The organism is Streptomyces sp. NPDC058092 (genome assembly GCF_042884935.1).
Lineage (GTDB): Bacteria > Actinomycetota > Actinomycetes > Streptomycetales > Streptomycetaceae > Streptomyces.
Genome location: NZ_JBHVSY010000006.1, coordinates 112,865 through 228,207, shown reverse-complemented (window position 1 = coordinate 228,207; position 115,343 = coordinate 112,865). Strand labels below are relative to the sequence as shown.

The window sequence follows — 115,343 nt, the reverse complement described above, 5'->3', positions numbered from 1 at the left end:
AAGCGCCCGACGACGAGACACGGCACCGGTTGTGGCGTGTGGCCTTCGGCCTCTACCCCGCCCGTCATCTCAGCATCGACGCGGATTCCCTCGCCGCGCGCCAGGCATCCCCGACTCCGGCCTCGACCCCTTGGGCCGAGGCGGAGCCGCTGCGGATCAGTCCGCAGCTTCGGCGCAGCGGCAGTTACGAGAGGCGTGGAAAGGCACGCAAGGTCGAGGACAGGACCGAGGCCCGGGAGTTGCTCGCCGCGCTGGCGAGGAAACAGACCCAGGAGACCGAAACGGCCCGTGCGCTGCTCGCCACCGGCGGTGAAACCCGTCTGTCACGACTCGGTACGCTGGACCCGCTCTCCTTCCGGTTGTTCCTCCAGCTGCTGGGCGATGCTCTTGCCTCGTGGCGGCCGGGCATGACAACGACTGCGGTGACCAGCAACGACGGCTCCATGGAGATCCGGCTCACCGCCCTGGGCGACGGCCGGACGGCCCGTATCGAAACTCCGGACGGGGTCTTCACCGGGCCCGACCACGGCGTCGAGATCACCGATCTGACCATGCCGGTGTCCCGGCTGCCGGCGGCCGGCCCGCCGGTAGCGGCGGCGACCACGACACCCCGGGAGGCAGGGTGACCACCCCTCTCGCCGAGGTGCTGGAGGGACAGCGTGCCGCCGAGGTGAGGCGGGCGGCGCGCGCCCTCCTGAAGGAGCCGCTGCTGCGGGCCGCCGGTCCGAGTTCCGATGCGTTCCGGCTCGTCCGGCAGCACGCCTCCGAACTGCGGGAATGGTTCGACCGCAACACCGGCTGGCGCCTTCAGGTGGATGCGGAGACCGCCCGGCTGTACCGGACACCGGGCACCCTCGACGACGCCTCTCATCCGGCGCGCGAGGCGAGCCGCGCCGCAGTGCCGTTCACCCGCCGCCGCTATGTGCTTCTGTGCCTGGCGCTCGCCTGCCTGGAGCGCGGCGAGAATCAGATCGCGCTGGGCCGTCTCGCCGAGCAGGTGGTCCTGGATGCCGCCGATCCGCAACTCGTCGCGGCCGGTGTCGCCTTCACCCTTGAGCGGAGAGACGAGCGTCTGGACCTTGCGGCGGTGGTGCGGCTGCTGCTCCGGTACGGCGTGCTGCGCCGGGTGGCCGGTGAGGAGGACGCCTATGTGAGCGGGTCCGGCGATGTTCTCTATGACGTGGAGCGCCGGGTACTGGCCGGGATGCTGGCCACCCGTGTCGGGCCGTCGCTCGTGGCCGCCGAGAGTGCCGACGAGCGGCTGGCCGAGCTCACCGCCGAAACGGCACTGGACAGCGACGACCTGCGTTTCCGCGCCCTGCGACGCTCGCTGACTCGTCGGCTGCTGGACGATCCGGTGCTCTACTACGAAGAGCTCACGGACGCCGAACTGGCCTATCTCACCCGGCAACGCGGCTTTCTGACGACCCGTATCACGGAAATCACCGGGCTCGTGGCGGAGGTACGGGCCGAAGGGATCGCCATGGTCGATCCGTACGACGACCTCGCCGACCTCCGGATGCCCGAGCAGGGCACCCGTGGTCACATCACGCTGCTGCTCACCGAGCGTCTGGCAGCCGTCGCGGGGCCGGTGTCACTCGTCGAGCTCCAGCAGTGGGTACGTGAACTGGCGGCGGTGCATGGCGGGTTCTGGTCCAAGGCGGCCCGAGAGCCGGGATCCGAACCGGAGTTGGTGGAACAGGCCCTGGAGCGGCTGACCGCCCTGGGACTCGTGTCCCGTACGGCCGAGGGCGTCGCACCGCGCCCGGCACTCGCCCGCTATGCCGTGGGCGAGGCCGTCGTTCTCGACCCCGGTGTGTCCACGACCCGAAAGGCGCCGAAGCGTTGAGCACCCTCCCGGACGGCCCCGCGACCGCCCCTCTCGTTCCCGCCCAGCAGACGGCGGGAAGGGGTGCCCCGACGACGGCCGGAACCGCCCTTCCCGCTCCTGCGCGCCGCCGGTGGCAGCCGCTGCGGATCGGGCTCGTCGACCTCTTCTACTACGACCGCGAGGAGTTCTGGTTCCGTGACGGCCGACTGCTGTTGCGGGGCAACAACGGAACCGGCAAGTCCAAGGTGCTCGCCCTCACCCTTCCGTTCCTGCTCGACGGCGACCTGTCGGCACGGAGGGTGGAGCCGGATGCCGATCCGAGTAAGCGGATGGAGTGGAATCTGCTGCTGGGCGGGGCACATCCGCATCCGGAACGGCTCGGTTACACCTGGGTGGAGTTCGGTCGGCTGGACGACCGGGGCCGGGCCCATTTCCGTACGCTCATGTGCGGGCTGAAGGCCGTGTCCGGACGCGGTATCGCCCGTCACTGGTTCGCTGTCACCGACCAGCGGATCGGTCCGGAGCTGAGCCTGTTGGACGCAACGGGTACGGCCCTGTCACGGGACCGGCTGGCCGACGCCGTCGCCGGGCGCGGCACGGTGTACGACCAGGCCGGGACGTACCGCAGGGCAGTGGACGAAGCGCTGTTCGGGCTGGGCGAGCAGCGGTACGCGGCATTGGTGGACCTGCTCGTCCAACTGCGTCAGCCACAGTTGTCGAAGCGTCCCAACGAAGCGGCCCTCTCGCGCGCTCTGACGGAGGCCCTGCCTCCGATGGACCAGGCGGTGATCGCCGATGTGGCCGAGGCTTTCCGTTCGCTGGACGAGGAGAAGGAGGAGCTCCGCGCGGCGAGCGAGGCGGAGCGCGCGGCCGCGGCCTTCCTGGAGCACTACCGGCGGTACGCGCGGATCGCCTCGCGGCGTCGTGCGCGTCTGCCGCGTACCGAGCACGCCCGGTACGAACGGCTGCAGCGTGACCTTTCGGCGGCACAGGCCGAACGGGGCAAGGCGCTGGAGGAGCGGGCGTCGGCACAGGAGCGCGGTGCGGCGCTGGAGGAGGCCGAGGCCCGGCTGAAGGCCCAGGACGCCGCACTGCGGGCGGGGCCGGAGATGCGTAGTGCGCGCGAGCTGGAACAGGCCGGGAGGGAGGCCCTGCGGACCGGCGACGACCACGACCGCGCCGCGGCCGACCGCGACCTCGCCGTGGCCGCGCACCGTCGGGCTGTGCTCCGGGTCGGCACGGCGCAGAACCGGTTGAGCGCCGCGGACGGACGGCTCGTGTCGGCGCGGCGGCGGGGCCGCCTGGCGGCGCAGACAGCGCGGATCGATCCGGAGCTGCATACCCGGGACGTTCCGGAGCCCGAGCTGCGGCGCTCGGTCGAGGAGGCGGTGGCGCGCCGGCAGCGCACGGTGGATCTGGTGGCGGACCTGACCGGCCGGGCCGAGCGGGCAGCCGCCGCCCGGCTGGATGCGGCGCGGCGCCTGGACGATGCGGAGGGCGAGGTGGGGCAGGCCGGGGAACTGGCGGCCCGGACGGCCGAAGCGGTGACCGCCGCCGGCGATGCTCTGCTGGCCCAGGTGCGTGAACACGTGCGCGGGTGCCGTCAGTTGCGGTTTCCCGACCCGGTGGGCCTGCTGGACCGGTTGCAGGACTGGCTGTCGCATCTGAACGGGCCGAGTCCGGCGCAGGTGGACGCGGCGGACGCCCATCGTGCCGCGTCGGCCGCTCTCGCGGATCTGTCCGCCCGGCTGGTGCAGCAGCAGACAGCGCTGGCGGAACGCCGGGACGCGGTACAGCGGGAGCTGGCGGCGCTGGAGGCCGGAGGCGGGCGCGGACCGCGGGTCCCGTACACCAGAACGCCGGGGGTCCGGGAGCGGGCCACCGGTGCACCGCTGTGGCGTCTCGTGGACTTCCACGATCACGTACCACAGCGGGAACGCGCCTTGCTGGAGGCGGCGTTGGAGGCCTCGGGGCTGTTGGATGCCTGGGTGTGCCCGGACGGAAGTGCCGTGTCGGCACTGGCCGGTCCGGCAGCGGGGAACCACGACGTCCTGGTCGCTCCGGGGGCGCCGGTGGCCGGCACGTCGCTGGCGCAGGTGCTGCGGCCGGCCGTGGATCACGGCGACGCGCGCGCCGGGGCTGTGGGCGAGGAGACGGTGGGCCGGCTGCTGGTCTCCGTCGGACTGGGCGCGGAGCGGGCGCCCGGGTACGACGGCGGTACATGGGTGGCCGTGGACGGCCGCTTCCGGGTGGGCGCGCTGACCGGCAGCTGGTCGAAGGAGGCCGCGGAGTACGTCGGTGCGGGCGCCCGGGAAGCGGCGAGGCGGGTGAGGCTGTCCGCGCTCAGGGACGAACTGGCCGCGGTCGAGGGGGAGTCGGCGGCACTCGCCGAGGACCGGTCGACGGTTGCGGCGCAGCGAGGGCTGCTCGACGAGGAGCTCGCCGCGCTCCCCGACGACGGCGGGCTCAGGCAGGCACACGCGCGTGCCGTCGCGGCCCGCGAGACCGCCCGTCGGGCCGTCCTGCGGCGTGACGAACGGTCGGCGGATCTGGCGCATGCGGCCGAGAGCGACCGTGCGGCCGTCCGTGAACTTGTGGAGACCGCCGCGGATGTCGGTCTCTCCCCGCAGGCGACCGAGCAGCCGACGCCGGCCGGGGTCACGGCGGAGGGGCCGCCGGTGTCCGTGGATCCCGCGTTCGCACCGGCGGCGATGCGCCGCACGCTGGCCTCCGTACGGGACGGTCTGGCCGACCACCGGCTGGCCCTCGCCGAGGTCTGGCCGGCGCTCCGCGAGCGGACCGAGGCCGGGCGGGCCCTTGCGGAGGAGGAGTCGGATGCCGAGGAGACGCAGGCCCGGGTCGTGGAACTGACGGAACGTACGGAGGCCGCATCCCACGCGGCAGCCGCGGCCGACGAACGTCACCGCACTCTGCGCTCCACCGTGGGAGCGGCGGTGGCCGAGCTGGAACAGCGGCTCGCCGACACCGCCGGGGAGCTCGGCCGCTGTGTCCGGCAGCAGAAGGAGTCGGCCGCGGCCCGCGCCGCGGCGGACCGGCGTGCCAGTCATGCCGAGGGGCGCATCGAACAGCTGGAGTCCGATCTCGACACCGCTTCCGCGGCGCGGACGGATGCGGTGGAAGCGCTGCGCCGGTTCGCTTCCACGGGACTGATCGGGGTGGCCGTCCCCGAGCTCGTGCTGCCGCCGCTGAACGACGGCGCGTGGGCGGTCACTCCGGCCGTCGCGCTCGCCCGTGGCATCGAGGCGGAGTTGTCGGCGGCGGACGATTCGGACGGATCCTGGGAGCGGGTGCAGCGTCGTCTGAGTGAGGAGCTCAAGTCCCTGCAGGACGCGCTGTCCCGGCACGGTCATACCGCGTCGGGCCGGATGGTGGAGGACGGGATGGTCGTCGACATCGTCTACCAGGGGCGCGAGCGGGCCGTGCCCGAGCTGGCGGAGGCACTCGCCACCGAGGTCGGCGAGTTGCAGCGCATCCTGTCCGCTCATGAGCGGGAGATCCTGGAGACCCATCTGCTCACGGAGGTCGCGGGTACCCTCCAGGAGCTGATCGGCGCGGCCGAGCGTCAGGTGCGGGCGATGAACGCGGAACTGGAGGAGCGGCCCACCTCCACGGGCATGAAGCTGCGCCTGGTGTGGCGGTCGTCCCGCAAGGCGCCGACGGGACTGGGCCGCGCACGCGAGCAGCTGCGGCAGTCCGCCGACGCCTGGTCACCGGAGGATCGCGCGGCGGTCGGCGAGTTCCTGCAGTCGCAGATCACTCTGCGGCAGTCGGCCGACGTATCGGGCAGCCGCCTGGAGCAGCTGACCGCGGCGCTGGACTACCGGGCCTGGCACGAGTTCGGGATCGAACGCCATCAGCACGGCCGCTGGGTGTCGGCCACCGGCCCCGCTTCGGGTGGCGAGCGGGTGCTCGCGGTGTCGGTGCCGCTGTTCGCCGCGGCCTCCTCCCACTACGCGACGGCCGCCAGTCCGCACGCACCCCGGCTGGTCACGCTGGACGAGGCGTTCGCGGGCGTCGACGACGACTCGCGCGCCAAGTGCCTCGGGCTGCTGCACGCTTTCGACCTGGACGTCGTCATGACGAGCGAACGGGAGTGGGCGTGCTATCCCCAGGTTCCGGGGGTGGCGATCGCTCAGCTGTCCCGTATCGACGAGGTGGCGGCCGTACTGGTGACCCGCTGGGAATGGGACGGGACGGAGCGCGCCCGGGGGTTCGAGCCGGACCGCGGACCGGTCGGTACCCGGGCCGAACCGGACACGGCGGCACCGGGGCCCGCGGGCGCGGAGGGAGTGGGCGTCGGCGCCGAGCCGGTGTCGGCGGCTCCACGTCCGCCGGACTCTCCGGCCCGTACGGCGGTCGCGGGCCCGGCCGTCGACGCCGCCTCCGGTGCGCAGAACGCGACTCTCCAGGATCGCGTGTGGCAGTGATTCCTCCGCCCGGCGAGGCGGCGTCACCGGACCCGGGCGGGGCAACACACGCAAGGGGCCGGCCCAGGGGCGACGGGCGCATGCATCCCGGTCCGGCCCCGATCGACCTCGTGCGCCTGCGCCGCCTGCTCGGCGCACCGGAGCTGGCGTGGCTCGTCGAGCGGATCCGGCGACGGCTCGAACGCGAGGAACCCCTCACCGGCTCGGTGTCCCTCGCCGATGCCGACGACGCAGGGCGTGGTGCGGTCGAGCGGCTGCTGGGCAGGGCGCCTCGTCGCGGTCGGTCCCTCTCCGTACGGCTGGAGGCGGTGGACCACATCCTGCGCCGTTCCGGCATCAGCCCCGACGGTCTCGCGGCGGCCGTACGCGCGCTGACCGGCCCGGTAGTGCCGGTGCGGGCCGAGCGGGACGAGAAGGCGCGGGCCTGGGCCGAGGCGTATGCCCCGCTCGACGCTCTGGTGACGCGCCGCCCCGAGCTGGCGGAGTGGGCGGACCGGTTGCGGGGCGAGGGGCTCGTACGACGTCTGGCCCCTGAGCCACGACGGGCCGCGGCTCTGCTCGCCGACACGGTGTCCGCCCTGGACGGCCTGCCCGTCGAACCGGCCATGTCCCTCCCGGCTTTCGCGGCGCGTGCACTGGGCAACGCACACGCCCTGGACGACGGCACCGCCCTCGCCACGCTCGTACTGTCCGCCCTGCGACGGCTCAGCGGCCGGCCACCGGGCGGCGGTGCGCAGTGGCGACGGGAGATCTGGGCCTCGGCGGGGCTGGTCAGGGACGAGCTGTCGTCGACGGTCCTCGCCCTGAACGTGCGCGGCACACCGGCTCTCGACCTGCACGCCGACGCGGGTGAACCCGTCGTGCTGACGCTGCGCCGGCTCACTCGTCACCCCTCATCGCCGCGCACGCGGCCGACCACCGTGAGGATCTGCGAAAACCCGGCGGTCGTGGCCGCTGCCGCCGACGCCCACGGCGCGGGCTGCGCCCCACTGATCTGTCTGCAGGGCCAGCCGTCAGCCGCCGCGCTCGCCCTGCTGGGCACGCTCCACGCGCAGGGCTCGACGCTGCTCTACCACGGCGACTTCGACTGGGGCGGACTGCGGATCGCGTCGACGCTGCTGCGGCACGTGGCCTGGCGGCCATGGCGGTACACGGCCACCGATTACCGTACGGCGGTAAGCCGCACCACGCCGCTCGCCCCGCTCACCGGCCGGCCTGTCGACTCCCCGTGGGACCCCGGACTGCGCTCTGCGCTCGTCGAACTGGGGGTACGTGTCGAGGAGGAGTCCGTCCTCGACGATCTCCTCACCGATCTCCTCGACGATCCGTCCACGAGGAACGGCAGGGCGGGCGCTCAGTAGTTCGCCCCGACGTGGGCCGTCGATGGAGACAGCGGGAACTGTGCGTACGCCTCCACGGTCGTCCTCCGAATCCGGATCTCGCGGCTGCGGCGTGCAGTGCTGACTGCGGTGGCGAAGCGCGGGGCTACCCCTGAGGAGACGAATCTCATGCACGAACTGGCCAACTCCACGGCCCCCTCGGCCTCCGAACCGGAGCTGATCGCCCGTACCCCCTCCCCGACCGACCCGGTGTCCGACCGTCCGGACCATGGCCCGGTGATCCGCTCCGCGGTGGACCACGGTGTCCGGCGCCGTCCGGTGCCACGAGGGGACGGCGTCACCTCATCTACGATCAACCGCGTGTGCGCAAACGTCATAGTCGCCGAAGACGACGAGAAGCAGGCCGAACTCGTACGCCGCTACCTCGAACACGAGGGGCACGCGGTCAGAGTCGTCGGGGACGGCCTCGCGGCCCTCGCCGAGGTCCGGCACCGGGAGCCCGATCTGCTGGTGCTCGATGTGATGATGCCGCGGGCCGACGGTCTTGACGTGGTACGTGTGCTGCGCGCCGAGCACCGGGAGGTTCCGGTGCTGATGCTGACGGCCCGCAGCACCGAGGACGATCTGCTGCTGGGCCTGGACCTCGGTGCGGACGACTACGTGACGAAGCCGTACAGCCCGCGTGAGTTGATGGCGCGCGTACGGACGCTGCTGCGTCGCGCCCGGCGGGGTGCGGCGGATGCCGATCCCGCCGCGGATCAGGGGCTGACGGTGGGTGCGCTGATGGTCGACCCGGTCCGGCACGAGGTGTCGGTCGAGGGCCGGTTCGTGGAGTGCACGCCCGGTGAGTTCCGGATTCTCGCCGCCATGGCGGCCGAGCCGGAGCGGGTCTTCACCCGGCAGCGGCTCCTGGAGGAGCTGCACGGCTTCGACCGGTACATCAGCTTTCGCACGGTCGACGTGCACATCATGAATCTGCGGAAGAAGATCGAGCCCGCACCGCGTCGGCCGGCGCGGCTGCTCACCGTTTTCGGTGTGGGGTACAAGCTGACGGATCCGTTCAGGAACGCTTCGCGTGCGTCGTCGTAGCAGGGGGCGTAGCGGGGGTCGTAGCGGGGCGGAAGACGTGCACGTTCGTCGTGAGCGGCGGGCGCGACTGCCGCTCCGCAAGAGTCTGTTCGGCCGCCTGCTCGCGGTATCGGCGCTGGTGGCGGCGTGTTCGGTGGCCGCCACCGCCTGGCTCGCCGTCCAGACCACTTCCGGCGCCATCAAGCGGGAGCAGGGGCAGAATCTCACCGCCGACGCCCGGATCTACAACACCCTGCTCGGATATGCGGCGGCCCACACCACCTGGGACGGCGTCGGGAGCACCGTGCGCGACCTGGCGCGGCAGTCCGGCCGGCGGATCGCCCTCACGACCGAAGAGCACCGGCCCCTCGCCGATTCCGTCACCCTGCCGTCGCCGCCCGCGCTGCCGCCCCAGGCGTCGGCGATCGTCGATCCGCTGTCCGTGGACACGGCGCTGTCCCGGACGGTGGGCCTGGCGGCGGGTGCCACGTCCGACCGCGTCGATCCGCGCGCGGTCGGTCCGTTCCGGCTCCCGAGGGCCGAACGTGCGGCCCTGCAACGTGCCGCCGAGCGGAGTGTGGCCTGCCTGAGCCGCTCCGGGGTCGCGGCGGACGCGGTCCAGGAGCCGAGTGGCCGCCCTCGGATAGAGGTCGTCGGCAACGATCCCGGCCGGGTGGAGGACACCCGGTGCGCGTCCGACGACCTGGCCTACCCGACAGTGACCGAGCGCAAGGCGCTACGGGAGCTCAACCAGTTGGCCAATGCCTGCCTGAAGCGTCAGGGCCGCGAGGGCGTAGAGCTCAATCTGGACCTGTCCTGGGGCAGCCGTCCCGATCCCGTGCCGAGCGCGGCTGCCGAGGCCCGGACGGCCGCCCCCGTACCGAGCGTCCGCACCGGCGACGACGACCGGGCCACCGCCTCCTGTGTGGGCACGGCCCGCCGCGAGCAGCTGAGTTCCTATGTCGCCTCGCCCGCGCTGCTGTTCATCGGCGACGAGGGCAGCACGACCGTGCCCGGCTTCGATCTCTCCCCGGCGAACACCGCGAAGATCGCGGGCGCCGCGGCGCTCGTCCTGGCACTCACCGTCGGGGCCACGGTGCTGGCCGGGGCACGGCTCGTACGTCCGCTGCACGCCCTGACCGGTGCGGCGCAGCGGATGCGGGAGGGGAAGGACTCGGCGCCCGTACTGGTCACCGATGACAACGAGATCGGGCGGCTCGCCGCGGCCTTCAACGACATGGCCGCCCACCGCGCCCGACTCGAAGGGCAGCGCAAGGACATGGTCAGCGATGTCGCCCATGAACTGCGCACCCCGCTGAGCAATATCCGCGGCTGGCTGGAGGCGGCGCAGGACGGTCTCGCGGAGCCCGATCCGGCGTTCATCTCCTCGCTCCACACGGAGGCCGTGCAGCTGCAGCACATCATCGACGACCTCCAGGATCTGGCCGCCGCCGACGCGGGTGCGTTGCGACTGCATCCTGAGCCGGTACGTATCGAGGAGGTGCTGGACCAGGTCGCCGCGGCCCACCAGGGGCGGGCCGAGACCGCGGGAGTCACGCTGACGGTTCTCACGGCGACGGTCGGCTCCCCCTCTCCCGAGCTGACGGCCGACCCGGTCCGGCTGCATCAGGCCATCGGCAACCTGGTCTCCAACGCAGTGCGTCATACCCTGGCGGGTGGAAATGTCACATTGCGTGCGTACGGCTCATCGCGTACGTACGGCTCCGAGTCCGCGGACGAGGCGGTCGTGGACGTCACCGATACCGGCAGCGGCATCTCGGCCGATGATCTGCCGCATGTCTTCGACCGCTTCTGGCGCGCCGAGAAGTCCCGAAGTCGCCGCACCGGCGGCAGCGGTCTCGGCCTGGCGATCGTACGGAAACTCATCGAGGCGCACGGCGGATCGGTGAGCGTGGCGAGCGTCGAGGGGCAGGGCTCGGTGTTCACGCTCCGGCTGCCGGCGGACGAGGCGGGGAGGGGGCCGGGGACGGGACTGGAGCTGAGGCCGGTACTCGGGACGGGTGAGGTGCATGGCTCGGGTGAGTCGGGAGGGGCCTCGGCTGTCGTGTCGGGGAGCGGCTCTGGCGGCGGGAGCGGTGCGGACGGCGGAGAATGCGAAGCGGGGCGGGTCTGATGCGATGACCACAGCGATCTGACAGCTTCTTCATAACTTCACGCCAGCCTGTCGGCATGCCTTGCGCCCGGTGCGAACCGCATCCGGGCACCACCGAGGCCGACCTGGAATGGAGCCATGTCCATGCCCCACCGTCTGTCCCTCCGTACCGCAGTCCTTGCCGCCGTCGCGGCCGGCGCGGTACTCGTCCCGTCAGCAGCGGCGTTCGCCGACAGCACGCCCGCACCCGCGCCTTCGGCGCCGTCCGTGGAGCGGTCCGCCGCAGCCGCGCGGGGAGCGCAGCCGTCGGTGGCACCCCGTGGCGGCGTCGCCGCCGGCGACAGCCCCGCTCCGGTATCCCCCGAGCGAGCTGCCGCGGTCGAGCGAGCGGGTACCGCCAAGGGTTCGGCTGTCCCCGCTCCGCGTGGCGGAGTCGCCGCGGGTGAGCGACCGGTCGACACGTCGGGCGACCGCACCACCGCCCTTGCCGGGTCGGCCGCGGCCGCTCTGCTGATCGCGGGAGCGGGAACGGTCGTGCTGCGCCGTCGCTCCGCCGCACAGCAGGGTCGCTGAGCCGACGACTTGTCACAATGCGTCACAGCACGTGACATTGCACGAAAATAGTCGCGTACGGCATATGACATCCGCACAGTACGTGATCGTGTGCGACACGTGACATCGCTCGGCAAGTGATCGAGCACGGCAGTCGACGGCGCTCAGCAGTCGGTCTTCCGCGTGGCGCCGCCCCTCCCGGGCGGCGCCACTCCCCGTCTCCGCATCTTCCTGGAGCCCCCCATGTCCCGTAAGACTCCGGCGTCTTGGCGCGCCCTCCTCCCGGCGCTCACCTGCCTCGCCCTCGTCGGCTGCTCCTCCCCCTCCCCCTCCGATGCCGTGGACGCTTCGTCCGCCGCACCACAAGGCAGCGGCGGTTCGTCCGGCGTCCCGGACCCTCCCAACTCCCCGAAGGAAACAGGTTCCAGGGCGGCGAACGAGCCCGGGGCACCGGAGTCTGCCGCGCGTCCCACCCAGGTCAGCATCCCGTCGATCGGGGTGAACAGCTCACTGATGCGGCTCGGGCTGAACAAGGACGGCACGGTCGAGGTCCCGCCCGCCGAGAAGGGCATGACGGTCGGCTGGTACACCGGGGGCGCGGTCCCCGGCGAACGTGGCGCCGCGGTCCTCATCGGGCACAACGACACCCGCCTCGGCAAGGCCGTCTTCCACGATCTCAAGAAGATCGGCAAGGGGGCGGACATCGCGATCCGCAACGACCGGGGAGCCGAGATCCACTTCAGGGTCACCGGCACCGAGACAGTCAGCAAGAAGGCATTCCCGACCGAGAAGGTCTACGGTGCCACCAAGGCACGCACCCTGCGTCTCATCACCTGCGACGGTGCCTTCGACGCCCAGGGCCACCCGGTGGACAACCTCATCGTGTACGCCGACCGGAGCTGAGGGCGCCCGCGACCGTCGCCCCGCCTCGTCACCGACGGCCTGCGCCGCCGCGCTACCTGGAGCGGTTGCCGAGGAACCTCCCGGCGTAAGGGCGTGGATGGTCGGAAGGTTGTCCTGGGAACAGGAGAGAGCCTCCTCGGCCCCGGGTTTGCGGCCCGGGAAGCGTGGCTCGCCTATATCCGGCAGAACCGGGAAATGGCGAGTTGCCGAGAGGCAGTCGGAGGGGGTCGTAGTAGTGGTGATCGACGGGACGACACAACCCGGCGGGAGCAAAGGGCCCGACGCACCCCTCCTCCCGAGCGCCGGCCCAGGAGCCGAACACGGGGGCTGTTCCTTTTGCCGTGAAAACAGGTCCCAAGGGTCGACCGTCTTGCTCAGGAGATCGATTGCATAGTGAACCGGCTCGGCCGACGGTAGTCCTCGATCATCTCGCGGACCAGCTGAGCCGAAGCACGATAGTTGCCACATAGGCAGGGTTGTTGTCCCTGTGACTGAGTCAGCGAGCGTTCACTTGGTGAGCCGGGACACGATAGATGGAACCTGGTCACGAGAGTTGGAACCAGTGGCTGCGCGCCTCGGAGCGGGGCTCATGGGCTGGCTGCAGCTGTGTGTGGACGGGGCGGTGCGGAGAAACTGCGCAGGTCCGCCGTGGCGGCGCCCACCACAGCGACGGCGCCGATGCATAGCAGGCCACCGCTGACGAGGGCTGCTGCTCCCGAGGTGACGTCTGCGACGAGACCACCACGCATGTTGCCGATGTCGGGTCCCGCTTGCCCGACGATCTGTTCAGCAGCGCTGACGCGGCCGAGTAGTTCGTGCGGGGTGTGCGTCTGGACGCCGGTGCTCCGGGAGACGACGGAAACGGTGTCGGCGGCGTCGGCTATGACGAGGAAGGCCAAACCGACATCGTCACACCGCCGTGACCTGCACACTCATGAGAGCACCACGACTTTGAAATCTCCCTGGGCGAGCGGGGCCGTCGCAGCCGGAGGATGCGGGGGCATCAGCGGGCTCAGCGGGTGGTGAGGGTGCGTGCCCGCCGGGCGGGCACGCACCGCTCCCCCTCAGGCCGGCCGGGTCAATCGGCCGCCGTGAAGTAGGCGGCCGGATCAAGGGAGTTGAGCGCGATCCAGCGCTGCGCCGTCGCTTCGGCGGGCGCCTGGCCGCCGCCCGCCGAAGCGCGGAAGAAGCCCTGCACGTCAAGAGCGATGCGGGGATCGTCGTCGATGCGCCGCGCCATGTCGTAGTAGACGGACAGCTCATGGACGCACCGCAGGGTGGCGGTCGGGCAGGAGCAGTCGACGCTGTCGAGGGCCGGCGCGGGCGGATGGCCCGCGTCGGCGATCGCGCGGTACAGGTCGTCGGTGAGCAGGGGCTGGATGCCGCTCAGCTGACGGGAGATCTCGGCCGTCGCCCCCGGGGACATCGGCGCGACCTCGATCGTGACCACCGAGGTGCCGCGACCTCGGTGCACGACGGCACGCACGGTCCGGTCGTCGAACGTGATCTGGACCTTCCCATCGCGTGCCGTGCGGCGTGCGCTCGGCAGCTGGGGATCAGGACGGGTCTGGCGCAACGACTCGGCGAACCGGACCCAGTCCTTGCCCCACTTCGTGTAACCGTAGTCGTGGTCGGCCATGGTCAGTTGACTCGCTTCCGGCGCAGGACCTCGATGAGACGGTCGTCGTCCAGTCGGGTCAGCTCGGCGACGCTGGACGTGTCGGCGATGTCCGACAGCGCGGACTTGCGGTTGTGCATGGCCGCGATGTGCTCCTCGACAGTGGTGCCGGTGGTCAGGGTGGTGACGGTGACCGTGCGGGTCTGACCGATCCGGTGGACCCGGTCGGACGCCTGGGCCTCCACGGCCGGGTTCCACCACCGGTCGAAGTGGATGACGTCGGCCGCGCGCGTGAGCGTGAGCCCGGTGCCCCCTGCTTTCAGACTGAGGACGAGCACCTTCGGACCGTCGTCGGACTGGAACCGGCGGACGATGTCGGCCCGCTGCTCCTGGTTCAGGCCACCGTGGAAGAACGGCGTACTCACCCCGAACTGTTCGGCGAAGTGCCGGACCAGCAGCTCACCGGTCTGCCGGTACTGGGTGAAGACGAGGGTCGGAGAGTCGTTCTCCAAGTTGTTGGCCACGATGTCGGCGCACAGGTCGAGCTTGCCCGACCTGCCCGACAGCTCACCGAGGCCGTCCGTGATCAGGCCCGGATGGTTGCAGACCTGCTTGAGCGACGTCAGGACCGCGAGCACCTTGGTCTGCCGCTGGGCGCCGCTGCCAAAGCCGTCGTCGATGACCTGGTCCAGCAGCCGGTCGTACAGCTGCTCCTGCTCCTCGCTGAGGTCGCAGATGAGATCGGCGTGGATCTTGGCTGGGAGTGACCCTGCGACCTGGGACTTCTTCCGCATCAGCACGACCGGCTCGATGGCCCCGCGCAACCGGGCGGAAGCGGCCGGGGAGCCGTCCGCGATCGGCCGCACGAAGCGACGGCGGAACTGCGTCCGGTTCGCGAACAGGTGCGGTGCGACCAGATTGAGCAGGGCCCACAGCTCGTCGAGGTGATTCTCGACGGGCGTTCCGGTCAGGGCGATCCGCGCGTCGGCCGCGATGGTGCGCGCGGCCTTCGACACCTGCGTACGGGGGTTCTTCAGGACCTGCGCCTCGTCGAAGACCGCGGTGCTCCACTGGATCCCCGCCAGGGCCGGGCTGTGCATGCGCAGCGTGGGGTAGCCGGTGAGCACCACCGTGCCGCTGTCCACCTCGGGCAGCGGCCCGCCGCGCCAGATCGTGGTCCGCAGTCCGGGTGCGAACCGCGCGATCTCGTGCGCCCAGTTCCCCACCAACGACGTGGGGCAGACCACCAGTTGCGGCGCCTTCTCGGCGCGTCCGGCGACACAACCGATGGTCTGCAGGGTCTTGCCGAGTCCCATCTCGTCGGCCAGCACCGCGCCGCCGTGCGTCTCGATGGTCTCGCGCAGCCAGCTCACCCCGCGCACCTGGTAAGGCCGCAGCTTGGCGGTGAGCGCCGTGCGCATCTCGGCCCCCACCGAGGTGGTGCGGCGGAAGACGCCGCCCGCGTGCTCTGCCGTCGTCACGGCGACACCTGTGGCGTCGGGGACCGCGTGCGCGGCGATCGGCAGAGCCGACTCGCCGCCCGCGATCCACGACCGCCAGACCTTCACCGACCGGCCGGGCGAGTCGAGGGGCACGGCCACGAGCCGGTCCGGCTCGATCAGCACGCAGTCGACGTCGGACACCTTGAGCCTGCCGAGGTCCGGCGTCGGCACGACCAGGGGAACGGTCTCGACGTCGCCGACCGGCGGGGCCGCCCCCACGGCGCCGTCGGCCCAGGTCCACAGGGCGAATATGTGCCGGTCGGGCAGGTAAGTGGCCTGACTGTCCGACCGCGCCTCGGGGAGTTTCTGCCTGGTTCCCATGGCGTCAGCGGGTGCCCACGTCGTCGCCCTCGCGGACGGGCCGGGCATCGGCCCCGGCCCGGGGGGCCGCCTCGTCCGTGGTCGGGCCGTCTTCCTGCGCGGGCTCCGGCTCGCCCCCGGCAGCCGCGGGCTTGCGGACCGCGCGCAGGGCCAGCAGTAGTACAGCCGCGCCGAAGAGCGCGATGAGCATGATCCAGATTGCACCGACGTGCATGGCGTGGACGAACGCGTCATCGGCGGCGTACCCGAGCGCGGGCAGGTGGGACGTGGTGGCGACGTGCCGGGCCTGTTCGGCGGAGACCCGCGCCTGGTCCCGCACCGGTCCGGGGACACCGTGCAGCGAGGGTTCGATCGCGCGCCGGTACACGATCGACATGATCGTGCCGCCGACGGCGATCCCGATCACGCTGCCGGTCTGGCGCACGGTGTTGGTGACGGCCGATCCGGCGCCGGCGCGTTCCAACGGCAGGGTGTTGATCAGCGCCGCGGTCACCGGGCCGATCACCATGCCGATGGACAGGCCCTGGACCAGCAGCAGGACCTCGATCCAGACGAGGGGAGTGCTCAGCCCGAAGAGCCCGTACGCGCCCATGGTCAGCGCCGCGACGGTGAGGGCCGGCACGGCGACGAGCCGCAGCGACCAGCGATGCACCAGGCGCGCGCCCACGGGTGCCCCCAGGATCGCGCCGAGCGCGGTCGGGAGGCTGGCCAGGCCCGCCTCGATCGGCGAGTAGCCGCGGGCGCCCTGCAGGTAGAACGCGTTGTAGAAGGTGACGGCGGAAATGGCGAACAGAAGCAGTCCGAGGGCTACGTTGCCGCCACCGAACGCGCGCTGGGCGAGAAGCCGGGGGTCGAAGCTCGGCATCTTGCTGCGCAGTTCGACGCGGACGAACACGGCCAGCAGGATCAGTCCGACGACGATCGGCGCCCAGACGTCCGTACGGCCCCAGGCCGCTACCTGCCCCGTGCGGATCAGTCCGTAGGCGAGCGCCGCGAGGCCGCTGATCGACAGCAGCATTCCGGCCGGGTCCAGCGGTCGCACGACGGGGCTGCGGAAGTTCGGGACCAGCAGGGCGATGCCGATCAGCGCGAGGACCACGACCGGGACGTTGACCAGGAAGACCGAGCCCCACCAGAAGTGGTCGAGCAGCACGCCGGCGAGCACCGGGCCCACGGCCATGCCGACGCCGGCGGAGGTCGAGGAGATGGCGATCGCGGTCGACCGCGCCGGGCCGGTGAATGTCCACATGAGGATGGCCAGGTTGCCGGGCATGATCAGCGCGCTGCCGACGCCCATCGCGGCCCGGGCGGCGATCAGCTGCCCCGCGTCGCCCGCGAACGCCGCCCACACCGAGGACGCGGCGAAGACCACCAGGCCTGTTGCGAGCACGGTCCGGTGACCGAAGCGGTCGCCCAGCGCGCCCGCGGTGAACATCAAGGTGGCGAAGGCCAGCGTGTACGAGCCGGTGGCCCACTGCAGCTCGGCCGGGCTGGCGTTCAGTCCACGGACCGGGTCCGCGAGGGTCTCCAGGGTGGTACTCAGGACGGTGTTGTCCAGCCAGATCAGCAGTGAACACACCATGAGAACGGCAAGAATCAACTGCTGCCTGGACTTCGGCAACGTGGATGTAGTCATGAATACCTTCGGATTCGGTCTGGAAAACCTGACGAGCGGACCGTAAGCAACCATCAGGCGGGTGTCAATTCCCTGGCGACCGATAACAGTCGGCGATTTTCCGGCGTACCCGAGGGCATGCCGCCCAGCGTTCTGTCAATTCTTGAAGATGTGACCGGGCCGGCGATTTAGTACGCTCCCGGGGGCATGCCGCCAAGTGCTCTGTCAATTTCTGAACCTGATGTTTGACCTCGCGGGAATTCCGTGCCCCACCTCGCGTTCTGCCTCTGTCCCGCCCCGTGCTCCGTTCCGGGCACGGAGGCGGGACACGGGGGCGGGCGCCCCCGCCGGTGCGTCTGCTCCCGGAGCCCGTCCTGGCGGGTGTCCTGGGGCCATCGGGAGCGGCAGAGTACCCAGACGGCCACCCCGTGCGGGCGGCCCTTTCGGCCTGCCGATTCAGCGGGCCGAACGTCCTTCCCCGCATATCTTCCGAATGGGAGGATCGGAATTCACCCGGGTCAGCGGAACGGAAGTCGGCAGGGTTTCCATGGAGAGGCAGGGGATGACCCTACAGGGCCAATGGTGGAGCGAAAGCGACAGTTATGTCTCGGACATTCTCTCGGTGTGCTCATTGGATTCGGACCGTCCGGTTCTTCTCTGGCACGGTCAGGTGATATCAGGTGCCGAACTGAACCGTTCCGCCCTCGAGGTATTCCATACGCTGCGTGACAACGGCGTACGGAAAGGGGATGTCGTAGCCGTTCTGGTTAGCGACCACGGACGCCGCAGGCCCGAGATGTTCGGAACTGGTTCCAACATGAATGGCAATTCGCCGAACGTCGCAAGAACCGTGACCAGATGGTTCCAACAAGGGCGTCCCAGCAGATCAAAACCACCAGGTCACCTCACCGGTTCCAACTATCGTGTCCCGGCTCACTTGGCCAGTTGAGCGCTGGCGCCGGTTGAGGCGGCCGGGAACTGTCGGTGGCTGGTGACAGGATCGCCGGTATGGTCTTCGTACGTACTACTCCGCCGCGGCCGGTCGACGTCACCACAGTCTTTCCTGAGCTGGCTCCGTTGGCGCGAGCTGCAATTCGGCTGCACCCTCGTGCCGGGTCGCCTTCGGTGTGGGAGAGCTCGGTCGGGGGGCCGTTGCTGTGGCCGGCTGAGGAGCCATGGCCGCACTGCGAAAGCTCGCACCCGGGCAGCGGGGTGTGCCAGTCACCGGCAGAAGTGCGGCTCAAGAGGCGCAGACGGGCCCGGCTGCACCGTGATCCCCATGGTCCTCAGTACACGCCTGAGGAGGCGGTGATCAAGGAGCGCAACGACGCGATGTTCATGGAGCGACTCGAGGCCGGCCCTCCGTGGCCCGCGGAGTGCCCGGTCCCCATGCTGCCAGTGGCCCAGCTGTATGTGCGCGACGTACCCCTGTTGCGGCCGCCCGGACAGGCGGACTTGCTCCAGGTGCTGTGGTGCCCTTACGACCACGAGCCGCATGCCAAGCCTTCGACCGCACTGCTGGCGGTCCGCCGCGGGGGTCGGCGATGTCCTCGCCGTACCGCCGGAACCGTATGAGGCGGACTGGGAAGGCTATGTGCCGGAGCCATGTCTGCTGGCACCGGAACAGATCACCGAGTACCCCAACAGCCTCGATCTGAGCGCGGAGGTGCGGCAGCTGCTGGGGGACTGGAGCAGATGGCAGGCAGCTGACGTCGGCGTGGACAGCTCGTACGCGGACTATCCGGCGGAGTTCTATGACTGTGAGCTGGCCGACGCTCCCGGCTGGAAGGTCGGCGGCTGGCCCCCGTGGGGCCGCACCGACCCGTATCCCCGATTCTGCGCTGTCTGCGACGCTCAGATGGTCCCGTTGCTGACCATCGCCTCCTTCGAATGGGACGGCGGTACGCACGGCTGGGCACCGTACGAGGATCAAGCCGCCGCATTTTCCGCCGGTCACGTCGCCGGCCAGAACCCGGCGCAGCCGACCGCGGTCGAAATCGGCAGCACCGACAATCTGCAGCTCTATGCCTGCCCGGCATCTCCGGAGCATCCGCACACCGACCTGATCCAGTGAGCTGTCGCCGAGCCCTCTTTCGCGAGGCCGCACACACCGCAACAGCCCTGGGCGGGGCCCGGGTTCGGCCGGCCGGCAGCGGACGTGGAATCCGTGGTCATCAGCGCAGCCCTCCCCCAGGTCCGAACTGCCGTACCGAGTTCACCACAGAAGTCCAGCTTCGGGTGAACGTCCTGATATCAAGGCAGGCCATTCCCGTATTCGCCGGGTCAGCTCATCGGTTACCGGCAGAAGAGAGAAGCATCGCGGGGCAGCACCCCGCGCACGCTCCTTTCCGCCATCGCATCACCCCGCTCAGCCGACCCTCTTCCATTCCGCGCAGCGGTTCGTCTTGAAGTACTCGCCCTTGTTGAGCGTCACGCGACCGGGGCCGTTCAGATTGTTGTTGGCGATGATCGAGCCGAACTCACCGCTCGCGTCCTTGGAGCGCTCCCAGTAGCAGCCGAAGGAACTGTCCGGTCCTGCAGTCTTGTACGTCCCTGCTGCGATGTCCTCCCCGACCAGGTACTCCCCGTCCCCGTCGAAGCTCGTGGCCGGGCCGGCCGGTGCCGTCTTCTTCGGCGCTTTCGGCTTCGCGGTCACCGTCTTGGTCACGGTCGGCGCGGGGCGGGCCTTCGCGGTCTCGGTCACCGTCACGGTCGGCCCGGGCTTCGCCGATCCGCTCGTTGTGGCGTCCGCGTCGGCTTCCCCGCTCGATCCGATCCCCGTTCCGATGAGCAGGGCGACGAAGCCGACCGCGCCGTGCGTGAGCCATGCCTTGCCACGCGAGGGCTTGTGCGGCGGGAGGGCGGGCGGGATCGGGACGGTGTGCTGGGGTGCGTGGTACGGGACGGGGCCCTGGTGGTGTGGAGTGCTCATGGTGTTGTGCTCCAAGTCGCTTCTGTATGGGGCGGGTTCGGAATGTGGGGGCCGCCGCTCCGGAGCGGCGGACCCGAGAGGGGTGCGTGCGCGCTCCGGCGTCTACTGGCCGCGAATCCGGCGCCCGGCTTCGGTACCGGGGTAGAGGATGGCGTCGGCGACCCGGCCGCCGGAGTCCTTCACGCCGCCGCTGAAGTTGAGGCGTCCGGAGGTACCCGACTTCGCTGCCACACCGTCCCAGTAGCGGGCCTCGCGCTCCCACCGGATGTCGGAGAGCAGCCGGTGCATTTCGTCGGCGCCCAGGGCGTTCGCCGGGTCGGCCCACGGCGCGGTGTGGTGCACGGCGATGCCGAGCCCGGCGAGCACGGCCGGTGCGGTGAGGGCGCTGCGCGAGACGAAGTGCTCGCTGCGGTCGCCGATCAGGCGGGCCAGCAGCGGCACGACGTTCTGCTCGACCTGCTCGGCGCTCGACCCTGCGGGCAGTTCGTCCTCGTGGACCGTCTCCGCCGAGCGGACAGTCCCCCGCGGCCGTAGATCGCCGTGATCACGAGCGCCCGGAGCGCGGACAGGGTGATGACCTCGGCGTCGGTCTTGCCCACCTGCCGCTTGCTGGCGTTGACGAGCTTGGTGAACGGTACGAGCTTGTCGTCGACGTCGATCTTGACGGCTTCGGCGACGCGGTGCGCGAGGCGGGTGGCGAAGTCCCGCTGGTCCATGGACATGGCCAGGTTCTTCGCGACGGCGATGCCCTGCACGTTGCGGTCGTAGAAGATCTGCCGCGCATCGGCCACGGTCAGGTCCACGTACAGCTCGAACGGCACGCGCACCCGGGCGAGTTCGGCGTAGGTGAGCCCGAACCGCTCGGGGTCGTCGTACAGCTCGTGCCAGGCGGTCGTCTGCGTCTCGCCGTCGATGGCGACCACGGACGTGCCGGGTGTGATGGTCAGGGTCCGCAGCCCGGTGCCGGGCAGCAGCTCGTCGCTGAGCGCGGCGAGCGGTCCGGCGTGCCAGAAGGTGATCGGCGGGGTGGACCAGCCGGCGCCCAGCTCGCCCTTCACACCGTCGGCGATGTACTCGGCGTACGAGCCGACGTTCTTGCCCTTCTGCGTGGACTTCAGTGCCCGCTGCACCAGCGATCGCAGTTCGGCATGGCGGCGCACGGCGCCGGACGCCGCCTTGAGCGTCTTCGTGTCCTCCTCGCGGCGGGGCGAGGGCACGAGCTGGACGAGCGTGGGTACGGACATGGTCCCGATCACGGCGTCCGCACGGAACGGCATGACGGTGAGCTGGGTTCCCTCGACGACGGCGGTCGGCATGGTGAGGCGCATGGCGGTTCCCCCAAGGAACGGTGTGACGGCGGACAGGCAGGCCGCAGGGATCGCTTGTCGTTCGGATGGCGGCCACCACCCGGAAGCAACGCTAGATAAGCATCACCGTGAAAGCACTGTCAAAGAGCTTGCGGGATTTGACGCCTGGTGTAGTTTGTAAACAGCTCCCTACCGAGAGGCTCTGGACTCGCGCCATGCCCCAGCCATCCGCACAGGTGACAGCCGCCGAGATCTCACGCATCGCGGGGGTCACACGCGCCACTGTCAGCAATTGGCGCCGACGTCACGACGACTTCCCCGCCCCTTCGGGAGGCACCGAGAGCAGCCCCCTGTACGACCTGCCGGCCGTGCGCGCCTGGCTGGACGCCCGGGGGCACGCCGCGGCAGTCAGCCCGCTGGAGGAACTGCGCACCTCGCTGCGCCTGCACCCGCAGGGCGGTGGCGCGGCAGCGAACCTCCTCCCCCTCGTCCTCACCACCGCCCGTCGCACGCCGGACGGGCTGACGGCCCTGGCCGAGTTGCCGGACGCCGATCTCGCCGCCCGCGCGAACGGCGCGGTCTCGACGCTCGCGGAGACCGTCCCCGGTGCGGAGGCCTCCCGCTTCTCGGCCGGTGACGCCCCGGCGCTGCGGGCTCTGGTCCGGTGCGTACGTGACGAGGGCGGCGAAGCGGCGCTGAGTGTGCTCGCGGAACGGGAGCTGGAGGACAGTGCCACCAGCGGCACCTACCGAACCCCCGCCCCGCTCGCGGATCTCGTGACCCGGCTGGTACCGGGTCCGCTGTCCCGCGTTCTCGACCCGGCCTGCGGCAGTGGGTCGCTGCTCACGGCGGCCGCCCGGCGGGGCGCGACGGAGTTGTACGGCCAGGACAGCGTGCCGGTCCAGGCCCGGCGCAGCGCGGTGGCCCTGATGCTGGCTGCCCCGGACGCGACGGTGACCGTCCGTACCGGCGACAGCCTCCGCGTCGACGCCTTCGGCGGGCTCGCCGTCGACGCCGTCCTGTGCAACCCGCCCTACGGCGACCGGGACTGGGGCCACGACGAGCTGGCCTACGACCCGCGCTGGGCGTACGGCGTGCCGGCCCGCGCCGAGTCCGAGCTGGCCTGGGTCCAGCACGCACTCGCTCATCTCGTACCGGGCGGTCATGCCGTCCTGATCCTTCCGCCCGCCACCGCTTCCCGCGCGTCGGGCCGCCGCGTACGGATGGAGCTGGTACGCAGCGGAGCCCTGCGCACGGTCGTCGCCCTGCCGGCCGGAGCAGCGGCCCCGCTGCACGTGGGGCTGCAGATCTGGGTCCTGCAGCGGCCGGAGCCGAGCGGCCCGGAGCGGAGATCCGTGCTCTTCGTCGATAGATCCGAGGAGCGCGGCACGGTACGGGCCGGGGGCACGACGGAGGCCGGTTCTCGCGGGGGCACACGGGGCGGCGGCCGGGCTTCCCTGGACTGGGCGGCCCTGACGGACCGGGTACTCACCGCGTGGGCAGCCTTCACGGACGCCCCGGACGAGTTCACCGACGAACCCGGCATCGCACGCGCGGTCCCGGTGGTCGACCTCATCGGCGACCTGGTCGACCTCTCCCCCGCCCGGTATGTACGTGTCTCCCGCACCGACATCGAACCGGCGGAGCTCGCCCGGGAAACGGACGACAGCCGCCGACGTCTCCTCGCCTCCGCCGACTCGCTGGGCAGGGCGGCGGGTCACGTCGAATGGCAGGTGGCCGGACCGGCGGCACGGGAGTGGCGTACGGCCACGGCGTCCGACCTGGCACGGGGCGGCGCGCTCGCGCTGCTGCGCACGGCCCCTGACGCGAAGGAGTCCAAGGGGTCACAGGACGCACCCTCCGTACCGACCGCCACCGCCGTCCTGACGGGCGCGGACATCGCGCGCGACACGGGCCCGACCGGCGACCCGTCCGGGCTGCGAGCGGACTCCACCCCGGTGATCGTTGCGGGCGATGTGCTCGTCCGGTCGGTCGCGGGCGGCAGCGGGCCGATGGTGCGGGTGGCGGGCAAGTCGGACGAGGGGGCACTCCTCGGTCGACAGGTCCACCTCTTCCGGCCCGATCCGGCACGCCTCGACCCGTGGTTCCTCGCGGGCTTCCTGGGCTCGGAGGAGAACCTCGCCGGCGCGTCGACCGGGAGCACGGTCCTGCACGTCAGTCCGGGGCGGCTGCGCGTGCCCCTGCTCCCGTTGGAGGAACAGCGCCGGTACGGGGAGGCGTTCCGCCGCGTCCATGAACTGAGGGCGGAGGCGCAGCGCGCGACGGAGCTGGCTGAGCAGACGGCACGGCTGCTGGCGGGCGGGCTGACGGGGGGCGGGCTGGTCCCGTCGTCGACCGGTCATGCCGCCATCGATTCGGCCTGAACGATACGACTACCTCCACGCATCCATCACACTTGTCCGAACCCGCTCCGGTTGGGGTGGGCGGGTCCGAAAGGAAACCGGGGAATCCCTTGAACAGCAGCAAGCACACGGAGCTGGCGAACCACGCCTGGTCCGTCGCCGACCTTCTGCGCGGCGATTACAAGCAGTCGGACTACGGAAAGGTCATCCTTCCGTTCACGGTGCTGCGCCGCCTGGAGTGCGTCCTGGAGCCGACGCGCGACAAGGTCGCGGAGGAGGCCGCCCGGTGCGAGGAGCAGGACCTCGACCCGGACTACTTCCTTCCGCGGGCCTCGGGCCACTCCTTCTACAACACCAGCGGCTTGACGCTCAAGAAGATCGCCGGCGATGCGGACAACGCCGCCGCCAACCTTCAGGTGTACATCGCGGGTTTCTCACCCAACGCCCGTGAGGTCCTGGAGAAGTACGAGTTCGCCCAGCAGGTCCGCAAGCTCGATGACGCGAACCTGCTCTACCAGGTCATCGGCAGGTTCACCGACCTGGACCTGCGTCCCGAGGTCGTGTCCAACCACAACATGGGCTACATTTTCGAGGAGCTGATCCGCCGCTTCTCCGAGCAGTCCAACGAGACCGCGGGTGAGCACTTCACCCCGCGCGAAGTCATCAAGCTGATGGTCAACCTGCTGATCGCCCCGGACGGCGACGCGCTCAGCATCCCCGGCGTCGTGCGTACGGTCCTGGACCCGGCCTGCGGCACGGGCGGCATGCTCAGCGCTGCCGAGGAACACATCAAGGCGTACAACAGGGACGCCACGGTGGAGGTGTACGGCCAGGAGCTCAACCCGGAGTCCTGGGCGATCTGCCGGTCCGACCTGATGATCAAGGGCCAGGACCCGGAGAACATCGCCTCCGGCAACTCCTTCTCCGACGACGGCCACGCGCGGGAGAAGTTCGACTACCTGCTGGCCAACCCGCCGTTCGGCGTGGCGTGGAAGAAGGTCCAGGAGGAGGTCGAGTACGAGCACAGGAACCTCGGCGACTCCGGCCGCTTCGGCGTGGGCCTGCCCCGTATCAGCGACGGCTCGCTGCTCTTCCTCCAGCACATGGTCTCGAAGATGAAGCCGGTGGACGTGAAGGGCGGGGGCGGCTCGCGCATCGCCGTCGTCTTCAACGGCTCCCCGCTCTTCTCGGGCGCGGCCGGCTCGGGTGAGTCGGAGATCCGCCGCTGGATCCTGGAGAACGACTGGCTGGAGGCGATCGTCGCGCTGCCGGACCAACTCTTCTACAACACCGGTATCTCGACCTATTTCTGGATCTTGACGAACCGCAAGGACGCCCAGCACAAGGGCAAGGTCGTACTGCTGGACGCGCGCGACCAGTGGGTGAAGATGCGCAAGTCACTGGGTGACAAGCGCAAGGAGCTCGGCGACGGCACCGGCAACAAGCCCAACCACATCGCCGACATCACCCGCCTGTACGGGGACGCGGTGGCCGCTGCGGCTGATGCGGAACACCCGCTGCACGGCAAGGTGAAGGTCTTCGACAACTCGGCGTTCGGGTACCAGCGGATCACGGTGGAGCGGCCGTTGAAGCTACGGTTCGAGCTGACGGACGAGACGCTGGCGTCGCTGCTCGCGTCGAAGCCGGTGCAGAAGTGGGCGGAGGAGCGCTTCCTGCCGCGCGAGCCGGAACTGGCGGCGAAGGCCAAGGCCCGGCGCAAGCTGACGGATGAGGAGGAGGCGCCGTTCCGGGAGCTAGCGGCGGTCGAGGCGAAGCCGCTCGCGGACGCGCTGAGCCCGCTGTTGGGCTCGAAGTGGGCGACCAAGTCCGAGTCGCAGGTGGCGGTACGGAACGCGATGGCGGAAGCCGGCGTGCAGGGCCCGACCGGTGCGCCGTTCACGAAGGCACTGCGGGACACGGTGGGCGTACGGGACGCGGAGGGTGAGGTCCAGAAGATCAAGGGCCAGCCGGAACCGGACGCTGAGCTGCGGGACTACGAGAACGTGCCGCTGGGCGAGGACGTCGAGGAGTACCTGAAGCGGGAGGTCCACCCGCACGTAGCGGACGCGTGGATCGACCACACGAAGACGAAGGTGGGGTACGAGATTCCGTTCACGCGGCACTTCTACGTGTACGAGCCGCCGCGACCGTTGGCGGAGATCGATGCCGAACTCAAGGCTTTGGAATCGGAGATCCAGACACTGCTTGGGGAGGTCACGGAATGACCTCGCACCGAATCAAGGATGTAGCGCGAATCAATCGCCACACCATTCCCGAAGACACTGATCCAGACTACAAGTTCCGGTACATCGACATCAGCGCTGTTGACGGATCGGGAGACGTCAGCGTACCCGACAACGACACTACTTTTTCTTCTGCACCCTCCAGAGCGCGACGTATCGCGCCACCTGGTTCGATTCTCGTATCGACTGTGCGAACCTATCTGCGCGCCATCGCCACCGTTCCCGAGCACGAGTCCGATCTGGTGTTTTCTACAGGATTCGCAATCCTGGAGGCCGAGCAGCAGGTCAACAGTCGGTTCCTCGGCCACTACTGCCTCTCACAACCGTTCATCGACGAGGTCGTATCCCGCTCCACCGGGGTGAGCTACCCGGCGATCAATCCATCCGAGATCGGAAACCTGCCGATCTCACTCCCGGCGCCGGACGAGCAGCGCCGCATTGCCGACTTCCTCGACGCCGAGACCGCCCGCATCAACAAGCTCGTCGCCCTTCGCGAGGCCCAGGAACTGAACCTGAATGAGAGGTCTTATGCCTCCCTGTCTGAGGTCCTGCTGCCGGGAATCCTGACTTCCCCCTCGGGTTTCTGGCCGTGGACATGGCTACCGAGGGCCACGAATGATCAACCGCTCGTCCGTCTCGGTTACGTCTGCCGTTTGCAGAACGGACTGACTGTCGATGGCAAACGCGACGTTTCAGGCGACGTGGTGACTCGCCCTTACCTGCGAGTCGCCAATGTCCAAGCAGGGAGCGTGACCCTAGAAACAGTTACTGAGATTACCGTCCCCCGAGAAACCGCCAATCGAAGCACGCTTCGCCCCGGCGATGTCCTGATGACCGAGGGTGGCGACCTGGACAAACTTGGACGAGGCGCTGTCTGGCGAGGAGAGCTTCCCGGGTGCTTGCATCAGAATCACGTGTTCGCACTGCGGCCGGAACCAGACCGATTGGATGGTGACTACCTGGCCCTAATGACCCGCACGCTTCACGGGCGATGCTATTTCGAGAGCACCGGAACCAGGACAACTAACCTCGCTTCGACGAATAGCAGTAAAATCCTCAGCTTCCCGATTCCCCTGCCAAACATCGCCGACCAACACAATCTTGCCCAGCAGGCCCAGAAAACTCTCGACGCAATCGACGCCGCGAGTCAATCTCTGAGGCGCCAACGTCACCTGCTCGCCGAACGCCGCCAGGCCCTCATCACCGCGGCCGTAACCGGCCAATTCGACGTCTCCACCGCCAGCGGCCGCAACGTAACGGACGGAGTCCACCCGTGAGCCCCACCATCCACAACGAGTCCGCCTTCGGGGACGCCATCGTCGCCGCGATGACCGAGCGCGGCTGGCGTGAGGCGCGGCCCGAGGACTATCAGGCCGACCTCGGGCTGGACACCAACGAGCTGTTCACCTTCCTCGGCGAGACACAGATCAACGAGTGGAACGAACTGCTCGCCGTCTACGGCAACAACGTCAACGACGCCCAGCACGGCTTCGCCCGGCGCCTGGACAAGGCCATCAGCGAGGATGGCCTACTCAACGTCCTCCGCAACGGCGTCAAGGACCGGGGAGTCCGCCTCCGGGTGGCCTATTTCAAGCCGAATCTCGTCGCCGACGACTCCGTCCTCGACGGCTACCGGGCCAACCACCTCACCGTCGTACGTGAAATCGTCTACGCGACCAAGCAGGCCGACTGGGGCAACAAGCTCGACCTGACCCTGTTCCTCAACGGAATCCCCGTCGCCACCGCCGAGTTGAAGAACCCGCTGACCCGGCAGGGCGTCGAGGACGCCAAGGAGCAGTACCGCACCGACCGCGATCCCACCGAGCTGATCTTCACCCGCCGCGTCGTCGCCAACTTCGCGGTCGACCCGGACCTCGTCTTCGTCGCCACCCAGCTCCGGGGCAAGAACACCCGTTTCCTGCCCTTCAACACCGGTTCCAACGGCGCGGGCCTGCCCGGTGGCGCAGGGAACCCGGACCCCACCGCGTACGGCACGTATTGCACCTCCTACCTGTGGGAGCAGGTCTGGGCGCGGGACAACTGGCTGGAACTGCTTCAGCGTTACGTGCACCAGCAGAAGACCCGGACCCCCGGCGGTGGGACCACCAAGTCGACGATCTTCCCGCGCTTCCACCAGTGGGACGTCGTCAAGAAGCTCACCACCCATGCCGCGACCCACGGCGTGGGCCAGAACTACCTCGTCATGGCCTCGGCCGGTTCCGGCAAGTCGAACACCATCGGCTGGCTGGCTCACCGCCTGAGCGACCTCCATGCCGACTCCGACCCCCGCACGCTCGACCCGGAGGCGTTGTCGGCCGGCCGGATCAAGCCGGGTGCGCCGGTATTCGACAAGGTCATCGTCATCACGGACCGCCGAAACCTCGATGCCCAACTCCGTGAAACGGTCGGCAGTTTCTCGCAGACCGATGGCCTGGTCGTGAAGGTGGACGAGAAGCACGGCTCGAAGAGCGAGCAGCTCGCCCGCGCGCTCTCCCGCGACACGGGCAAGATCGTGACCGTCACCCTTCACTCGTTCCCCGCGCTCATCGACTACATCGAGCGCAACCCGACGGAGATCAAGGGCACGAATTTCGCCATCGTCATCGACGAGGCGCACTCCTCCCAGTCCGGCGACGCCTCCACCGCCGTCAAGGCCGCCCTGCGTGACCTCGGTCTGGACGCCGACTCGGAGGACCAGGGCGCAAGCGCTGTCACCGTCTACGAGAAGCTGAAGCAGAAGGCCGCGGAGCGTTCCCGGGCCGCGAATCTCTCCTACTTCGCGTTCACCGCCACCCCGAAGGCGAAGACCCTCGAACTCTTCGGCACGGAAGACACCGTGGACGGCAAGGCGGCCTACCGCCCCTTCCACACCTACTCCATGCGTCAGGCCATCGAGGAGGGCTTCATCCTCGACCCGCTGCGGAACTACGTCACGTACAACACGTACTGGAAGCTGGTGAACCAGAATCGGGACGAGCGCGAGGTGGACCCCTCGAAGGCCAACAGCCTGCTCGCCCGGTACGCCCTCACCCACGAGCACACCGTCTCCCAGCACGCGCAGGTGATCGTCGAGCACTTCCTGACGCACTCCCGCGGCCGGCTCGGCGGGCGCGCCAAGTCCATGGTGGTGACGGCCTCGCGGCAGTCCGCCGTACAGATGGCGCGGGCGATCAAGAGCTACATCAAGGACCGGGAGTACGACACCAAGTACCCGGACCTGGGTGTCTTGGTGGCGTTCTCCGGCTCGCTCACGATCGACGGCGAGGAGACGACCGAGCCGAAGGAGAACGGCGGGATCGCGGAGAGCGCGCTGCCGAAGGCATTCGCGTACACGCGCGCCGACGACAAGGCGGTCGGCGCGGGCGGCCGGGGCCAGCAGGAGTACAAGATCCTGGTGGTCGCGGAGAAGTACCAGACCGGCTTCGACCAGCCGCTGTTGACGACCATGTACGTCAACAAGACGCTGACCGGTATCTCCGCCGTGCAGACCCTCTCCCGGCTCAACCGCACCGCCGACCGCAAGACCCAGTCGGACCTGGCGGTCCTGGATTTCGTAAACGACGCCGAGGACATCCAGGAGGCGTTCCGCCCGTATTTCGAGGAGGCCAACACCCTCCCGTCCGAGCCCAATCTCCTTTACACCGCGCAGAGTCGGGTGATGTCGGCGCCGATCATCTCCGAGTCGGAGATGGACGAGTTCGCTACGGCGTACTTCGCGGCGAAGGAGAAGGCGGCCGGTTCGCAGGCGAAGTGGGAGAAGCTCCACGCGGAGCTGTACCGGCTCCTCTCCCCCGCCGTCGCCCGCTTCACGCCACTCCTGGAGAGCGAGGAGGAGGACGACGTGGAGACGGCGGAGGCCTTCCGTGCGGACCTCAACGACTATGTGCGTAAGTACGGTTTCCTCGCCCAGATCGTCCCGTACCGCGATGCCGAGCTGGAACGCCTCCACCTCTACGGCCGTTACCTCCTCAACCGGCTCCCCCGCCGTGCCGACGGTAGCGTCGACATAGGCGAGATCGACCTCAGTCACCTGCGCGTCGAGAAGACGGGTGAGCACGACGTCTCGCTCACCCCCGAGGGCTCGACCGCGCTCCCGGGTTTCGGTGACGGATCAGGCGGCGCGGCGGAGGCGGAGAAGTCGCTGCTGTCGGAGCTGATCGAGGCGTTCAACGCCAAGTTCGGCACGGACTTCACCGAGGAGGACGTCCGCAAGCCGTTCAACAAGACCACGGAAGACCCCAAGGTTCGGGCGGCAGCCGTCGTCAACGACGAGGCCAACTTCGGCAAGGTCTGGGACCGGGCCTTCGCCAACAACATGGCCGACCATATCGAGGCCACTGCCGGCATGGGCCGCCAGTACTTCGGCCCCGACAAGAGCTTCCGCTCCAACCTGGACCGCAGCGCGCGCCGAGCGGCGTGGCGGATGATCCGCCGCGAGGAGGGCGTGGACGAGTAGTCCCACAGCACACGGGAGGGTCCCGCCTCTACGCCTGTGCGGCGCGCGGCGGGACCCTCTTGGCGTTGTGTGCCTCAGCCGGCGACGAGGCCGATGAATCCGACCCACGCGCCCGGCCCAACGGTCAGCATGGGGCCGCTGAGCTGCTTCGAGTCGCGGATGTGCACGTGCGTGGCCGCAGTGGCGAACTCCACGCATTCGCCGCCGTTGCCGGTGCTGTAGCTGCTCTTGCGCCAGGCGACCTCCACGCACTGACCGCCTTCGGCCCCGCTGTAGCTGCTCTTGAACCAAGCCAGCTCCCGCATGGCAGGAGCATCGGTGGTGTTCATAGATCTCCCAGCAACTTCTCGATGAATCCCAGAGTCTCTCGCGGAGTGAGAGCCTGACTCCGGATGATCCCATAGCGCGCTGCAGCCAGCCGCGTCTCGTCCCGATCGGTCAGCAGGTTGCTGCGTCCCTGGACCTCCATGTAAACGAGCTGCTCCCCGCCTTTGCGGGTGATCACGGTGTACGGCCCGTCCACACCTGCGTTGTCCTCTCGGTCTAGCGGCATCAACTGCAGCTCCACATTGCGCATGTGGCCGAAAAGCAAGAGTTGCTCAAGCTGCCCACGCAGGATCTGCTTGCCTCCGAGGAGCTTGCGCAGTGCCCCTTCCTCCACCACGAAGCTCAGAAGGGGAGCTGGCCAGCGGCTGAAGATCTCCTGTCTCGCGAGGCGTGCAGCCACACGAAACTCAATGGTTTCCTCGTCGAGTAGCGGGCGCCGCATGGCGAGTACTGCCCGCATGTATTCCTCGGTCTGCAAGAGCCCGTTGACGATGTGACTGTCGTACACGCACAGTTCCACCGCCTCCGCCTCCAGCCGCGCCATATCCCGGAAGAACGGCGGATACTGCGCCCGCGCAACCTCCTCCTTCAACGCCAGCAGCAAGCCGCCGGCCTCCAGCACCGCGTCCGCCTTGTCGATGAACGCTGGCTGCGGAATCCGCCGCCCCTGCTCGAACGACGCGACGGACTGGGCCGCGTAGCCCACCCGCTTCCCGAACTCCGTCCGGTCCAGCCCTGCCCGCAGACGTAACAACTTCAGCTGCCGCCCGAACGCGGTCATCACCCCGGACCCCGGCTCGCCCTCCGGCCGCTTCCCGGTTTCCGCACCCGAAACACCCGAGCCCGACTCCACGTCCGTATCCTCGTCCGCGTCGCCCCGTGTCACCGTCATCGCCACCGCCTGTCTCACGCACCCACGTACGTACACGCAGACCGCCTCCGCGTACAAGCAGTCCGCGACGGCGCGTCACCCCTGGTCACGCTACGCCACCAAACGACACCGTGGAGCCATGACCGGCAATCCACCACTCCTTGTGCGCCCCCTTCGCACCAACCAACCCCGTTTCCCCTGGCACCACTTCTCGATGCGCTTCAGCTCCACGCCGCGCGGTGCCCGTCTCGCCCGGCGCCTGGCCGGCGAGCGGCTCGACGCGTGGGGCGTCCCGTACGGCAGCGACACGCACGACACGCTGACGCTGATCGTCGCCGAGTTGAGCGCCAACGCCGTACGCGAGCCGCAGTACGCCCCTCACTCCTGCTCGGCCTGTTCGTCAAGGAGCGCCAGTGCCATGTCAGAGAGGGTCAAGCCTCCTCCGTCCACAGTCCACCGGGCGGGACCCTGGACTGCGACTGGGGCTTGCTCCCAGCCCGCGAGTTCGTACATGTGCAGGACCAGGCGCGTAGGCGAATAGGCCCGGTTGTCCCCCGCCCACAGAAGGCACTTCGACCGGTCATTGACCCACGTCGCCTCACTACGTTGAGGTTCTTGGGCGAGCCATGCTTCGAGAGCATTAATCTCTGGCTTGTTCCACAGCCGCAGACGTAGGGGAGTCCCATCCGCGATCTTCCCGTGATCGACAAGAGTGGGCACGGCGTTGGGCCGACGGGTCTTGCGCCTGGCTGCTTTCGAGGGGCGATACTCGGCGGGTAGATCGGGGATGACGCCTGCACGTTCCGCATCACGGAGCACCAGCGCCGTGAGCTGCTTGCAACGCGCCACGTCCGTGAGGGTCCCGCTGAGGAATGACGTCGGCCCGAATTCACTGTCGATGTGGTGGATCAGCCAAGACAGGACCCGCGTAGTCAGGGCAGGCACCTCGGCGAGCACCTTGTCCCAGTCGTAGTCAGGGTCATCAATCCGGTCCTGCTCAATGAGCTGGAAGACCAGATGCGTGATCAGCAGGTCGCCTCGCTGGGCGACGTCTGCCGCACGCTTCTGGAACTTCTTACGCTCCTCGTTGAGCGCAGCACCGACCGCCCGGTGAACAAGCACTGACCGCCAGATCTGGAAGGCGCTCGGCCGCTCCGAGAACAGCCGGGGGTAGGCGCCGCCGGCTCCTCGTTCCCAGAGCAGATCCGTATCCCGCTTGGCACGCACGGTGAGTTCAGTGCCGTGATGCGCACACGCCAAGGCGATGGCAGAGTGGACCACCGAACACCCCTCTTCTGGAGCGGGGTCCGGCTCGCCACGCTTGTACACGTACGACTTTTGAAGTGACAGCGCGAAATCCTCCCGGATCATCGCCTGGACCTCGTCCAGGGCGATGAAGTCGCGTTGCTCCACATGGTTCTGGGTGTTGGTTGTCTCTGTGATCCGCCGCGCAAAGTCCGGCATGTTCTCACCGACAACGATGACCTTGACAGTAACTTCGGCATCTTCGACGGTATCCGCGGACGACTGCATCGCTCGATGCGCGGCGCTCACGGTCTGCGCTCCGTTGACCACGCTGACACCGTTGAGCTGTAGGTGCACCGGCTCGTCCGGCCTGCGTCGGCCGGGCCAGTCTTCGTCCAGCCCGTCGCAAAGCACCGTAACACCGTTATTGAAGAGCCAGAAATTCTCCGGCTCCTCAGCAAGCGTGTTGAGCATGCCCGAATTCACCCGAGTGGTGCCCAGGGACTGCCGAAGGTTCTGCGAATACAGACGGTCTTCGTAATCCCCGTACCACTCAGCAATGTTGCTTGCTGGAACCGTCCCCTGATAGGCAACAAGGGGCGTGTTCCGCTTGAGCCAGTTCGTCATGCGCACAGTGACCCGCACCGGCTCGGGAGCGAGGTCCTCACGAATCTGCCGCAGTACGTCCGCAGCGTTGACCACACGGTAGTCCAAGACAGGGCCGAGCCCGTTGAACTCCTTGCGGGCATCTTCGAGGATGGCGACAACCTCGTCGCTGAGCGTTCCCATTCCCATCACCGCGATCACCAGGGTGACCTTCAACCGGGCATCATGCATGGCGGAGTTCACCCGGGCAACAATCGGATCAAGTCGGTCGTTGAAGCGGTCGAAGCTGCGCTGCTCGATGAGGCGAAGACCATGGATGAACTTGTGGGCGGCGTCGGTGTTGAACTTGCCCTTGCCTTCGTCACTCCACTTGGCCTGGACGAGCCAGACCTCCTGTGTACCGTCGGTCACGGCCACACCATCGATGCCCTGGTCAAGTTCGCCGTCAATGACCGAACGACCTGCGGTCTTGTGGTCGCATCCGGTGACAACACGAATGGCCGCAGCGGTGAGTGCTCGAGACAGAAACCGCTGGTCGTACCCCCGCTGGTCATACGACTTGAGGTCTTCGTCATAGATGAGACCGACGTACTGCTCCATCAGCGCGGTACGAATCTGGTGGACGCGAATCGGAGTTGTGGCGTGCCTGCGCTCTGCGTCGTCCATGTCATCCCCCGGTACCGCTCGACTTGTCACCTGACACATAGTAGGTAACACCACGCCAGGATCGAAATGGCTCGAAGTCGCTTACGTGGGTTGCTACATGCACGGAACAGGCAATGCCAGGCATCCGGGCCTACAGCGCGGGTGTCGCTCGGCTGCGTGGGCCGAGACCCCACATCCGAGGCCCATCTGCTCAGGCGCCTCTGTCGTGACGTTGGTACCCGACCAGTATCCAGCCCTGGAGCCAACCGTCCGCAGCTACGATCGACACATCGTCCCGTGCGAGACCATGCGGTGATTCTTGGAGGAGAAGACCGAGGAAGATATTCGTTGCCGTGCCGCGTCGCATCGGGCGCATACCATCACCGAGTCCCACCGGAAAGGCACACCCCCCATGGCCAGGACCACGCAACTCCGCACCTACACCGTTCGTGACGGCATGCTGGACAAATGGGTGGAACGGTGGCGCGCGGAGATCGTACCGCTGCGCCTGGAACTGGGGTTCACGATCGGTGGGGCCTGGGTCGACCGGGAGCGCAACCGGTTCGTGTGGCTGATCTCCTACGAAGGTCCCGAAACATTCGCGGAGCGCAACGCGATCTACTGGTCGTCGCCCGCCCGCAAGGCGATGGACCTTGATCCGGACGACTATCTGGTGAGCACCGACGACCGGACGGTGGAAGAGCGGTACTGAGGCCGGTCCGGCTACGTCCCTGCAAGTGGCAACAGATGCCGCCGCCGTTCATCCTCGTCAAGGGACCGGAAGACGCGTCCCCGGGCATGGGCTTCGAGCCGGTCGTAGTCCGGGTCGGCTGACCAGATGCGGGCTGTTCCGTCGAAAGAGGCGGTGAGCAGCCGAGCGCTGTCACGGGACCAGGTGACCGATGACACCTTGTCCTGGTGAACGCCGACGATGGCGACCTCCTCGAACGTGCTGGCGGACCAGACACGTACCGTCCGGTCGTCGGATCCGCTGGCGATAAAGCGGCCGTCGGGAGACCAGGCAACGCAGCGGACACGCCCTTCATGGCCCTTGAACACATCGATACGGCGGCCCGTGGCAACATCCCACACCGCCACGGTCCAGTCGCCGGAGGCAGTGGTGACCCGCTGTTCGTCGGGGGCCCAGGCGACGTCGTCCACGTAGTTGTCGTGGCCTCGCAGGACGGTGAGTTGCCGGCTCTCGGCAACATCCCATAGGCGGCAAGTGCGGTCGTCCGATGCGCTCGCAAGAAGTCGTCCACCGGGAGACCAGGAGATGCGGCCCACCCAGTCCTGGTGGCCGGTCAGAGCGGTGAGCTCGGTACCGGATTCCGCCTCCCGCACGCGTACGATGCCGTCGTGTCCGCCGGTGGCGATGCGGCGGCCGTCCGGTGACCAGGCGCACGCCTCAACGACTTCTCCCCGCTGCTCGACCAGAGTGGTGCCTGTGTCGTCCATGATGCGGAAGACACCGTCGTTCGTGCTGAGCGCTAACCTGCCGTCCTGAGACAGGGGCGACCACGCCACGCTCCAGACCCGGTCATCGAACCGCATCGGCTGTCCGGCGGAAGTCCCGTCGCCCGCGTGCCAGAGTCGTACGGTGGCGTCGTCACAAGCCGTGGCAATCGTCAGCTCGTCAGCGGACCAAGCGGCCTGGTTCACCGGGCCGCAGTGTCCGTCGGCCACTACGGCCTCCGCTCCCCGTGGGCGTAGGTCCCACACGATCGCGGTGCCGTCGGTCGAGCTCGTGGCGAGTTGAGTGCCCGAGGGCGACCATGTCACGCCCCAGACCGTGTCGGTGTGGCCCCGCAGCACGGCCAGCACCTTCGCGTCCTGGGCGCTGACGAGGCGCACGGTGTGGTCGGAGGACGCGGATGCGAGTACCCGGCTGTCCGGGGACCAGGCCAGGTTCCACACGTAGTCGGTGTGGCCGCGCAGCAGCAGCCGCAATGCACCGGTCCGGGCATCCCAGATGCGGGCGGTGTGATCGCCGGACCCAGTGGCGATCGAGAGGCCGTCCGGCGACCAGGCGACGCCTTCGACGAAGTCCGTATGCCCCTCCAGGACGACGGCGTTTCCAGTGGACAGGTCCCACACGCGCGCAGTCTGGTCATGTGAGGCCGAGGCGAGGCGGCTGCTGTCCGGCGACCAGGCAACGCCCCAGGCGTCGTTCCGGTGCCCACAGAGTTCGTGTACGAGGTGCCCCGTTTCTGCTTCCCACACTCGTACGACGCAGTCCTTCGAACTGGCGGCAACGTACGTTCCGTCGGGTGACCAGGCCACCTGCCTCACGATGTCCACAGCTCCGGTCAACAACCGGACGGGCTCTCCGGAGACGGCATCCCAAATCCGTACGACTCGCTCCCGTCCCGCCGTCGCGACGTGTGCGGAATCGGGCGACCAGGTGACCGACTCGACCATTGCACCATCGGACGGCAGAACGAGCAGCGACTGCCCGGATCGGGCGTCGAAGACCCGTGCGCTGCCGTCACGTGACGCGGTGGCCAGTCGCCGGCCGTCCGGAGACCAGGCGATGTGCCGGACCGTGTCCGTGTGCCCGTCCATGCGAGTACGGAGATGACTCGCGGCCAGCGCCGCCATGAGACCGCGGCGGGCCGAGGGCGTCGGCATGCATTCGCCGAGAGCGGCCAAGGACAGGAGAATGGCCCGCTCCGGATGGCTTTCCGCGCTGCCGAGCGCGTACTGGCCGATGCCGTCCGACACACGGCGGAGAAAGGCCAGATCACGTCGCTGCGAGGACAGCACGAGTACGCGAACCGGCTCCGATGCCATGCCTGATTCCTCTAGTGCGGTGAGCCAGCGTTGGGCCAGAATGAGCCGTTCGCCGGTGAGGAGGTAGTCCTCGCTGCGGCCTGAGTGTTCCCAGTCCTCGGCCCACCGTTCCAGCTCGGCCCGCTCGCGCAGTTGCTCCACGCGTGATTCGACCTCCTGGCGTAGCGGAGCCCACTGTCGGAACAGTGCCTCGTGCGTCACCTGCGCGTAGGGCTCCTCCTGACCGGAGGCACCGTCCCCACGTGCGTCGGATACCAACAGCCGTGCATCGACGAACGCGTCGACGACGTGTCGTTCCCGTTCGGTGAGTTCGGACAACGGGACTCGCTTGCGGGCGACTTCCTGCCCTTGCACCGTGACGAATCGGAGGAGGACCTGCAGTACGAAGGCGATCCCGTCAGCGTGGCCGAGCTCGGCCACCGTGTGATCCGCCTGCCGCGCAAGGGCACCCGCCACACCGCCCAGGCTGTGGTACAGCTCTTCGGTGACCGACTCGCCCGGGCCGGATGCGAAGTAGAGCTCCTGGAGGAGATAGGCGAGCAGCGGCAGGGCGTCGTCCGCGCCGGCTTCGTCGACGATGGTGTCCACCACGCCGGGGGCGAAGGAGAGGTCCACCAGCGCAGCGGGGCGCTCCACCACCTGCGCGAATTGGCTTCTCCCCAGTGCACCCAAGGTGATGGGGTGTTGGTAGATCTCGGCATCTCCCGTGGCCAGCAGCCGACCTAGAAAGTCAACTCTGAGTGTGGCCAGCACGCGGACATTCGTGTCCTGCTCCACGCAGAAGCGCAGCGCGCCGAGGAATTGCGATCGTTCCCGTTCACCGGCGAGGGTGACCACCTCTTCGAACTGGTCGATCACCAGGAGCACACGCCGGAACCGGCCGCCGCGCAGACGCGCCAACTCTGCCTTAAGAGCTGCTGGCCCCTGACGCAGGCGCCGTAGGACAGCACTCACAGGTTCCTGTCCTGCGCCTGCGGCCACGATGGCCGAGGCCAGAGCACCGAGCGGATTCGGCCCCGGTGAGAAGGCGGGCACGAGCGTCCATCGGCGGTCCCGCAGCCGTGGCATCACACCGGCTCTGACGAGCGAGGACTTTCCGCTCCCGGACGCGCCGACGAGTACGAGAAACCGATCGGTGGGCCTTTCCGATGAAGTGTGCAGCCTGCGTGTGAGTTCGGCAGCCAGCGCTTCCCGGCCGAAGAACACGGCCGCCTCATCCTCTGCGAAAGAGTCGAGTCCGGGGTACGGGACCCGGTCACGCGGCCAGTCGACCTGCGGCGGTGCCGGGTTCTCCAGCCGGTACACGACGACCTGGCCCACCACCATCGCGACGACCAGCAAGCCGATGGCGGGGACGGACGCCTGTTGGATGACCTGTAACAACCACGGGCCATCGTTGACGTTAGTGGCGTAGTTGGTGACGATGCCGAGCAAGCTGGCGACAAGCACCAGCATGACCTGAAGCGCGAGCTGCATGCGCCGCCTCATGACGCACCGACCGTTGAGTCGTTATTTCTCCGCAGCACAGCGTGCCCCCCGCTCCCCGGTAGCAACGGACATCATCGAACCGGAAGAAGTCGATCTCAACAGCACGTGACAAAACAAGCCACTGTGCGAACGGGGCCAAGAACTGCTCGGATGTATCGCTCAGGCTGCCCGGCCTTCCCCATGCACCGCACCTCTGCTGGATCAGAGATTGCTGTACCGAAGGAAGTCGATCTCAATCGCGTCAAGGCAAACGCTGCAGCGCACGCCATGAGGAGGGCATGAACCAGCAGTCCTGCAACACACGCCCCCGGTTCGTCCTCCGGCCGCTTCCCGGACTCCAAGCCCGAGCCTGCCCCGGACCCGAGCCCGACCCCATATCCGCGTCCACGTCGCCCCGCGTCACCGTCATCGCCACCGCCTGTCCCACGCACGTACACGCCGAACGCCCCCGCGTACAAGCAGTCCGCGACGGCGCGTCACCCCTGGTCACGCTACGCCACCGAACGACACCGTGGAGCCATGACCAGCAATCCACCAATCCCCATGCGTCCCATCCGCACCGCCCAATCTCGGTTCCCCTGGCACCACTTCTCGATGCGCTTCAGCTCCACGCCGCGTGGTGCCCGCCTCGCCCGGCGCCTGGCCGGCGAGCGGCTCGACGCGTGGGGCGTCCCGTACGGCAGCGACACGCACGACACGGTGACGCTGATCGTCGCCGAGCTGAGCGCCAACGCCGTAAGCCACGGCCTCGTGCCCGGCCGCGACTTTCGCCTGCGCCTGTCCGCCGAGGGCACCACCCTGCGCGTCGAGGTCACCGACACCCGCGGCGAGAAGGTGCCCGCCCTCGTCGAACCGTCGGACAACCTGGACGGTGGCGGAGAGGGAGGCCGCGGGCTGCTCCTGGTGGCCGCGCTCGCGGACCGCTGGGGCTGGTACCCGTGCGCGGACGGACCGGGCAAGACGGTGTGGGCCGTGTGTTCCGCGAGCGTCCTGGCGGCGCCCTCGCCGTAGGCCGGCCGTGACCCGTGACTCGTGACCCGTGACCCGTGACCGGAAAGAGGCGCCCCGCGCGCCTCCGTACCCCCGCCACTGGACTGAAGATCGCTCCACCAGGGACACTTGCCCTCCACCCTGCCGAAAGCCGGTCCGGCCGTGCACACCGGCCAGCACACGCACACACGGGGGCAATGTGCCGCAGCAGCAGCCGATCGCGGGTCGGTACGAGCTTCTGGAGCCGCTCGACAACGGCGGCATGGGAGACGTGTGGCGTGGCTACGACGCCGTGCTCGACCGGCCCGTCGCGGTGAAGCTGATCCGGCAGCAGGCCGTCGGCGGCTCGGCGCAGCTGGCGGAGGAGTTCGCCAAGCGCTTCCGCCGTGAGGCCCGTATCACCGCGCGGATCCAGCACCCCGGCGTGCCCCAGGTGTACGACGCGGTGCTCGACGACACGTACGAGCGGCTGTTCCTGGTCATGGAGCTGGTGGACGGGGTGTCCCTGTCCACGTACATCCACCCGGAGCGGCTGCTTCCGGTCAGTTGGGCGGTGGCGGTGGCGGCGCAGGTCGCCACCGTGCTGTCGTACGCGCACGAGGTGCCGGTCATCCACCGCGACCTCAAGCCCAGCAACATCCTGGTCGCCCGCGACGGGACGGTGAAGGTCCTCGACTTCGGGATCGCGGCGATCCTGCGAACCGATGTCACCAAGCTGACCGCGACCGGCACCCCCATCGGCACCTACCAGTACATGGCGCCCGAGCAGGTGCGCGGCGGGCGGACCACTCCGCAGACCGACCTGTACGCGCTCGGCTGCGTGCTGCACGAACTGCTCGGCGGACGCCTGCTGTTCACGGCGGACAGCGAGTACATGGTGATGCACCAGCACGTCAACGCCGCTCCCACTCCGCTGCGGGTACTGCGTCCCGAGGTGCCGCAGGAGCTGGAGGACCTCGTCCTGCATCTGCTGCTCAAGGCGCCCGAGGCACGGCCCGCCGATGTGCAGGAGGTGTACGAGCGGCTGCGGCCCTTCCTGCCGCCGCCCGGCCGGATACCCGGGCCCGGTGAAGCCGGACCGGCGGGAGCCCCGGACCCGACCGGGGTCTTCCGCAACCCGTACGCGCCCCGCGCCCGTGCGGGTTCGGGCCGGTCCGCGCCCGTGGCCGCTGATCCGGCTGCCGGACAGGCCGCCCCTGTTCCCGTACCCGCGCAGTTGCGTGCGGAGATCGACGAGGCGTACGCGCACTCCGACGCGCTCCTGGACGAGGAGCGGTTCGCGCAGGCCGCCGAGGTGCTCGGGGAGATCATCGAGCCCGCCGCCCGTGCGCTCGGCGCGGAGAGCCGGAAGGTCCTGGAGCTGCGGACCCGCCGGGCCGCGATCCAGCTGCTCGGCGGAGACTACCGGGCTGCTCTGCCCGAGTTCGATGCGCTGGCGGACGCCTACGCACGCACCGACGGCCCCACCGGCGAGCCGGCACGCGCCTGCCGCGCCCAGGCCGCGCGATGCCGCGCCGAGCTCGGCCAGGTCACCGACGCGCTCGCCGCGCTGCGTGGCCTCCTCGACGTCGTGCGGAGCGTCGACGGCGATCTCAGCGAGGAAGCCGTCGAGCTGCGCCGCGACATCGGGATGCTGCTGCTCGCCCAGGGGCAGGCGGTCGAGGCCCATCGGATTCTTCGGCCGTTGCACGACGACCTGTGTCTGGTCTTCGGTCCCGGCGACGAGATGACCGAAGAGGTCGGCGAGGCGCTGGCGCTGATCGGCCTCGATCTCGACGGTCCGGCCACCTGACCCCCGTCTCCACCGTTCCGTCCGCTTTCCGGGAGAGTCCGCCCCATGCCCCACCTCGCGTTCGACATCGGTTTCTGCGCCCAGCTCGGCAAGCTCCAGGGCAGTGTCAAGCAGGGGGTGTTCGACGCGTGGGAGAAGTTCGAACGCCTCACTCTGGACCAGCTGTTCAAGGATCCCGGGCTGAAGCTGGAGCGCTTGAAGCGCGCCCGTGATCCTCATATCCGGACCATCCGGATCGACCAGGGGACGCGGGGTGTCGTCCTCGCACCCGACAGCGGCGACACCTACGTACTGCTGCGCGTGATGCCGCACGACAAGGCGATCGACTGGGCCGTCAAGCAGAAGGCCAGCATCAACACGGTGACCCGGGCCGTCGAGATCCGCGACATCGCGATGCTCGACGAGCTCACCCCCGCCTATGAGCGCATCGCGCCCGCTCCCGACCGGCGGCTGTTCGCGAAGGTGTCCGACGGGGACCTGACGGCGCTCGGCATCGACGAAACCACCCTGCGCCAGGCCCGCGCCCTCACCGACCTCGAACAGCTGGAGGTCTTCGCGCCGTACTTCCCGCAGGACCAGCGTGAAGTCCTCGAATATCTCGCCGCGGGCTTCACCGTGGAGGAGGTGTGGCGGGACGTGGTGTCCGTCAGTCTCTCCGCCGCGCCCGCCGACACCACGCCCGTGGACACCGGCGACTTCGCGACCGCCATCCACCGCACCCGTACCCGGATCGCACTCGTCACCGCGTCCGAGGAGCTGCGCGACATCCTCGACAAGCCGTTCGCGGCCTGGCGGGTCTTTCTGCATCCCTCCCAGCACAAGGTCGCCTACCGGGCCTCGTACTCCGGGCCCGCACAGGTCACCGGCGGTCCCGGGACCGGCAAGACCGTCGTCGCGCTGCACCGGGTGCGCCATCTGCTGGGGTATCTGCGTGACGGCGACCGCATTCTGCTGACCACGTACACCAACGCCCTGGTGGGCGCGCTGCGGACCGGGCTCGCCACCCTGGTGGAGGACGAGGCGCTGCGGGACCGGGTGGACATCATGACCGTCGACGCGTTCGCGGGCCGCGTCGTGTCCACCTCTCGGCGGCCGCTCCGGGGCGGCGAGGAGGAGACGCGGTGGGCGCAGGCCGCGGAGGCCACCGGGTTCACCGGCACGGCGCAGTTCCTCGGGCAGGAGTACAAGCACGTCGTCCTCGCGCAGAATCTGCGGACCTTGAAGGAGTACGAGGACTGCGAGCGGCGCGGACGCGGCAGCGGGCTGCCCGCGTCGGCCCGCGCGCTGGTGTGGCGCACGATCGAGGAGTTCAGTGATCGGCTCGGCGCCGACGGGCTCCGCACCTACCTCGGCACGTGTGTGGAGGCCGCGGATCTGCTGGAGGCCGATGGCCCGCGTTACCGGCATGTGGTCGTCGACGAGGCGCAGGACCTGCACCCCGCGCAGTGGCGGCTGTTGCGTGCGGCGGCTCCGGCCCGTCCCGACGACCTGTTCATCGCGGGCGACCCCCATCAGCGTATTTACGACTCGAAGGTGTCGCTGAAAGCCGTCGGGATCAAGGTGGCCGGCCGGTCGGCGAAGATGCGCAAGAACTACCGTTCCACGCACGAGATCCTCTCCTGGTCCACCGCGCTGCTCGTCGGCAGGCCCTTCGAGCAGTTGGCGGACGACGCGGCGAACGAGACCCTGCTGGGCTACCGCTCGGCCCTGCACGGCAAGGGGCCCGAAGCGCACGGGGCGGACACCGAGGAAGCCGAGCTGGACGCGCTCGTCGTACGCGTCCGTGGTTGGCTCGACAGCGGGATCTCCCCGGGTGAGATCGGGGTCAGCGCCCGGTTCAACAAGAACTGCGACAAGGCGGTGCAGCGGCTCAGGGCCGCGGGCGTCCCTGTCGCACGCCTGCGGGGCGACGCGCCTTCCGACGCGGACGCCGTACAGGTCGGCACCATGCACTCCTTCAAGGGGCTGGAGTTCCGGTGCGTCGCGGTCATCGGTGTGAGCGACGGTGCGCTGCCGTACCCGCGTGCGGTGACCCCGGCCGACATCGACCGGCTCCAGCACGAGTCGGACCTGCTGGCGGAACGCTGCCTGCTGTTCGTCGCGTGCACGCGGGCCCGGGACGGGCTGCATGTGTCGTGGTCGGGCACGCCGAGCGAGTTCCTGGTGGAGGCCGGGGTGTGTCAGGCCTCGTAGGCGGGAAGGCCGGGCCGGGGGCGTCGCAGTGCCAGGGCTGCCAGCGCCGCAGGGGCGCCCTTCGGTCCGCGGATGCCCGGGAAGGCGTTGATGTCGACGACGACGGGCGCCCCCTCGCGGTCCAGCAGGTCGACACCGTAGACATCCAGGCCGAAGGCCTCTCCCGTGTGGAGGGCGAGTCCGGTCCAGGCCTGCGGCAGGTCACGGACCAGTGGCGCAGACTGCGCACCGTCCGGCGGGGCGCCCACCGGTGCGGGGCGCACCCCCGCGAACACCTCCCCCGCGATCACCCACAGCTTGTGGTCCCAGCCGCTGTTCGCGACGAACTCCTGCAGGACGACGGGCTCGTCGGGCCACTTGGCTGCAAGGTCCCGGAGCTCGGCCGGACCGTCCACGCGGGCGACCAGGTCCGCGCGCCGGCTGTGGCGGCTCTTGACCATGAGCGGATAGCCGCTCTCCGGCCGCTCCGCTCCGTGGAGGGCTTCGGACAGCGCGTCCAGGGTCCTTGTCCGGGGCATCGGCAGGCCGGCGCCTTCCGCCACGGCGGCGATCCGGCTCCTGTCCTGGCACAGCTCCGTCGCGGCGGCGGAGTTCACCACCCGGGCGCCGTGTGCTTCGAGGAAGCGGGCCAGCGCCAGTGCCCGGGGGGTATGAGCCTTGAGGAGGTAGACGTCGGCGAGATCGTCCGGGGACACCAGTTCCGACGGGGATTCGGTTCCGGTGTCCGGGTTCAGGAACGTCACCCGGTGCTCTGCCTCGACCAGTGCGGAAGAAGCTGCGGCGAGCAATGGATGATTTGGCTTGTCGGTCAGCAGACACACCGTTGCTTTGATCACCGAGTGATCTCGGCAATCCCGGCGTTTCCGCTGGGATGGTCCGTAACGGGTCACCAGAGCGCGAGTTGTGCTCTGGTGGCTTGTTGACGGTCTCCCGTTTCTTTCCCGGCCCGGGGGCTGGGGATTGTGCCGCCTGCCCGCCCCGTCCCGGCCTTGCGGCGCGGGCGGGTGCTGCGGGTCTTGCGGTCGGCTCCACGGGGCTTCAACTCCGCCTTGGCGGGGTCCAGTTCTCCGGCCACTCCGGTACCTGTTGTGCGGGCCGCGAGAGCGACCAGGTTGTGTCCGGCGTTTGCGTCCCGGTCGATGACAAGGCCGCAGTTGTCACACTCGAAGACGCGCATGCTGAGGGGCAGCTTGGCTTTCACCGCACCGCAGCGCGAGCAGGTCTTCGAGGAGGGGAACCAGCGGCCGGCAACGACGAGTCGCGTGCCGTGCCGACGGGTCTTGTAGGTGAGCTGGCGTCGGATCTCGCCGAACGCGGCATCCGCGACCCGGCGGGACAGGCGCCGGTTGCGGCCCATTCCGGCCACATTGAGGTCTTCGATGAAGATCGTGCCGTACTCGGAGGCGAGGCGGGTCGTCATCTTGTGGAGGGTGTCCTCGCGGAGATTCGCGACCCGGTGGTGCACCTTGTTCCGCGCCCGGTTCGCCTGCTCCCAGCGCTTCGATGCCTGCCGACCGGTGCGCCGGTCGGGGCCCTGGCGACGTGAGACGACACGACTGGCGCGGCGCAGCTGCTTCTGCGCGCGGTCGAGGTGGCGTGGGTTGGGTTCCGTAGCGAGGAAACCGTCGCTGTCCGCGAGGACGGCGAGGGTCTTGATGCCGAGGTCGATACCGACCGCCGCGTCCGGGCGGGCGACCTTCACCAGCTGATGCTTCTCCTCGACCTGCAACGACACGAACCAGCGGCCCCGGTCCTGACGCACCGTCGCAGACAGGATCCGCAGGTGCCCGGCATCGACGAGGGCCCGCAGGCGGGAGGCGCTCTCGTGGAGGCGGACGCGGCCGATCCTCGGCAGGGTGACGTGGCGTCCGTCAGGCTCGATACGAATCGTCCCGGTGGTGAACCGGCAGGTCAGGCGTGCTTTCCGTTTCGATTTGACGCGGGGGATGCCCATCTTGCGACCCTTGCGCTTACCGCTCTTCGACTTCGTGTAGTTGTCGAACGCCGCCGACGCGCCTGCCAGGCCGGTGTTGTATGCCTCTTTGGAGTTCTCCTCCCACCAGTCGGCGAAACGCGGGTTGGTGCGCTTGTCCTCGTTGAACGCCTTCCGCAGCGACGGCAGCGACCACGACCGCCACGGTGTCAGCTCGTCCTCGGGAATGCCGTAGGACTGCTCGGCCCCGCGCTGCCACCACGCGGCGGTGACGTACTCGACGGCCCAGTTGTACGCTGCCCTCGCGGCACCTGCGTGCGAGTGCAGGTGGCGGCCGGCCGTGGCGTTCGGGTCCAGCGCGAGCTTGTACGCGAGGACGGTGAAACCGGGCCGGGACTTGAACTTCTTCATCCAGCCGCCTCCGGGCCGGTGGCAACGGCGACTGCCCGGGCGGCGCGGCTCTTCGCGGAGCACCGGCCGTGCAGGCGAGCGCACATCGAGGTCAGGACCTCGGTGATATCCCGTACGAAATCGTCGGCCCTCTCCGCCGGGTCAAGGACGAGCAGGCGCCGCCCCGAGGCCGAAAGGGCGGCCTCCAGATGCTCGACGCCGAACCGGGCGAGGCGGTCACGGTGCTCGACCACGATCGTCCCCACACCCGGGTCGGCGAGCAGCCGGTGCAGCTTGCGACGGCGCCCGCTCAAGCCGGAGCCGACCTCCGTCACCACGTCAGCGACCGAGAGACCCCGGGACGTTGCGCCTTGAACGGTCCGGGCGACCTGGCGCTCCAGGTCCGCATTCTGGTCACCGGACGAGACACGGCAGTACGCCACGACCCGTCCCGCAGCCTGCGGGACCGACTCGGTCACGAGCCACGTACCCGACGGCGTCTGGACGACCGGGACCGGCATACGACCCTCCTTCGCCCAGGTCCACGCGGTCTGGTAATGCACGCCGTTACGCGCCGCCCACTCGGAAAGCTTCACAACATCAGGATATTCACCGAGGATGACTTATATCCACTGAAAGAAATGGGAACTGTTGTTCACCCTCATATCTGCGCGGCTCCCGGCACGGCTGCCAGCATGTCCGCTTCGGGGCCGGGGACGGGGTGCGGAAGAGGCCGTCCCTGGGGGATTTGCTGCTGCGCGGGAATGCGCGGAGCGGGGGCGAACACGCCCGCCCTGGCAGCGCCGCCCGTCCTCGCCAGGTCGAGGACGGCTCCGGCCAACCGGGATACGGCGTCGGGGACCTGACGGAAGCTCGGGAAGTCGTTGATGTCGACGATCACGGGGCCGTCGGGGCCGAGCACCACGTCGATGCCGTACAGATCGAGGCCGAAGACCGCTCCCACCTTCGCCGCCACGGCGGCCACCTCGACGGGCAGGGGGACGGCTCCCTCGTCGACCGGCCCGTCCGGGTGGAGCGGGGAGCGGCGCAAGGTCGCGTGGAATTCGCCCGCGAGACAGTAGACCTTCAGGTCGGAGCCCGAGTTGGACACGTAGGGCTGTGCGATGAGTTGGCCCTCCCCCGCCTGCTCCGTCTCCGCCAGCCGCCCGGGGTCCGACACGAGCCGCACCCCGCGCCCCGAGCTGCCGTCGGCGGGCTTGACCACCAGGGGGAAGAGCTCGTCGGGAACATCCGCGAACAGCGTGGCCCTCGGTGCCGAATAGGTCACCGGAACCGGTAGCCCGTGCTGTCGCGCGATGACCGATGTGAGGACCTTGTCGCGCACCGCGCGGATCGACCGCGCATCGTTCACCGTGGTAAGGCCCACAGCCGCCGCGGCCTCCAGCAGGGTCAGCCCGGGGCCGCCGGACACGGTCTTGAGCACCCAGGCGTCATGGGTCCCCGCCCGCACCTCTTCCGAGATCCGCAGTAGTGAGCCGCCGGGGCGCACCACGTCCACCTGGTGTCCCCACGACGACAGTCGTCGGACCACGTCAAGCGGCATGCCGTCATGCCGGTACAGCTCTTCGACGAGGAAGCAGAGCTTCATCCCAATACCCCTCGGTACCCGCATGACTGATGAGGGCACAACGGTGCCTTGCAGTGCTCTTCCGAACACCACCAAAGGGGCAACGCTACGTCACGCTCGCCCCAAAGCAACCGCCACCGGGTGTTACTGATGGTGCGTTGCCTCATCCAAACAGATCTCCGTCGGGCGCGGCCACGGAGTGGATGGCATTGCACCGACCGGGTCCGCCACGAGGGCACAGAGTACGGATCTGTCTTGAGGGGCAGACATCGCGGCGCGTACGGGCCTACGCGCGGGCGCGCCCGGGGGCACGAGAGGGATGGGTTGGGCGAGGGGGCCGTCAGTGCTGTCGACGGTTCACCGGGATCCTCACCGTCTCCGTCAGCGCACTCCCTGGATGATGCGGCCGACGAACAGCATCGGCACGTTCTGTGCCGGCGCGGAGACCACGCAGCCGACCACCATGAGCGCCATCGTCGCGACCAGCACCCGGCGGCTGACCGGAGAGGAGGCCGGCCCGAGCCGATCCGCGGACCTCGTTGCGGATCACCGCGGCGCCCGCGGTGCAGCAAGACCAGGCAGCGGGGCCTGCGACAAGAGCTGGAGCGCCAGGGCCGCGGCGCGTCATCGACCAGAACCCTCTATCGGAAATGAAAATCGACCACGTCGCACAAATTGACTAAGTTCACAATCAAGGCCAGGATCCAGACAGCCCATGAACAGCTCCACCCTGAGGAATCAGGCTCCCCATGCCCGCCGATCCATTACCGTATCCATGCGGACATACGGACAATCCGCCTGATCAGGCCCGCCATGACGACGACACGGGCCGACTGACGACGAGGACCGAGGACCGCCGTGCAGACCACTCCCCTCAGCCCCGAGGACCCATCGAAACTCGGCGGGTTCGACCTGCTCGGACGGATCGGTCACGGAGGAATGGGGCAGGTCTTCCTCGGTGAATCGCAGAGCGGCGAGCCGGCTGCCGTGAAAGTGATCAAGCCGACGGTGGTGGACTCCGAATCGCGGCAGCGGTTCGCGCAGGAGGTCGAGGTCCTCAAGACTGTCTGGGGTCCGCGCATCGCAGCCTTCCTCGGCGCGGACCCCGAGGCGGAACAGCCGTGGCTGGCGACCGAGTATGTGGACGGCCCCGACCTGGGCAAGCACGTCACGATGCACGGTCCTCTGCCGTCCCTCCTCGTCGCTTCGCTGGGCGCGACGCTCGCCGAGGCGCTGGCCACCGTGCACACGCAGGGGCTGCTGCACCGCGACCTCAAACCCGCGAACATCCTGCTCGGCCCCAACGGTCCCAAGATCATCGACTTCGGGCTGGCCGTCTTCGCCGAGTCGAACGTGTCTCTCACCGCTCCCAACCACGTGGTGGGCACCCCTGTATGCATGGCCCCGGAACAAGCTGCGGGCGTCAAACCGCTTACCGGTGCGGTCGACGTGTACGCGCTCGGCGCGGTACTCCTGTACGCGGCCGGCGAGCACTACCCGTACCAGGCAGCCACGCCCTTCATGGTCTTCCACCTCACGACCGACCCGAACACGGCCCCCGACCTCAGCGGTCTACCGGCCGAGCTGATCCCGCTGCTCACGGCGATGCTCGCCCAGAACCCGTCGGACCGCCCCTCGCTCACCGAGGTGGTCAGCCAGTGCAGGGCGGTCATCGAGGCCCAGGGAATGAAGGTCGCCCAGGCCCGCCGCAAGCTGACCGCGTACACCGCGGCCACCGCCCCGCAGGACATCAGCCCCGAGCCCGCGCCCACGGTGCCGCCGACGCTGCCGTTCGCCGACCTCCGCACGGTGACGGCCGAGCCCACACCTGAACGTCCGCTACCACCGGCACCCACGGTGGAAGCCCCCACACCCACCGCGAAGGAACCACAGCCCGCGCCCGGGCGCCCCGATCCCCGCCGCCGCGCACCCGCCCCCCACACCCTGCGCCACTCCGCCCAGGCCCGCAGGACCGCCGAGCAGCTGCGCAAGGCCTACGCCGCGAAGACTCCGTTCTGACCGGCGCCGACACGGCACGGCACCACAGCCATCAGCACCATCACCATCCAGGAGGCAGCGGGTGACCGCCGACCAGAGCACCACCGTCACGGCGAGCGGCAAGGACGCCCAGTACCCACCGGGCGCCCAGATCCTCGTACGCGACGAGGTGTGGCTCGTACGGACCACCACGCGCACCGACCACGACGGCGCCCGGATCGAGGCTGTGGGCGCCTCGGAGTTCGTACGCGACCGGGAAGCGGTCTTCTTCACCGAGCTGGACCGGGTCGAGCTGATCGACCCCCGTGACACGAAGCTCGTACGCGACGACTCACCGAACTTCCGCCGCTCCCGCCTCTTCCTGGAAGCGGTGCTCCGCAAGACGGCCCTGCCCCAGTCGGAGCGCGGCCTGGCGCTCGCGGATCAGTTCCTTCTGGACTCGCTCCCGTACCAGCAGCGTCCCGCCGAACTCGCGCTGTCCGGCCGCAATCTGCGCCCCCGCCTCCTCATCGCGGACGTCGTAGGCCTCGGCAAGACCCTGGAAATCGGCCTGACCCTGGCGGAGTTGATCCGACGCGGCCGCGGCGAGCGCATCCTCGTCGTCACTCCGCAGCATGTCCTTGAGCAGTTCCAGCACGAGCTGTGGACCCGGTTCGCGATCCCGCTGATCCGCCTGGACTCGGTGGGCATCGAGCGCATTCAGCGCGAAATCCCGGCCGGGCGTAACCCGTTCACGTACTTCAAGCGCGTGATCGTCTCCATCGACACCCTGAAGAACACCGACCAGTACAAGCATCATCTGGAGCGGATCAACTGGGATGCGGTCGTCATCGACGAGTCCCACAACCTCATCAACAAGGGGTCCCTGCGCAACCAGTTGGCGCAGATCCTCGCCCCGCGCACGGACGCCCTGATCCTCGCCTCCGCGACCCCGCACAACGGCAACGCCCGCTCGTTCGCGGAGCTGATCTCCCTCCTCGACCCGGCGGCGATCCGCGACGCGGAGAACTACCGTGCCGAGGACATTGCGCACCTCTTCATCCGGCGTACGAAGGTCAGCCCCGAGGTCCGCGACCAGATGAAGGGCCAGTGGGCGGACCGCGGCCCTTCGCAGTCCGTACGCTGCTCCGCCACCCCGGCCGAGGAAAAGATCTTCGAGGAACTGGCCGAGGTCTGGCTCCCGGCGGACGGCCGCCCGTCCGTGAGCGATGTCCCCCTCTTCCCGTACACGCTCCTCAAGTCGTTCCTCTCCTCGCACGCGGCCCTGAAGGCGACCGTCGCGGCTCGCATCAAGACCCTGGAGAAGAAGGACGACGTCCAGGGCACCGCGGCCGAACTGTCGGCCCTGCAACGGCTGCGCGAGCTGACGGCCGGTATGACGGAGGCCGACTCGGCGAAGTTCGCCGCGCTCGTCGAGCAGTTGAGGACGATCGGTGTCGGCCCGAAGTCGGACACCCGCGTCGTCGTCTTCTCGGAGCGCGTACAGACCCTGGAGTGGCTGCGCACGGTGATGCCGGCCGCGCTCGGCTTCCGCGCGGGCAAGGCGGCCGACGCGGCAGCACGTGTCATGCACGGCGGGCTCTCCGACGAGCAGCAGATGCAATGCGTCGAGGACTTCGGTCTCGCCGACACCCCCGTACGCATGCTGTTCACCGGCGATGTGGCGTCCGAGGGCGTCAACCTGCACCGCCAATGCCACCAGTTGATCCACTACGACGTTCCGTGGTCGCTGATCCGCATCGAGCAGCGCAACGGCCGTATCGACCGCTACGGACAGGCGCACCAGCCCCAGTTCCGGGCGCTGATCCTCACCAGCGAGATCGAGGGCGCGAAGGACGACACGCTCGTCGCCGAGCGCCTGCTGGAGCGGGAGGACGAGGCGCACCGGGCGCTGGGCACAGCGGAGGCCGTGTCCGGTCTCTACCGTGCGGAGGCCGAGGAAAAGTCACTCATTCAGGATTTGCTGCGTGGCCGCACTGTTGACGAGTCCCTGGAAGCCCACAACGCGTCCTCCGCCGACGACGACGCAGGCATGGACGACTTCCTGGCCGGCTTCTTCGGTTCGGTGGGCGACGGGGCTTCGGCCAGGGAGGAAGGCGGGCACGGTGGCGGGAGCGTACCGCAGGCGCATGTGCCCCGCCTGTTCACCTCCACCCGCGAATTCTTCGACGAGGCACTGCGCGAGGTGTTCCCCGATGCGCAGGACCGCTTGGACCTGTCCATGGATCCGGAGTCGGGTCTGATCTCGTTCCGGCCGCCCGCCGATCTCGTCCACCGTATGAAGGCTCTCCCGCTGGACTACGTACGCGAGCAGCGGCTCCGCGAACGCCTCCTGGTCACGCTCAACCGCCGGCTGGCCGAGCACTCCCTCCAGCGGGCCCGGGAATCGTCGACGTCCAGTTGGCCGGAGATCTCACTGCTCACGGAGCTGCACCCGGTGGTGGAGTGGCTGACCGACAAGGTCCTGGTACGGCTCAACCGCCAGGAGGCCCCGGTCATCACTGCCGGCGTGGACCGGGCGACGTACCTGGTCCAGGGCATCTACTCCAATGCGCTCGGCCGCCCGACCGTCGTCAAGTGGATGGCCGTCACCAGCGACGGCGCGGTCGACGACGACATGGTCTCCCTGCTGCGTCGCGCAGGGGTCGGCCCCTCGATGGCCAACCCGATGCAGGTGCATGACACCACGCGTCTGGGCGAGGCGGTCCCTGACGTCCTTCTCGCCGCGGAGGCGTTCCTGGAAGAGCACCGCGAGGCCTGGGACGAGCCCCTGCGCGGCCCCATCGAGCAGTACAAGCTGCGCCTGGGCAACTGGGAGCAGCCGACGCTCGCGGAGGGCGGTTCGTCGCTCGCGGGCGAGCACGCCAAGGAGCGGCTCGCCTCACTCGCCGACTCCCTGCTCACCACCGGCCGGCCGATGCTGCGGGTGTTGGCCGTGCTGGCCCCGGCGGCGTCATGACCCCCGCCGCGCCGGTCTCCGTACCGCCGCCGTCTCTCTACTTCCCCCTCCTCTCGTCTGCTTCCCGTTCCCGCGAAGGTTCCGACTCATGACGTACGACTCCCTGGTCAACCGCGGTGACTACTTCTCCGCGCACTATCTGGCCGAGGTCCTGCCCAAGGACCTCAAGTCCGGGCTGCTCGCGGAGTGGAAGCAGCGCGAGGACGAGGCGGCGGAGGTGCTGAAGGCAGCGGCCGAGACATCCGGTGCCGAGGCGGCGCCCGCTCCCGATGCCCTGCCCGTCACGCCCCGTGCGGGGCTCCGCGCCCTGCGCCGCCCGTACTTCCGGGCCCGTTCGTACTTCGCCCTCGGCGAGGAACGCGACACCACGGAGGCGGCGGTGGTGGCGGGTGACGACGACGCCGTCACATACGCGTCCCCGGAGTGGCAGGAGCGCGTCCGTGCCCTCAACGCGGACGTCCTGCGCGCCCTCGGCCTCGACGCCAAGCCGGGCACAGTAACCGTCGAGCGTGCCGAGCAGTCGTACGAGGTGCGGGTCGCCCACTCGGAGAGGGGCCTGATCGCCCTGGACTGCGGCTGGTCCGCCGAACCGGACGCCGCCCTGGACCCGAACGGCCCCGGCCGCCTGCTGGACCCGCTGGTGCTCGACGGCCAGCACCGGGTGACGACGGGCTCCAAGCTCGCCTCGTTCCTCTTCGCCTGCGAGGACGCCCCGCGCTACGTCCTGCTGCTGGTCGGCGGCGTCGTGATCCTCGCGGACCGGGCGGCGTGGGGCGAGGGCCGGTACCTCGCGGTGTCCCTGGACGCCGCCCTCGAACGCAACGACACCAAGGCCGGCGGCGAACTCGACACCGTGGCCGCCCTGTTCGGCGCCGACTCGCTCCGTACACCGGAGGAGGGCGGCGAAAACCCGCTCGCCGGACTGGTCGACAAGTCCACAAAGCACGCGGTCGGCGTGTCCAGCGAGCTCCGCGACGGTCTGCGGATCAGCGTCGAACTGATCGCCAACGAGGTCCTTGAGCGCCTACGCGAACAGGGCGTCCGCCCGGAGGACGTCAAGGAACTCCCCGAGCTGGGCCGACAGTTGACCCGTGAGTCACTGCGCTTCCTCTACCGCATCCTGTTCCTGCTGTACGCGGAGGCCCGCCCCGAGCTCGGCATCCTGCCCTCCGACTACCCCGAGTACCAGCAGGGGTACGGCCTGGGCCGTCTCGGCGACCTGGTCGCGGAACAGGACCTGGTGGACGAGAAGTCCCGCCGCGGTTTCTACCTGTACGAGTCCCTGGACCTGCTCTTCCGCAAGGTCCAGGAGGGCTACCGCCCACGCCGCACGCACGGGACGCCCTCCCCCGGGGAGAAGGCGTCCGAGGACATCGGCCTGCGCTTCGAGCCGCTGCACTCCAAGCTGTTCGAGCAGGACTCCATCAAGCTGATCGGCGAACGGGCCGTCCGCGACCCCCGCCACGACACGGACGAGGCCGACGCCTCGGCCGACGAACGCTTCGTGGACACCCGCCTGCGCAATGCCACCCTGTACCGGGTACTGCGCCTGCTGATGCTGACGCGCGGAAAACGCAAGGAGCGCGGCGGCTTCATCTCGTACGCGCAGCTCGGCATCAACCAGCTGGGGGCGGTGTACGAGGGCCTGATGTCGTACACCGGTTTCGTCGCAGGCGAGGAGCTGTACGAGGTCGCGAAGAACGGCGACCCGAAGGACGGATCCTGGCTGGTCCCGTCGTCTCGGGCCGACGAGTACGCGGACTCGGTGTACGTACGGGAGCGCGACGAGTACACGGGCGAGGAGCGCCGAGTCCGGCACGCGCCGGGCTCGTTCGTGTACCGCCTGTCGGGACGCGACCGCCAGACCTCGGCCTCGTACTACACACCGGAATCCCTGACGAAGGTCACGGTCCGGCTGGCGCTCCGGCATCGCCTGGACCAGGACGACACGGTGACCCCGGCCCGCGAGATGCTCGACTGGAAGATCTGCGAGCCGGCCCTCGGCTCGGGCGCGTTCCTCAACGAGGCGATCAACCAGGTGGCGGCGGAGTATCTGCGGCGCAGGCAGGACGAGTTGGGCGTCGCGATCGATACGGAGAAGTACGCCCAGGAGCTCCAGAAGGCGAAGGCGTACATCGCCCTGCACAACTCGTACGGCGTCGACCTCAACGAGACGGCCGTGGAGCTGGCGGAGGTGTCGCTGTGGCTGAACACGATGCACCCCGGCATGGAGGCCCCGTGGTTCGGCCTGCACCTGCGGTGCGGTAACTCGCTGATCGGCGGGCGCCGGGAGGTCTACCGCCCCGAGCGCCTGAAGAAGGGCGGCTGGCTGGGGACGACCCCGGAACGCTTCCCGCTGGCGGACGCGGTGGGCGGCGCGGAGCTTTTGGAGGGGGCGGTGCACCACTTCCTGCTCCCGGCAAGGGAGTGGGGCGCGGTCGCGGCCGAGAAGGAGGCCAAGGCACTGGCCCCGGAGGCGGCGAAGGCGCTGGGCGCGTGGCGGAAGGCGATCACGAAGTCGCCGAGTGCCAAGCAGACGGCCCGGCTGCAGGGACTGGCCCGACGGGCGGAGTACCTGTGGGGGCTGGTGGTGCGGCGCCTGGAGATCTCGGAGCGGGACATCTCGCGGCGGATCGATGTGTGGGGCGCGGAGGAGGGGTGGCTGCGGTCGCCGGAGGTCGCGGTGCAACGAGAAAAGGTGCTGGCCGACCTGGAGGCGGTGGACACCCCGTACTGGCGGCTGAAGACGCTGATGGACACGTGGTGCGCCCTGTGGTTCTGGCCGGTGCAGGAGGCTGCGCTGCTGGACGGGTCGGGTGAGCAGTACGCACGGGCGACGGAGGTCGCGGGCGTGACGGCGGACCACGAGTCGGGCGTGCTCATGTCCTGGGAGACGGACGACCTGTTCGGCGAGACGACGGACGCGCAGGAGCTGACGAGGGAGTCGGTGGAGCGGCGGCGTCGGTCGGGCACGCGGAAGGGGCAGATCCGGGAGCAGAGGCGAGCGGTCATCCCGCTGGCGGCACTGGAGGACTGGCTGGACTTCGCGGAGTCCCTGCTGGGCACGCAGGAGGTACCGGCGGACTCGTTGGTGGCGTCGTTCGCCACGTTGGACGAGCTGGAGCCGTACGAGGATGCGCTGCCTGAGCTGATGGGGATGGACCGGGCGCATTGGCTGGAGAACCGGTTCCCGTGGGTGTCGGTGGCGGGGGATGTTGCGGCGCGGCAGGGGTTCTTCCACTGGGAGCTGGAGTACGCGCAGGTGTTCGCGCGGGGCGGGTACGACTTGCAGGTGGGGAACCCGCCCTGGGTGCGGCCACGGTGGATGGAAAACCTGGTCCTGGGCGAGGTCGATCCTTGGTTCGCTCTGGTCGAGAAACCCGGGGCGACTGACTGGCGACTTCGAAGAGGCGAGATTCTCGCCGAATCCAATCGGTGGCAGAATTACTTCCTGGACGAACTCGCCTGGAATGTAGGTACAGTCTCATTCCTGACAGATACCGCCTCATATCCACTCATCGCAGGCACTCAACCCGATCTCTATCGAGCATTCATGTGCCGCACGTGGTGGAACATCGGCCCGTCCGGGATTTCAGGACTAATTCACCCAGATTCCCATTTCGGCGGAGCCAAAGAAGGCAGACTCCGTCAGGCGACATACAAACGCCTTAGGACTCATGCACATTTCTACAACAGAACGGGAGTTTTTCCGGACATCCACGCGAATACCGAGTTCAGCATCAACATCTACGGCACAGAGGGCCCGACTTCCTTCCTGCATATCAGCTGGCTATTCTCCCCGGAGACGCTCACCGCTTCGTTCGAGCACAACGGAATCGGATTGCCCCCGGGAATCAAACACGAAGGCGGCTGGGATCTTCGCCCCCATAGATCTCGACTCGTGCAGGTGAATGCTGCGCGACTCATGGAGTGGAACAACATTTCTGGCGAGGACGCACCTGCCGCGGAATCAGCCTTGCTGTATCCCGTCACCACAAATGAACAAGAGGCTATCGCGACACTATCTCGAACAGCGATCCGAACCAGCTCGCACGGACCAAAAATCAGCCGCGGATACGATGAGGCGAACGGCAAGAAAGACGGCTATATCCGCTGGTCCACCAGTACCCCCACCTCCCTCGCAGAATTGATCCTCCAAGGCCCACATTTTGCCGCTGGCACCCCTTTCAGCAAGCAGCCCAATATTCCCTGCAAGACCAACCGCGACTGGTCCACTTTCGAACTTACCGAACTCGCCCCTGACGCTCTCCCCCGAACCAATTATGTTCGAGCGTGCGATCCGAACCAATATCACGACGCCCAAGAATCGTGGGACGGCAGCCGTTATACAGAGTATTTTCGGGTGGCCTGGCGCAAGATGATCCCCTTCGATACCGAGCGCAGTCTCTTCGCGGCCCTTATCCCGCCAGGCCCCGCGCATATCAACGCTTTGTATTCCATGGCGATGCCCGACAGCCGACTGACTGTACTCACAGCGGGTTTCTGGGCATCCCTCCCGCTGGACTACATCCTCCGCATAACAGGCAAGGCCAACCTGCATGCCTCCGATGCACTGAGGATGCCTGCGGCCTACCCTGCTCACCCACTGGCTGTCCCCCTCCTCATTCGCTCTCTCCGCCTCAACTGCCTTACCACTGCCTACGCCCCGCTCTGGGAAGAGCTCTACCACCCCACCTGGCCCGGCTACGAAGACTGGGCAAACCCCGCCTGGCCCAATCTCGCCCCCCTCGCCTCCGCCCTCACCCCCACCTGGCAGTACGACACCCCACTTCGCACCGAATACGAACGACGCGCCGCCCTCGTAGAGCTGGACGCCCTCGTATCCATCTGGCTCGGCATCACCGCCGATCAGCTCGTCGCGATCTACAAGTCCCGTTACCCCGTCCTCTCCGACTACGAGTCCGAGATGTACTTCGACGCGCGCGGCCGCAAAATCGCCCGCAACCACAACACCTACGGCCACGGCCAGACCAAGGAGGACTACCTCACCCTCCTGGACCACCTGGCCTCCCCCGCCACCACCCCACCCCCCGTCGGCTACACCGCCCCCTTCTACAAAGCCGACCGCGAGACCGAAATGCGTGCCGCCCACGCCCACTTCCAGGCCCGCCTGGACGCCGAGATCGCCGCAGGCCGCTGGTCCCCGCCCGAGCCCGCGCCGAGCTCTACGCTGGGCAGCGACTCGTACACCCCGGAGGATGCGGTCTGATGCTCACCAGACTGGAAGTCCACGGCTTCAAGAACCTGCTCGGCCTCTCCATCGACTTCGGCCCTTTCACCTGCATCGCAGGCGAGAACGGCACAGGCAAGTCAAACGTGTTCGACGCCATCCAGTTCCTGAGTCTGCTCGCCGACCAGTCGATGACGGAGGCCGCCCAAGAGGTCCGGGGCGTGCACGGCGAGCGGCACCGTGATCCGCGCGAACTCTTCTGGCAGGGGCACGGCCCAGGAACAGCTGCTGGACGACTTCGACACGGTCGTCCCGGGAGTACGCGGCAGCGCACAGCCATTGGGTGACGTCGGAGTGGTCCTGCCCCAGGTCCGCGGCCTCGGCCGGGCCGGGCGTTTCCGGCAAGGGCATGGACGGAGATGTGCCCGAGCTCGGCGTCCGGTGTGGAACGGACTCCGCCGCAGTTTCCGAACGCTCGAAATCGGCGCCGAGCCCCATTCCTTTGCCTCCCCCCGTTGCAATGGTGACAGGGTCGGGGGCCAAGGGGCGTTTCGGGAAGGACGCGGCCTCCGCATGAAGCGGTTCCCGACCAACCGCTGGTCCGGCTGTCAGTGGCCGGAGATACGGTTGTCCGTGATAGTCGGCTATCGCCGATTACCGTCCCCGCTGGGGGCCTGTACACGAAAGGCGCCGTCGTGAAGCCCACCCTGGCCGCCGCGCAGTTGCGCGGCAGTCTGACCCAGTACCTCACGACGACATATGCGTTGGCCGACGAGGACACCAGGCTGGCGCTGGAACGGTTTCTCGGGGACCCGGAGGCGGGGATCTTCCGAGGGCCGTTCCTCCGGATCCGTACGCCGTTCCATACGGCGGACGACGGATGGCAGTCGGCGCTTGAGTGGGAGCCCGGGTTTCCGCCGTACCGGCATCAGGCGAAGGCGTGGGAGCGGCTGAGCACGCTGCACGGGGCGGCCGAGCCGACGCTGGTGACGACGGGGACGGGGTCGGGCAAGACCGAGTCGTTCCTGGTGCCGGTGCTGGATCACTGCCGTCGGCAGAAGGCATCGGGGCGCCAGGGTGTGAAGGCCGTGCTGCTGTATCCGATGAACGCGCTGGCGACGGATCAGGCCGGGCGTATCGGTGAGTACATGGCGCAGCCGGAGCTGGCGCAGGTCACGGCGGGGCTCTATATCGGGGACCGGCCGGACACCGACTTCCGGCGGGTGATGACGCGGCGTGAGGAGATGCGCAGGACGCCGCCGGATGTGCTGATCACCAACTACAAGATGCTGGATCTGCTGCTGCAGCGTGCCGAGGACCGGCCGTTGTGGGAGGGGGCCGATCTCACGTATGTGGTGCTCGACGAGTTCCATACGTACGACGGGGCGCAGGGCACGGATGTGGCGATGCTGCTGCGCCGGCTCGGGACGACGGTCGGTGCTTCGCGGGCCGGGCGGCCGCTCGGTGACATCTGCCCGGTGGCGACGTCGGCGACGCTGGGTGAGGGCAGTGGAGGGCTCGGCGGGATTCTGGAGGTGGCCGAGCAGGTCTTCGGGGTGCCGTTCGGGGCGGATTCGATCATCGGTGAGGAGCGGCAGAGCGCCGATCAGTTCATCGGCGAGGTGAACTACACGCTGCCCGATCCGCCCACACCGAAGGAAGTCATCGAAGCGTCGGGCGGGCCGGGGGTCGAGTCCCGGCCGGACCGTCTCGACCTGGACGGGTTGGCGTATCTGCTGTTGGAGATGCGCGAACTCGATGCCTTCCAGCTCGGGCGCATGCTCAAGCAACACGACTTCACACACGCCGTGCTCGCCCTGCTGGACGGGGAGCCGTTGGACGAGTGGGGGCTGCGCGACCGTATGGCCCGCTTCGGGTATGCGTGGGCGCGTACGGCCCGGGAGAATCCGCGGCTGGCGCTGGAGGCGCTGTCCCGGTTCGTGGCATTGCTGTCCGCGGCGCGGGATCCGGCGTCGGACGAGCGGCGGCCCCGGCCGCTGCTGCACATCGAGGCACACCTGTGGGTGCGCCCGGTGAGCCGGGTGCTGCGCGGGGTCGGTGCTGCGCCCGAGTTCCGGTGGTACGAGGACGAACGCACGGCTGCCAGGAAGGCGGCGCTCGACGTGGCGCCGCAGGAGGAGGGGGACGGCCGGGACAGTGCGGAGTGGCCTTCCGGTGACTCCCGCCGGGCGACGCCGTTGCCCGGGTCGGACACGGTGCGTCGGCCTGCTCAGACGCAGCTGCCCGCCGTGTACTGCCGGCACTGCGGGCGGTCGGGGTGGGCGGCGATCTCTCCGGAGTCCGATCCCCAACAGCTCGTCACGGCTGCGGACAAGATCTGGCGGGCCGGTGTCGGCCGGGACAAGCGGCGCATCCGGTATTTCATCGCGGCCACATCGGCCGAGGCCACGGAGGCGCTCAACGCCCTGACGGGTACCGGTCCGGCGCCGGGCGGTGTGGACCCGCTGTCCGTGGTCGTGCTCGACGGCGCCGGGGGCACGTACCGGATGCCGGTCGCCGGGGACGCGGAGGAGCTTCAGGACGCCTGGTTCACGCTCGCCGTCCTCGACAAGAAGACGGCGGACGCGGCTGCGAAGGACGACCGCTGTCCTGCGTGCGGTATCGACAACGGCATCAGGTTTCTGGGCACGGCGCTGGCGGCGCTCGCGTCGGCGACGGTCACGCAGCTGTTCACCGGCGGGGAGATCGCCCTGCTGCCGGAGGAGCGCAAGACGCTGCTCTTCAACGACTCGACGCAGGACGCCGCGCACCGTGCGGGGTACGTCGCCAACGCGTCGTACAAGTTCTCGCTGCGGTCGCTGCTCGCGCACAATCTGGACGAGTCGGGGGCGCCGCTCGCGCTCAACGATCTGATCGGCAATGTGCTGGACTCGGTCGACGATCCGCAGGCACTGGCCGCCGTCGTACCACCGGATCTGCATGACGAGGCCGGTGTGGACCGGCTGTTGTCGGGTCGGGGCACGGGCGACGCGCGGACGTGGAAGCTGATCGGGGAGCGCCTGGCGTTCGCGACGGTGATGGAGTTCGGGCTGCGGTCCCGGATGGGCCGGACGATGGAGCTGACGCGAACTGCGGCCGCCGAGGTCGCGATGGCGAACCCGGAGCGGGTGGCGGCGCTGGCCCGGGATCTGCAGCTGACGCTGCCCGGGCAGCTGGTGGTGGGCGATGGGCTGCCGACCACGGACCGGTATCTGGCCTTCGTACGAGGGCTGTTGGAGCGGATTCGGACGCGGGGCGGAGTGCGGCACCGCTGGCTGGACACGTGGATCAAGGAAGCCGGAGTCAATCAGTACCTGATCTCCGGGCAGCGGGCCGAGGGTATGCCCGCGTTCCCGGAGGGGTACGTCGCTCCGCCGCGGTTCCTGCTGGACAGCACGAAGGAACGCAGCAAGTTCGACACCGTCACCGGCCGCGGGGGCTGGTACCAGGACTGGACGCGGCGCTGTCTGTCGCTCGACGCGGCCGGCGCGAGCGAGTATCTACGCAGGCTGCTGCCGGTTCTGGCGGAGGAGGGGCTGCTGTCGGTACGGGTCGCGGCCGACCGCACCACGCGGGTGTACGGGCTGCAGCCGGGACACATCGAGGTGCGGCTGCTGGACGACCCGGTGGTGAACAAGGCGTTCGTCAGCTGCGATGCGTGTGGTTGGCAACAGGTCGTACCGCCCGAGCGGCGCACCCGTTGGTACGGGCATCCCTGCCCGCGCTACCGGTGCAAGGGCAACCTGACTCCACCGCAGCACGGCACGTCGTCGACCGGGTCGGGGTCCGGCGGCTTCGGCGGGAAGCTGGAGCGCGACTACCAGGGCGACTACTACCGGCGGCTGTATCTGACGGGCGGCACCTACCGGGTCGTGACGGCCGAGCACACCGGCATGCTGACCCGGCCCGAACGCGAGCGGGTGGAACGGACCTTCCGCGAGGGCGCGCACTACACCGACCCGAATGTGCTGTCCTGCACGCCCACACTGGAGCTCGGCATCGACATCGGCGACCTGTCCGCCGTCCTGCTCGGCTCCCTGCCCGGCGGGCCGGCGAACTATGTACAGCGGGCCGGGCGGGCCGGGCGCAAGACCGGCAATGCGCTGGTGGTGGCCTTCGGCGGGCGGCGTGCCCGTGATCTGTACTACCTCGGTGATCCGCGCGAGATGATCGCCGGGGACATTGTGCCGCCCGGCTGCTATCTGTCGGCGGTGGAGATCCTGCGCCGCCAGTACACGGCGCATCTGCTGGACCTCGCGGCGCGCGGAGAGCTGGCGACGGCGGACGGTGAGCGGCTGCATCCTGTGCCCAGGCTTGCCTCGGCCCTGTTCGGGACGACCGGGTGGTGTCAGGACCTCCAGGATGCGGCCCTCACCGAGGGGGCGCGCCGGGTGGAGGAGTTCCTGGCGCTGTTCCCTGTCGGCAACGGCGAGGACACCGGGGTGTCCGAGCATGCGGCCGGGGAGCTGCGCGCCTACGCGACCGGAGGCATCGTCCGTGCGCTGCAGGAGGCCGAGGCGGACTGGACCGGCCGGCGTGAAGAGCTGCGGCGGCGCATCGCGGCGATCGACGTGGCCGTGGACGGACTGCTGGCGGACGACCTCGAACAGGGGCCGGAGCGCCGGGAGTTGCTTGCCGAGCGTCGTTCGACCGGCGATCTGCTGCGCAACCTGAGCCAGACCAGTGCGCACGGTGTGCTCGTGGAGCTGGGGCTGCTGCCGAACTACAGCCTGGCCGACACGGTGACGACGCTGGAGGGCACGCTCTACTGGAAAGAGACCGGTGACCCCACCGAGGGAGACCCCGGGTCCGCTCCGACCAGCACCTACCGCAGCGAGGTCCGTGATTACGAGCGTTCCCGAAAGCTCGCTCTGACCGAACTGGCCCCCGGCAACAGCTTCTACGTCAACGGTTACAAGCATGTCGTGCGTGCCCTGGACGTCGGCAGCCCGGAGCGGCGTGCCTGGTCGGTGTGGCGGCTCTGCCCCGCCTGCGGCTACGCCCGGACCGAGGAAGCCCAGACGGACACGTCGCCGTGTCCGCGCTGCGCTTCACGGGAGATCGCGGACGCGGGGTGCGTGAGCTACGTACTGGAACCCAAGCGGGTCATGGCGCGCGACAAGCGCGACGACGCCCGGGTGCGGGACGACCGGGACGAGCGCGACCGCAGGCGGTACTCGGTACTGAAGACCGTCGACATCGACCCGGCGCATCTGGCCCCCGGCTCGTGGCGCCACGACACTGCTGTGTTCGGCGCGGACTTCACCCGGCGCGCGGTGGTCCGGACCCTGAATCTGGGCCTCGACCGGCAGGACGGCAGCGCCACGGTGTCGCTGGCCGGTGAGGACGTCCGGCTCAACCCGTTCTACGTGTGCACCAGTTGCGGTGGTGCCACGTCCGAGGGCCGGCCGGTCGTCGACCAGGCGCAGCATGCGCTGAGCGAATCACTGAGCAGGTCCACGCGGGCCAGTGCCCATCACCAGTTGTGGTGTCCGCGTCGTCGCCGGCGCGGTGCCGGTGAGGACCAGGGCAAGGGCGAGGACGTGCCGCTGCTGCTCGCCCACGAGCTGGTCACGGAGGCCGTACGGATCCTGCTACCGGTGTCTGTGGCGCGTTACAAGGAGCGGCTGGCCTCCTTCACAGCCGCGCTGTTCGCGGGCATCGCGGCACGGTACGGGGGTGATCCGGACCACATCGACATTGCGGCGGCATCGATGCCGGACAGCGGAGGCGGGCTGGGGGCCGAGCACCCGCGGCGCTTTCTCGTCGTCCACGACCGGCTTCCGGGCGGCACGGGCTATCTGCACCGGCTGGCGTCCGCGGACGGGTTCTGTGAGGTGCTGCTGAAGGCGCGCGAGGTGATCGAGAGCTGCGGATGCCGCGAGAAGGGTCTCGACGGCTGCCACCGCTGCCTGCTGCGGCGCGTGCCGCCCGGCGACTACGACAGGGTGAGCCGCCAGGAAGTGCGGCAGATGCTCGACGAGTTGTTGGGCGCGGACGGTGAACGGTGGAGTACCTCGCCGGTCGCGACGACGCAGCACATTCCGATGGAGCAGCAGGCCGAGAGCGACCTCGAAGTCGTCTTCATAGACACGCTGCGCACGTGGGCTTCGCTGCCCGGCAGCCGTGCGAGCGGTGACGCCTACACCACACCGGCGGGTACGCACGCCCTCGACCTGCGGCTGACCGGTGCCGACGGCAAGACGTTCAGCTGGAGGGTCTCCCAGCAACGGGCACTCGACGGCACCCGCCCCGATGTCCTTTTCGAGCGGCTGGACGCGCCGGGCCCCCGGGTGGCGCTCTACCTCGACGGCTATGCGTTCCATGCCGGGCAGAAGCACAACCGGATGGCGGACGACGCCGCGAAGCGGACCCGGCTGAGGGCGGACGGCCTGCGGGTCTTCCAACTGACGTACGCGGACGTGAAGGAGTGGCAGCGCCGGGTCCAGGACACGGGGTACGCGGGCGCGGGTCCTGCTTCCCCGGTCTGGCGGCCGTACGGGGACGAGGGCGAGAAGCGAGCACGCCAGTACTACGCGAACGTACGCAAGGGACTGCCCGGTGAGCTCTCGGAGACCGTGTGGGTCAATCCGGCGGATCTGCTCGTCGCGTATCTGCGTGACCCATCCGCCGACCGGTGGCTGTGGCGGGCGGAGGCGGCAGTCGCCGGGCTGCTCGGTGCCGGGGCGCGCGGCGGTCCGGTGGACGCGGTCGGCGAGCAGATCACGCGGGCGCTGGGTGGAGCGGAGCCGTCCGTACGACCCGGTGAGCGGGTTCAGGTATACGCGGCCGAGGATGCGTCGGCGTGCCGGCTGGTGTTCGCGGTGGACGCCCGGAACCGCCCGCCCTCGTGGACAGCACTGACCGTCATCGATGACGCGGAGAGCGTTTTCTCGGACGAGGAGGCGCACAAGCGGCGTTGGCGGGGCTGGTTGTACTGGAGCAATCTGCTGCAGTTCCTGGAGCACGGCGGAGGTGACAGCGCCCAGCTGACAGCGGGTCTGCTGGACGGCTTCGCGCCCGAGACGCTGGGTGTCGCGGGCGGTGCGGGGCTGCTCACCACGATGATCTCCCTGGAAGCGATGGCCGCCGGAACCGAGGGAGGCCGCGCAGCTGAGGCCGCACGCGCATCGGCCGCTTCAGGCGACGTCCGCGCCGTGCCGGTGTCCGAGTCCGCCTCGGCGCCGCCTGCCGAACCCGGCACCACCCTCGCCGCTCCCGGCAGGGATCCACGCTGGGATCAGATCATCGAGCACCTCGACCCGGACGAAGCGAGGCTCGAAGACCTCGCCCTGCGCCTCGCGGCGATCTCCGGCATCCCTGTTCCGGCAGACGGTCACGAACTGGACGACCGGGGCTGGCTGGCCGAGCTGGCCTGGGTGGATGCACGGATCGGTGTCGTTCTCGCACCGCACCCCGCCCTCGGGGACGAGCGCGACCCCGAGGCCGAGGACCGCGACCGGGCCTTCGCCGCCGCCGGCTGGGAAGTTCGCCCCGCGACGGCGTGGACCGCCGAGGAGATCGCCGAGCGGCTCGGCGTACAACCACCGGCCGGCGGTATACGTCGTGACCAGGAGAATCACCGCACCATGAAGGACGGGGAAGACGAGTCGTGACCACCCAGAGTGTGACCCTGCGCCTGCTCGACAAGGCGGACAGGGAGATTCTCAAGCTCCCCCGCTCGGTCAAGGGCGCGATCTACGACTTCCAGCACAAGTTCAAGAACAACCCGGGCTCCACAGGTCTTCAGCTCAAGCAGCTCAAGGGCCACGACAAGCTCTGGTCGGCTCGCGTCAACGACGAGTACCGGGCACTGCTGCTGCGCCTGGCCGACGACGACTGGCTGATCGTCTCGGTCAAGCACCGCAAGGGCGCCTACGAGCACCTCGACCGGCTCGCCTACTCGGTCAACCGCATCACCGGTGGTATCGAATACGTCGACCTTCAGGTCGTGGAGGAGAGCATGCTGGCGGCGCGTGCCGCCCCTGCTCCCCCGGCGCCTCCCGCGGCCCCCGCCCCCGAGCCCGCACAAGACGTGCAACCGGCCCGGCCCGCCGAGGCCGAGCGGCCGGCAGAACCCGAGCCGACGCCCGCTGCACCTGTGCTGCTGTTCGCAGCGTGGACCGAGCAGCAGCTGACGGACCTGGGTGTTGCCGGGCCCCTGATCCCGGTCATCCAGGCCCTGACCACCGAGGACCAGCTTCTCGGTCTCGTCGACTACGCGCCGCAGCTGACCGGTGAAGTGCTGCTCGCGCTCTACGACAACAAGTCGTTCGACGAGGTGCTCGAACAGGTCACCGCGCCGGTCGCCGCACCCGAAGCAGTCGACACGGACGACTTCCAGGCGGCCGTCGAACGCCCGGCAACCATCGTCACGACGACCGATGAAGCCTTGCGTGAGGCTTTGGAAGGTGAGGACTTCGGTCGCTGGAAGGTCTTCCTGCACCCCACCCAGGCCAAGCTCGTGAACCGCGACTACAACGGCCCTGCACGCGTCGGTGGCGGCCCCGGCACCGGTAAGACCATCGTGGCGCTGCATCGGGTGAAGCATCTGGTCGCGCAGCTCCCACCGGGCCGCGACAAGCCGGTTCTGCTCACCACGTTCAACAAGAACCTCGCCGCGGATCTCCGGTCCCGGCTGCTCGCGCTGGGTGGAGAGGCACTGCTCGCCCGCGTCGAGATCAGCCATGTCGACCAGCTGGCCCTGCGGATCGTGCGCGAAGCCGAGCCCGGCAGCCGTAAGCAGACCATCGACGACAATCAGGCCGTGCGCGAGTGGCGGTCACTGCTCGAAGAGCTCGACGAGTCCGGCTGGGACGCCGAGTTCCTGCACGACGAATGGTCGCAGGTGATTCTGGGGCAGGCCGTCACCTCTCGCACGGAGTATTTCCGGGCCCGCAGGGCAGGGCGCGGGCGCACCCTCACCCGCACCGAGCGCGCCGAGATCTGGCAGCTCGCCGAACGCTTCACCCAGCGCCTCGACCGCCTCGGCCGGCAGACCTGGGACCAGGTGTCGGAGCGGGCGGCGCGGCTGGAGATGCAGCGCGAGCAGCGCATTCTGGCGATCGACCAGCAGCGGGAGGAAGCCGGCGGCCTGGACAACATTCACCTGCAGGCGGGCTCGGGCGGCTGGCTCCGATACCGCTACCGGCACATTGTCGTGGACGAGGCACAGGATCTGCGGCCCGCGCACTGGAAGATGCTGCGCGCGATGACCGCGCACAGCCGCAACGACCTCTTCCTGGTAGGCGACACCCATCAGCGCATCTACAAGAACCAGGTGACGCTCGGCAGCCTCGGCATCAATATCCGGGGGCGCGCCTCGAAGCTGAGCCTGAGCTACCGAACGACGCGTCAGATTCTCCGCTCGGCGCTCGACGTGCTCAACCAGGAGAAGTACGACGACCTCGACGGTAACGAGGAGACCCTGGCCGGATACCGGTCCGTCCTCAGTGGAGGGATGCCGGATCTGCACGGCTGCCCGGACTGGGCGGCCGAGCGCGAGGCGATCGCGGCGCTGATCGACAGTTGGGGTGACATCCCCCACGAGCAGATCGCGATCTGCGTGCCCACCAACACCATGGCGAACGAGGCCGGACTAACCCTGAGGGAGCACGGTGTGCATGCCGTGGAGATCGGCCCCGACGGTCCGCGCGGCGACGGCGGTGTCCACATCGGCACGATGTTCCGCTTCAAGGGACTCGAGTACCAGCGCATGATCGTCGCCGGTGTCAGCGACGGGCTGATCCCCCGTGACGACGTGAACCGGAGGCGCGCCACCGATCCGGTGCGCTACCGGCGCGAGGTACAGCAGGCCCGCTCGCTGCTGTTCGTCGCCACCACCCGTGCCCGTGACAGCCTGGACATCTTCTGGCACGGGACGCCGAGCCCGTTCCTGGCACCCCTGGTCGCCACTGTCTCCGGATGAGCTCCGGGGTGGCAGCCGTACGCCGCGACCGGTTGCCACCCCCGGACATTCACAGGGGCTGCGGCCCCTGTGGGACAAGGAACGGGCGACCGGATCTTCCGGCGGTGTACGGCGGGTTGCCAAGGTGTGTTCCGGGAGCGGGAGGTACGGGGAAAGGGCCGCGTACACCTCGGCCGCCGAAGCCGGGCGGTCTTCGGGGCGCTTGGCCAACAGGGCCGACACCAGGTCCTGGAGCGACCGGTCCACGTCCACACCGGCGTCTGCGATCGGCGGCGGCGTCACGGTCAGGTGCTGAGTGGCGAGGAGAGCCGGTCTGTCGGAACCGAAAGGCGGACTTCCGGCCAGCATGTGGTGCAGGAGACAGCCGACCGCGTACAGGTCGCTGCGCGCGTCGAGCGGCCGGTTCCCTGCCAGGAGTTCCGGCGACGCGTACACGATGTTCCCCAGGCTCTCGCCGGTCATGGTGAGACTCGGATCGGTCTCGGAAAGGACCTTCACGAGACCGAAGTCGAGGATCTTGACGATCCCGTCACGTCGCACCATGACGTTCTCCGGCTTCAGGTCCCGGTGGACCAGGCCTGCGGCATGCGCCGAGGAAAGGCCGGCGCACAATTGGGCGGCAACCGCGGCGGCGGCCGGTACGTCGAACCGCTCGTCGTCCTGCTGGTCGAACAGATACTCCAGCGTGATGCCGTCGACGAGCTGCATCACCAGGCAGCAGACATCGTCCGTTACCGCAGCGTCGTACACCGCGGTGATGTTGGGGTGATCAAGCCGAGCCGCGGCCTTGGCCTCACGCTCGAAACGGGCCAGCGCTCTTCGTCGGCTGTCGGGAAGAGCAAGGAGTTCGGCCGCCACAGTCTTTACAGCAACGGGGCGATCCAGATGTAGGTCCCGACCCCGCCACACCTGCCCCATGGATCCTTGCCCCAGCAGGTGCTCCAGTCGATGACGCCCCCGCAGGATCGCTCCCGGGCCGACCTTCTCCACTTCTTGTCCTCCAGTGTTCCGCGCACGACACACCTCGACCGGAATGGGCCCGGACGATGCTGCGTCCGACGGCGTTCTCACCGCGCGTCCTTGAGTTGATCACATCACCATCAACGGGCGACGGAGCGCACGGCAAAGCGGTCATGGGCCGTGGTCGCGTGTGCCCCGTAACTCATGGCGAGCAGGTCACCGGACCGTATCCAGCAGTACGCCGACCTGGGCATCGAGCGATTCGTCCACTCCGGCATCCGCACGCGGAGGAGGCCGCGCAGGACGCTCTGGCGGAGCCCGATCCGGCGTTCATCGCCTCGCTCCACTCGGAGGCCGTGCAGTTGCAGCATCCCGGCACCGGATCACCGTCCTCACGTGCCCGCAGCCGTACTCGCGCGACGCGGCCGGCCTGGGCGTGTCCCCGACCCACGCGACCTCCCACTGCTCGTCGAGCGCACGGACCTCCCGGTGGGCCGGGACCAGGCGCATCCGAGTTCTTGTGGACCGTCAGAAGAAGACCCCGCACCGCAGCAGCACGTTCGCGTACGGCCGCGCCTCCCCGGTCCGCACCACCAGCCGGACACCCGCCGAAAGCGCCTTGAGCTCCTCGTGCGGTACGTGGGCGAGTTCCGGAAGTCGCTCGTCCATGAGGCGTGCGGCCTCCGAGTTGGCCTCCCGCACCTCGTGCGCTGCTGTCGCGCCCTCCACCACCAGTTCGTCCAGCAACCCGTCGAGCACCTCGGCGAACGAGGGGACGCCGGCCCGGAAGGCCAGGTCGACAAGGCGCGGACCGGTCGGGATGGGCATGCCCGCGTCGCAGATCAGTACCCCGTCACCATGCCCCAACTCGGCCAGTGCCCCGGCGAGATGACGGTTGAGGATTCCTGCCTTCTTCACAGCGCGGAGACTTCCTCCGCGCTCGGGAAGGACGCCTGCGCGCCCTGCCGGGTGACGGCCGCCGCACCGACCCTGACGGCGAACGCGGCGGCCTCGGTGAGTTGCTCTCCCAGGCCGAGCCGCCAGGCCAGGGCGGCGGTGAACGCGTCGCCCGCCCCCGTCGTGTCCACAGCCTCGACCCTGGGGCTCGGTACGGGTACGACGTCACCGGTACGGCCGTCGGCGACGAGCGCGCCCGCCGCACCCAGCGTGACCACGACCGACCGCGGGCCGAGCTTCAGCAGTGCTCGCGCCCACTCCTGAGGCGTGCCGCCGGCGGCTTCCCCCAGCATGTAGCGCGCCTCGTGCTCATTGACGACCAAGGGGTCACAGACGGCCAGCACGTGATCGGGCAGGGGTGCGGGCGGGGACGGGTTCAGAACCAGCCGGGTACCGGGTGACATGGCACCAGCCACCTCGGCAACCGTCTCCAGCGGAATCTCCAGCTGTACGGAGACGACCCGCGCCGCCGCGAAGAGGGGGCCGGCCGCCCGGATGTCCTCCGGGGTCAGCCGGGCATTGGCCCCCGGCGACACCACGATGCTGTTGTCGCCGGAGGGGTCCACGGTGATCAGCGCGACGCCGGTCGGAGCCCCGCCCACGAGGACGCCCTCGGTGTCCACCCCCGCCGCCCGCTGCGATTCGAGCAGCAGGCGGCCGTGGGCATCGTCGCCGACCCGGGCCAGCAGGGCGGTGGTGGCCCCGAGGCGGGCGGCGGCCACCGCCTGGTTTCCTCCCTTGCCGCCCGGGTGGACGGCAAGGTCGGAACCGAGCACGGTCTCACCGGGGGCCGGACGGCGTTCGACACCGATGACCAGGTCGGCGTTGGCCGAGCCCACGACCAGCAGGTCGTACCGGTAGTGGTCGTTGACGTGCATTGTTCCTGCTTTCCGAGGTCGGACGCTGCTCAGGCGCTGTTCAGGAGAAGTCGGCGACGTTCTTCTCGGTGACCACCTTGACCGGCACCTTCACCGTGCTGTCGACCTTCTTGCCCTCGGCGGCCCGCACCGCGTTCTGCACGGCGATCTTGCCCAGTTCCTTCGGCTGCTGGGCCACGGACGCGTACAGCGTGCCTGCCCCAACCGCCTTCAGGCCGTCCGGTGTTCCGTCGAATCCGACGACGGACACCGACTTTCCTGCCTTGCTGCCGAGTGCCTTGACCGCGCCGAGCGCCATCTCGTCGTTCTCGGCGAAGACTCCGGTGATACCGGGGTGGGACTGGAGCAGATTGGTCATGACGTCCAGCCCCTTGGTGCGGTCGAAGTCCGCGGGCTGCCTGGCCACGACCTTGATGCCGGGGTACGCCTTGATCCCCTCGGCGAAGCCCGCTCCGCGCTCGCGGCTGGCCGACGTACCCGCGGTGCCCTGCAGGATGACGATGCTTCCCTTGCCACCGAGCTTGTCGGCCAGCGTCTTCGCGGCGAGTTCGCCGCCCGCGACGTTGTCGGAGGCGACGAGCGCCGCGGTCTGCGCCTTGTTGACGCCTCGGTCGGCGGCGATCACCGGGATGTCCGCCTTGTTGGCTCCCCGGACGGCTGGGCCCGCCGCATCCGAGTCCACCGGGTTGACGATGATGGACTTCGCTCCGGAGCTCGTGAAGTTCTGGAGCTGGTTGGCCTGTTGCGAGGCGTCGTTCTGTGCGTCGGTGACGGTCAGGTCGACTCCGGCCGCCTTCGCCTCCGCCTGGGCGCCCGCCTTCATCTGTACGAAGAAGGGGTTGTTGAGCGTGGACAGCGACATGCCCACCTTCGTGGTGCCGCCGGACGAGCCGGAGTTGAAGTAGGAGACCCCGCCCACGACGAGGGCCACGCACACCGCGGCGATCCCGAACTTGACCGCTCCCGCTCCCTTGCGGCCGGACCCCGGCGACCCCGGTGCGCCGGGGGAACCGGTCGAGGAGGCAACCTTGGACCCGGCCTTGCGGCGCAGCGTGTCCAGCAGCACCGCGAGGGCGATGACGACACCGATGACGACCTGCTGCCAGAAGGCGGACACGGAGAGGAGGTTGAGTCCGTTGCGCAGCACGGCGAGGATGAGCGCGCCGATCAGGGTGCCGGACGCCTTGCCGACGCCGCCGGCCAGGCTGGCGCCGCCGATGACGACCGCGGCGATCGCGTCGAGTTCGTACCCCTGCGCGGCCTGCGGCTGGGCGGAGGTCAGACGGGACGCGAGGACGATGCCCGCGACCGCGGCGAAGAGACCGGACAGGGCGTAGATGGCCAGCTTCTGCCGCTTGACGCGCAGTCCGGAGAGCCGGGCCGCCTCCTCGTTGCCGCCGATCGCGTACATCGAACGGCCGATGTAGGTGCGGGCCAGGATCAGTGCCGTGATCAGGCCCATCGCGATCATCACGAGGACCGGGACGGGCAGCCAGCCGCCGAGCGTGTTGCCGAGCACGGAGACCGAGTCGGGGAAGGCTATCGGGCTGCCCTGGGAGATGACCAGGGACAGGCCGCGCGCGATGGAGAGCATGGCCAGTGTCGCGATGAACGGCGGGAGTTTGCCGTACGAGACGAGGGCCCCGTTGACGAATCCGCAGGCGATGCCCGTCGCGACGGCGAGGATGACCGCCAGCCAGACCGGTACGCCTTCCGAGGTCGCCGACCAGGCGAGGACGGTCGCGGAGAGCGCGGCCACCGAGCCCACGGACAGATCGATGCCGGCCGAGACGATCACGAAGGTGACGCCGAACGCGAGGATCGCGGTGACGGCGGCCTGCACACCGACGTTCAGCAGGTTCTGCGTGGTCAGGAAGTCGCCGGAGAGCAGCGACATCGCCACCAGCAGAACGACCAGGGCACTCAGGGCGCCGTTGTCGAGCAGGAGGCGGCGGACCGTACGGCCCGCGGCGCCACTCGCGCCCGTATTGCTCTTGAGCGTGTCAGTGGCCACGGGGGCTCTCCTCTTGGTTCACAGCCGGAGTTGTTGCAGGAGTTGTTGCGGAAGGTGTGGTGGGTGGTGTTACGGGGGACGGTGTGGCGGGGGCACTGACGGCGAGTGCCATCACCGCGTCCTGGGTCGCTTCGTGCGCGGGGAGTTCTCCGGCGATACGGCCCTGGGCCATGACCAGCACCCGGTCGCTCATGCCGAGGACTTCGGGCAGGTCGCTGGAGATCATCAGCACGGCGTGGCCGGAGGCCGTCAGCTCGTTGATGAGCTGGTAGATCTCGACCTTGGCGCCGACGTCGATGCCGCGCGTCGGTTCGTCGAGGATCAGCACCCTGGTGTCGGCGAGCAGCCACTTGCCGATGACGACCTTCTGCTGGTTGCCGCCGGAGAGCGTGCGGACGTGCTGGCCGAGGCCCGCCATCCGTACGCCGAGCTGTTCGGCGATCCGGGCGGCGGCCGTGCGCTGTCCCTTGAGGTCCACAAGCCCGGAGCGGCTCGCCGAGCGCAGGGTGACCAGGCCGAGGTTCTCCTGCACGGAGGCATCGAGCACCAGGCCCTGGGCCTTGCGGTCCTCGGGTACGAGTCCGATCCCGGCCCCCATGGCCGCGGTCACGTCGTGCCTGGCCAGCCGCTCGCCGCGTACGTCGACGGTGCCCGCGTCATAGGGGTCCGCGCCGAAGACGGCACGGGCGACCTCGGTACGTCCGGCGCCGACAAGGCCGGCGAGGCCGACGACCTCACCCGCCCGCACGTCGAAGCTGACGTCGTGGAAGACGCCGTTCCGGGTCAGCCCGCGTACGGCGAGCAGCGAGTCCCCGGCCTTCGGGCGCTCCCGCGGGTACTGCTGCTCGATGCTGCGTCCCACCATCAGCCGTACGAGCTCGTCCTCGGGCGTCGAGGCAGGCACCTGGTCGATGCTGCGCCCGTCGCGCAGCACCGTGACCCGGTCGCCGAGGGCCGCGATCTCCTCGAGGTGATGGGTGATGAAGATGACCCCCACGCCCTCTTCGCGCAGTTGCCGCACGATACGGAAGAGCTTCTCGACCTCTTCGGACGTGAGTACCGCCGTCGGCTCGTCCATGATCAGGACGCGCGCGTCGAGACTGAGTGCCTTGGCGATCTCCACCATCTGCAGCCGGGCGATGCCCAGTTCGCGCACCTTGGCCTTCGGTGAGACATGCAGGCCGACCCGGCGCAGCAGCACCTCGGCGTCCGCCTCCATGCGACGCCGGTCGATCATCCCGAAGCGGCGCGGCTGTCGGCCGAGGAAGATGTTCTCGGCGACCGTGAGATCGGGTACCAGGTTGAACTCCTGGTAGATCGTGGCGATTCCGAGCCGTTCGGCGTCCTGCGCGCTGTGGATGCGGACCTCGCTGCCCCGGGCGAAGATCCGGCCGCTGTCGGGACGGTAGGCGCCGGAGAGCATTTTGATGAGGGTGCTCTTGCCCGCTCCGTTCTCACCGAGCAGTACGTGCACTTCGCCGCCGCGCAGGTCGAAGTCGACGCTGTCGAGCGCGACCACTCCGGGGAAGGTCTTGCGTACGCCTTCGATGCGCAGCAACTCGCCCTGGGTGCTCACAGGTTGTTCCTCCGGTTCGAATCGTGTTCGCCGCAGGAACTGCGTACGACAAGGCGGGCGGGAAGGGTCACGGACTGCGGGGACCGCCCCTCGACGATGTCGACCAGCGCGCGTACGGCGGCGCGGCCGAGTTCTCCCGTCGGCTGGGCGATCGCCGTGATCGGCGGATCGGTGTGCAGGAACCACGGGATGTCGTCGAAGGCCGCGAGCCCGATGTCCCGCGGTACGCGAAGCCCGCGTGCGCGGATCGCGTCCAACGCGCCGAGCGCCATCAGATTGTCGGCGGCGAATACGATCTCGGGCGGTTCGGGAAGGGCCAGAAAGCGCTCGGTGACGCGGCGCCCGCTGTCCGCCTGGAAGTCGCCCTGGCCGATGTAGGCGTCGGGCAGGGCGAGTCCGTGCTCGCGCAGCGCCTCGCGGAAGGCTTCGACGCGCTCGTTGCCCGTGGTGGTGGCCGCCGGTCCTGCGATGATCGCGAGCCTGCGGTGGCCGAGACGGTGCAGGTGGGCTACCAGGTCCCGGATGGCGTCGCGGCCGTCGGCACGCACCACGGGGACGTCCACACCCTGGATCCAACGGTCCACGAAGACCATCGGCGTGCCGCTGCCCGCGGCGCCCGGCATGAGCGGGGAGCTTCCGTCGGCCGGGGAGACGAGGAGTCCGTCGATCCGGCGGTCGAGGAGCGTACGGACGTGGTGTTCCTGCAGGTCCGGCCGCTCGTCGGCGTTCCCGATGATGACGCTGTAGCCGAGGGCGCGAGCCTCCTCCTCGACGAAGCGGGCCAGTTCGGTGAAGTACGGGTTGAGTACGTCACTGATGACCAGGCCGAGGGTGCGCGTCTGATCGGTGCGCAGTGAACGGGCGACGGCGTTGGGCCGGTAGCCGAGGACGTCGACAGCGGCGAGGACGCGAGCGCGCGCGTCGGGGCTGACGGAGGGATGGCTGTTGAGTACGCGGGAGACCGTGGCAACGGACACTCCCGCCTCGGCCGCGACATCCTTGATGCTCGCCATTTCCGGACCACCTCCTTGTGGTTTCCGTGAGCCTCGAAACCAGCGGTCCAGAGCCGTGGAATCGATTACAAGGACGATTGGAATCGATTACATGGCCGAAAACAAGACCTGGCCGGATGTCCGAGACCGGATCGTGACCAAAGGGACGCTTCACGCGAAGCCTCTTCCGCACGGCGCCGAGGACACCGGCTCCAGTGCCCGCAGGGCAGAGAAAACCGGAGGGGCCGGAGGGCGGGAGGCCAGGAGGGGCCGGGGCCAGGACCGGGAGGCCGGGAGGGGGCCGGGGCCGGGAGGCCGGGAGGGGGCCGGAGTGCGGACAGGCCGGAGGCCGGACTCCGGGCAGCCGGTGACACCCGCTTCAACACGACACGTTTCTGCGTAGGGTCGGGTCCGGAGGCACTGTTCACACGGGTACCCACAACATGGAGGCACCTGAAGCCGCGTGAATTCCGCCAACGTCCGTACCGACACCAGCGAATGGGTCGATCCCACAAGGAGCGTCGACGGTGACAGTCAGCGGTGGTGAGTGGCCGTCGGCCTGGGGTGGTGGCGATCGTCGAGGTTCCGGATCGATCCGATCCAGCCGAGGCCGTCGCGGCTGCCCGGCTGTCATCCCAGGGCTGATCGTCGCGCGTCGGGGCCGCTGAACGGATGCGGATGGGGGACGGCGCGTGAGCGGGCCGACGGCCACGGCCCGCTCACGCAAGGTCAGTCGCCGGCCGGAGTGCCGCTCACCTTCAAGTGACGGACACGGCCCGCGTTGTCGAAGGATCCGAAGCCCACCCGGCCCGAGGCGAAGACCGGGTCGGTGGCCGTGATCAGCGGGTTGCGGCTGCCGTCCAGGTAGACGGCGGTCTCACCGGTGTCGGCGCAGTGGGTGAGCCGCACCTTGTGCCATCCGTCGTCCTTGATCGCCGGAGGTGCGCCGTAGGTTCCGTTCCACTGGTCATCGATGCGCAGCCGGTCGGCGTCGTTGACCGTGAACATACCGTTGTGCGGGTAGATGCTGTTGTCGCTCGACAGGTGCGTGTACTGGAACCGGGTGTCCGACTGATAGTCCCAGATGAGAATGACGTCACGGTTGGTGATCTCGACGGGGGTGTCGATCCGCACCTCCGCCTCGACGGTGACGGAGGAGTAGCGCGGGCCGGCGGTCAGGACGGCGTACTCGAAGGGGCGCCGCGGTCCCGGGCGGGCGACGCCCGGCTCGGTCAGGATCGTCTCGCGTTCGGTGTACGCCCACTTGGCCGGGGTGACCGGCGCCCAGTTGTCGGCCCCGGTGGTGTGGGTGGTGGGGGTGTTGCCGATCTCGCAGTCGGCGAAGGTGCGGGTCCCGGTCACCTTCCAGACCTTGCCGTTGGCCTTCGAGACGATGTACAGGCCGCCGCTGCGGTCGGAGCCGAAGCGCAGGTCGACACGTTGGTCACCGGCGAGGTCGCGCATGGTGACCGTCTTCCCGGTGGATTTGTCGAAGAGCATCAGCTGCTCGAGCGGCGCGAGGTCGGCGCCGCGGCGCATGTCGCGGGTGTCCGCGGCCAGGATCCGGCCGTCCACGAGGTCGCCGAAGATGTACTTTCCGCGCAGCGCCGGCGCGTCCTTGCCGCGGTAGACGGAGCCTCCGGCGATGGCGCGGCCCACATCCGACCGGCAGTTCCAGCCGGGTCCCGGGTCGTGGTCGTAGGCGGCGACCGGATAGGTGTAGCCGTACTGGGCGTCGTCGGCGGGGAGGGGAAGGATGCGGGCGCACGGGTCGGTGGTCTTCTTGTCGAATGCGAAGGGGCCCTCGCGCTCGCTCCAGCCGAAGTTGTCACCGGCCTTGACCTCGTACACCGACTCGATGGCGTGCTCGCCGATGTGGCCGAGATACATGCGGTGGCTGCCGCCCGCATCCCAGCTGAAGCGGTGCGGGTCCCGCATGCCGATGGCGTAGATCTCCCCGAGCGAACCGGGCTCACCGACGAACGGGTTGGACGCGGGGATGCCGTACCGGCCGTTGGCGCTGTCACGGCCCGCGGGGTCGATCCGCAGAAGTTTGCCGTGCGGGAGCGTCAGGTCCTGCGGCTCGCTGTTGCCGACACCCTGTCCTCCGTCGCCCACCGCGAGGTAGAGGAGGCCGTAGTCCTCGTCGTGGGGCTTGGCCGTCGGGTTGAAGTCGATCTGCTGAATGCCGTGGACCTGGCCGGTGAAGCCGATACGCAGCACCTCGCGATGGGTGCCGTGGAAGACGGCCGCGGAGGGGTCGTCGGCGGTCCACTCCGTGATGATGCCGTGATAGGTGAGCGTGCCGGCCTGCCGGTAATCGGGAGTCTCGGTGGCCTGCGAGGCGAGCTCGGTATGGATGGTGTAGAAGCGCCCGTTCGCTCCGAACTCCGGGTGGAATGCGGCGTACCCGAAGCCCTGACCGAGACCGCGGCCCGAGAAGAAGTGCGGGAATGCCGCCTTGACGTCCAGGTAGGGATGCGGGGTGCCCCCGGAGGGGCGCGTCGCGGCTCCCGGGTCGGTGAGGTACAGGGTGCCGTTGAGGTCGGGGGTCGCCATCCGGCCGGAGCCGTCGGGAAGTTCATTGATGGTGTTGATCCGGTCGTGGCGCATCAGGCGCGGATCCGTCGGCGCCGGGACGGGTTCCGACTTGGGGAACTGCGCGAACTCCTGCAGGACGAGGCCCGTTCTGGACTGGACGGGCTGCTGCGGAATGGGGTCGGTCAGAGCGGCTGTCGTTGCGGCAGGCTCGTCGGCATGGGAGGGCGCGGCGAGACCGCCCAGGGCGAGGGCTGCGACGACGGCCATGGCCGCCCAGCTCTTTCGATATGTACGTGGTGACGCCATGCGGATCCCTTCGGACTGGCGTGACAAGGAGGTAGGGAAAGGACGATCCAGGGACGAGAACGGTCAGCGGCCCCGCGTCATGCGCCGGTACTCCGCCGCCACCGTTCCGGCCGGAACCGGGCGGTTCAGGAACAGGAGGTCGTCCATGCGGCAGTCGCAGGCATTGCTCTCCCGGGTGTTCTGGGGAAAGCTTCCGCCGATCTTGATGCCGCGGGGATCGGTGGGCGAGGCGCGGTGGGGCGCCGGCGTGGTGGCGAGATCCCAGGGGTCGCCCGGCGTGACGTAGAAGCCGTCCAGGGGCTTGCCGTCGCGGTAGAGGGCGAGGGTGCCGTCACGGAAGTCGAACGTCGCAGCCAGGTGGACCCATTCACCGCGGGGCAGCAGTTCTTCCCAGGGAGCGGCGGCGGCGAAAGTCTGGGAGGCGCCGCTGTCCAAACGTCTCCCCAGTGCGACCAGCTTCAACTCACCCTTGACCTGGATGAGTTCGAGCAGCGCTCGCACCGCATGTCCGTCAGAGGTTCCGGACAGTACGCCGGCCAGCCCGATCGCGTTGTAACGGTCGTCCGGGTCGGCCGTGTTGGAGTTGAGGGCGGGATTGTCGCCCGTCATCTTGAACCAGCCCATGACGGTGGCGCCCCGGGCACTGTTGAAGGCCCCGAGCGACGACATGCCTTCGGCGTCCCAGGTCCCGGCCTTCCAGTCGTCGTTGCCCGTGGTGGCCGGGTTCTGCTGGCGTACCTGCAGGGCGGGCGAAGCGCCCGGGTACGCCTCGTCGGCCACGCGCATCGCGGAACCGCCGTTGATCAGGCTGAGCGTGGTGCCGGAACGCCCGATGTCCTGCTCGCGACCCGGGTCGGCGGGGTCCGGGTGTCCGAAGTCGTACGCCACCACGGCCTGGGCTCGCAGCGGAGTGTGAGCGGTTGAGGGGCGGGCCGCCTGGGCCGGAAACGTGGCGGCGGCAAGCAAGGCGGTCGCGGCGAGCGCGGCGACGGCGAGTGAGTAGCGTCTGGTGCGGGGCGGTGTCATACAGCCTCCCAGCGGCAGCGAAGGGGCAGCCGACCGGGGTTTCCCGATCGACAGAAAGCGCTTTCGTTCACGTCTGGGGACCATGTAACTCCCTCGCGACGGCCCTGACAATGGGCGTGTACTGGCCAATTTTTGAGCACCCTTCGGTGGCGGTGCGGACCGCCTTGCGGACGAGGATGCGGCCCGCGAGCGCCCCGTCGAGGCACAGATGCCGCTCCGCCAGCCCCCACTGCTGCCGTGGTGCCAGATCCTGCCCTGGCAGCTCTCACCGGAGAGTGGACGATCGACCCCGCGCACAGCAGGATCGGTTCTCTGTGCGGCACGCCCATGGTGACAACGGTGCGCGGCTCCTTCGCGGAGTACGAGAGCCGTCTCTATTTCGACGGCCGGAACCCTGCTCGCTCCCGGGCGGAAATCTCGCTGTACACCGCCAGCGTCGACACCGGAGTGGAGCAACGCGACGCCCACCTGGTAGGCCGTGATTTCCTGGACGCCGCGCAACATCCACGGATGGCCTTCACAAGCACCGCTGTACAACTCACTGGTAGGGACGTCTACCGCATGACCGGCGGCCTCACCATCAGGGGAACGACCCACCCCATGGTCCTGGACCTCACCTACATAGGTCACGTCACCGACCCGTTCGGCTACGAACGGGTCGGTTTCGACGGCGCCACCACCATCAACCGTTCCGACTGGGGCCTGACCTACAACGCCAGGCCGGCCGAGGGCAGGGCCATGGTAAGTGAGAGGCTCCGCCTTCAGTTCGACATCGCAGCCATCTGTTCCACCTCCTCCGACTGACCCGGGCAACCGGGCGTCGGGCACGGCCGAGCGAGTTCCTGGTGCAAGCCGGGGCGTAGGACCGGGCGCCGCTGCTCGCGGCTCACGGAGTCACAGCTGCGTCTCCCAACGGGCCATCAGCTCGTTGGCTACGGCCTCCCGACCCGCCGCCAGTACCGGTGAGCCGAAGGTGATCCTCCGGCTTCCTTGTCCGAGGGCTGTCATGCCCCACTCTCGCACCAGGGCCGTCCTCGCCGCGACGTCCCACGGTTTCGGGCCGATGCAGAGGCAGGCGGCGAGCCGGCTTTCGGCCGCTCCCACCAGGTCCATGGATATGGCCCCTTGCGTCCTGATCCGGTACGCCTTGTCGTACAGGCGGCCGATGAAGGCCCTATGCCTGGGATTCCCGGAGCCGGTACCGGTGATACCGATCACCGCCCGAGAACCCGGCGGCTGAAGAGCACACGTTCAGTGGACTCGGCGCAGGACGGCCCAGCTGCCCCAACCTGCGTCGGCTTCGAGGGCCTGCCATCTTCCGGGCAGGGCGGCGGCGACGTCTTCGGCGGGCAGGTAGAGCGGACCGTCCTCACCGAGCTGGTTGATCCACAGCACCACGCCGTCCGGTGCCAGGACACGGGCGATCTCAGCCGGGAACAGGAGCATGTCGATGGCGGCCACGGCCGCGACCCCGGCGTCGGCCACCGGCAGGGCGCTTGCGTCGGTTCGCACCCGCAGCGGTGATCGTGCGGCGGCCTGGCGCAGCATCTGCTCCGACAGGTCCATGCTGATCACTTGCGGGAACACGCCGCTGAGCAGCGGGGTGAACAGGCCAGTACCTGATCCGAGCTCCAAGCAGGGGCCTCCGGGGAAGGGTCCGCCGCGGTGCAAGGCGTCGCGCAACGGATCATCACGGCCGGTGGAGCGTGCGGTATCCCAGTCTGCGGCCAGCTCGTCGAACTGATCCGCGATGAAGCGGGCGGTCTCGGCGTTCCAGGACCGGTGCCCGCCAGCCAGCTCGCGGGCGAAGGCTCGGAAGGCCTCGGCCGTCCCCACCGGCGGGAGTGGTTTGCCGTCCGGGCTGGGCCACATGCGGGGCAGCGTGGAAGTCACAGGGTTTATCACAACAGACGGGCTACGGACACGCATCGACCCAGGGGTGGACAGGTCGGATCCACCCCAGGGTGGAGACCGGTGCCCAGATCATCGACGGCTGCCTTCAGAAACACGCACTTCTACTCCGCCGGCTCAACTGCCGGGGACGGTGGCCATTCCCGTGGTCCAGCGGCGGCCGAGGGCTGGTGAGTCGATCACGCCCAGGGAGGGCTGTCGGTCCTTGACGAATGCCAGCGAGAGTGCGTACCCGGGCGCGCCCCGGGTGAAGTTCAGCGTCCCATCGATCGGATCCAGCAGCCAGCATGTGTTCGGCAGCGGATCTCCGGTCGCTGACTCCTCGCCGATGACCGGGGTCTCGGGGGTGCGCTGCCTCGGGACGCGTCCGCCTCGGCGATCAGGTAAAACAGGGGCACGCTCAGGGGATCCGATCTCCGGATTGCGGTCGTCGAGCTGGAAGAGCGGCCCCACACAGCCACCGACCCTCCGCTGCCCGTCCCGTCCGGGCACGCAGCCCTGCGGCGACGGCCCGCGCGGACAGAGCGCGGAGGCGCGGTCGCAGGCTGTGGGCTTCTTGTGCGCGATGAGGTCCTCGACCGTGTCCCAGGTCTGCTCCGCGTTGTAGGCGAGATGGTCCAGTTGGTCGGTGCGGGCCGCCTCGGAGGGCCGTGACGAACAAGCGGGTCCCAGAACCGACAGGACGCCGAGCAGATGTGCGGCAGTGCTGCCGCGGGTGCTCACCACACAGGCGCACCGGTTCTCCCTGCTGTTCCCCTGGCGCACCGCACCTGATGCGCCGCGGTGCGAGCGGAACCCTCGAGGACAGGGTGGGCGGCACCCTGGAGGAAGAAGGTGTGAAGGCGGGAGAGGAGGCGTGATGCGGACCAGCGACGAGATCTATCACCGGGTCCGCTGGGACCCGCGGTTCGACCCGGCCCGGTTCGTGCTGGGGATCAGCCGGCGCGGGGACGCTCTCAAGCGCATCCCGCTGCCTTCTTTCGTACCCGGGGGCGACATCCCGTGGCACCGGGTGGTGTTCATCGAGGCGGACGGCGAGGTGGTCTGGGACCGGTCCACGGGTGTGGACCGCATCGACGCGTCGGGCGCCGGCCGGGTGCAGGACCGGCAAGCGGGCCTGAGCTTCGACACGAGCTCCGGCAGGGGCGAGCCCGCCGGCGTCCTCGACGTGCCCCCGACGGCCCGCACAGCGGTGGCCTGGATCCCGCCTGCGGAGCTGTGGCCACCGATCCAGGACATCCGCCGGGATTACGATCCGCAGATCCACCGCTGGCCGCCGCACGTCAACGTGCTCTTCGGCTTCGTACCGGAGTCCGACTTCGAGCGGGCCGCCCCGCTGCTCGCCGCGGCGACGGCCGAGACGCCGGTCTTCACCGCCCGGCTGGACGGGGTGCGCACCTTCCGGCACAGGGCGTACTTCACCGTGTGGCTCGACCCGACGGCAGCCGGCCAGGCGCCGTGGGCGGACCTGTACCGCGTACTGCAGCAGCGGTTCCCGCGCTGTCGTGGGCCCGCCAAGAACTTCACCCCACATCTGTCCCTGGGCCGGACCCGGGATCCGCGGCAAGTCACCGCCGACTGCGCCACCCGGCTCGACACCATGACGGCGACAGTCTGGGAGCTCGTCCTGCTCTCACGCACGGGCGACGGGCCGATGCGGCCACGGGCCACGGTCGCCCTGCGAACGGGCGAGGTCCGCCGACTGCCCGCGCCCGGCCCCGAAGCGCCGGGCCCGGAGGACACTGCCTGGCTCTCCGAGATCACCGACAGGTGAGGCACATGGCCAGGTGAGGCAAAGCGCCGCCCGGGATTCAGGTCGCATGGACGGAGTGTTCTGACGCCTGGAGGGGGGAAGACGGGGTCGGCCATACCCTCGTAGCGGGTGATGGCACCCAGGTCCTCCAGCGCGGCCAGTACCGGACGCAGATCGCGGTCGGCGTGTTCGAACCAGATGCCTGCGACACGGCTTTGACCCGTGTCACAGCCATGTCTCACATGGACGGGCAGCGCCGATCGCAAAGCGGACCTCACGGCACCACCGTCTCATCGCGCCAGCTGCAGGACTGGCGGGCCCTCTACACAACGAGATGTGGCCCCAGTGCAAGCACTGGGGCCACATCTCGTGAACCGACGAGGGACGATCTCGTGAACCTCCCAGTTGTTGTGGGCAACCGACGCAATTCGTTGACCTGCGGACACGCCCGGTCGTCAGGGTGATCGTTCCCAATGCTGTGGAGATCATTTCCCATGCTCGCGCGCAGGGTGGTCTGGCATGGGGTGCGGTCATCCCCCTCTTGGCCCGTGATCCGGTGATCCGACGGCGAGTCCACCGGTGAGCCTTTTCCAACCTCACGCTGGCGCATGATGAAGGACGAGGACGGCGTGGACGATCGCGGTGATGCGGTTGGTGCTGCAGCGGAGCTTCCGCAGGAGGCGGCGGGGCCCCGCGATCTGAGTCGCTGCGGGTCAGCGCAGGTGATTTCGCCAGCTCGCCACACGCCACGAATGTTGCACAAGGGACCGGGTCGCGCTGAGAGAGCGAAGGCGCTGGTGAGCTTCCATCGAGTCCTGAGCAGCCGCAATACCGCGCGACAGTGCCCTGTCGCGCACCCTCGGTTGAAACTTATCCACTAAGGAGTTTAGTCTCACCTCGGTCCTTCGAACTGTTGGTCACCCGCTCGGGGTGGCGGCGAAGGAACCGCCGCATCCGTGCCGTGCGGACGGAGCCGGGATGCCGGAATGGTCCTGGCGGGCGGCCGAGGAAGAAGGAGTTCGCCTCAGTGGCGTCCCATCGTCGTCCTAAGCAGCCCGGCCAGACCTATGCGACCGTGCTCACCGCGACCGCTGCGGCGGCCGTTGCGTTGTCGGCGCAGTCGGCTTCGGCCGACCCGCTTCCGGATCCGAGCAAAAAGGGTGTGCAGGCCCAAGTCGACCGTCTCTATGAGGAAGCCACGCAGGCCACCGAGAAGTACAACGGGGCCAAGGAGACCGCCGGCACGTTGGAGAAGGAGGTCAAAGACCTTCAGGAAACTGCAGCTCGTAAGCAGAGTGGTCTGAACGGCCTCCGGAACCAGATCGGTTCCATAGCGGCGGCTCAGTATCGCACCGGGGGGCTTGACCCCTCCGTCCAGTTGCTGCTGTCTTCGGACCCCGACGGGTTCCTCGACAAGGCGTCCGCGACGGATCGCCTGAGTGCGCAGCAGGTCGCCGCGCTCCAGCAGTACGAGTCGCAGCAGCGCGGTCTCCAGCAGCAGCGGCGCGAGGCTACGGAGAAGCTCCAGGACCTGCAGGGTGTCCGCAAGGGGCTGGGTGACAGGAAAAAGGAGATCCAGGGCAAGCTGGCGCAGGCCCGGAAGCTCCTCAACTCTCTGACGGCGGAGGAACGGGCCAGGATCGCAGAGAAGGAGGAGCGGGCGAACCGGTCCAGTGAGCGGGTGCAACTCGGCAACGAGGCCAGTGCGTCACAGCGTGCCGCAGCGGCGTTCAGCGCGGCCAAGAGTCGAGTCGGCCTTCCCTATGTATGGAGTGCTTCAGGACCCAACTCTTTCGACTGCAGCGGTCTGACCTCCTGGGCGTTCAACCAGGCAGGGGTGTCCATTCCCCGTACCTCGCAGGCTCAGGCCAACGTCGGTACGCGCATCAATTCACTGAGTGCACTCAAGCCGGGCGACCTCATCATCATGCGGACAGACCTTAGCCACGTGGGGTTCTACGCCGGCAACGGACAGATCTTGCACGCTCCGAAGCCGGGCGCCCAGGTGCGCTACGAGTCGATTGCGCGGAGTGGAATGCCGTTCATGTGGGGCGTACGTATCTGACCGCCGGCACGCGAGCACTGGGGCAGTTCAGCTCCACACCGTGCTGCACCCCTCGGGCAACGAGTGGTGCAGGCAGCGTCGGTTGAGATCGCCAAGGCCGCCTCCCATGCGGGTCGGTGAGCCTCGTGCGGCTGGCTCTGTTCACGAGAACGAGAACGGACAGCACCCGTCCATGATTTTGAGTTTGGGAGGCAGCCGACAGTGTGCCGGGATTCGAAATATTCACGGGCTCGGACAGCACTGATAGGCAGTGGCTCTGCTCAGGCGGCCTCAGGGCGTAGCCCTGGCCGGTGGAGTCTCATCGCCGCTGGCTGCGCAATCCTCCCCAGGGGTCCTCATGCCCGCTCAGTCAGCAGCGAGGATGCGGCAGATGTCGCCCTCGGTGCAGGTAGCGGGGTCGGTTGCGGAGGCGGTGTGGGTCAGCTCGCGCAGCATGGCGCGGGTCGCCTCCAGTTCGGCGATCCGGTGCTCGACGTCGGCGAGATGCCGGTCGAGGAGCTCGGTGACGTGACCGCAGGGCGGGCGGCCGCCGTCGCGGATCGCCAGGACGTCGCGGATCTCGGCGAGGCTGAGGCCGGCTGCCTGGGCGGAGCGAATGAAGCCGACCCGGGCCCGCGCATGGGCTGGGTAGTCGCGGTAGCCACCCGATGTGCGGGGTGGGTCCGCCAGCAGCCCGGCCTGCTCGTAGAAACGCAGGGTCTTGGGAGTGGTGCCGGTGGCGGCGGCGAGGGCTCCGATGCGCATGCCTCCACCGTAGCCCTTGACCTTCCAGCGCAGTGGAAGGTCTAGCGTGGGCCGCATGACCTGGAGGTGCTGCTGATGCACGTGGAGATGTTGACGGTTCCGGATTGCCCGAACGGCCCGGTGCTGCGGGAACGGCTGACCCTCGCCCTCGCGGGCCGCACGGACGCGGAGCTCACCGAGCACGTGGTCGACGACCAGCCGGAGGCGGAACGGCGCGGCATGCACGGTTCCCCGACGCTGCTGGTCGACGGCCGCGACCCGTTCGCCGCCCCGGGCGCCGCGGCCAGCGTGTCCTGCCGCCTCTACCGTGGCACGGACGGCCGGGTCGGCGGAGCGCCTTCCGTCGAGGAGCTACGGCGAGTACTCGGCGCTCCCGTGACCGGCGACGCGGACCGGGCTGCCGGCCGAGCCGGGCGGGGCCGTCTCGCCCCGATCGAGGGTGGCCTGCGGGCGGTGCAACAGGCCGTGGCCGTCCTGCGCTCCTTCGCCACCACCGGTGCCCCGCCCGAGCAGGCCGAGTTGAAGGCGGCGGCCGAGCCCTTCGCCGTACCGGCCACCCGGGTACTCGCAGAACTGGCCGCCGAGGACTTCCTCACCCTGGACGACACCGGTCACATCCAGGCCGCGTACCCGTTCTCCGTCACCGCCACCGAGCACGTCGTACGGATCGCCGGCGGGCCGACGGTGTGGTCGATGTGCGCGATCGACGCGCTCGGCATCCCGGTCATGCTGGGCTCCGACGCCGTCATCACCTCCACCGACCCGGTCACCGCTGACGCCGTCCGCGTGGAGTTCACCGGCGGAAAGACCACCTGGCAGCCGGCCGCCGCGGTGGTCTACTACGGCGCCGTCCCCGACACCGGCCCGGCTGCCGCCGTGTGCTGCGGCTACCTGCGCTTTTTCACCGGGCGCGCGACAGCCGAGCAGTGGACCGGGCAGCACGCCGACATCAGCGGCGCCGTCCTGGACCAGGCCGAGGCCGAGCGTCTGGGCGCGGACATCTTTGGCCCGCTGCTGGCTGCACCCGCGCAGTGATCGGGTCCTCCCCAAGGCGCGTCGTGCGGTCGTCGTCGGGGCGTTGCAGGAAGGGCCTTCGGGACACCGCAGGCACTCCAGCCTCTTCCTGTGACGAGCCCCCGCCCGGCCACCGCTGTGAGGCATCATGCAACCGCGTGCTGTTGGTGGTGTCCCCGTCACCGGGACCGTCAAGGGTTTCTGGGAAGCGGCGCGCCGCCGCGGACCGCCAGGATCAGCAAGGTGGGCCCAGCCGGGCGCCGCTTCTGCGGCCTTCGTGTTCAAGCAGTACGGCGTCGACATATTCATCTCCGGCCTGCATTCGTACAGGGTCATCCGGCCAGGTAAGAACGGCGTCAGTCGGCCATCCCCTCAGGCACCCCCGGGGGGTAAGGTGGTCGAACCTCGGCGAACGTGAGCACAGGTGGGAGACCATGACGACCCGGACAGCTCGCTGCGGCGGCAAAGCCGCCCGCAGAGCGTACGGGGTGCTCCTCACCCTGTGCGTCGCGCTGGCCGTGCTCGTCCACCATGAGACGTCCGCGACCGGAGTCTCCTCGGAGCAGAATTCCGTCCACGCGGTACATGCCACATCGGCTGAGGCCGCACAGTCCCTGTTGGGCTCTTCCACTCACAGTGCTGACACCGGTGGGTGCGCGACCCCTGGAATGCAGCACTGCACCACGGCGAGCGTCGACTCCGTACACCTCGCGGTGCCTGGGCAGAGCGGGTTCGCCTCCCTCCCCGACTTGCATCGCTCCACTGGGGGACGCTCCCCCGCCGGTACGGTCGACCGAGCTCCACCCGACTTGTCCGTCCTCTCTCGAATGCGCGTATAGGCCGACCGGACGGCACGCGCTGTGCCGTCCCTTCGCGACCGCATGGGCAGTTTCGAGATAGAGGACTCAACGAAATGAATAGCATCAACCGCCGCTCGGTCCTGCTCGCAGGGCTGGGAGTCGCTGGGGTCGGCACCCTCGCCGCCTGCAGTAACGGCTCCGGCAGCAGTGCCGGCCTGGTCAGTCCGTCCGGCTCGGTCGTCGCCGGCGCCGAGAAGAAGCGCGCCGGGACGGGACGGCAGCAGAAGCTCACCCTGACCGCGGCGCCCGCCAAGGTCGACCTGGGTGGTGGCGTCATGCCCAGGACCTGGGCCTTCGACGGCCGCACTCCGGGCAAGGAGGTCCGGCTCTCGGTTGGCGACACGCTGATTGCCGAGCTGTCGAACCAGCTTCCGAACAAGACGACCACGTCGATCCACTGGCACGGCATCGCGCTGCGTAACGACATGGACGGCGTGCCGCCCGCCACGCAGACGGCTGTCCGTGCCGGGTCCACCTTTACGTACCGCTTCATCGCGGACGCCCCCGGCACGTATTTCTTCCACCCGCACGTGGGCGTCCAGCTCGACCGCGGCCTGTACGCTCCGCTGATCGTCGACGATCCCAAGGAGACCCTCGCGTACGACGACGAGTGGGTCGTTGTCCTCGACGACTGGCTCGACGGCGTAACCGGGACCCCCGACGACGCCTTCGCCGAAGTCAAGCAGGGCATGGGCGGCATGGACATGGGCAGCAGCTCGAGTTCCACCAGCTCACACGGCGGCCACATGGGCGGGATGGACATGGGCGATTCCGCGGCCCCTTCTCCTTCGGGCTCTGCCTCGTCCGACGACATGTCGATGAAGTTCATGCTCATGGGCGCCACCAGCAAGCTGCTCGGTGGCGACGCCGGTGACGTGAAGTACCCGCACCACCTCATCAACGGGCGCGTGGCGAACGACCCTGACGTCTACACCGGCAGGCCCGGCAACAAGGTGCGCCTCCGGATCATCAACGCAGGCTCCGAGACCGCCTACCGAGTCGCCCTCGGCGAGCACAAGCTGACCATCACCCACACCGACGGCTTCCCGGTCCAGCATCGAGAGGTGGACACCCTGCTGATCGGCATGGGCGAACGCTACGACGTCCTTGTCACCCTCGGCGATGGACTGTTCCCGCTCGTGGCCCTGGCCGAGGGCAAAGACATGAACGGCCTGGCTCTGGTACGTACGGGCTCGGGCAGGAAACCGTCGGCGACCGTCCGCCCGAAGGAACTCGACGGCGTGTTCGTGACGTCGTCACAACTTCGCGCTGCCGACGACGTGCGGCTCAAGACCGCCAAGACCGACGTCACACACCAGATCAGGCTGAGCGGCGGCATGGAGAAGTACAACTGGACCATCAACGGCCATCCGTTCGACGTGGCCGACCCCGAAGCGAACCCGATCCTTGTCGAGAAGGGTCAGCGGGTACGGCTCGACTTCGTCAACGGCACCGACATGTGGCACCCGATGCACCTGCACGGCCACACGTACCAGCTCGGCGTATCCGGGCCACGCAAGGACACCGCGATCGTGCTGCCCAAGAAGAAGCTCTCCGTCTTCTTCGATGCCGACAACCCGGGCCAGTGGATGCTGCACTGCCACAACGCCTACCACGGCGAGGCCGGAATGATGGCGAACGTGGCCTACCGGGACTGACTCGCATCCGCACCGTCCGGACAGGCCCATTTCCTGGAAGGGGCCCGTCCGGACGAGATGGCGGAGGCGTGAGCCGAGGGTGATTCCTCAGCCTTCCGGCTTTCGAGCGACGCCGATGACGCACGGCGAGCTGGGCGTTGTGCGACCGTTGACGAGAAAGTCGAAGTGCCGTGCTTGTTCAATCGTGAATCCGGCGTCCATGATGGCCCGTTCGCTGTCCCGGTCGAGGTTGCAGCCTCCGCCGAGCAGCGGCCAAATGATGTTGATCCTGCGTTGCTTTCTCGCGAACCGGGGATCGGCGGAGCGGATGTGCTCGTAGAAGTAGAGCCGGCCGCCGGGCCGCAGTACGCGAGCGGCCTCGGCCAGCGCCCCTTCGACATCGGCGATGCTGCACAGGACGAGCGAGGCGACGACCCCGTCGACGGACCCGTCCGCCACCGGCAGATTCTCCGCCCGGCCCTCGCGGACCTCCACGAGAACGGATGAGTCGGCCGCCGCCCGCGTGGCGAGTGCCCGCAGTCGTGGCTCAGGTTCCACCGCGATGACCTTGCCCACTTGCGCTGGGTAATGCGGGAAGTTGGCTCCCGTGCCGGCGCCGACCTCGACGACGCAGCCCTTGGTGCCGGCGAGCAGTTCTTTGCGGTGCTCCACAGCGCCATGGGCTTCTGCGTAGGCGTTGATCTTCGGATAGATCCGCGCGAATAGTGGGTGCCTCACTCGTGACTGTCCGGCGGTAGCAGTGGGCATGACGGCAACTTCCTTCGGTAGGCGACAGCCTCAACCTACTACTCTCACGTAGTAGATACTATGCCTATGTAGTAGATGAATTGGTTCAGCCAGGCATGCAGCTCAGCGGTGTGGCGCCGATCAGCACCACTGAGCCTGCAAGTAACCAGGCGTACGCGGCGATTCCCGCGAGGGAGACGGCCACCCGCCATCGAGCAGGAGGCGCAGGTCGTGGTGGCAGGCCCGCTTCGAGCCGGGTGATCCGCGCGTCGAACAGCTCCGTGGCTCCCATGCCGCTGATGGGAGCGGTCACCGCCCAGTCGGGCATGTCGGACACCTTGAGCAGTGCCCCTGCGACCGCCGAGGTACCGCAGCGCGCGACCGCTTGGCGATCTGCGGCGAGTTCACGGTCGACTGCGAAGCCGGCCCGCAGGTGACCCAGCAGCGGAAGCGTGAAGTGGTGTGCTGTCAGGAGACCGGCGATCAGCGCTCTGAGTGGGTCGCGACTGCGGACGTGCTTTGCCTCGTGGGCGAGAACCGCAGTGAGTTCGCGCTCGGTAGCCAACGTTACGAGGCCGCTGCTGATGGCAACCCGCGGGAAGAGAAGTCCGTGGGTAAATGCGAACGGCATCGTGGACTCGATCACCGTCACGCGGCCTGTCAGGCGTGCGCGCCCGGCGGCGTTGTGGAGTTCAGTCTTGTACGCGGCGTTGCTGTCCATGCGAATGCGGAGCTCCCGGCTCATAGCTCGAGTCGCCCGCAGGCCCTTCTACAGTCGAACCGTCGACCGCACGCCGCCTACAGCGGAAAGCGCCAGCAGTAACCCGCCTGCCCAGACGGAGCCGAGGCTCACGCTGTCCCGGCCGTGATGTGTGAACTGCCAGGTGATGGCCATGGCCAGGCAGCACGCGACGTAAACCACTACTGCGCGGATGGCGACCGAGACCGAGACCAGCGTCCAGAATGCGAGGTTCCCGCGGTCGACCGCTGTCGGGCCGTTCACGACCGCTCATCCAACAGGCGCCGCAACCGCTCACGGAGCCCCGGATCGAGGGCTGCTTCCGCGGCGAAGTGCGCGACTGCGGCGTCCCCATGAGTGCGCAGCACCTCGCGTACGGCGAGCGCAGCCTCGTCCAAGACGGTCGGCGCGTAGACGTAACCGCGGCCTTGCCGGGCCCGGCTGAGAACGCCCTTTTCGGCGAGCCGGGCCATCACCGTCATAGCCGTCGTATAGGCGAGCGGCTGGGCCCGGTCCAAGTTCAGCCGGCTCAGCACCCGTCGGACGGTGACCGGATGCCTCTCGTCCCAGCAGACTCGCATGACCTCGCGCTCAAGCGCTCCCAGGGTCATCGGCACCACCTTCCTGGAATGATTTCTACTACATGAGCGTAGTACACCTGGCCGCGAGGGCGGGCAGCCGGCAGGGCTGTAACGACGTGATGTATGCCGACCGGGCATGGTGCTGCTCTCGGAGGGCGTACCTCGATGTGCTTCTGTGGTCTTCAGGAAGCGAGCGGCGCGAGTTCTGCAAAGGTCTTTCCGCCGTCGCGTGACTCGTACACACCGGTTTGTGTCGCGGCGAGGATGTGGTCGCCGTCTGCGGCGGTGAGCGCCTGCGGTGCTCCGCCGGGCACGGTCGTGAGCTGCTTCCACGTTGTGCCGCCGTCGTCGCTGCGACTCAGCTTGCCCAACGTGTCAATGCCGAACAGAGACTTCTCCTCGGGCCAGGACAGAAAAGCCTGGACCGGCCCTGCAGCCTTGCCGAAGGTGCGTCCGCCGTCGTTGCTGGTGACGATGCCCTCGGCCGTCGTGGCCAGCACCGTGTCGGCCCTGGTCGGGTCCACCGCGAGATCAAGGGCGCTCAGCACTGCCCGGTCGTCCCAGTTCTTGAGGTCGTTGCTGACCCTGATTCGCCCGTTCTCGTACCCGAAGACCGTGCCCTGGGCCGAGTCCAGGGAGTGGAAGTCGGCCTGGCCTGACAGCGACTGGGGTGCCCAGGTGCGGCCCGCGTCCTCGGTCTTGATCAGGCCGAGGTTGGCCGGACGGCCGCTGCCCGGCGCTCCGTGTCCACTGGCGATGAAGGCGTTCTTGCCCGTCACTGTGAAGCCCATGAAGTCATCCTTGCGATCGCCTACGAGCTTTGGCTGCTGGTCTTCGGCGACTGTGTAGAGGCCGTCGTGGGTTGCGACATACATGCGGCCATCAGCCGGGTCGACGCCGAGACCGTGCACATGCGAGAGCGCCGGCGTCGAAGCCGACGCCTCGCCCGTCTCGGACGCCTCGCCCCCGCAAGCGGTGAGGACGAGAAGAGCAAGCGCGGTGCCGCCGGCAGCGAGCAGGGTGCGGGTTGCCGGTAGTGCTGTCACAGAAGCTCCTAGGGTGATACGAGTTTGGTGCTCAGGTGCCAGGGCGCCACGCAGAGCGAACGCTGTGGAGACGGGTGATGCCGAAGTCTTGGTCACGGTGTGGAGCGTGGATGGCCCGTGTGACTGCCCCCTTTGCAGCCGGTCTTTGGCGGCGCCGGTACCCCGTACGGAAGTGGTCGGCCACGCACCGTTGGGTGGCATCGGCCGACGGTTCGTTCCCAATCCGGACCCCTCTGGGTGACTGTGGTCAGCCGAGACCGGGCGGGCAGGCCACCAGCAGCGGGAGCACAGGAACCGCCGCAGCCATGACAGCGACGGACCACCACAGCGCGGGGTGCGGCGCTTCGCGCGGTCCCAGGACCCGCTTCGCGCGGATCAGGACGGATTGGCCGCCCGCTGAGAACGCTCCCTGCGGGGTCTGCGCCGCAGCCATCTCGTACATCGCGGTGACGAGCACCTCGTGGGAGTGGCTGCGCAGTGCGCGATCGTCCGCGACCATCTCCAGCAAGAGCGCTGTCTGCTCCCGGACGTGGCGAGCCAGCGGCAGCCGACGGAACACGGAGTGGAAGGCCTCAGCAGCGGCCAGCGCGAGGTGGTGATGGCCCGCGATGTGCGCCTGCTCGTGCTTCAGTACGGCATCGAGCTGCTCGGGCGTCAATCGGTGTACCGCCGCGTCGCTGATCACGATCCGTGGGCGGCGGCCGGGCAAGCAGTACGCGGCGGGAACGTCGTACGGCAGGACTGTGGCACGCAGCCGGGCCGAGTGGCGGCCCACCAGGTCCACGGCTTCCCGATGCCGTGCTCGGGCTCTGCATGCTCGTACGACGTGCCAGGAGAAGCTCGCGACCAGGGCGAGCGCGAGGACAGCCGGCAGAGCGATGGCGAGCCGGTGCGCCGTGCCGGGATCGGGCCGACCCGCACTCGCCTCCAGTCCGCAGAAGTGCAGCAGGCCCACCAGGCCGGCGTGCAGATGCTCGGTCGGCAAGGCGAGGCCGTAAGCGGTGAGCGTGGCAGCGACCGAGAACGAGACCGCCAGGGCTTGCCACACCGCTGCCGCCAGGGCGGGAGCGCGATAAGGCCAGCTGCTGCGCAGCAGCACTCTCGGGGCGATGAATCCGACGGCTGCCGTGTAGCCGATCAGAGCAGATGCCGAGATCACGGCTTGGCCTGTCGCCCTACGCTGCGAAGCGCCCTGCGGAGGGCGGCTACCTCGTCCTCCGACATGCCCTCGACGAAATGCACCAGCGCCGCCGAGCGGTCCTTGCTGGCCCCGAGGCCGTCCTCCATCAGCGCGGCAGCGTACGCCTCGCGGCTGCGGACCGGTGTGTACAGCCAGGCACGTCCCTCCTTTCCGCGCGACAGCCAGCCCTTGGAGTACAGGATGTTGGTGACGGTCATCACGGTGGTGTAGGCGAGAGGGCGGGTCTCGTTGATGTCATTGACGACCTCGCGCACAGTCGCAGGACGATTCCACGTCCAGAGGCGATCCATGATCTCCGCCTCAAGGTCCCCCAGCCGCCGCATTGCTCTGCCTTCCTTCCGTCGCCCAGTACGCAGCTCCATAGTAGACGGGCGTCCGTTCAGGCCTCGCGTACAGATACCGAGAAGGAGACACGCGCCACAGATTCGAGAGAGTGCCCAACCGACGGGCTTCACGGCCGTTTCGCAGCGACTGCATGTCATGCCGGACACGTAGTACGCCTCCTTCAACGCGTCGGACTCCGCACTTCCGTGGCGAATACCCCGGGCCGGTCTTTGGCCCCGCGTCGACCCCGGTGGCGGCCGGGATGCGAGGGACCAGTGATCCGTGCACGATGAGGCCGTGACACGCCTCGGCCAGAACGAGGCACGTGCGGGCACTGTCCCGTCCCAGCGCCGGACCGCGGGACTCGAAGGGGCCGGGCCCGGCCCGGCCGGCGGTCAGGACGCCGCGGCGGCCACCCCCACCGGTGGGAGTGGCCCCAGGCAGAAGGCGGCACCGCCCGGTGGCCAGCAGCCGACGCTGTACGAGCGCGTCGAGGCCCTCCTGGTGAGGTTCAGGCCCGGTGCTCCCCAGACCGCCCGGGGCATCGCCCAGGAGATCGGCCACGCGAACCTGCGGAGCCTGCGGCCCGTTCTGGACCGGATGGCCGTGCAAGGGGTGCTGGTGAAGACCGAACTCCATCCGCGCCGCGCCACCTGGCTGGTCGAGCGCATGAACATTCCCATCCCGCTGCCCGTCCTGCTCGCGGCGGCCGGCCTCGACTCGCTCCACGCCCTCTCCCGCCTCCTGCCCTACCTCAAAGGCACCGGCGCCGAGCAGGCCTATACCATCCTCAGGGAGATGCCGTGACCCCCGCCCCGTCCCGCACGTCCACACCGGCGCACCGCCCTGGCTGCACCAGCTGCGCGAACGCCGCCAGAGCGTCAGAGCCGCCGACTTCACCCGCGCCCGCCAGCTCGTCGACCGCTCCGGCATCATCCCCCTGCTCCACCAGGCGCAGCAGCGCGCCCGCAAGTCCAATGCCGGGCACACCCGCACCGTCAGCCTGGAGGCCCTGTTCATCGCCATGACCCTGGACTCCTGGCGCAACCAGGGACGCGTCGTCCTGGCCGAGGTCGCCGACATCCTCGCCCAGCAGCTCACCCCCGCCGCACGCGCCCAACTCGCCCTGCCCACCTGGCCAGACGACACCGACGGTTTCGAGTCCGCGTACCTGGCCGTGCGGCGCACTTTCCACGCTGCCGAGGCCGTCATGGACCCCTCCCCTCTGCCCAAGCACCGCCTCCCGCGCGCGGAGGCCCTGCGTCTGGAGCCAACCCGCCCGCCGCCGCCCTTCCAACCGCCACAAGCTCAGGAACCCCCACCGCTGGACCCCGGGCGGCTACCTCCCCGACAACACCCCGGAAACCTGACCCACCCCACCCCCCACACCCCACCTGAACAGCACAAACACATCTGGCCCTCTGCGAACCCGCAGAGGGCCAGACCCATATCCACCACAACAACAAAACCGGTCAAAGCGACAAAGTGTCGCTTTGACCGGCTCCATTTGGTCGGTTGACCCTGGTGTCCGAGGGGGGACTTGAACCCCCACGCCCGATAAAGGGCACTAGCACCTCAAGCTAGCGCGTCTGCCATTCCGCCACCCGGACCAGGTGGTCGGCCCCGGTTTCCCGCGGCGACATGGAAAACAATACCAGGGGTTCGGGGTGGCTCTCACCTGCGTTTCCGGTGGTCAGTGCGGTGCGGTGGACGTCCCCGGCGCGATCCGGCGGACTTCCCCCTGCCGTACGTACGGTCCGTCGCGGCACGCGTACGCACGGTGTCGGCCGGCGGTCACGGCATCAGGTGACGGTCCGGGAAATTGCCCGGCAGCCGCTCCCCCGCGGGGCCGTCCGTCACCGCGCGTACCAGCGGTTCTCCGCCCACGAACGCGCCCTGCCAGGAGGCGCCGAAGCTGAACTGCAACGCCACCAATTACGGTCTGGTGTACAGCGGAAAGCTGATCAGCGGGCTCTTCGGCGGTGGCCTCGGCGCCATGGTGGTCGACGCGTGGGGCTACAACGGTGCCTATGCTCTGGCCGGCGGTATTTCCATGGTGGCGGCGTGCATCGCGCTGATGCTGAGGCAGCCGGGCCGGCCGAGGGTGCGGGACATCGCCCCGAATCCGCAGCCGATCAGCCGGGAAGCCGTCCGACCGGTGCCGCAGGAGCGGATCTCCGGGCACCACAAGGGCGCGTTCATCATCACCGGATCGGGGAGGACGACCGGCGGATCCTCGGCCGGTCCCGGGGTTGGTCGCGCAGTTCGCGGTGCTGGTCAGGCACCGTACGCTCCTGGTGACTGCCGTGGAGCGTACGGTGCCTGACGTCACCGGGCGGGCGTTTGCGCTGTTCCCCGGTGTTCAGGAATTCGGGGTGAGGCGCGGACCGCTCCTCCGGTGCCGCCGATGGTTCTACTTGCGCAGCGCCGCCAAATTGTCGTAACCGGTCCGCGCATGGTTCAGGGACTGCGCGGGGACGGTCGAGCTCGGTGCGTTGTCCTGCTCGACCATCGGGTTGTGATAGTTCTTCGCCCCGACGCGGCGGAAGAACGTCCGGTAGTCGATGACCCCGGTACCGAAGGGGACCATGTCGTAGCCTTGACCGTTGGTTGTGTTGACGATGCCGTCCTTGGCGTGGAACAGCGGGTAGCGCTTGGTGTTGCCGCGGACCAGTGCCGCCGGGTCGAAGATGTTCTCCTGCTGCGATCCGTCGTGCGCCGTGTAGGTGTGGAACTTGTACTGGGCGACGTGCGCCCAGAAGATGTCCATCTCCAGCCATACGGACTTCGGGTCGGTGACCTGAAGGAAGTACTCGAGCTTGCGGATGCCGGAGCTGCGGGTGGGGCGGCCCTGCGCGTCCAGCGGACCGCCGTCGAGCAGGAAGCCGTAGGCCGCGTCGTGGTTGTGGGTGTACAGCTTGATGCCCGCACCCTGAGCGATCCGTCCCAGCGTGTTCCACTTGTCGGCGGCCACGTCCCAGTCGGCGCGGTAGGCGCTGCCGGTGGGGTCGCCGCCGGTGCCCATGTGTTCCATGCCGAGGATGTTCGCTATCTCGAGGTGGCGCTTGAACTGGTCCAGGTCGCTCTGGCTCAGCGGCCAGGACGACGGGATGAAGCCGTGGTTGCCCTGGGCGCGCAGACCGTAGTCGTCCAGCCACGAGCGCAGCAGCTTCGCGCCTTCCACCGATTCGAGGTTGCTTCCGCCAGGTGCGTTGGCGTGCTGGCCGTACCCGGCGAACTCGACCTGCTGGTAGCCGTAGCGGGCCAGCTCCCTGAAGACCTCGCGGAAGCCGGAGGGAAGGTCGGTGGCAAGCGGATCCCGGCCCGTGGCGTCGCGCACGGTGTACAGGATGATTCCTCGTTTCGCCGCCGGGACCAGAGCCTGGCCGACGCCCCGCCCGTTGCTGGAGGCGGTCTGGGCGAGGGCCGGCGACGCGCCGAAGGCGGGCGCGGCGATCGCCGCTGCCGCAGCGGCCGTGCAGGTGCTCAGAAAGCGGCGGCGACTGACGCCGAGGCTGCGGCGCAGGGCGCCGTCCGTTCCGGATTCGTCGTTGTACGCGGTCACGGTCTCTCTCTTTCTCGAAGATGCTCGAAACGCTGTGCACGGACCGGTCTCATGCGAGGCCGGCAAGCGTGAGGAGCAGGGACTTCACCTCGGTGGCCCGGACGGGGCCGGTGAACGCGTGGGGGGTGGAGCACAGGATGAGCGGACCTTCTTCGTCGCTCATGGGGAGGCGGCCGTGGCTGCCGCGAATGGGTGAGGGGTCCAGCGGTACGACCGCCATGCGGTAGCGCATGCCGAGTTTCTTGCGGGCGACCGCCGTGGCCGCCTTGACCCGGACGTACGGGTCCTGGGGGTCCAGGAAGAGTTCGACGGGGTCGTAGCCGGGTTTGCGGTGGATCTCGACGAGCTGTGCGAAGTCGGGCGCGTGGGCGTCGTCGAGCCAGTAGTAGTACGTGAACCAGGCATCGGGGTCGGCGACGGCGACGAGTTCGCCGGAGCGGGGGTGGTCCAGGCCGTTGGCCTTCTTGCCCTCGTCGTCGAGGAGCTCCTCGATGCCCGGCAGGTCCTGGAGGGCTTCGCGGGTCGCTTCCAGGTCCTCGGGGCGGCGTACGTAGACGTGGGCGAGCTGGTGGTCGGCGACGGCGAAGGCGCGGGAGGCCATCGGGTCGAGGTACTCCATGCCGTCCTGGGTGTGGACCTCCAGGAGGCCCGCGCGGCGCAGGGCCCGGTTGATGTCGACGGGCCGGTCGACGCGGGTGATCCCGTACTCGGAGAGGGCGACGACGGTGCGGCCCCCACGTCGGGCGTCGTCCAGGAGGGGTGCCACGGCCCGGTCGAGATCGGCGGCGGCGCGGTAGGAGCGGGGGTCGTCGGGGCCGTAGCGCTGCAGGTCGTAGTCGAGATGCGGGAGGTAGCACAGGGCCAGGTCGGGGTGGCGGGTGTCGAGGATGTGCCGGGTCGCGTCGATGATCCACTGGGAGGAGACGAGGTCGGCGCCGGGGCCCCAGAAGTGGAAGAGGGGGAAGGTGCCGAGCTTTTCGGTGAGTTCGTCGTGCAGGGCGGGCGGCCGGGTGTAGCAGTCGGGTTCCTTGCGGCCGTCGGCGTAGTAGACGGGGCGCGGGGTGACGGTGATGTCGGTGTCGGCGCCCATCGCGTACCACCAGCAGATGTTGGCGACGGTGTAACCGGGGTGGGCGCGGCGGGCGGCGTCCCAGAGTTTGTCCCCGGCGACCAGACCGTTGTGCTGGCGCCAGAGCAGGATGTCGCCGAGCTCGCGGAAGTACCAGCCGTTGGCGACGATGCCGTGCTCGGCGGGGGTGGTGCCAGTGAGGAACGTGGACTGGGCGGCGCAGGTGACGGCGGGGAGGACGGTGCCGAGGGGGGCGTGGGTGCCGGACTGCCCCAGGGCCTTGAGGTGGGGCATGTGGTCGAGGAGTTGTGGGGTGAGGCCGACGACGTCGAGAACGAGAAGGGGGGTGGGCGCGGTGGCCGTGGTCGTCTGCTCGGCGGGGTGCTCGGCTGCGGTCACGGGAGCTCCTTGAGCCCGAGGTCGACCAGGAGGTCGCGGGCGAGGGTGAGTTCGGCGGCGATGCCGTCGGCGAGCTGGGTGCGGGTGCGCGGGCGCAGTGCGGCCGGTAACGCCTGCCAGGTGTACGTCTCGACCTCCAGGTGCCGGGTGAGGGGCCGTGCGCCGCCGACGAGCCGGGTCAGCGTGGACCGGAGGACGGGAAGAGTGGAGGTGAGCGGCGGTGATGGGGGTGCGTGCAGGGGGACGTGGAAGTGGGCGCGCCACGGGGCGCCGTCGGGCAGGACCCGGCCGCTGAGCGCCGCGGCGAGGTCGTCGGTGCCGCGCAGTCCGGCGGCGGTGCTGGTGCGGGTCTGATGGAGGAAGCGGGGCTCGGCGAAGGCGGCGAGCGCGGCGCGTACCTCGGGGAGGTGGGGGTGTTCCGCGTGCAGTGCGGCGGAGAGCTGTGCCTTGGCGACCGGGATGCCCGCTGTGCGGAGCGCGTCGATAGCGGCGCCGGGGTCCTCGAAGGAGGTTGCCAGGTGGCAGGTGTCGATGCAGATGCCGATGCGTGGGTGTCCGACGGCGGTGAGGGGTGCGATGGCGTCGGCGGTGGTCTCGACGGTGCAGCCCGGCTCGGGTTCGAGACCGATGCGGATGGACTTCCCGGTGAGCTCGGCCAGCGCGTCGAGGCGTTCCGCGAGGGTGGTGAGCGCGGTGTGTGCGAGACCGGCGGCTTCGGCGTCCGTATCGAAGGGGGTGCGCCAGGCTATGGGGAGGGTGGAGATGGTTCCTTCGGTGACGTCGTCGGGGAGCAGGCCGGCGAGGAGCCGGGCGAGGTCGGTGGTGTGGGCGAGCCGTTCGGGGTCGGTCCAGTCCGGTTTGTACACCCGGTACTTGACCTCGTCGGCGCCGAAGCCCTCGTACGGGAAGCCGTTGAGGGTGACGACCTCCAGGCCGCGCCGGTCCAGTTCGGCGCGCAGGGAGCGCAGTCGGGAGGGATCGTTGATCAGGCTGCGGGCGGCGTCCCTGGCGAGCCAGAGGCCGATGCCTAGCCTGTCCCGGCCCAGGCGTTTGCGGACCGGTTCGCAGTGGTCGCGCAGTTGGGCGCGGACCCCGTCGAGCGTCTCGGCGGGGTGCACGTTGGTGCAGTACGCGAGGTGGACGGTGGAACCGTCGGGGTGACGGAAGCGCATCGCCTCACTCCCCGCCACGCAGGATGGAGTTGCCCTCGTGGAGTGGTTGCGGTGCGGCGATGTCGAGCTGGAGGCGGCCGCTCTGGCCGTAGAAGGCGACGGGGTTGCGCCAGAGCACCTGGTCGACGTCGTCCTCACCGAATCCGGCGGCGAGCATCGCGTCGCCGACCTTGCGGGTCTTGAGCGGGTCGCTCCTGCCCCAGTCGGCGGCCGAGTTGACCAGGACCTTCTCGGTGCCGTGGCTCTTGAGGATCGCGATCATGCGGTCCTCGTCCATCTTGGTGTCGGGGTAGATGGAGAAGCCGGCCCAGCAGCCGCTGTCAGTGGCGTCCTTTACGGTCGTCTCATTGAGGTGATCGAGCAGGACCCGCTCCGGGGGGAGATGGGATTCGCGGATGACGTCGAGGGTGCGGTGCAGACCGGCGAGCTTGTCGCGGTGCGGGGTGTGTACGAGAGCGGGCAGGCCGTGGTCGGCGGCGAGCTGGAGCTGGGCGGCCAGGGCGGTGTCCTCCGCCGGGGTCATGGAGTCGTAGCCGATCTCGCCGACGGCGACGACGGAGTCCTTGACGAGATAGCGGGGCAGGGCGTCCAGGACGGGGGTGCAGCGCGGGTCGTTCGCCTCTTTGGGGTTGAGGGCGAGCGTGCAGTGGTGGGCTATGCCGTACTGGGCGGCGCGGAAGGGCTCCCAGCCGAGCAGGGCGTCGAAGTAGTCGAAGAAGCTGGCGGGCGAGGTGCGGGGCTGGCCGAGCCAGAAGGAGGGTTCCACGAGGGCGCGGACGCCCGCGTCGTACATCGCCTGGTAGTCGTCCGTGGTGCGGGAGGTCATATGGATGTGAGGGTCGAAGATGCGCATCAGGACTCCTCCGTGGGGGCCGCGGGGCCGGGGGTGGTGAGGTCGAGGACGCGGGTGAGATCAGCGGGGACGCTGCGGCCCGCGGCAATACGTTCGGCCGCGAAGTCGCCGAGCATGCGGGCGAGTTCCGCGTCGCCGCGCGAGCGCCGCGCCAGTTGGTCGACGGCCTCGACGGGGACACCGGTGAAGAGGCATTTGAGAATGGCGTGGCGCCAGTTGTGCACATCGAGGTGGGCGGCGGCATACGGTCCGACGGCCGCGGCGACCAGCCGGGTGTCGTTGGTGCGCAGGGCGTCCTCGACGAGCGGAAGGGCGGTGGGGCCGAGGTCCAGCCGGTGCAGAGTGAGCAGGACGGCGCGTCGTTCGGCGGCGGTGCCCTGCTCGTAGAGCCTGGTGAGGGCAGGCAGTGCGGCGCGGGCCTCGATGAGCAGCAGGGCGCGTACGGAGTCGGCGTGTTCGAGTCCGCAGTGCCGGCCGGCGCCCGCGTACCGCAGCTCCCACGACGGTACGGCGTACGGGCCGCCGGGCCGCTGTTCGGTGTCTTCGTGCGAGGCGGCGTGTCCGGCCTCGGCGAGGGCCTCGTCGAGCCAGGCGCGCGCGGCTCCGCCGAGCCGGGCGTCGAGTTCCTTGCGGGTCAGCAGCGGCGTGGTCGTCGGGTTCATCGGCATGGCGTCGTCGCTCCCTTCGCGGTTTCAGCGTCCTGACGGGCCGTGCTTGCGGAGGAACTCGATGGAGGTGCGGGCGAGTTCGGGTCCGGCGTGGGAGTGACGGGGCAGCTCGACGACGGTCAGACCGCGGTAGCCGGTGTCCGAGAGGGCGTCGAGCGCTTCGAGCACGGGCGGGAAGTCGATATCGCCGTCGCCGAACGGGAGGTGTTCGTGGACGCCCCTGCGCATGTCCTCGATCTGGACGTGCCGCAGCCAGGGCGCGGCGTCGCGGACGCAGTCGGCGGGCGGGGCGGGCTCCAGGCATTGGCAGTGGCCGATGTCGAGGGTGAGTCCGAGCGGTGGTGGGTCGCCGCTGAGGACGCGCAGGTGGTGGAAGCCGGCGAGATCGGCGAGGAGGTGTCCGGGCTCGGGTTCGATGGCCAGGGGGATACCGGAGCGGTCGGCGGCGTCCAGGACGGGGGCGAGGGAGTCCGTGAGCCGCTGCCAGGCCGTGTCGGGGGTGGTGTCCGGTGGGGTGATGCCGCTGAAGCAGTGCACGGCGTGGGCGCCGAGGTCGGCGGCGATGCCGACGGCTCGGACGAGCAGCCGGGTGCGGGCGGCTCGGGCCTCGGGGTCCGGGTCGAGGAGGGACGGGCCGTGCTTGCGGCGGGGGTCGAGGATGTACCGGGCCCCGGTCTCGACGGTGACACCGAGGCCCAGCTCCTGGAGCCTGGACGCCACCCGGCGGGTGCGGGCGTAGAGGTCCTGGGCGAGGGGGTCGAGGTGCATGTGGTCGAGAGTCAGGCCGACCCCGTCGTAGCCGAGGTCGGCGAGGAGGCCGAGGGCGTCGTCCAGGCGGAGGTCGGTGAGACCGTTGGTGCCGTAGCCGAGGCGGATCGTCATGTGAGGCTCACCTTCCGGGCGAGGGTGCGGGCGAGCGGGACGAGCCCCATGACGGCGAACCCGGTTCCGGCTGCTCCGGCGCGGGTGGCCAGGGCGGCCTGGAGCGGGATCATCGCGCGGATGCCGCCGCCGACGGCGCGCTGGGTGAGCGGCGGGGACGGGTTGAGGGCGGCGTGGAGGAGGGGCCCGGCGGCGGTGCGGAAGTAGCTGCCGGTGAGCGCGGTCAGGAGAAGGCGGGGGGTGGTGGAGGCCGGGGTGGCCCAGGGCCGGTGCGAGAGGTGCGCCGTCCGCGTCCGGCCGTGTCCCGCGTGCCGGGGCGTTTCCTCGGGCCTCCCCGGTTCCGCGAGCGCGCCCCCGGGCTTGCGCAGGGCCGCGGCGCCCAGTGCGGTGACGGCTGCGAGCGCGGCGAGGGGGGCGGTGGTGGATCCGCCCTGCGCCTCGTGCCGGGAGACGGCGGTGACGGCGTAGGTGTGCGCGCCGAGCAGTCCGGCGGCCGGGAGGGCGCTGCGTATGCCGCCGCGCGCAGCCGCACCAGGGGCCGGTCCCGGACCCCACCGCGTCGGTCTCTTCGCGGCCCCCGTGGCTGTGGCCCCGAGCAGGAGATCCAGTCCTCGCGCCGCTGCCATTGCCGCCGGTCCCGCCGGGGTGTGTTTGAGGCGGAGGTCGTAGGCCCAGACCGTCGCCGCCAGTCCCGCGGCGACCGCGAGGGCCGGGCGGCCGGCCCGGGCGGCGAGGCCCAGGCCCGCGGCCGTCAGCGCGCCCGCCGCCGCGAGGGCCGCGCCGGGGGCGATCCGTCCCGAGGGGATCGGCCGGTGCGGGCGGTCGACGGCGTCCTCGTCGCGGTCGGCCCAGTCGTTGAGGGCCATCCCCGCCTCGTACAGGCAGAGCGAGGCGCCGATGGCGAGCGCGGTGCCCCGGTCGGGGCGCCGGCCCCTCGCCGCCGCTCCGGCGAGTGCGTCGCCGGGGACGGTGAACAGCGCCGACACCCGCAGCAGTTCCGCCCAGTCCCGTACCGTCACTTCTCCCCCCGCAGCGTGTCGGCGAAGGCCAGCAGCTCCCCGTACTGCTCGAAGAGTGCGGCCGGGCCGCCGTCCGGGTCCTTGAAGTAGAAGCCGAGCTGGGGCAAGGGGCCGGTCAGTCCCTTCTCGTGGGCGCGGGCGACCAGTCTCGCCAGGTCCAGGACCAGGGGTGCGGCCAGTGCGGAGTCGCACCCCTGCCAGGTGGTCTGGAGCACCATGCGCGCCCCGAGGAATCCGTCGAACGCGATGTGGTCCCACGCCGTCTTCCAGTCGCCGAGGGCCGGTACGTCGTCGATGTGGACCTCGCCCTCGGGCGCCGTTCCCAGCGTGTCGGCGAGGACGCGTTCCTTGCCCGCGTTCTTGGCCGCGGCCGCGCCCGGGTCGGCCAGCGCCGCTCCGTCCCCGCCGCCCAGCAGGTTGGTGCCCGACCAGGCCCGTACGGGCAGGGCGCGTTGCACGAACATCGGGGCGAGTACGGAGCGGAGCAGCGTCTGGCCGGTCTTGCCGTCGCGGCCCGCGTGAGGAAGTCCGCAGCCCGCGACGGCGTCCTGGAGCGCGGGGGTGCGCAGCCCGGTGGAGGGGGTGAAGTTGATGTACGGGCAGCCGGCCCGGAGCGCTGCCGCGGCATAGAGCGAGCTGGCGGCCAGCCGCGGGCCGCCGGGGACGGGGACGGGTTCCGTGGAGGCGACGTTGACCACGACCGTCCTGGTCAGGCCGTTGCGGTGCCCGAAGTCGACGAGATCGGCGGCGAAGGCGGTGATGAGTTCCTCGTCGCTGCGGGTGTCGCCGGGCAGCGGCCCGCCGGGCCGTATCTCCGCGTCGGCGGCGGCGAGTTCGGAGCGCACGGCCCGGGGCAGTCCGTGCGGCAGCACTCCCCCGGCGGCCAGGGCCTCGGCCCGTTTGGGCAGGGGACAGCCGACGGTGTCGTGTCCGCCGAAGACCAGGGAGGTCAGGGTGGGCAGCCCGCTGTCGGCGAACGGCGTGGTCTCGGTGACCATGCCGGCCGCCGGGTGGAGCCCTGCCGCGACCGCCGCGCACCCCGCTGTGGCGGTGGTGGCGACGGAACCGCGTGCTCCGATGAACCAGACTCCGGTACGAACGGCGGATGCTGACACGGGCTGCCTCCCTGGCTGGGGGTGCTGGCTGGGCAGAGCGAGTGGCGCTGTGCGACGGGGGAGCAGGATCGAAGAGGGAACCGGATCGAAGGCGGAACAGGACCGTGGGCGGAACAGGACCGAAGAGGGAACAGGAACGACGAGGGAACACGACCGACGAGGTGGGACGGCCGGGTGGTGACGGCGGGCGGGGAGGTTTTCCCTTCCCCGCCCGCCGTCGGCCGGGGGGACCGCCCTACGCCGAGGGCAGTTCCTTCAGTTGGATGTTGCGGAAGGACACATGGTCATTGGCACCGTGGTTCTGGATGCCGATGTAGCCGTCCTTCAGGCTCCGTACCGGATCGGTGTTGGTGAAGTCGTTGATCTTCACTCCGTTGAGGAAGACCTGGAGACGTTCGCCCTGGACCTTGATCTCGTAGCTGTTCCACTGGCCGGGCGGCCGCAGGGCCTCGTCGCGGGCCTTGATGTCCGCCGCCTTGAAGGTGTAGATCGAACCCGTGGTGCGGTCGGGAGCGTCGGTGGCGTCGATCTGGACCTCGTAGCCGTTGTTCACCGCGGACCAGGGGTCGTCGGACTCCGGGAAGCCGACGAAGACACCGGAGTTGTCGTCGCCCTGCATCTTCCAGTCGAGCTTGAGCGAGTACGACCCGAGCTCCTTGGCCTGGTAGGTGAGCAGACCCATGCCGCCCACGGAGCGCAGTTCACCGTCGACGATGTCGAACTTTCCGGGGCCGGCCTGCTTCCACCCTGCGAGGGTCTTGCCGTTGAAGATCGACCGGTAGCCGGTGTCGGGTTTGCAGTCGGCCTTCACCTGACCGGCCGCGTACCGCATGCCGCCGAGGAGGAGCCCCCGGAAGGCCGGTTCGGTGTACGACTCCTTGGTGTGGCCGAGGCCGGTGTAGAAGGAGCGGCCGCCCTGGTAGGCCTGGCACCAGGTGATCGGGTGGTCGCCCTTCATGGTGCCGCCGGTGTAGGTCGTCTCGTCGAGTGTGGCGAGGACCTTGGCCTGACCGCGCGGGTTGGTGCGGTAGTTGTACCACTCGTCGGTGCGGTTCCACTCGTCGTCGAGGTGGGCGGTGGCCGGGTGCTTGTGGTCCTCGACGCGGACGGTGGCGGGCTGGATGGCGGGGTGCGAGGAGAAGTACGCCCCGACGAGTCCGCCGTAGAACGGCCAGTCGTACTCCGTGTCCGCCGCCGCGTGGACGCCCATGTAGCCGCCACCGGTGGCCACGTAGTTCTCGAATGCCTTCTGCTGGTCGGCGTTGAGCACATCACCGGTCGTCGACAGGAAGACGACGGCGTCGTACCGCGCCAGGTTGCCCGTGGTGAACTGGCGGGCCTCCTCCGTCGCGTCGACGGTGATGTCGCTGCCCTTGCCGAGTTCCTTCAGCGCGGCGATGCCGTCGGGAATCGCGTCGTGGCGGAAGCCGGCCGTCTTCGAGAAGACCAGGACCCGCTTGGCGGCCTTGCCGGCGGTGCTGCGGCTGAGCTCGAAGTCGTCGACGTCGTACAGCGCCCCGTCGCCTCCCTTGAAGACGAGGAAGAGCTCGGTGGCCTTCTTGGGGACGTTGCGCAAGGTCACGTCGACCTGCTGGAAGGTCTCCCAGCCGCCGGTCACCGGTACCGGGGTCGAGCCCAGGAGCGTACCGGTCGCCGAGCCTGCCCGTACCTCCAGGAATCCTCCGCTTCCACCGGACGAGATGCGGGCGGTGAGCTTGTTGGAGTCGCCCAGGATGTACGGCTTGAAGGAGATCCAGTCGCCGTTGTGGATGTCGCCGACGGTCTTGCCGCCGTTGGCGGTCGCCTTGTCGTAGACCTTGATCCCGGACGAGGCACTGAAGTGCTCGGCCTGGCGGTGCCTCGGCTGGAGCTGGGCCTGGTCGTGACCGGACAGGGACGCCTGGCCGCCGCCTCCGCCGTCCGTGTAGGAGGCGTCGATGACCCCGAAGATGTTGGCGTTCGGGTCGTGCCCGCCGTCGACGGCGGTCTTGATCGTGCCGGAGCACCCGTTGACGGTGGTGATCGGGTGGCCGTGGCTGTCGTGGCCGAGGACGAAGCGGACCTCGACCTTGGAGCAGTCGATCGTGCCGTCCTCGGGATCGGTGACGGTCACCTTGAACGGGACGTCGTCCCCGAAGGTGAACAGCTGCCCGTCACCGGGGAGTTTCAGTTCCACCTTCGGTGCCGTGTTGCCGACCGTGACATGGACACTCGCGGAGGCGGTCCGGCCGGTCGGGTCCTTGGCGGTGACGGTCGCCGTGTAGGTGCCGTTCTTCTTGTACGTGTACGTGGGGTTGGCCGCCGTCGAGGTGCCGCCGTCACCGAAGTCCCAGGCGTACGTCAGCGGGTCGCCGTCCGGGTCGACGGTGCCCTGCGAGGAGAAGCTCACCTTGAGCGGCGTCGTGCCCGAGGTCTTGTCGGACGACGCGACGGCGTTGGGCGAGCGGCCGCCGGTGGCGTTCTCGATGCGGTAGAGGGCGGAGTTCGCGTCGCCGCCGAACCAGCTGGTGCCGTAGTCGAGGACGTACAGCGCCCCGTCGGGTCCGAAGGCCATGTCCATCACCTGGGTCCCGGTCCACGGAACGGGGTTGATGGACTGGACGGTGCCGTTGGCGTCGTGCTTGATGGCCTTGATCCAGCGCCGGCCGAACTCTCCGGCGAAGAACTGCCCGTCGTAGGCCTCGGGGAACTTCACGGGCGAGTCGAGGTCGGCGTCGTAGTGGTAGACGGGGCCGCCCATCGGCGACTCGGAACCGGTGCCGAACTCGGGCACGGATCCGCCGTCGTAGGGAATCCAGGCGGGCTGGGCGGGCGGCAGGTCCACGAGGCCGGTGTTGTGCGGCGAGGTGTTCTTCGGGGCGTTGCAGTCGAAGGACGCGCCGGACGTCTTCGTCGCGAAGTCGTAGTCGACGTAGGCGTCGTTCTTACCGGTGCAGAACGGCCAGCCGAAGTTGCCCGGCTCGGTCACCCGGGCGAACTCGACCTGGCCCGCCGGACCGCGCTTGGGGTCGGCCGCGCCCGCGTCGGGCCCGTAGTCGCCGACGTAGAGGATGCCGGTGGCCTTGTCGACGGAGAACCGGAACGGGTTGCGGAAGCCCATCGCGTAGATCTCGGGGCGGGTCTTGTCCGTACCCGGTGCGAAGAGGTTCCCGTCGGGGATGGTGTACGAGCCGTCCTCGGCGACCTTGATCCGGAGAATCTTGCCGCGCAGGTCGTTGGTGTTGCCGGAGCTGCGCCTGGCGTCGAACGCCGGGTTGCGGTCGGGGCGCTCGTCGATCGGTGTGTAACCGTCGGAGGCGAACGGGTTGGAGTCGTCGCCGGTCGACAGATACAGGTTGCCCTGGGCGTCGAAGTCGATGTCGCCGCCGACGTGGCAGCAGATGCCGCGCGAGGTCGGGATGTCGAGGATCTTCTTCTCGCTGGCGTTGTCGAGGGTGCCGTCGGCCTTCAGGACGAAGCGCGAGAGGCGGTTCACCCCGTCGAACTTGGCGAAGTCGGCGGCCGTGCCGTTCTCGGGGGCGTCTCCGGAGGGGGTGTCCAGCGGGGGCGCGTAGTAGAGGTAGATGGCCCGGTTCTTGCTGAAGTCGGGGTCGATGGCGACGCCCTGGAGGCCCTCTTCGTCATGCGAGTACACGGGGACGGATCCCACGACCCGGGTGTTTCCGCCGCTGTCGGTGAGGCGCAGCTCGCCGGTGCGCGAGGTGTGCAGCACGCTGCGGTCGGGGAGGACGGCGAGGGTCATGGGCTCGCCGGTCTCGGCCGCGCCCTTGGCGAGGGTGACCTGCTGGAATTCCTCGGCCGCGGCGTCGGCGGCGGCCGGCGACGACGGTCCTTCCACGGCCGCTCCGGGCGAGGCGCCGAGGGTGAGGGTGGCCGCGGTGAGCAGGCCGCCGGTGAGCAGTGCGAGGGATGTACGGACGCGGAGCCGGGTTCTGCTCCTGTATCTGGCTATGTGCACGAGTGTCCTCCGGAGAGTGCCGGTGGTACGGGCGGGTGCTGCCGTGCCGTTCTGCGCGGGGACTGCCGCGCAGGTCGTTCGGGGCCTGTGGGGCGCCCGCGACCCGAGTTATGTCATGTACGCGTAGTGGACGGTAGACCTGTTCGTCCTGGACGGAAAGCCCTTACGCAGCGGTCTTGTTGAACTTTTTCCTGGGTCAGGACAAAGCGGGGTGAGGGCAGGGGCGAGTACGGGATGGCGGCGGGCTCTGTCCCCCACCCCGCTCCGCCCGCCCCTTCCCGGACCGGGGCCGGGGGCAACACCCCCGGGAAGGCCCCGTCAGTCGCCACCCCCGAACGCCGCGTCGAACGATGCCGACGGCGGTTCGAAGTCGTATCGCTTCAGCGTGGCAAGCGCTTCCGGCGCACCTGCCAGCCGGTCCATCCCAGCGTCCTCCCACTCGACGGAGACCGGCCCCTCGTACCCGATGGACCGGAGCATCCGGAAGACGTCCTCCCACGGCACGTCACCGTGCCCGGCGGAGACGAAGTCCCAGCCGCGCCGCGGGTCGCCCCACGGCAGATGGGAGCCGAGGCGGCCATTGCGGCCGTCCAGGCGCTTGCGCGCCTCCTTGCAGTCCACGTGGTAGATGCGGTCCCGGAAGTCGTACAGGAAGTTGACCGGGTCGAGGTCCTGCCAGACGAAGTGGCTGGGGTCGAAGTTCAGCCCGAACGCGGCCCGGTGGCCGACGGCCTCCAGTGCGCGGTGCGTGGTCCAGTAGTCGTACGCGATCTCGCTGGGGTGCACCTCATGGGCGAACCGCACGCCCTCCGCGTCGAAGACGTCCAGGATCGGGTTCCAGCGCTCGGCGAAGTCCTCGTACCCCCGCTCGATCATGTGCGGCGGGACGGGCGGGAACATCGCGACGAGGTGCCAGATCGAGGAGCCGGTGAAGCCGATGACCGTACGCACTCCGAAGGCGGCGGCCGCGCGGGCGGTGTTCTTGATCTCCTCGGCGGCTCGGCGGCGTACCCCTTCGGGTTCACCGTCGCCCCAGATCCGCGCCGGGAGAATCCCCCGGTGCCGTTCGTCGATCGGGCTGTCGCAGACGGCCTGGCCGACGAGGTGGTTGGAGATCGCCCAGCACTTCAGCCCGTACTTGTCGAGCAGCTGCCGCCGGCCGTCCAGGTAGCCGGGGTCCGTCAGGGCCTTGTCGACCTCGAAGTGATCTCCCCAGCAGGCGAGTTCGAGCCCGTCGTAGCCGAAGTCCCGGGCATGCCGGCAGACCTCCTCCAAGGGCAGGTCGGCCCACTGGCCGGTGAAGAGTGTGAAGGGACGGGGCATGAGCGGGACCTCCTAGAGAGCCACGGGGGTGTGTACGGAGTTCTTCTCGGCGCTCTCCTCCACCGCCGCGAGCACCCGCTGCACCTGCAGCCCGTCGGCGAACGACGGTGTGGGGGCGCTCCCTTCGGCGATCGTCCGCACCACATCACGGGCCTGGTGGGTGAAGGTGTGCTCGTAGCCGAGGGCATGGCCCGGGGGCCACCACGCCTCCAGGTAGGGGTGCTGGGGCTCGGTGACGAGGATGCGCCGGAACCCTGCAGTGGTGGCGGGTTCGGTGTGGTCGTGGAAGGACAGCTCGTTGAGCCGTTCGAGATCGAAGGCGAGCGAGCCGAGCTGCCCGTTGATCTCCAGCCGCAGCGCGTTCTTCCGGCCGGCCGCCATCCGGGTCGTCTCGAACGAGGCCAGCGCCCCGGAGGCGAGCCGGCCGGTGAACAGGGCCGCGTCGTCGACGGTCACCGCCCCACGCGCCGCCGAGTCCGCGTCGCCGGAGAGCCCGGCGGACGGACCGGCGAGCAGCGGCCGTTCGCGTACGAACGTCTCACGGACCGCCGACACCCCGACCAGCTTCTCCCCCGCCAGATACTGAGCCAGGTCGACGATGTGCGCCCCCAGGTCGCCCAGCGCTCCCGAGCCGGCGTGTTCCCGCTTCAGCCGCCAGGTGAGCGGCGATTCGGGGTCGACGAGCCAGTCCTGGAGGTAGGTGGCACGGACATGCCGCAGGGCGCCGATCCGACCCTCGGCGATCAGCTTCCGGGCGTACGTGATCGCGGGCACCTTGCGGTAGTTGAAGCCCACCAGCGCGACCTGGCCTCGCTCCGCCGCGCGCTCCGCGGCCTCGGTCATGGCCTCTGCCTCGGCGACCGTGTTGGCGAGCGGCTTCTCGCACAGCACGTGCTTGCCCGCCTCCAGGGCGGCGATGGCGATCTCGGCGTGGCTGTCGCCGGGGGTGCAGATGTCGACGAGCTGCACATCGTCCCGGGCGATGAGGGCCCGCCAGTCGGTCTCCGCCGCCGCCCAGCCGTGGCGGGCCGCCGCCGCGTCGACGGCCGCACGGTCACGTCCGCAGATCGCGGCGAGAGCCGGTCGCATCGGCAGCTCGAAGACGTGTCCCGCGGTGCGCCACCCCTGCGAGTGGGCGGCGCCCATGAACGCGTATCCGACCATGCCGACTCCGAGCGTCGGCGCGGTCGTCGCCGGCCGATGCGTGGACACGCTCGTCGCCGGCCGATGCGTCGGCGGACCTGCGGCCTCCTGATCCGTCTCTTCCCTACGGGCCATCCGGGCTTCCTCCTCGTCGGTCGTTCGATGGGTGCGGCAGGAGGGTCAGCACCCTCCTGCGGGGCGGCTCAGCTGAAGCCCGTCGGCAGGTACTGGTCGATGTTCTCCTTGGTGACCACGGCCGAGTAGAGAGTGAGATTGGTCGGGATCTCCATTTCGGCCAGGCCCCCGACGCCCTTGCCCTGGGCGAGGGCACGGGCCAGGTCGATGGCGGACGCGGCCATCGTCGGCGGGTAGAGAACGGTGGCCTTCAGCACGCTGTTGTCGGCCTTGATGGCGTCCATCGCGGACTTGGCCCCGGCGCCGCCGACCATCAGGAACTCGTCGCGGCCCGCCTGCTCGATGGCGCGCAGCGCGCCCACACCCTGGTCGTCGTCGTGATTCCACAGAGCGTCGAACTTCTTCTGCGCCTGGAGGAGTTGGGCCATCTTCGCCTGACCCGACTCGACGGTGAACTCGGCGGCCTGACGGGCCACCAGTTTGATGTCGGGGTAGTTCTTCAACGCGTCGGCGAAGCCCTGACTGCGCTGCTTGGTGAGCTCCAGATTGTCGATGCCGGCCAGCTCGACGACCTTGGCTCCCGCCTTGTCCTTGAGCTGCTCACCGATGTACGTACCGGCGTTGAGACCCATGCCGTAGTTGTCGCCGCCGACCCAGCAGCGGTAGGCCTGCGGGGAGGCGAAGATCCGGTCCAGGTTGATGACGGGGATGCCCGCCCGCATGGCCTCCAGGCCGACCTGGGTGAGTGCCTTGCCGTCGGCGGGGAGGATGACGAGGACGTCGACCTTCTTGTTGATGAGGGTCTTGACCTGGCCGATCTGGGCGGCGGTGTCGTTGGAGCCCTCGGTGATCTCCAGCGTCACCTCGGAATACTTCGCTGCCCGCGACTTGGCGTTCTCGTTGATGGCGTTGAGCCAGCCGTGGTCGGCCTGCGGACCCGCGAAGCCGATGGTGACGGGCTTTCCGGGCTTGTCGTCGGCGGCGGGCTGATTGCTCTGCGCGGTCTCCGACTTCTTGGGCTCATTGCTGGTGCAGGCGGTGAGGACGGCGCCCGCGGAGACGGCTGCGGTGCCGAAGAGCAGTCGTCTGCGGCTGGTTTCTGGCATGGCTGTCAAACCCTTCATCCGGTGCGTGACATGTCACACCGGTGCGTGACATGTCACATGTGGTGAACGGAGCGGTGGGCGGAGCGGAGAAGCAACGCGGTGGGGTCAGGTCTCCCCGTGCGCCGATGTACGGCGCTGGACCAGGACGGCGGCGACGATGATCGCGCCCTTGGCGATCTGCTGGACATCGCTCTGCAGATTGTTGAGCGCGAAGATGTTGGTGATGGTGGTGAAGACGAGGACGCCGAGTACGGAGCCGACGATGGTGCCGCGTCCGCCGCTGAGCAGGGTGCCGCCGATGATCGCGGCGGCGATGGCGTCGAGCTCGTACAGATTGCCGTTGGTGTTCTGCCCCGAACCGGACAGGACGATCAGCATGAAGGCCGCGATGCCGCAGCACAGCCCGGAGAGCAGATAGAGGTAGAGCCGCTGCCGTCGCACGTCGATGCCGGCCAGCCTGGCCGCCTCCGCGTTGCCGCCGACCGCGACCGTACGCCGCCCGAAGGTCGTGCGGTTCAGCACCAGCCAGCCGATGACGGTCACCGCGGCGAACATCATGACCAGGGGCGGGATGCCGAGGACGTACGAGTCGGGCAGGCCCAGGTCGAGGACCGACTTGACGGTGACCATCTGGGTCTTGCCGTCGGTGATCTGGAGGGCGAGCCCGCGGGCCGAGGCGAGCATGGCCAGCGTCGCGATGAACGGCACCATCCGCCCGTACGCGATGAGCAGTCCGTTCACCAGCCCGGCACCGAGTCCGACGATCGCGGCGGTGAACAGGATTCCCGCGAAGCCGTATTCCTGGGTGGCGACCGTGGTCGCCCATACGGAGGCCAGCGCGACCATCGCGCCTACCGACAGGTCGATGCCGCCGCTGGTGATGACGAAGGTCATCCCGACGGTGACGACTCCGATGACGGACGACTGGGTCAGGATCAGCTGAAGGTTCCCGGTGTCCAGAAAGGCATCGGGCTCGGTGAATCCGCCGACGACGATCAGTGCGGCGAGGACGCCGAGCAGCGAGAGGTTACGCACGTCCACGCGCAGGCCGAAGGCGCGCGAAGGTCCGTCCTGCTTCCTGGGTCCGGCGGCCGGGGCGGGGACGGCCCCCTTGTCCGGCCCGCCCTGCTGCGCCGAGGAGACGGGCTGCGTCATGACGTCGGGCTCCCTTCTATCACTAGGTCGAGTACGCGGTGCTCGTCGAGCTCCCGGGCATCCGCCGTGTGCACGACGCGGCCCTCGCGGAGCACCAGCACCCGGTCGGCGAGGCCGAGCACCTCGGGCACCTCGCTGGAGACGAGCAGGACGGCGAGGCCTTCGTCGGCCAGCCGGCGGATCACGGCGTAGAGCTCGGCGCGGGCGCCGACGTCGACACCGCGGGTCGGTTCGTCGAGCAGCAGGACCCGGCAGCCGCGCAGCAGCCAGCGGGCCAGGACGGCCTTCTGCTGGTTGCCGCCGGACAGCGTGCGGACCGGGGTGTCCGGGTTGTCGGGGCGCAGGGAGAGCTCGCGGGTGGCGGTGCGGGCGGCCCGGCGTTCGGCCCCGCGGTCGAGCCAGCCGGCCCGGGAGAAGCGGGACATCGAGGAGACGGAGACGTTACGGGTGACGGATTCGAGCATCAGCAGGGCCTGTGCCTTGCGTTCCTCGGGGGCGAGCCCGATCCCGGCGGCGACGGCGGCGCGGACGCTGCCGGGCCGAAGCTGCTTCCCTGCCACGGTGACGCGTCCGGCGCTCGGCCTGCGGGCGCCGTAGATGGTCTCCAGGATCTCGGAGCGTCCCGAACCGACGAGTCCGGCCAGGCCGACGATCTCTCCGGGCCGGAGCTCCAGGTCCACCGGGGCGAATTCGCCCTTCCTGGTCAGCCCTTCGACCTTCAGTACCGGTTCTGCGACGGCCGCCCCCGCGCTGTCCGTGGTGCGCGGCGGGAAGACGTGTTCGACGTTGCGGCCGGTCATCATGGCCACGATGTCGCGCGTCGGTGTGGACTTGGCGGGCAGCCCCACGGCGACGGCGCGGCCGTCCTTGAGCACGGTCACCCGGTCGCCGATGCGGCGGATCTCCTCCAGGCGGTGCGAGATGTAGACGACGGCGACCCCGTCGGCGGTGAGAGCGGCAACGATACGGAAGAGGTTGTCGACCTCGTCGGGATCGAGCGCGGCGGACGGCTCGTCCATCACGATGAGCCGTACGTCGTGGGAGAGTGCCCGCGCCATGGAGACGATCTGCTGCTGTGCGGCGGACAGTTCTCCGACCGCCCGGCCCGGGTCGATCTCCGGGTGGCCGAGACGCTTCAGCAGCGCGGCGGCCGTCGTACGGCCCTCGCGGGTGCGGACGATGAAGCGGGCGGTGGTGGGTTCATGGCCGAGGAAGACGTTCTCGGCGACCGACAGGCCCTCGACCAGGTCGAGTTCCTGGTAGATGGTGGCGATGCCGAGCCGCATCGCGGCGATGGGAGACTTGAGCGCGACCGGTTCGCCGCGCCAGGTGATCTCGCCACCGTCGGGCTGGTGGGCCCCGGCGAGCACCTTGATGAGGGTGGACTTGCCGGCGCCGTTCTGCCCGAGGAGACAGTGGACTTCGCCGGCCTGTACCTCCAGGTCCACGCCGTCGAGGGCGCGTACTCCGGGGAACGACTTGGTGATGCCGCCCATGGTGAGCAGGGGTGGTTCTGGTGCCATGACAAATCCCCTCGGCGAGTGGGGTCTCCCCTGCTCGAGCGCAGCCGAGAGCTTGGGGAAGGCCGGTGAGCGGGCAGGGCTGTACCAGGTGCGGTGGTGCGGGGTGTTTCCGATGTTCGGGTATTTGCTTGTGTTCTGGTATTTCCGGTGTTCTGGTATTTCCGGTGTTCTGGTATTTCCGGTGTTCTGGTATTTCCGGTGCTTACAGTGCTTCCGGCCCTATGTACTGGTGCGGGCCCATGTGCTGCCGGCCCCCGGGGGTCAGGCCGGTGAGAACAGGTGGTCGCTGATGAGCCGGGCGGCGCCGATCACTCCGGCGGCCGGTCCCAACTCGCCGAGCACGATGGGGAGATTGCCGGTGGCCAGCGGCAGCGACTGCCGGTAGACCTGGGTCCGGACGCTGGCGAGGAGCGTGTGCCCGAGGCCGGTCACACCGCCGCCGATCACCACCAGTCCGGGGTTGAAGAAGCTGACGAGTCCCGCGATGACCTGGCCCACCCGGTTGCCGCCTTCGCGGATCAGGTCGAGCGAGGTGGCATCGCCGGCGGCCGCGGCGGCGGCCACATCGGCGGCGGTGAGCCTCCCGGCCGCCTCCAGCCGGCCCGCGAGCTCCGGCGACTGCCCGGCACGCGCCGCGTCCTCGGCGTCGCGGGCGAGCGCGGCACCGCTGAAGTGGGCTTCCAGACAACCCCGGTTGCCGCAGGCGCAGGCGCGCCCTTCGGGTTCGACCTGGATGTGGCCGATGTCTCCGGCGCTGCCCGTCGTACCGCGGTGGACCTCGCCGCCGACGACGATGCCGCAGCCGATGCCCGTGCCGATCTTGACGCAGAGGAAGTC

General features: G+C 69.2%; 76 protein-coding genes, 1 tRNA gene and 7 pseudogenes (2 of these 84 running past the window's edge). 31 read left to right on the top strand and 53 right to left on the bottom strand.

Features of this window, described 5'->3' with window-relative positions; translation table 11 throughout:
• The 8 genes from ACFVV1_RS12840 to ACFVV1_RS12805 all read left to right on the top strand — a co-directional run.
• Nucleotides 1–626, top strand: the 3' portion of a protein-coding gene (locus tag ACFVV1_RS12840) for a TIGR02677 family protein (RefSeq protein ID WP_389988800.1). The gene continues 1,000 nt to the left of window position 1, outside the view; the window shows 626 of its 1,626 coding nt (coding positions 1,001–1,626); its start codon lies off the left edge, out of view; it ends in the stop codon at nucleotides 624–626.
• A complete protein-coding gene (locus tag ACFVV1_RS12835; protein ID WP_389988797.1) occupies nucleotides 623–1,849 on the top strand; it encodes a TIGR02678 family protein in 1,227 nt (408 codons plus the stop codon). The genes ACFVV1_RS12840 and ACFVV1_RS12835 overlap by 4 nt, the downstream gene beginning before the upstream one ends.
• The gene (locus tag ACFVV1_RS12830; protein ID WP_389988794.1) at nucleotides 1,846–6,279 is read left to right on the top strand and encodes a TIGR02680 family protein; all 4,434 of its coding nucleotides are present in this window, start codon (nucleotides 1,846–1,848) and stop codon (nucleotides 6,277–6,279) included. Before ACFVV1_RS12835 ends, ACFVV1_RS12830 begins: the two co-directional genes overlap by 4 nt.
• An 80-nt stretch (nucleotides 6,280–6,359) precedes the next feature.
• Complete coding sequence (locus ACFVV1_RS12825; RefSeq protein ID WP_389988791.1) at nucleotides 6,360–7,640, top strand: TIGR02679 family protein; 1,281 nt, start codon at nucleotides 6,360–6,362, stop codon at nucleotides 7,638–7,640.
• Nucleotides 7,641–7,979: 339 nt separating this feature from the next.
• Nucleotides 7,980–8,708 (top strand): response regulator transcription factor, encoded by a 729-nt coding sequence (locus ACFVV1_RS12820; RefSeq protein WP_389989079.1) that lies wholly within the window; start codon nucleotides 7,980–7,982, stop codon nucleotides 8,706–8,708.
• A 37-nt stretch (nucleotides 8,709–8,745) separates the two neighbouring features.
• The gene (locus ACFVV1_RS12815; RefSeq protein WP_389988788.1) at nucleotides 8,746–10,821 is read left to right on the top strand and encodes a sensor histidine kinase; all 2,076 of its coding nucleotides are present in this window, start codon (nucleotides 8,746–8,748) and stop codon (nucleotides 10,819–10,821) included.
• Nucleotides 10,822–10,944: 123 nt separating this feature from the next.
• Complete coding sequence (locus ACFVV1_RS12810) at nucleotides 10,945–11,373, top strand: hypothetical protein (protein WP_389988785.1); 429 nt, start codon at nucleotides 10,945–10,947, stop codon at nucleotides 11,371–11,373.
• A 222-nt stretch (nucleotides 11,374–11,595) separates the two neighbouring features.
• Complete coding sequence (locus ACFVV1_RS12805) at nucleotides 11,596–12,255, top strand: class F sortase (protein WP_389988782.1); 660 nt, start codon at nucleotides 11,596–11,598, stop codon at nucleotides 12,253–12,255.
• Between the two features lie 587 nt (nucleotides 12,256–12,842).
• Here the strand turns inward: ACFVV1_RS12805 and ACFVV1_RS12800 are convergent.
• The 4 genes and pseudogenes from ACFVV1_RS12800 to ACFVV1_RS12785 form a co-directional block, all read right to left on the bottom strand.
• A pseudogene (locus ACFVV1_RS12800) lies at nucleotides 12,843–13,157 on the bottom strand (MFS transporter); the annotation flags it as partial.
• Nucleotides 13,158–13,333: 176 nt separating this feature from the next.
• Complete coding sequence (locus tag ACFVV1_RS12795; RefSeq protein ID WP_214933428.1) at nucleotides 13,334–13,894, bottom strand: hypothetical protein; 561 nt, start codon at nucleotides 13,892–13,894, stop codon at nucleotides 13,334–13,336.
• Between the two features lie 2 nt (nucleotides 13,895–13,896).
• Nucleotides 13,897–15,696: a DEAD/DEAH box helicase gene (locus ACFVV1_RS12790; protein ID WP_389988778.1), complete on the bottom strand. Its 1,800-nt coding sequence runs from the start codon at nucleotides 15,694–15,696 to the stop codon at nucleotides 13,897–13,899.
• Nucleotides 15,697–15,700: 4 nt separating this feature from the next.
• Nucleotides 15,701–17,332 (bottom strand): MFS transporter, encoded by a 1,632-nt coding sequence (locus ACFVV1_RS12785; protein WP_389988775.1) that lies wholly within the window; start codon nucleotides 17,330–17,332, stop codon nucleotides 15,701–15,703.
• Nucleotides 17,333–18,319: 987 nt separating this feature from the next.
• Between ACFVV1_RS12785 and ACFVV1_RS12780 the strand changes: the two are divergent.
• Nucleotides 18,320–19,385: pseudogene (locus ACFVV1_RS12780) on the top strand (hypothetical protein).
• Between the two features lie 294 nt (nucleotides 19,386–19,679).
• On the opposite strand, the gene ACFVV1_RS12775 reads toward ACFVV1_RS12780, so the two are convergent.
• The 3 genes from ACFVV1_RS12775 to ACFVV1_RS12765 all read right to left on the bottom strand — a co-directional run bounded on the left by ACFVV1_RS12775 (nucleotide 19,680) and on the right by ACFVV1_RS12765 (nucleotide 21,571).
• Complete coding sequence (locus tag ACFVV1_RS12775; RefSeq protein WP_389988772.1) at nucleotides 19,680–20,243, bottom strand: hypothetical protein; 564 nt, start codon at nucleotides 20,241–20,243, stop codon at nucleotides 19,680–19,682.
• 102 nt (nucleotides 20,244–20,345) lie between these two features.
• On the bottom strand, nucleotides 20,346–20,684 hold the full coding sequence (locus ACFVV1_RS12770) for a hypothetical protein (RefSeq protein WP_389988769.1): 339 nt from the start codon (nucleotides 20,682–20,684) through the stop codon (nucleotides 20,346–20,348).
• Complete coding sequence (locus ACFVV1_RS12765) at nucleotides 20,663–21,571, bottom strand: DNA sulfur modification protein DndB (protein ID WP_389988766.1); 909 nt, start codon at nucleotides 21,569–21,571, stop codon at nucleotides 20,663–20,665. The genes ACFVV1_RS12770 and ACFVV1_RS12765 overlap by 22 nt, the downstream gene beginning before the upstream one ends.
• Nucleotides 21,572–21,765: 194 nt before the next feature.
• Between ACFVV1_RS12765 and ACFVV1_RS12760 the strand changes: the two genes are divergently transcribed.
• The 4 genes from ACFVV1_RS12760 to ACFVV1_RS12745 all read left to right on the top strand — a co-directional run bounded on the left by ACFVV1_RS12760 (nucleotide 21,766) and on the right by ACFVV1_RS12745 (nucleotide 30,612).
• The gene (locus ACFVV1_RS12760; RefSeq protein WP_389988763.1) at nucleotides 21,766–23,934 is read left to right on the top strand and encodes an N-6 DNA methylase; all 2,169 of its coding nucleotides are present in this window, start codon (nucleotides 21,766–21,768) and stop codon (nucleotides 23,932–23,934) included.
• An 89-nt stretch (nucleotides 23,935–24,023) separates the two neighbouring features.
• Nucleotides 24,024–26,138, top strand: a complete 2,115-nt coding sequence (locus ACFVV1_RS12755) for an N-6 DNA methylase (protein WP_389988760.1) — start codon at nucleotides 24,024–24,026, stop codon at nucleotides 26,136–26,138.
• Entirely contained in the window at nucleotides 26,135–27,433 is a 1,299-nt protein-coding gene (locus tag ACFVV1_RS12750) for a restriction endonuclease subunit S (RefSeq protein ID WP_389988757.1), read from the top strand. The genes ACFVV1_RS12755 and ACFVV1_RS12750 overlap by 4 nt, the downstream gene beginning before the upstream one ends.
• The gene (locus ACFVV1_RS12745; protein ID WP_389988754.1) at nucleotides 27,430–30,612 is read left to right on the top strand and encodes a type I restriction endonuclease subunit R; all 3,183 of its coding nucleotides are present in this window, start codon (nucleotides 27,430–27,432) and stop codon (nucleotides 30,610–30,612) included. The genes ACFVV1_RS12750 and ACFVV1_RS12745 overlap by 4 nt, the downstream gene beginning before the upstream one ends.
• Nucleotides 30,613–30,686: 74 nt before the next feature.
• Here ACFVV1_RS12745 and ACFVV1_RS12740 read toward each other — a convergent pair whose 3' ends face one another.
• Nucleotides 30,687–30,917: a DUF397 domain-containing protein gene (locus ACFVV1_RS12740; RefSeq protein ID WP_389988751.1), complete on the bottom strand. Its 231-nt coding sequence runs from the start codon at nucleotides 30,915–30,917 to the stop codon at nucleotides 30,687–30,689.
• 20 nt (nucleotides 30,918–30,937) lie between these two features.
• Nucleotides 30,938–31,831, bottom strand: coding sequence for a helix-turn-helix domain-containing protein (locus tag ACFVV1_RS12735; protein WP_389989077.1), 894 nt, complete (start codon nucleotides 31,829–31,831; stop codon nucleotides 30,938–30,940).
• 118 nt (nucleotides 31,832–31,949) lie between these two features.
• Here ACFVV1_RS12735 and ACFVV1_RS12730 point away from each other — a divergent pair.
• Nucleotides 31,950–32,171, top strand: a pseudogene (locus ACFVV1_RS12730) (ATP-binding protein); the annotation flags it as partial.
• 17 nt (nucleotides 32,172–32,188) lie between these two features.
• Here the strand turns inward: ACFVV1_RS12730 and ACFVV1_RS12725 are convergent.
• Nucleotides 32,189–34,327, bottom strand: a complete 2,139-nt coding sequence (locus ACFVV1_RS12725) for an AIPR family protein (protein ID WP_389988748.1) — start codon at nucleotides 34,325–34,327, stop codon at nucleotides 32,189–32,191.
• 391 nt (nucleotides 34,328–34,718) lie between these two features.
• Here ACFVV1_RS12725 and ACFVV1_RS12720 point away from each other — a divergent pair, with 391 nt between their 5' ends.
• The gene (locus ACFVV1_RS12720; RefSeq protein WP_389988745.1) at nucleotides 34,719–35,018 is read left to right on the top strand and encodes an NIPSNAP family protein; all 300 of its coding nucleotides are present in this window, start codon (nucleotides 34,719–34,721) and stop codon (nucleotides 35,016–35,018) included.
• 11 nt (nucleotides 35,019–35,029) lie between these two features.
• Here ACFVV1_RS12720 and ACFVV1_RS12715 read toward each other — a convergent pair whose 3' ends face one another.
• On the bottom strand, nucleotides 35,030–38,575 hold the full coding sequence (locus ACFVV1_RS12715; protein ID WP_389988742.1) for an AAA family ATPase: 3,546 nt from the start codon (nucleotides 38,573–38,575) through the stop codon (nucleotides 35,030–35,032).
• A gap of 531 nt (nucleotides 38,576–39,106) precedes the next feature.
• Here ACFVV1_RS12715 and ACFVV1_RS12710 point away from each other — a divergent pair.
• The 3 genes from ACFVV1_RS12710 (at nucleotide 39,107) to ACFVV1_RS12700 (ending at nucleotide 43,562) form a co-directional block, all read left to right on the top strand.
• Complete coding sequence (locus ACFVV1_RS12710; RefSeq protein ID WP_389988739.1) at nucleotides 39,107–39,598, top strand: ATP-binding protein; 492 nt, start codon at nucleotides 39,107–39,109, stop codon at nucleotides 39,596–39,598.
• Nucleotides 39,599–39,776: 178 nt separating this feature from the next.
• Nucleotides 39,777–41,369 (top strand): serine/threonine-protein kinase, encoded by a 1,593-nt coding sequence (locus ACFVV1_RS12705; protein WP_389988736.1) that lies wholly within the window; start codon nucleotides 39,777–39,779, stop codon nucleotides 41,367–41,369.
• Between the two features lie 45 nt (nucleotides 41,370–41,414).
• Nucleotides 41,415–43,562 carry a UvrD-helicase domain-containing protein gene (locus ACFVV1_RS12700; protein WP_389988732.1) on the top strand — a complete coding sequence of 716 codons (2,148 nt, stop codon included), beginning with the start codon at nucleotides 41,415–41,417 and terminating at the stop codon, nucleotides 43,560–43,562.
• Here ACFVV1_RS12700 and ACFVV1_RS12695 read toward each other — a convergent pair.
• The 4 genes from ACFVV1_RS12695 to ACFVV1_RS12680 form a co-directional block, all read right to left on the bottom strand.
• Entirely contained in the window at nucleotides 43,550–44,398 is an 849-nt protein-coding gene (locus ACFVV1_RS12695) for a RimK family alpha-L-glutamate ligase (RefSeq protein WP_389988729.1), read from the bottom strand. The two genes, ACFVV1_RS12700 and ACFVV1_RS12695, sit on opposite strands and share 13 nt — an antisense overlap.
• Nucleotides 44,399–44,448: 50 nt before the next feature.
• A complete protein-coding gene (gene tnpB, locus ACFVV1_RS12690; RefSeq protein ID WP_389988726.1) occupies nucleotides 44,449–45,906 on the bottom strand; it encodes an IS607 family element RNA-guided endonuclease TnpB in 1,458 nt (485 codons plus the stop codon).
• Nucleotides 45,903–46,481: an IS607 family transposase gene (locus ACFVV1_RS12685; protein WP_389988723.1), complete on the bottom strand. Its 579-nt coding sequence runs from the start codon at nucleotides 46,479–46,481 to the stop codon at nucleotides 45,903–45,905. Before ACFVV1_RS12685 ends, tnpB begins: the two co-directional genes overlap by 4 nt.
• Before the next feature lie 65 nt (nucleotides 46,482–46,546).
• Nucleotides 46,547–47,494: a RimK family alpha-L-glutamate ligase gene (locus ACFVV1_RS12680; protein ID WP_389988720.1), complete on the bottom strand. Its 948-nt coding sequence runs from the start codon at nucleotides 47,492–47,494 to the stop codon at nucleotides 46,547–46,549.
• 837 nt (nucleotides 47,495–48,331) lie between these two features.
• Here ACFVV1_RS12680 and ACFVV1_RS12675 point away from each other — a divergent pair.
• The 6 genes from ACFVV1_RS12675 (at nucleotide 48,332) to ACFVV1_RS12650 (ending at nucleotide 67,549) form a co-directional block, all read left to right on the top strand.
• A complete protein-coding gene (locus ACFVV1_RS12675; RefSeq protein ID WP_389988717.1) occupies nucleotides 48,332–49,492 on the top strand; it encodes a protein kinase in 1,161 nt (386 codons plus the stop codon).
• Nucleotides 49,493–49,553: 61 nt separating this feature from the next.
• Nucleotides 49,554–52,430 (top strand): DEAD/DEAH box helicase, encoded by a 2,877-nt coding sequence (locus ACFVV1_RS12670; protein WP_389988714.1) that lies wholly within the window; start codon nucleotides 49,554–49,556, stop codon nucleotides 52,428–52,430.
• Between the two features lie 88 nt (nucleotides 52,431–52,518).
• Nucleotides 52,519–57,660, top strand: coding sequence for a class I SAM-dependent DNA methyltransferase (locus ACFVV1_RS12665; RefSeq protein ID WP_389988711.1), 5,142 nt, complete (start codon nucleotides 52,519–52,521; stop codon nucleotides 57,658–57,660).
• Nucleotides 57,660–57,968, top strand: a complete 309-nt coding sequence (locus ACFVV1_RS12660; protein ID WP_389988708.1) for an AAA family ATPase — start codon at nucleotides 57,660–57,662, stop codon at nucleotides 57,966–57,968. The genes ACFVV1_RS12665 and ACFVV1_RS12660 overlap by 1 nt, the downstream gene beginning before the upstream one ends.
• A gap of 348 nt (nucleotides 57,969–58,316) precedes the next feature.
• Nucleotides 58,317–65,237, top strand: coding sequence for a DEAD/DEAH box helicase (locus ACFVV1_RS12655; protein ID WP_389988705.1), 6,921 nt, complete (start codon nucleotides 58,317–58,319; stop codon nucleotides 65,235–65,237).
• Nucleotides 65,234–67,549 carry a UvrD-helicase domain-containing protein gene (locus ACFVV1_RS12650; RefSeq protein ID WP_389988702.1) on the top strand — a complete coding sequence of 772 codons (2,316 nt, stop codon included), beginning with the start codon at nucleotides 65,234–65,236 and terminating at the stop codon, nucleotides 67,547–67,549. The genes ACFVV1_RS12655 and ACFVV1_RS12650 overlap by 4 nt, the downstream gene beginning before the upstream one ends.
• Before the next feature lie 240 nt (nucleotides 67,550–67,789).
• Here ACFVV1_RS12650 and ACFVV1_RS12645 read toward each other — a convergent pair.
• The 9 genes and pseudogenes from ACFVV1_RS12645 to ACFVV1_RS12605 form a co-directional block, all read right to left on the bottom strand.
• Nucleotides 67,790–68,467: pseudogene (locus ACFVV1_RS12645) on the bottom strand (serine/threonine-protein kinase); the annotation flags it as partial.
• Between the two features lie 182 nt (nucleotides 68,468–68,649).
• Entirely contained in the window at nucleotides 68,650–68,880 is a 231-nt protein-coding gene (locus tag ACFVV1_RS12640; protein ID WP_389988699.1) for a hypothetical protein, read from the bottom strand.
• Between the two features lie 157 nt (nucleotides 68,881–69,037).
• Nucleotides 69,038–69,427: a D-ribose pyranase gene (gene rbsD, locus ACFVV1_RS12635; protein WP_389988696.1), complete on the bottom strand. Its 390-nt coding sequence runs from the start codon at nucleotides 69,425–69,427 to the stop codon at nucleotides 69,038–69,040.
• Nucleotides 69,424–70,344: a ribokinase gene (locus ACFVV1_RS12630; protein WP_389988693.1), complete on the bottom strand. Its 921-nt coding sequence runs from the start codon at nucleotides 70,342–70,344 to the stop codon at nucleotides 69,424–69,426. Before ACFVV1_RS12630 ends, rbsD begins: the two co-directional genes overlap by 4 nt.
• Before the next feature lie 40 nt (nucleotides 70,345–70,384).
• Nucleotides 70,385–72,358, bottom strand: a complete 1,974-nt coding sequence (locus tag ACFVV1_RS12625) for a substrate-binding domain-containing protein (protein ID WP_389988690.1) — start codon at nucleotides 72,356–72,358, stop codon at nucleotides 70,385–70,387.
• Nucleotides 72,348–73,934: a sugar ABC transporter ATP-binding protein gene (locus ACFVV1_RS12620; RefSeq protein WP_389988687.1), complete on the bottom strand. Its 1,587-nt coding sequence runs from the start codon at nucleotides 73,932–73,934 to the stop codon at nucleotides 72,348–72,350. Before ACFVV1_RS12620 ends, ACFVV1_RS12625 begins: the two co-directional genes overlap by 11 nt.
• On the bottom strand, nucleotides 73,931–74,947 hold the full coding sequence (locus ACFVV1_RS12615; RefSeq protein ID WP_389988684.1) for a LacI family DNA-binding transcriptional regulator: 1,017 nt from the start codon (nucleotides 74,945–74,947) through the stop codon (nucleotides 73,931–73,933). The genes ACFVV1_RS12620 and ACFVV1_RS12615 overlap by 4 nt, the downstream gene beginning before the upstream one ends.
• A 708-nt stretch (nucleotides 74,948–75,655) precedes the next feature.
• Nucleotides 75,656–77,734, bottom strand: a complete 2,079-nt coding sequence (locus ACFVV1_RS12610; protein WP_389988682.1) for a PQQ-dependent sugar dehydrogenase — start codon at nucleotides 77,732–77,734, stop codon at nucleotides 75,656–75,658.
• Between the two features lie 102 nt (nucleotides 77,735–77,836).
• Entirely contained in the window at nucleotides 77,837–78,799 is a 963-nt protein-coding gene (locus ACFVV1_RS12605) for a hypothetical protein (protein ID WP_389988680.1), read from the bottom strand.
• 237 nt (nucleotides 78,800–79,036) lie between these two features.
• On the opposite strand from ACFVV1_RS12605, the gene ACFVV1_RS12600 reads away from it, so the two are divergent.
• A complete protein-coding gene (locus tag ACFVV1_RS12600) occupies nucleotides 79,037–79,603 on the top strand; it encodes a YceI family protein (protein WP_389988678.1) in 567 nt (188 codons plus the stop codon).
• A gap of 90 nt (nucleotides 79,604–79,693) precedes the next feature.
• Here the strand turns inward: ACFVV1_RS12600 and ACFVV1_RS12595 are convergent, their stop codons facing one another.
• The 3 genes from ACFVV1_RS12595 to ACFVV1_RS12585 form a co-directional block, all read right to left on the bottom strand.
• A complete protein-coding gene (locus ACFVV1_RS12595) occupies nucleotides 79,694–79,912 on the bottom strand; it encodes a hypothetical protein (RefSeq protein ID WP_389988675.1) in 219 nt (72 codons plus the stop codon).
• Between the two features lie 138 nt (nucleotides 79,913–80,050).
• Nucleotides 80,051–80,671 carry a methyltransferase domain-containing protein gene (locus tag ACFVV1_RS12590; protein WP_389988672.1) on the bottom strand — a complete coding sequence of 207 codons (621 nt, stop codon included), beginning with the start codon at nucleotides 80,669–80,671 and terminating at the stop codon, nucleotides 80,051–80,053.
• Between the two features lie 156 nt (nucleotides 80,672–80,827).
• Nucleotides 80,828–81,436, bottom strand: a complete 609-nt coding sequence (locus tag ACFVV1_RS12585) for an inositol monophosphatase family protein (RefSeq protein ID WP_389988669.1) — start codon at nucleotides 81,434–81,436, stop codon at nucleotides 80,828–80,830.
• A 133-nt stretch (nucleotides 81,437–81,569) separates the two neighbouring features.
• Between ACFVV1_RS12585 and ACFVV1_RS12580 the strand changes: the two are divergent.
• Nucleotides 81,570–82,406 (top strand): annotated as a pseudogene (locus tag ACFVV1_RS12580) (RNA repair domain-containing protein); the annotation flags it as partial.
• Nucleotides 82,407–83,059: 653 nt separating this feature from the next.
• On the opposite strand, the pseudogene ACFVV1_RS12575 reads toward ACFVV1_RS12580, so the two are convergent.
• Nucleotides 83,060–83,146, bottom strand: a pseudogene (locus ACFVV1_RS12575) (IS5/IS1182 family transposase); the annotation flags it as partial.
• Nucleotides 83,147–83,490: 344 nt separating this feature from the next.
• Here ACFVV1_RS12575 and ACFVV1_RS12570 point away from each other — a divergent pair.
• Nucleotides 83,491–84,528, top strand: a complete 1,038-nt coding sequence (locus tag ACFVV1_RS12570; protein ID WP_389988666.1) for an NlpC/P60 family protein — start codon at nucleotides 83,491–83,493, stop codon at nucleotides 84,526–84,528.
• 345 nt (nucleotides 84,529–84,873) lie between these two features.
• Here ACFVV1_RS12570 and ACFVV1_RS12565 read toward each other — a convergent pair whose 3' ends face one another.
• Nucleotides 84,874–85,272 carry a heavy metal-responsive transcriptional regulator gene (locus tag ACFVV1_RS12565; protein WP_389989075.1) on the bottom strand — a complete coding sequence of 133 codons (399 nt, stop codon included), beginning with the start codon at nucleotides 85,270–85,272 and terminating at the stop codon, nucleotides 84,874–84,876.
• A gap of 75 nt (nucleotides 85,273–85,347) precedes the next feature.
• Between ACFVV1_RS12565 and merB the strand changes: the two genes are divergently transcribed.
• Nucleotides 85,348–86,307, top strand: a complete 960-nt coding sequence (merB, locus tag ACFVV1_RS12560) for an organomercurial lyase (RefSeq protein ID WP_389988663.1) — start codon at nucleotides 85,348–85,350, stop codon at nucleotides 86,305–86,307.
• 892 nt (nucleotides 86,308–87,199) lie between these two features.
• A complete protein-coding gene (locus ACFVV1_RS12555) occupies nucleotides 87,200–88,804 on the top strand; it encodes a multicopper oxidase family protein (RefSeq protein ID WP_389988660.1) in 1,605 nt (534 codons plus the stop codon).
• 87 nt (nucleotides 88,805–88,891) lie between these two features.
• Here ACFVV1_RS12555 and ACFVV1_RS12550 read toward each other — a convergent pair whose 3' ends face one another.
• The 7 genes from ACFVV1_RS12550 to ACFVV1_RS12520 form a co-directional block, all read right to left on the bottom strand.
• Nucleotides 88,892–89,551 (bottom strand): class I SAM-dependent methyltransferase, encoded by a 660-nt coding sequence (locus ACFVV1_RS12550; RefSeq protein ID WP_389988657.1) that lies wholly within the window; start codon nucleotides 89,549–89,551, stop codon nucleotides 88,892–88,894.
• Between the two features lie 85 nt (nucleotides 89,552–89,636).
• Complete coding sequence (locus tag ACFVV1_RS12545) at nucleotides 89,637–90,251, bottom strand: M56 family metallopeptidase (RefSeq protein WP_389988654.1); 615 nt, start codon at nucleotides 90,249–90,251, stop codon at nucleotides 89,637–89,639.
• 48 nt (nucleotides 90,252–90,299) lie between these two features.
• Nucleotides 90,300–90,533 carry a hypothetical protein gene (locus ACFVV1_RS12540; RefSeq protein ID WP_389988651.1) on the bottom strand — a complete coding sequence of 78 codons (234 nt, stop codon included), beginning with the start codon at nucleotides 90,531–90,533 and terminating at the stop codon, nucleotides 90,300–90,302.
• Entirely contained in the window at nucleotides 90,530–90,880 is a 351-nt protein-coding gene (locus ACFVV1_RS12535) for a BlaI/MecI/CopY family transcriptional regulator (protein ID WP_389988648.1), read from the bottom strand. Before ACFVV1_RS12535 ends, ACFVV1_RS12540 begins: the two co-directional genes overlap by 4 nt.
• Nucleotides 90,881–91,032: 152 nt before the next feature.
• On the bottom strand, nucleotides 91,033–91,896 hold the full coding sequence (locus tag ACFVV1_RS12530) for a F510_1955 family glycosylhydrolase (RefSeq protein ID WP_389988645.1): 864 nt from the start codon (nucleotides 91,894–91,896) through the stop codon (nucleotides 91,033–91,035).
• Nucleotides 91,897–92,143: 247 nt separating this feature from the next.
• Nucleotides 92,144–93,055 (bottom strand): M56 family metallopeptidase, encoded by a 912-nt coding sequence (locus ACFVV1_RS12525; RefSeq protein ID WP_389988642.1) that lies wholly within the window; start codon nucleotides 93,053–93,055, stop codon nucleotides 92,144–92,146.
• The gene (locus tag ACFVV1_RS12520) at nucleotides 93,052–93,420 is read right to left on the bottom strand and encodes a BlaI/MecI/CopY family transcriptional regulator (protein WP_327276887.1); all 369 of its coding nucleotides are present in this window, start codon (nucleotides 93,418–93,420) and stop codon (nucleotides 93,052–93,054) included. Before ACFVV1_RS12520 ends, ACFVV1_RS12525 begins: the two co-directional genes overlap by 4 nt.
• Nucleotides 93,421–93,718: 298 nt before the next feature.
• Between ACFVV1_RS12520 and ACFVV1_RS12515 the strand changes: the two genes are divergently transcribed.
• The gene (locus ACFVV1_RS12515; protein ID WP_389988639.1) at nucleotides 93,719–94,228 is read left to right on the top strand and encodes a hypothetical protein; all 510 of its coding nucleotides are present in this window, start codon (nucleotides 93,719–93,721) and stop codon (nucleotides 94,226–94,228) included.
• On the opposite strand, the gene ACFVV1_RS12510 is transcribed toward ACFVV1_RS12515, so the two are convergent.
• Together ACFVV1_RS12510 and ACFVV1_RS12505 are read right to left on the bottom strand one after the other, a co-directional pair.
• The gene (locus ACFVV1_RS12510; protein ID WP_389988636.1) at nucleotides 94,212–94,616 is read right to left on the bottom strand and encodes a hypothetical protein; all 405 of its coding nucleotides are present in this window, start codon (nucleotides 94,614–94,616) and stop codon (nucleotides 94,212–94,214) included. The genes ACFVV1_RS12515 and ACFVV1_RS12510 overlap by 17 nt on opposite strands.
• Before the next feature lie 327 nt (nucleotides 94,617–94,943).
• Nucleotides 94,944–95,031, bottom strand: a tRNA-Leu gene (locus ACFVV1_RS12505).
• 308 nt (nucleotides 95,032–95,339) lie between these two features.
• Here ACFVV1_RS12505 and ACFVV1_RS12500 point away from each other — a divergent pair.
• Nucleotides 95,340–95,570: pseudogene (locus tag ACFVV1_RS12500) on the top strand (MFS transporter); the annotation flags it as partial.
• Nucleotides 95,571–95,834: 264 nt separating this feature from the next.
• On the opposite strand, the gene ACFVV1_RS12495 reads toward ACFVV1_RS12500, so the two are convergent.
• The 15 genes from ACFVV1_RS12495 to ACFVV1_RS12425 form a co-directional block, all read right to left on the bottom strand.
• Nucleotides 95,835–96,986 (bottom strand): sugar phosphate isomerase/epimerase family protein, encoded by a 1,152-nt coding sequence (locus ACFVV1_RS12495; RefSeq protein ID WP_389988633.1) that lies wholly within the window; start codon nucleotides 96,984–96,986, stop codon nucleotides 95,835–95,837.
• A 49-nt stretch (nucleotides 96,987–97,035) separates the two neighbouring features.
• On the bottom strand, nucleotides 97,036–98,454 hold the full coding sequence (locus tag ACFVV1_RS12490; protein WP_389988630.1) for an alkaline phosphatase family protein: 1,419 nt from the start codon (nucleotides 98,452–98,454) through the stop codon (nucleotides 97,036–97,038).
• Nucleotides 98,451–99,626, bottom strand: a complete 1,176-nt coding sequence (gene eboE, locus ACFVV1_RS12485) for a metabolite traffic protein EboE (protein ID WP_389988627.1) — start codon at nucleotides 99,624–99,626, stop codon at nucleotides 98,451–98,453. The genes ACFVV1_RS12490 and eboE overlap by 4 nt, the downstream gene beginning before the upstream one ends.
• Before the next feature lie 4 nt (nucleotides 99,627–99,630).
• Nucleotides 99,631–100,479 (bottom strand): TatD family hydrolase, encoded by an 849-nt coding sequence (locus ACFVV1_RS12480; RefSeq protein ID WP_389988624.1) that lies wholly within the window; start codon nucleotides 100,477–100,479, stop codon nucleotides 99,631–99,633.
• Nucleotides 100,479–101,147 carry an EboA domain-containing protein gene (locus tag ACFVV1_RS12475; RefSeq protein WP_389988621.1) on the bottom strand — a complete coding sequence of 223 codons (669 nt, stop codon included), beginning with the start codon at nucleotides 101,145–101,147 and terminating at the stop codon, nucleotides 100,479–100,481. Before ACFVV1_RS12475 ends, ACFVV1_RS12480 begins: the two co-directional genes overlap by 1 nt.
• A gap of 24 nt (nucleotides 101,148–101,171) precedes the next feature.
• Entirely contained in the window at nucleotides 101,172–102,029 is an 858-nt protein-coding gene (locus tag ACFVV1_RS12470) for a sugar phosphate isomerase/epimerase family protein (protein ID WP_389988618.1), read from the bottom strand.
• A complete protein-coding gene (locus ACFVV1_RS12465; protein ID WP_389988615.1) occupies nucleotides 102,026–103,048 on the bottom strand; it encodes an SCO3242 family prenyltransferase in 1,023 nt (340 codons plus the stop codon). The genes ACFVV1_RS12470 and ACFVV1_RS12465 overlap by 4 nt, the downstream gene beginning before the upstream one ends.
• Complete coding sequence (locus tag ACFVV1_RS12460; RefSeq protein WP_389988612.1) at nucleotides 103,045–104,163, bottom strand: inositol-3-phosphate synthase; 1,119 nt, start codon at nucleotides 104,161–104,163, stop codon at nucleotides 103,045–103,047. Before ACFVV1_RS12460 ends, ACFVV1_RS12465 begins: the two co-directional genes overlap by 4 nt.
• Before the next feature lie 235 nt (nucleotides 104,164–104,398).
• Nucleotides 104,399–108,121, bottom strand: coding sequence for a ThuA domain-containing protein (locus tag ACFVV1_RS12455; RefSeq protein ID WP_389988609.1), 3,723 nt, complete (start codon nucleotides 108,119–108,121; stop codon nucleotides 104,399–104,401).
• Nucleotides 108,122–108,439: 318 nt separating this feature from the next.
• Nucleotides 108,440–109,444 (bottom strand): sugar phosphate isomerase/epimerase family protein, encoded by a 1,005-nt coding sequence (locus ACFVV1_RS12450; RefSeq protein ID WP_389988606.1) that lies wholly within the window; start codon nucleotides 109,442–109,444, stop codon nucleotides 108,440–108,442.
• A 12-nt stretch (nucleotides 109,445–109,456) separates the two neighbouring features.
• Nucleotides 109,457–110,722: a Gfo/Idh/MocA family protein gene (locus ACFVV1_RS12445; RefSeq protein WP_389988603.1), complete on the bottom strand. Its 1,266-nt coding sequence runs from the start codon at nucleotides 110,720–110,722 to the stop codon at nucleotides 109,457–109,459.
• Between the two features lie 68 nt (nucleotides 110,723–110,790).
• Nucleotides 110,791–111,828 (bottom strand): substrate-binding domain-containing protein, encoded by a 1,038-nt coding sequence (locus ACFVV1_RS12440; RefSeq protein WP_389988600.1) that lies wholly within the window; start codon nucleotides 111,826–111,828, stop codon nucleotides 110,791–110,793.
• 105 nt (nucleotides 111,829–111,933) lie between these two features.
• Nucleotides 111,934–112,983, bottom strand: a complete 1,050-nt coding sequence (locus ACFVV1_RS12435) for an ABC transporter permease (RefSeq protein ID WP_389988597.1) — start codon at nucleotides 112,981–112,983, stop codon at nucleotides 111,934–111,936.
• Nucleotides 112,980–114,506 (bottom strand): sugar ABC transporter ATP-binding protein, encoded by a 1,527-nt coding sequence (locus ACFVV1_RS12430; RefSeq protein WP_389988593.1) that lies wholly within the window; start codon nucleotides 114,504–114,506, stop codon nucleotides 112,980–112,982. The genes ACFVV1_RS12435 and ACFVV1_RS12430 overlap by 4 nt, the downstream gene beginning before the upstream one ends.
• Nucleotides 114,507–114,767: 261 nt before the next feature.
• Nucleotides 114,768–115,343, bottom strand: partial view of an ROK family protein gene (locus tag ACFVV1_RS12425; RefSeq protein WP_389988590.1) — the 3' end only. The gene runs 606 nt beyond the window's last position; the window shows 576 of its 1,182 coding nt (coding positions 607–1,182); its start codon lies beyond the right edge, outside the window; its stop codon occupies nucleotides 114,768–114,770.

Excerpts from the sequence above, each read along its gene's own strand:
- ACFVV1_RS12590 (WP_389988672.1), bottom strand. The coding sequence starts at position 80,671 with ATGTGGCCCAGCCCGGACGGCAAACCACTCCCGCCGGTGGGGACGGCC.
- ACFVV1_RS12565 (WP_389989075.1), bottom strand. The coding sequence starts at position 85,272 with ATGCGCATCGGAGCCCTCGCCGCCGCCACCGGCACCACTCCCAAGACC.
- ACFVV1_RS12660 (WP_389988708.1), top strand. The coding sequence starts at position 57,660 with ATGCTCACCAGACTGGAAGTCCACGGCTTCAAGAACCTGCTCGGCCTC.
- ACFVV1_RS12735 (WP_389989077.1), bottom strand. The coding sequence starts at position 31,831 with ATGACGGTGACACGGGGCGACGCGGACGAGGATACGGACGTGGAGTCG.
- ACFVV1_RS12665 (WP_389988711.1), top strand. The coding sequence starts at position 52,519 with ATGACGTACGACTCCCTGGTCAACCGCGGTGACTACTTCTCCGCGCAC.
- ACFVV1_RS12725 (WP_389988748.1), bottom strand. The coding sequence starts at position 34,327 with ATGGACGACGCAGAGCGCAGGCACGCCACAACTCCGATTCGCGTCCAC.
- ACFVV1_RS12475 (WP_389988621.1), bottom strand. The coding sequence starts at position 101,147 with ATGCCGATGAACCCGACGACCACGCCGCTGCTGACCCGCAAGGAACTC.
- ACFVV1_RS12630 (WP_389988693.1), bottom strand. The coding sequence starts at position 70,344 with ATGCACGTCAACGACCACTACCGGTACGACCTGCTGGTCGTGGGCTCG.
- ACFVV1_RS12550 (WP_389988657.1), bottom strand. The coding sequence starts at position 89,551 with ATGCCCACTGCTACCGCCGGACAGTCACGAGTGAGGCACCCACTATTC.
- ACFVV1_RS12640 (WP_389988699.1), bottom strand. The coding sequence starts at position 68,880 with ATGCTGCAACTGCACGGCCTCCGAGTGGAGCGAGGCGATGAACGCCGG.
- ACFVV1_RS12605 (WP_389988680.1), bottom strand. The coding sequence starts at position 78,799 with ATGACACCGCCCCGCACCAGACGCTACTCACTCGCCGTCGCCGCGCTC.
- ACFVV1_RS12535 (WP_389988648.1), bottom strand. The coding sequence starts at position 90,880 with ATGACCCTGGGAGCGCTTGAGCGCGAGGTCATGCGAGTCTGCTGGGAC.
- merB (WP_389988663.1), top strand. The coding sequence starts at position 85,348 with ATGCACGTGGAGATGTTGACGGTTCCGGATTGCCCGAACGGCCCGGTG.
- ACFVV1_RS12470 (WP_389988618.1), bottom strand. The coding sequence starts at position 102,029 with ATGACGATCCGCCTCGGCTACGGCACCAACGGTCTCACCGACCTCCGC.
- ACFVV1_RS12610 (WP_389988682.1), bottom strand. The coding sequence starts at position 77,734 with ATGGCCGTCGTCGCAGCCCTCGCCCTGGGCGGTCTCGCCGCGCCCTCC.
- tnpB (WP_389988726.1), bottom strand. The coding sequence starts at position 45,906 with ATGAAGAAGTTCAAGTCCCGGCCCGGTTTCACCGTCCTCGCGTACAAG.
- eboE (WP_389988627.1), bottom strand. The coding sequence starts at position 99,626 with ATGCGCTTCCGTCACCCCGACGGTTCCACCGTCCACCTCGCGTACTGC.
- ACFVV1_RS12765 (WP_389988766.1), bottom strand. The coding sequence starts at position 21,571 with ATGCGCCTCACCATGCCGACCGCCGTCGTCGAGGGAACCCAGCTCACC.
- ACFVV1_RS12805 (WP_389988782.1), top strand. The coding sequence starts at position 11,596 with ATGTCCCGTAAGACTCCGGCGTCTTGGCGCGCCCTCCTCCCGGCGCTC.
- ACFVV1_RS12595 (WP_389988675.1), bottom strand. The coding sequence starts at position 79,912 with ATGGACCTGGTGGGAGCGGCCGAAAGCCGGCTCGCCGCCTGCCTCTGC.
- ACFVV1_RS12700 (WP_389988732.1), top strand. The coding sequence starts at position 41,415 with ATGCCCCACCTCGCGTTCGACATCGGTTTCTGCGCCCAGCTCGGCAAG.
- ACFVV1_RS12810 (WP_389988785.1), top strand. The coding sequence starts at position 10,945 with ATGCCCCACCGTCTGTCCCTCCGTACCGCAGTCCTTGCCGCCGTCGCG.
- ACFVV1_RS12750 (WP_389988757.1), top strand. The coding sequence starts at position 26,135 with ATGACCTCGCACCGAATCAAGGATGTAGCGCGAATCAATCGCCACACC.
- ACFVV1_RS12545 (WP_389988654.1), bottom strand. The coding sequence starts at position 90,251 with ATGGACAGCAACGCCGCGTACAAGACTGAACTCCACAACGCCGCCGGG.
- ACFVV1_RS12715 (WP_389988742.1), bottom strand. The coding sequence starts at position 38,575 with ATGCAGCTCGCGCTTCAGGTCATGCTGGTGCTTGTCGCCAGCTTGCTC.
- ACFVV1_RS12450 (WP_389988606.1), bottom strand. The coding sequence starts at position 109,444 with ATGCCCCGTCCCTTCACACTCTTCACCGGCCAGTGGGCCGACCTGCCC.
- ACFVV1_RS12825 (WP_389988791.1), top strand. The coding sequence starts at position 6,360 with ATGCATCCCGGTCCGGCCCCGATCGACCTCGTGCGCCTGCGCCGCCTG.
- ACFVV1_RS12615 (WP_389988684.1), bottom strand. The coding sequence starts at position 74,947 with ATGGCGAGCATCAAGGATGTCGCGGCCGAGGCGGGAGTGTCCGTTGCC.
- ACFVV1_RS12710 (WP_389988739.1), top strand. The coding sequence starts at position 39,107 with ATGACCAGCAATCCACCAATCCCCATGCGTCCCATCCGCACCGCCCAA.
- ACFVV1_RS12720 (WP_389988745.1), top strand. The coding sequence starts at position 34,719 with ATGGCCAGGACCACGCAACTCCGCACCTACACCGTTCGTGACGGCATG.
- ACFVV1_RS12740 (WP_389988751.1), bottom strand. The coding sequence starts at position 30,917 with ATGCGGGAGCTGGCTTGGTTCAAGAGCAGCTACAGCGGGGCCGAAGGC.
- ACFVV1_RS12445 (WP_389988603.1), bottom strand. The coding sequence starts at position 110,722 with ATGGCCCGTAGGGAAGAGACGGATCAGGAGGCCGCAGGTCCGCCGACG.
- ACFVV1_RS12555 (WP_389988660.1), top strand. The coding sequence starts at position 87,200 with ATGAATAGCATCAACCGCCGCTCGGTCCTGCTCGCAGGGCTGGGAGTC.
- ACFVV1_RS12435 (WP_389988597.1), bottom strand. The coding sequence starts at position 112,983 with ATGACGCAGCCCGTCTCCTCGGCGCAGCAGGGCGGGCCGGACAAGGGG.
- ACFVV1_RS12775 (WP_389988772.1), bottom strand. The coding sequence starts at position 20,243 with ATGAGCACTCCACACCACCAGGGCCCCGTCCCGTACCACGCACCCCAG.
- ACFVV1_RS12440 (WP_389988600.1), bottom strand. The coding sequence starts at position 111,828 with ATGCCAGAAACCAGCCGCAGACGACTGCTCTTCGGCACCGCAGCCGTC.
- ACFVV1_RS12760 (WP_389988763.1), top strand. The coding sequence starts at position 21,766 with ATGCCCCAGCCATCCGCACAGGTGACAGCCGCCGAGATCTCACGCATC.
- ACFVV1_RS12680 (WP_389988720.1), bottom strand. The coding sequence starts at position 47,494 with ATGAAGCTCTGCTTCCTCGTCGAAGAGCTGTACCGGCATGACGGCATG.
- ACFVV1_RS12520 (WP_327276887.1), bottom strand. The coding sequence starts at position 93,420 with ATGCGGCGGCTGGGGGACCTTGAGGCGGAGATCATGGATCGCCTCTGG.
- ACFVV1_RS12795 (WP_214933428.1), bottom strand. The coding sequence starts at position 13,894 with ATGGCCGACCACGACTACGGTTACACGAAGTGGGGCAAGGACTGGGTC.
- ACFVV1_RS12790 (WP_389988778.1), bottom strand. The coding sequence starts at position 15,696 with ATGGGAACCAGGCAGAAACTCCCCGAGGCGCGGTCGGACAGTCAGGCC.
- ACFVV1_RS12785 (WP_389988775.1), bottom strand. The coding sequence starts at position 17,332 with ATGACTACATCCACGTTGCCGAAGTCCAGGCAGCAGTTGATTCTTGCC.
- ACFVV1_RS12430 (WP_389988593.1), bottom strand. The coding sequence starts at position 114,506 with ATGGCACCAGAACCACCCCTGCTCACCATGGGCGGCATCACCAAGTCG.
- ACFVV1_RS12480 (WP_389988624.1), bottom strand. The coding sequence starts at position 100,479 with ATGCGCATCTTCGACCCTCACATCCATATGACCTCCCGCACCACGGAC.